The sequence below is a fragment of the Nocardia sp. CC227C genome (genome assembly GCF_030767025.1).
Classification (GTDB): Bacteria; Actinomycetota; Actinomycetes; order Mycobacteriales; family Mycobacteriaceae; genus Nocardia.
On record NZ_JASITE010000012.1, the window covers coordinates 113,721 to 227,094 of the forward strand.

At 69.7% G+C, this 113,374-nt stretch carries 108 protein-coding genes, 7 tRNA genes and 1 pseudogene (2 of these 116 only partly in view); 67 read left to right on the forward strand and 49 right to left on the reverse strand.

Annotated features, from left to right (window positions below):
- Both QMO76_RS23810 and QMO76_RS23815 read right to left on the reverse strand, forming a co-directional pair.
- On the reverse strand, positions 1-247 hold the 5' portion of the coding sequence (locus tag QMO76_RS23810) for a DUF6875 domain-containing protein (RefSeq protein WP_306363553.1). The gene continues 452 nt to the left of window position 1, outside the view; only the first 247 of its 699 coding nucleotides appear in the window; the start codon lies at positions 245-247; its stop codon lies beyond the left edge, outside the window.
- Entirely contained in the window at positions 244-4,422 is a 4,179-nt protein-coding gene (locus QMO76_RS23815) for an amino acid adenylation domain-containing protein (protein WP_306363554.1), read from the reverse strand. The genes QMO76_RS23810 and QMO76_RS23815 overlap by 4 nt, the downstream gene beginning before the upstream one ends.
- 177 nt (positions 4,423-4,599) lie before the next feature.
- Between QMO76_RS23815 and QMO76_RS23820 the strand changes: the two genes are divergently transcribed.
- The gene (locus QMO76_RS23820; RefSeq protein ID WP_372342062.1) at positions 4,600-5,838 is read left to right on the forward strand and encodes an Ig-like domain-containing protein; all 1,239 of its coding nucleotides are present in this window, start codon (positions 4,600-4,602) and stop codon (positions 5,836-5,838) included.
- 248 nt (positions 5,839-6,086) lie between these two features.
- On the opposite strand, the gene QMO76_RS23825 is transcribed toward QMO76_RS23820, so the two are convergent.
- A complete protein-coding gene (locus QMO76_RS23825; protein ID WP_306363556.1) occupies positions 6,087-6,509 on the reverse strand; it encodes an Hsp20/alpha crystallin family protein in 423 nt (140 codons plus the stop codon).
- Between the two features lie 163 nt (positions 6,510-6,672).
- Here QMO76_RS23825 and QMO76_RS23830 point away from each other — a divergent pair, with 163 nt between their 5' ends.
- The gene (locus QMO76_RS23830) at positions 6,673-6,981 is read left to right on the forward strand and encodes a MerR family transcriptional regulator (RefSeq protein WP_306363670.1); all 309 of its coding nucleotides are present in this window, start codon (positions 6,673-6,675) and stop codon (positions 6,979-6,981) included.
- Between the two features lie 15 nt (positions 6,982-6,996).
- Here the strand turns inward: QMO76_RS23830 and ligD are convergent, their stop codons facing one another.
- The 3 genes from ligD to QMO76_RS23845 form a co-directional block, all read right to left on the reverse strand.
- A complete protein-coding gene (ligD, locus tag QMO76_RS23835; protein ID WP_306363557.1) occupies positions 6,997-7,965 on the reverse strand; it encodes a non-homologous end-joining DNA ligase in 969 nt (322 codons plus the stop codon).
- 43 nt (positions 7,966-8,008) lie between these two features.
- Complete coding sequence (locus QMO76_RS23840; RefSeq protein WP_306363558.1) at positions 8,009-8,491, reverse strand: GtrA family protein; 483 nt, start codon at positions 8,489-8,491, stop codon at positions 8,009-8,011.
- Positions 8,492-8,569: 78 nt separating this feature from the next.
- Entirely contained in the window at positions 8,570-9,811 is a 1,242-nt protein-coding gene (locus QMO76_RS23845; RefSeq protein ID WP_306363559.1) for a cytochrome P450, read from the reverse strand.
- Positions 9,812-10,073: 262 nt separating this feature from the next.
- On the opposite strand from QMO76_RS23845, the gene QMO76_RS23850 reads away from it, so the two are divergent.
- Positions 10,074-10,553, forward strand: coding sequence for a hypothetical protein (locus QMO76_RS23850; RefSeq protein ID WP_306363560.1), 480 nt, complete (start codon positions 10,074-10,076; stop codon positions 10,551-10,553).
- 19 nt (positions 10,554-10,572) lie between these two features.
- Here QMO76_RS23850 and QMO76_RS23855 read toward each other — a convergent pair whose 3' ends face one another.
- Entirely contained in the window at positions 10,573-11,187 is a 615-nt protein-coding gene (locus QMO76_RS23855; RefSeq protein WP_029924180.1) for a cutinase family protein, read from the reverse strand.
- A gap of 266 nt (positions 11,188-11,453) precedes the next feature.
- Here QMO76_RS23855 and QMO76_RS23860 point away from each other — a divergent pair, with 266 nt between their 5' ends.
- Positions 11,454-11,837, forward strand: coding sequence for a hypothetical protein (locus QMO76_RS23860; protein WP_306363561.1), 384 nt, complete (start codon positions 11,454-11,456; stop codon positions 11,835-11,837).
- 7 nt (positions 11,838-11,844) lie between these two features.
- On the opposite strand, the gene QMO76_RS23865 is transcribed toward QMO76_RS23860, so the two are convergent.
- From QMO76_RS23865 to QMO76_RS23875, 3 genes are all read right to left on the reverse strand, one after another.
- Complete coding sequence (locus tag QMO76_RS23865; protein ID WP_306363671.1) at positions 11,845-13,152, reverse strand: TerD family protein; 1,308 nt, start codon at positions 13,150-13,152, stop codon at positions 11,845-11,847.
- 162 nt (positions 13,153-13,314) lie between these two features.
- Positions 13,315-14,970 carry a bifunctional 3'-5' exonuclease/DNA polymerase gene (locus QMO76_RS23870; RefSeq protein ID WP_306363562.1) on the reverse strand — a complete coding sequence of 552 codons (1,656 nt, stop codon included), beginning with the start codon at positions 14,968-14,970 and terminating at the stop codon, positions 13,315-13,317.
- A gap of 64 nt (positions 14,971-15,034) precedes the next feature.
- Entirely contained in the window at positions 15,035-15,574 is a 540-nt protein-coding gene (locus QMO76_RS23875; protein WP_306363563.1) for a hypothetical protein, read from the reverse strand.
- Positions 15,575-15,742: 168 nt separating this feature from the next.
- Between QMO76_RS23875 and QMO76_RS23880 the strand changes: the two genes are divergently transcribed.
- The 4 genes from QMO76_RS23880 to QMO76_RS23895 all read left to right on the forward strand — a co-directional run bounded on the left by QMO76_RS23880 (position 15,743) and on the right by QMO76_RS23895 (position 20,957).
- A complete protein-coding gene (locus QMO76_RS23880) occupies positions 15,743-16,663 on the forward strand; it encodes an alpha/beta fold hydrolase (protein WP_306363564.1) in 921 nt (306 codons plus the stop codon).
- 478 nt (positions 16,664-17,141) lie between these two features.
- Positions 17,142-17,999 carry an enoyl-CoA hydratase-related protein gene (locus QMO76_RS23885; protein ID WP_306363565.1) on the forward strand — a complete coding sequence of 286 codons (858 nt, stop codon included), beginning with the start codon at positions 17,142-17,144 and terminating at the stop codon, positions 17,997-17,999.
- A gap of 167 nt (positions 18,000-18,166) precedes the next feature.
- Positions 18,167-19,279, forward strand: coding sequence for an NAD(P)/FAD-dependent oxidoreductase (locus tag QMO76_RS23890; protein WP_306363566.1), 1,113 nt, complete (start codon positions 18,167-18,169; stop codon positions 19,277-19,279).
- A gap of 52 nt (positions 19,280-19,331) precedes the next feature.
- Positions 19,332-20,957, forward strand: coding sequence for a LuxR family transcriptional regulator (locus QMO76_RS23895; protein ID WP_306363567.1), 1,626 nt, complete (start codon positions 19,332-19,334; stop codon positions 20,955-20,957).
- On the opposite strand, the gene QMO76_RS23900 is transcribed toward QMO76_RS23895, so the two are convergent.
- Positions 20,950-21,243: a hypothetical protein gene (locus QMO76_RS23900; protein WP_306363568.1), complete on the reverse strand. Its 294-nt coding sequence runs from the start codon at positions 21,241-21,243 to the stop codon at positions 20,950-20,952. The genes QMO76_RS23895 and QMO76_RS23900 overlap by 8 nt on opposite strands.
- Complete coding sequence (locus QMO76_RS23905) at positions 21,165-21,548, reverse strand: hypothetical protein (protein ID WP_306363681.1); 384 nt, start codon at positions 21,546-21,548, stop codon at positions 21,165-21,167. The genes QMO76_RS23900 and QMO76_RS23905 overlap by 79 nt, the downstream gene beginning before the upstream one ends.
- Before the next feature lie 15 nt (positions 21,549-21,563).
- On the opposite strand from QMO76_RS23905, the gene QMO76_RS23910 reads away from it, so the two are divergent.
- Complete coding sequence (locus tag QMO76_RS23910; protein ID WP_306363672.1) at positions 21,564-21,782, forward strand: type II toxin-antitoxin system VapB family antitoxin; 219 nt, start codon at positions 21,564-21,566, stop codon at positions 21,780-21,782.
- On the forward strand, positions 21,779-22,189 hold the full coding sequence (locus QMO76_RS23915) for a PIN domain-containing protein (RefSeq protein WP_306363569.1): 411 nt from the start codon (positions 21,779-21,781) through the stop codon (positions 22,187-22,189). The genes QMO76_RS23910 and QMO76_RS23915 overlap by 4 nt, the downstream gene beginning before the upstream one ends.
- A gap of 37 nt (positions 22,190-22,226) precedes the next feature.
- Here QMO76_RS23915 and QMO76_RS23920 read toward each other — a convergent pair whose 3' ends face one another.
- Together QMO76_RS23920 and QMO76_RS23925 are read right to left on the reverse strand one after the other, a co-directional pair.
- Positions 22,227-23,450, reverse strand: a complete 1,224-nt coding sequence (locus tag QMO76_RS23920; protein WP_306363570.1) for a cytochrome P450 — start codon at positions 23,448-23,450, stop codon at positions 22,227-22,229.
- A 621-nt stretch (positions 23,451-24,071) separates the two neighbouring features.
- A tRNA-Val gene (locus QMO76_RS23925) sits at positions 24,072-24,143 on the reverse strand.
- Between the two features lie 380 nt (positions 24,144-24,523).
- Between QMO76_RS23925 and QMO76_RS23930 the strand changes: the two genes are divergently transcribed.
- The 3 genes from QMO76_RS23930 to QMO76_RS23940 all read left to right on the forward strand — a co-directional run bounded on the left by QMO76_RS23930 (position 24,524) and on the right by QMO76_RS23940 (position 24,789).
- Positions 24,524-24,596: transfer RNA gene (locus tag QMO76_RS23930), tRNA-Gly, on the forward strand.
- Between the two features lie 23 nt (positions 24,597-24,619).
- Positions 24,620-24,690 (forward strand) — tRNA-Cys (locus QMO76_RS23935).
- Between the two features lie 24 nt (positions 24,691-24,714).
- Positions 24,715-24,789: transfer RNA gene (locus QMO76_RS23940), tRNA-Val, on the forward strand.
- 56 nt (positions 24,790-24,845) lie between these two features.
- On the opposite strand, the gene QMO76_RS23945 is transcribed toward QMO76_RS23940, so the two are convergent.
- The gene (locus tag QMO76_RS23945) at positions 24,846-25,946 is read right to left on the reverse strand and encodes a trans-acting enoyl reductase family protein (protein WP_306363571.1); all 1,101 of its coding nucleotides are present in this window, start codon (positions 25,944-25,946) and stop codon (positions 24,846-24,848) included.
- Positions 25,947-26,093: 147 nt separating this feature from the next.
- Here QMO76_RS23945 and QMO76_RS23950 point away from each other — a divergent pair, with 147 nt between their 5' ends.
- Positions 26,094-26,771, forward strand: a complete 678-nt coding sequence (locus QMO76_RS23950) for a TetR/AcrR family transcriptional regulator (protein ID WP_306363572.1) — start codon at positions 26,094-26,096, stop codon at positions 26,769-26,771.
- Positions 26,772-27,009: 238 nt separating this feature from the next.
- The gene (locus QMO76_RS23955) at positions 27,010-27,207 is read left to right on the forward strand and encodes a hypothetical protein (protein ID WP_306363573.1); all 198 of its coding nucleotides are present in this window, start codon (positions 27,010-27,012) and stop codon (positions 27,205-27,207) included.
- A gap of 62 nt (positions 27,208-27,269) precedes the next feature.
- Here the strand turns inward: QMO76_RS23955 and QMO76_RS23960 are convergent, their stop codons facing one another.
- Complete coding sequence (locus tag QMO76_RS23960) at positions 27,270-29,327, reverse strand: hypothetical protein (RefSeq protein WP_306363574.1); 2,058 nt, start codon at positions 29,325-29,327, stop codon at positions 27,270-27,272.
- A 228-nt stretch (positions 29,328-29,555) separates the two neighbouring features.
- Here QMO76_RS23960 and QMO76_RS23965 point away from each other — a divergent pair.
- From QMO76_RS23965 to QMO76_RS23985, 5 genes are all read left to right on the forward strand, one after another.
- Positions 29,556-29,628 (forward strand) — tRNA-Gly (locus QMO76_RS23965).
- Positions 29,629-29,640: 12 nt separating this feature from the next.
- A tRNA-Val gene (locus QMO76_RS23970) sits at positions 29,641-29,715 on the forward strand.
- Positions 29,716-29,807: 92 nt separating this feature from the next.
- Positions 29,808-30,245: a helix-turn-helix transcriptional regulator gene (locus QMO76_RS23975; RefSeq protein ID WP_306363575.1), complete on the forward strand. Its 438-nt coding sequence runs from the start codon at positions 29,808-29,810 to the stop codon at positions 30,243-30,245.
- Between the two features lie 14 nt (positions 30,246-30,259).
- Positions 30,260-30,673, forward strand: a complete 414-nt coding sequence (locus tag QMO76_RS23980; RefSeq protein ID WP_306363576.1) for a VOC family protein — start codon at positions 30,260-30,262, stop codon at positions 30,671-30,673.
- Between the two features lie 38 nt (positions 30,674-30,711).
- Complete coding sequence (locus tag QMO76_RS23985) at positions 30,712-33,093, forward strand: excinuclease ABC subunit UvrA (RefSeq protein WP_306363577.1); 2,382 nt, start codon at positions 30,712-30,714, stop codon at positions 33,091-33,093.
- A 199-nt stretch (positions 33,094-33,292) separates the two neighbouring features.
- On the opposite strand, the gene QMO76_RS23990 is transcribed toward QMO76_RS23985, so the two are convergent.
- Positions 33,293-33,733, reverse strand: a complete 441-nt coding sequence (locus tag QMO76_RS23990) for a hypothetical protein (protein ID WP_306363578.1) — start codon at positions 33,731-33,733, stop codon at positions 33,293-33,295.
- Between the two features lie 332 nt (positions 33,734-34,065).
- Here QMO76_RS23990 and QMO76_RS23995 point away from each other — a divergent pair, with 332 nt between their 5' ends.
- Entirely contained in the window at positions 34,066-35,310 is a 1,245-nt protein-coding gene (locus QMO76_RS23995) for a TMEM143 family protein (protein WP_306363579.1), read from the forward strand.
- Positions 35,311-35,341: 31 nt separating this feature from the next.
- Here QMO76_RS23995 and QMO76_RS24000 read toward each other — a convergent pair whose 3' ends face one another.
- From QMO76_RS24000 to QMO76_RS24010, 3 genes are all read right to left on the reverse strand, one after another.
- On the reverse strand, positions 35,342-35,761 hold the full coding sequence (locus QMO76_RS24000) for a VOC family protein (protein WP_306363580.1): 420 nt from the start codon (positions 35,759-35,761) through the stop codon (positions 35,342-35,344).
- 62 nt (positions 35,762-35,823) lie between these two features.
- Entirely contained in the window at positions 35,824-36,105 is a 282-nt protein-coding gene (locus QMO76_RS35405; RefSeq protein WP_372342057.1) for a TrkA C-terminal domain-containing protein, read from the reverse strand.
- A 354-nt stretch (positions 36,106-36,459) separates the two neighbouring features.
- Positions 36,460-37,047, reverse strand: a complete 588-nt coding sequence (locus QMO76_RS24010; protein WP_306363581.1) for a helix-turn-helix domain-containing protein — start codon at positions 37,045-37,047, stop codon at positions 36,460-36,462.
- 82 nt (positions 37,048-37,129) lie between these two features.
- Here QMO76_RS24010 and QMO76_RS24015 point away from each other — a divergent pair, with 82 nt between their 5' ends.
- The gene (locus QMO76_RS24015) at positions 37,130-38,122 is read left to right on the forward strand and encodes an NAD(P)/FAD-dependent oxidoreductase (protein WP_306363582.1); all 993 of its coding nucleotides are present in this window, start codon (positions 37,130-37,132) and stop codon (positions 38,120-38,122) included.
- Here QMO76_RS24015 and QMO76_RS24020 read toward each other — a convergent pair.
- On the reverse strand, positions 38,119-38,751 hold the full coding sequence (locus QMO76_RS24020; RefSeq protein WP_306363583.1) for a hypothetical protein: 633 nt from the start codon (positions 38,749-38,751) through the stop codon (positions 38,119-38,121). The genes QMO76_RS24015 and QMO76_RS24020 overlap by 4 nt on opposite strands.
- Before the next feature lie 338 nt (positions 38,752-39,089).
- Between QMO76_RS24020 and QMO76_RS24025 the strand changes: the two genes are divergently transcribed.
- The 11 genes from QMO76_RS24025 to QMO76_RS24075 all read left to right on the forward strand — a co-directional run bounded on the left by QMO76_RS24025 (position 39,090) and on the right by QMO76_RS24075 (position 53,541).
- Positions 39,090-40,493 (forward strand): hypothetical protein, encoded by a 1,404-nt coding sequence (locus QMO76_RS24025; RefSeq protein ID WP_306363584.1) that lies wholly within the window; start codon positions 39,090-39,092, stop codon positions 40,491-40,493.
- Between the two features lie 28 nt (positions 40,494-40,521).
- Positions 40,522-41,325 carry a hypothetical protein gene (locus QMO76_RS24030; protein ID WP_306363585.1) on the forward strand — a complete coding sequence of 268 codons (804 nt, stop codon included), beginning with the start codon at positions 40,522-40,524 and terminating at the stop codon, positions 41,323-41,325.
- A 6-nt stretch (positions 41,326-41,331) separates the two neighbouring features.
- Positions 41,332-42,159 carry a hypothetical protein gene (locus QMO76_RS24035; RefSeq protein WP_306363586.1) on the forward strand — a complete coding sequence of 276 codons (828 nt, stop codon included), beginning with the start codon at positions 41,332-41,334 and terminating at the stop codon, positions 42,157-42,159.
- Complete coding sequence (locus QMO76_RS24040) at positions 42,156-42,782, forward strand: hypothetical protein (RefSeq protein WP_306363587.1); 627 nt, start codon at positions 42,156-42,158, stop codon at positions 42,780-42,782. The genes QMO76_RS24035 and QMO76_RS24040 overlap by 4 nt, the downstream gene beginning before the upstream one ends.
- A 46-nt stretch (positions 42,783-42,828) precedes the next feature.
- On the forward strand, positions 42,829-44,484 hold the full coding sequence (locus QMO76_RS24045; protein ID WP_306363588.1) for a cutinase family protein: 1,656 nt from the start codon (positions 42,829-42,831) through the stop codon (positions 44,482-44,484).
- Entirely contained in the window at positions 44,481-46,229 is a 1,749-nt protein-coding gene (locus QMO76_RS24050; RefSeq protein WP_306363589.1) for a hypothetical protein, read from the forward strand. The genes QMO76_RS24045 and QMO76_RS24050 overlap by 4 nt, the downstream gene beginning before the upstream one ends.
- Positions 46,230-46,344: 115 nt before the next feature.
- Positions 46,345-46,420: transfer RNA gene (locus QMO76_RS24055), tRNA-Gly, on the forward strand.
- Between the two features lie 157 nt (positions 46,421-46,577).
- Positions 46,578-46,859 (forward strand): hypothetical protein, encoded by a 282-nt coding sequence (locus QMO76_RS24060; protein ID WP_306363590.1) that lies wholly within the window; start codon positions 46,578-46,580, stop codon positions 46,857-46,859.
- 126 nt (positions 46,860-46,985) lie between these two features.
- A complete protein-coding gene (locus QMO76_RS24065) occupies positions 46,986-48,155 on the forward strand; it encodes a sigma factor-like helix-turn-helix DNA-binding protein (protein WP_306363591.1) in 1,170 nt (389 codons plus the stop codon).
- Between the two features lie 77 nt (positions 48,156-48,232).
- Positions 48,233-48,940 (forward strand): hypothetical protein, encoded by a 708-nt coding sequence (locus tag QMO76_RS24070; protein WP_306363592.1) that lies wholly within the window; start codon positions 48,233-48,235, stop codon positions 48,938-48,940.
- Positions 48,940-53,541: a cation-translocating P-type ATPase gene (locus QMO76_RS24075; RefSeq protein WP_306363593.1), complete on the forward strand. Its 4,602-nt coding sequence runs from the start codon at positions 48,940-48,942 to the stop codon at positions 53,539-53,541. The genes QMO76_RS24070 and QMO76_RS24075 overlap by 1 nt, the downstream gene beginning before the upstream one ends.
- A gap of 47 nt (positions 53,542-53,588) precedes the next feature.
- On the opposite strand, the gene QMO76_RS24080 is transcribed toward QMO76_RS24075, so the two are convergent.
- Complete coding sequence (locus QMO76_RS24080; protein ID WP_306363594.1) at positions 53,589-54,434, reverse strand: hypothetical protein; 846 nt, start codon at positions 54,432-54,434, stop codon at positions 53,589-53,591.
- A gap of 397 nt (positions 54,435-54,831) precedes the next feature.
- Here QMO76_RS24080 and QMO76_RS24085 point away from each other — a divergent pair, with 397 nt between their 5' ends.
- Complete coding sequence (locus QMO76_RS24085; RefSeq protein ID WP_306363595.1) at positions 54,832-55,374, forward strand: GNAT family N-acetyltransferase; 543 nt, start codon at positions 54,832-54,834, stop codon at positions 55,372-55,374.
- A gap of 6 nt (positions 55,375-55,380) precedes the next feature.
- Here QMO76_RS24085 and QMO76_RS24090 read toward each other — a convergent pair whose 3' ends face one another.
- Positions 55,381-56,235, reverse strand: a complete 855-nt coding sequence (locus QMO76_RS24090; RefSeq protein WP_306363596.1) for an alpha/beta fold hydrolase — start codon at positions 56,233-56,235, stop codon at positions 55,381-55,383.
- Between the two features lie 146 nt (positions 56,236-56,381).
- Here QMO76_RS24090 and QMO76_RS24095 point away from each other — a divergent pair, with 146 nt between their 5' ends.
- The 3 genes from QMO76_RS24095 to QMO76_RS24105 all read left to right on the forward strand — a co-directional run bounded on the left by QMO76_RS24095 (position 56,382) and on the right by QMO76_RS24105 (position 58,653).
- On the forward strand, positions 56,382-57,269 hold the full coding sequence (locus QMO76_RS24095) for an ABC transporter ATP-binding protein (RefSeq protein WP_306363597.1): 888 nt from the start codon (positions 56,382-56,384) through the stop codon (positions 57,267-57,269).
- 36 nt (positions 57,270-57,305) lie between these two features.
- Complete coding sequence (locus tag QMO76_RS24100) at positions 57,306-58,085, forward strand: ABC transporter permease subunit (RefSeq protein WP_306363598.1); 780 nt, start codon at positions 57,306-57,308, stop codon at positions 58,083-58,085.
- 70 nt (positions 58,086-58,155) lie between these two features.
- Positions 58,156-58,653 (forward strand): GbsR/MarR family transcriptional regulator, encoded by a 498-nt coding sequence (locus QMO76_RS24105; RefSeq protein WP_306363599.1) that lies wholly within the window; start codon positions 58,156-58,158, stop codon positions 58,651-58,653.
- Between the two features lie 25 nt (positions 58,654-58,678).
- Here QMO76_RS24105 and QMO76_RS24110 read toward each other — a convergent pair whose 3' ends face one another.
- Positions 58,679-59,323: a TetR/AcrR family transcriptional regulator gene (locus tag QMO76_RS24110; protein WP_306363600.1), complete on the reverse strand. Its 645-nt coding sequence runs from the start codon at positions 59,321-59,323 to the stop codon at positions 58,679-58,681.
- A gap of 160 nt (positions 59,324-59,483) precedes the next feature.
- On the opposite strand from QMO76_RS24110, the gene QMO76_RS24115 reads away from it, so the two are divergent.
- Positions 59,484-60,437, forward strand: coding sequence for an oxygenase MpaB family protein (locus tag QMO76_RS24115; RefSeq protein WP_306363601.1), 954 nt, complete (start codon positions 59,484-59,486; stop codon positions 60,435-60,437).
- Positions 60,438-60,471: 34 nt separating this feature from the next.
- On the opposite strand, the gene zapE is transcribed toward QMO76_RS24115, so the two are convergent.
- Positions 60,472-61,494, reverse strand: coding sequence for a cell division protein ZapE (zapE, locus tag QMO76_RS24120; protein ID WP_306363602.1), 1,023 nt, complete (start codon positions 61,492-61,494; stop codon positions 60,472-60,474).
- A gap of 35 nt (positions 61,495-61,529) precedes the next feature.
- Here zapE and QMO76_RS24125 point away from each other — a divergent pair, with 35 nt between their 5' ends.
- The 4 genes from QMO76_RS24125 to msrB all read left to right on the forward strand — a co-directional run bounded on the left by QMO76_RS24125 (position 61,530) and on the right by msrB (position 65,854).
- Positions 61,530-62,303, forward strand: a complete 774-nt coding sequence (locus tag QMO76_RS24125; protein WP_306363603.1) for a pyrimidine reductase family protein — start codon at positions 61,530-61,532, stop codon at positions 62,301-62,303.
- An 86-nt stretch (positions 62,304-62,389) separates the two neighbouring features.
- Positions 62,390-63,949, forward strand: a complete 1,560-nt coding sequence (locus QMO76_RS24130; RefSeq protein ID WP_306363604.1) for an alpha/beta hydrolase — start codon at positions 62,390-62,392, stop codon at positions 63,947-63,949.
- Positions 63,950-64,090: 141 nt separating this feature from the next.
- Entirely contained in the window at positions 64,091-65,380 is a 1,290-nt protein-coding gene (locus QMO76_RS24135; RefSeq protein ID WP_306363605.1) for a glycosyltransferase family 87 protein, read from the forward strand.
- 39 nt (positions 65,381-65,419) lie between these two features.
- A complete protein-coding gene (msrB, locus tag QMO76_RS24140; RefSeq protein WP_306363606.1) occupies positions 65,420-65,854 on the forward strand; it encodes a peptide-methionine (R)-S-oxide reductase MsrB in 435 nt (144 codons plus the stop codon).
- A gap of 228 nt (positions 65,855-66,082) precedes the next feature.
- On the opposite strand, the gene hemQ is transcribed toward msrB, so the two are convergent.
- The gene (gene hemQ / locus QMO76_RS24145; protein WP_306363607.1) at positions 66,083-66,778 is read right to left on the reverse strand and encodes a hydrogen peroxide-dependent heme synthase; all 696 of its coding nucleotides are present in this window, start codon (positions 66,776-66,778) and stop codon (positions 66,083-66,085) included.
- A 449-nt stretch (positions 66,779-67,227) separates the two neighbouring features.
- On the opposite strand from hemQ, the gene QMO76_RS24150 reads away from it, so the two are divergent.
- Both QMO76_RS24150 and QMO76_RS24155 read left to right on the forward strand, forming a co-directional pair.
- A complete protein-coding gene (locus QMO76_RS24150) occupies positions 67,228-67,710 on the forward strand; it encodes a cation:proton antiporter regulatory subunit (protein ID WP_306363673.1) in 483 nt (160 codons plus the stop codon).
- Between the two features lie 6 nt (positions 67,711-67,716).
- Positions 67,717-68,943 carry a cation:proton antiporter gene (locus QMO76_RS24155; RefSeq protein WP_306363608.1) on the forward strand — a complete coding sequence of 409 codons (1,227 nt, stop codon included), beginning with the start codon at positions 67,717-67,719 and terminating at the stop codon, positions 68,941-68,943.
- Between the two features lie 9 nt (positions 68,944-68,952).
- Here QMO76_RS24155 and QMO76_RS24160 read toward each other — a convergent pair whose 3' ends face one another.
- Complete coding sequence (locus QMO76_RS24160) at positions 68,953-70,623, reverse strand: cation:proton antiporter (RefSeq protein WP_306363609.1); 1,671 nt, start codon at positions 70,621-70,623, stop codon at positions 68,953-68,955.
- Complete coding sequence (locus QMO76_RS24165; RefSeq protein ID WP_306363610.1) at positions 70,620-70,898, reverse strand: hypothetical protein; 279 nt, start codon at positions 70,896-70,898, stop codon at positions 70,620-70,622. Before QMO76_RS24165 ends, QMO76_RS24160 begins: the two co-directional genes overlap by 4 nt.
- 171 nt (positions 70,899-71,069) lie before the next feature.
- Between QMO76_RS24165 and QMO76_RS24170 the strand changes: the two genes are divergently transcribed.
- The 3 genes from QMO76_RS24170 (at position 71,070) to QMO76_RS24180 (ending at position 73,493) form a co-directional block, all read left to right on the forward strand.
- Positions 71,070-72,080: a histidine kinase gene (locus tag QMO76_RS24170; protein WP_306363611.1), complete on the forward strand. Its 1,011-nt coding sequence runs from the start codon at positions 71,070-71,072 to the stop codon at positions 72,078-72,080.
- On the forward strand, positions 72,077-72,736 hold the full coding sequence (locus QMO76_RS24175; RefSeq protein WP_306363612.1) for a response regulator transcription factor: 660 nt from the start codon (positions 72,077-72,079) through the stop codon (positions 72,734-72,736). The genes QMO76_RS24170 and QMO76_RS24175 overlap by 4 nt, the downstream gene beginning before the upstream one ends.
- Before the next feature lie 148 nt (positions 72,737-72,884).
- Complete coding sequence (locus QMO76_RS24180) at positions 72,885-73,493, forward strand: class I SAM-dependent methyltransferase (RefSeq protein ID WP_306363613.1); 609 nt, start codon at positions 72,885-72,887, stop codon at positions 73,491-73,493.
- 85 nt (positions 73,494-73,578) lie between these two features.
- Here the strand turns inward: QMO76_RS24180 and QMO76_RS24185 are convergent, their stop codons facing one another.
- Together QMO76_RS24185 and hemE are read right to left on the reverse strand one after the other, a co-directional pair.
- Complete coding sequence (locus QMO76_RS24185; protein ID WP_306363614.1) at positions 73,579-74,934, reverse strand: protoporphyrinogen oxidase; 1,356 nt, start codon at positions 74,932-74,934, stop codon at positions 73,579-73,581.
- 347 nt (positions 74,935-75,281) lie between these two features.
- Entirely contained in the window at positions 75,282-76,349 is a 1,068-nt protein-coding gene (gene hemE, locus QMO76_RS24190; protein WP_306363615.1) for a uroporphyrinogen decarboxylase, read from the reverse strand.
- 72 nt (positions 76,350-76,421) lie between these two features.
- Here hemE and QMO76_RS24195 point away from each other — a divergent pair, with 72 nt between their 5' ends.
- Entirely contained in the window at positions 76,422-77,057 is a 636-nt protein-coding gene (locus QMO76_RS24195; RefSeq protein ID WP_306363616.1) for a DUF3000 domain-containing protein, read from the forward strand.
- 191 nt (positions 77,058-77,248) lie between these two features.
- On the forward strand, positions 77,249-78,502 hold the full coding sequence (locus QMO76_RS24200; protein ID WP_306363617.1) for a ribonuclease D: 1,254 nt from the start codon (positions 77,249-77,251) through the stop codon (positions 78,500-78,502).
- A gap of 42 nt (positions 78,503-78,544) precedes the next feature.
- On the opposite strand, the gene QMO76_RS24205 is transcribed toward QMO76_RS24200, so the two are convergent.
- Both QMO76_RS24205 and dxs read right to left on the reverse strand, forming a co-directional pair.
- On the reverse strand, positions 78,545-79,348 hold the full coding sequence (locus QMO76_RS24205; RefSeq protein WP_306363618.1) for an enoyl-CoA hydratase: 804 nt from the start codon (positions 79,346-79,348) through the stop codon (positions 78,545-78,547).
- 99 nt (positions 79,349-79,447) lie between these two features.
- Entirely contained in the window at positions 79,448-81,388 is a 1,941-nt protein-coding gene (gene dxs / locus QMO76_RS24210; protein WP_306363619.1) for a 1-deoxy-D-xylulose-5-phosphate synthase, read from the reverse strand.
- Positions 81,389-81,621: 233 nt separating this feature from the next.
- On the opposite strand from dxs, the gene glsA reads away from it, so the two are divergent.
- The 3 genes from glsA (at position 81,622) to QMO76_RS35410 (ending at position 84,948) form a co-directional block, all read left to right on the forward strand.
- Positions 81,622-83,478 carry a glutaminase A gene (glsA, locus tag QMO76_RS24215; protein WP_306363620.1) on the forward strand — a complete coding sequence of 619 codons (1,857 nt, stop codon included), beginning with the start codon at positions 81,622-81,624 and terminating at the stop codon, positions 83,476-83,478.
- A gap of 337 nt (positions 83,479-83,815) precedes the next feature.
- Positions 83,816-84,496, forward strand: coding sequence for an SIMPL domain-containing protein (locus tag QMO76_RS24220; RefSeq protein WP_372342058.1), 681 nt, complete (start codon positions 83,816-83,818; stop codon positions 84,494-84,496).
- Between the two features lie 92 nt (positions 84,497-84,588).
- On the forward strand, positions 84,589-84,948 hold the full coding sequence (locus tag QMO76_RS35410; RefSeq protein ID WP_372342063.1) for a D-alanyl-D-alanine carboxypeptidase family protein: 360 nt from the start codon (positions 84,589-84,591) through the stop codon (positions 84,946-84,948).
- Positions 84,949-84,971: 23 nt separating this feature from the next.
- On the opposite strand, the gene QMO76_RS24225 is transcribed toward QMO76_RS35410, so the two are convergent.
- A complete protein-coding gene (locus QMO76_RS24225; RefSeq protein ID WP_372342059.1) occupies positions 84,972-86,537 on the reverse strand; it encodes a class I SAM-dependent RNA methyltransferase in 1,566 nt (521 codons plus the stop codon).
- Between the two features lie 5 nt (positions 86,538-86,542).
- Positions 86,543-88,534 carry an APC family permease gene (locus tag QMO76_RS24230; RefSeq protein WP_306363623.1) on the reverse strand — a complete coding sequence of 664 codons (1,992 nt, stop codon included), beginning with the start codon at positions 88,532-88,534 and terminating at the stop codon, positions 86,543-86,545.
- A gap of 209 nt (positions 88,535-88,743) precedes the next feature.
- Between QMO76_RS24230 and QMO76_RS24235 the strand changes: the two genes are divergently transcribed.
- A complete protein-coding gene (locus tag QMO76_RS24235; RefSeq protein ID WP_306363624.1) occupies positions 88,744-89,409 on the forward strand; it encodes a TrkA family potassium uptake protein in 666 nt (221 codons plus the stop codon).
- 2 nt (positions 89,410-89,411) lie between these two features.
- The gene (locus QMO76_RS24240; RefSeq protein ID WP_306363625.1) at positions 89,412-90,134 is read left to right on the forward strand and encodes a TrkA family potassium uptake protein; all 723 of its coding nucleotides are present in this window, start codon (positions 89,412-89,414) and stop codon (positions 90,132-90,134) included.
- A gap of 41 nt (positions 90,135-90,175) precedes the next feature.
- Here the strand turns inward: QMO76_RS24240 and QMO76_RS24245 are convergent, their stop codons facing one another.
- The 3 genes from QMO76_RS24245 to QMO76_RS24255 form a co-directional block, all read right to left on the reverse strand.
- Positions 90,176-90,886, reverse strand: coding sequence for a sigma-70 family RNA polymerase sigma factor (locus tag QMO76_RS24245; RefSeq protein WP_306363626.1), 711 nt, complete (start codon positions 90,884-90,886; stop codon positions 90,176-90,178).
- A 186-nt stretch (positions 90,887-91,072) separates the two neighbouring features.
- Positions 91,073-91,648 (reverse strand): DUF3159 domain-containing protein, encoded by a 576-nt coding sequence (locus tag QMO76_RS24250; protein ID WP_306363674.1) that lies wholly within the window; start codon positions 91,646-91,648, stop codon positions 91,073-91,075.
- A 201-nt stretch (positions 91,649-91,849) separates the two neighbouring features.
- A complete protein-coding gene (locus QMO76_RS24255; RefSeq protein WP_306363627.1) occupies positions 91,850-92,242 on the reverse strand; it encodes an OB-fold nucleic acid binding domain-containing protein in 393 nt (130 codons plus the stop codon).
- Positions 92,243-92,384: 142 nt separating this feature from the next.
- On the opposite strand from QMO76_RS24255, the gene QMO76_RS24260 reads away from it, so the two are divergent.
- On the forward strand, positions 92,385-93,110 hold the full coding sequence (locus QMO76_RS24260; RefSeq protein WP_306363628.1) for an alpha/beta fold hydrolase: 726 nt from the start codon (positions 92,385-92,387) through the stop codon (positions 93,108-93,110).
- A 162-nt stretch (positions 93,111-93,272) separates the two neighbouring features.
- On the opposite strand, the gene QMO76_RS24265 is transcribed toward QMO76_RS24260, so the two are convergent.
- Together QMO76_RS24265 and dut are read right to left on the reverse strand one after the other, a co-directional pair.
- Positions 93,273-94,181, reverse strand: coding sequence for a DUF3710 domain-containing protein (locus QMO76_RS24265; protein WP_372342065.1), 909 nt, complete (start codon positions 94,179-94,181; stop codon positions 93,273-93,275).
- A 5-nt stretch (positions 94,182-94,186) separates the two neighbouring features.
- The gene (gene dut / locus QMO76_RS24270) at positions 94,187-94,687 is read right to left on the reverse strand and encodes a dUTP diphosphatase (protein ID WP_029924103.1); all 501 of its coding nucleotides are present in this window, start codon (positions 94,685-94,687) and stop codon (positions 94,187-94,189) included.
- Between the two features lie 82 nt (positions 94,688-94,769).
- Between dut and QMO76_RS24275 the strand changes: the two genes are divergently transcribed.
- Entirely contained in the window at positions 94,770-95,240 is a 471-nt protein-coding gene (locus tag QMO76_RS24275; protein ID WP_306363675.1) for a DUF3093 domain-containing protein, read from the forward strand.
- 223 nt (positions 95,241-95,463) lie between these two features.
- On the opposite strand, the gene QMO76_RS24280 is transcribed toward QMO76_RS24275, so the two are convergent.
- Positions 95,464-95,766, reverse strand: coding sequence for a DUF4193 domain-containing protein (locus QMO76_RS24280; protein WP_029924101.1), 303 nt, complete (start codon positions 95,764-95,766; stop codon positions 95,464-95,466).
- A gap of 378 nt (positions 95,767-96,144) precedes the next feature.
- Here QMO76_RS24280 and cei point away from each other — a divergent pair, with 378 nt between their 5' ends.
- Entirely contained in the window at positions 96,145-96,819 is a 675-nt protein-coding gene (cei, locus tag QMO76_RS24285) for an envelope integrity protein Cei (protein ID WP_306363630.1), read from the forward strand.
- A 180-nt stretch (positions 96,820-96,999) separates the two neighbouring features.
- On the opposite strand, the gene QMO76_RS24290 is transcribed toward cei, so the two are convergent.
- Positions 97,000-97,914 carry an inositol monophosphatase family protein gene (locus QMO76_RS24290; protein WP_372342060.1) on the reverse strand — a complete coding sequence of 305 codons (915 nt, stop codon included), beginning with the start codon at positions 97,912-97,914 and terminating at the stop codon, positions 97,000-97,002.
- Between the two features lie 140 nt (positions 97,915-98,054).
- On the opposite strand from QMO76_RS24290, the gene ppgK reads away from it, so the two are divergent.
- Together ppgK and QMO76_RS24300 are read left to right on the forward strand one after the other, a co-directional pair.
- Entirely contained in the window at positions 98,055-98,813 is a 759-nt protein-coding gene (gene ppgK / locus QMO76_RS24295) for a polyphosphate--glucose phosphotransferase (protein WP_306363631.1), read from the forward strand.
- Between the two features lie 144 nt (positions 98,814-98,957).
- Positions 98,958-100,361 (forward strand): RNA polymerase sigma factor, encoded by a 1,404-nt coding sequence (locus QMO76_RS24300; protein ID WP_306363632.1) that lies wholly within the window; start codon positions 98,958-98,960, stop codon positions 100,359-100,361.
- Positions 100,362-100,518: 157 nt separating this feature from the next.
- On the opposite strand, the gene QMO76_RS24305 is transcribed toward QMO76_RS24300, so the two are convergent.
- On the reverse strand, positions 100,519-101,694 hold the full coding sequence (locus QMO76_RS24305; protein ID WP_306363633.1) for an epoxide hydrolase family protein: 1,176 nt from the start codon (positions 101,692-101,694) through the stop codon (positions 100,519-100,521).
- Between the two features lie 82 nt (positions 101,695-101,776).
- On the opposite strand from QMO76_RS24305, the gene QMO76_RS24310 reads away from it, so the two are divergent.
- Positions 101,777-102,343 carry a CGNR zinc finger domain-containing protein gene (locus QMO76_RS24310; RefSeq protein WP_306363634.1) on the forward strand — a complete coding sequence of 189 codons (567 nt, stop codon included), beginning with the start codon at positions 101,777-101,779 and terminating at the stop codon, positions 102,341-102,343.
- 27 nt (positions 102,344-102,370) lie between these two features.
- On the opposite strand, the gene QMO76_RS24315 is transcribed toward QMO76_RS24310, so the two are convergent.
- The 3 genes from QMO76_RS24315 to QMO76_RS24325 all read right to left on the reverse strand — a co-directional run bounded on the left by QMO76_RS24315 (position 102,371) and on the right by QMO76_RS24325 (position 104,155).
- A complete protein-coding gene (locus tag QMO76_RS24315) occupies positions 102,371-102,589 on the reverse strand; it encodes a hypothetical protein (protein WP_306363635.1) in 219 nt (72 codons plus the stop codon).
- A 182-nt stretch (positions 102,590-102,771) separates the two neighbouring features.
- Complete coding sequence (gene yidC, locus QMO76_RS24320; protein WP_306363636.1) at positions 102,772-103,707, reverse strand: membrane protein insertase YidC; 936 nt, start codon at positions 103,705-103,707, stop codon at positions 102,772-102,774.
- Between the two features lie 124 nt (positions 103,708-103,831).
- The gene (locus tag QMO76_RS24325; protein WP_306363637.1) at positions 103,832-104,155 is read right to left on the reverse strand and encodes a DUF6412 domain-containing protein; all 324 of its coding nucleotides are present in this window, start codon (positions 104,153-104,155) and stop codon (positions 103,832-103,834) included.
- Between the two features lie 144 nt (positions 104,156-104,299).
- Between QMO76_RS24325 and QMO76_RS24330 the strand changes: the two genes are divergently transcribed.
- The 3 genes and pseudogenes from QMO76_RS24330 (at position 104,300) to QMO76_RS24340 (ending at position 105,708) form a co-directional block, all read left to right on the forward strand.
- Positions 104,300-104,629, forward strand: a complete 330-nt coding sequence (locus QMO76_RS24330; RefSeq protein WP_306363638.1) for a hypothetical protein — start codon at positions 104,300-104,302, stop codon at positions 104,627-104,629.
- Positions 104,583-104,708: pseudogene (locus QMO76_RS24335) on the forward strand (barstar family protein); the annotation flags it as partial. The gene QMO76_RS24330 and the pseudogene QMO76_RS24335, both read left to right, overlap by 47 nt.
- A 217-nt stretch (positions 104,709-104,925) precedes the next feature.
- A complete protein-coding gene (locus QMO76_RS24340; protein WP_306363639.1) occupies positions 104,926-105,708 on the forward strand; it encodes an alpha/beta fold hydrolase in 783 nt (260 codons plus the stop codon).
- Here QMO76_RS24340 and QMO76_RS24345 read toward each other — a convergent pair.
- On the reverse strand, positions 105,648-106,244 hold the full coding sequence (locus QMO76_RS24345; RefSeq protein WP_306363640.1) for a TetR/AcrR family transcriptional regulator: 597 nt from the start codon (positions 106,242-106,244) through the stop codon (positions 105,648-105,650). The genes QMO76_RS24340 and QMO76_RS24345 overlap by 61 nt on opposite strands.
- A gap of 149 nt (positions 106,245-106,393) precedes the next feature.
- Between QMO76_RS24345 and QMO76_RS24350 the strand changes: the two genes are divergently transcribed.
- From QMO76_RS24350 to QMO76_RS24360, 3 genes are all read left to right on the forward strand, one after another.
- Positions 106,394-107,338, forward strand: a complete 945-nt coding sequence (locus QMO76_RS24350; protein ID WP_306363641.1) for an alpha/beta fold hydrolase — start codon at positions 106,394-106,396, stop codon at positions 107,336-107,338.
- Positions 107,339-107,423: 85 nt separating this feature from the next.
- A complete protein-coding gene (locus QMO76_RS24355) occupies positions 107,424-108,464 on the forward strand; it encodes an NAD(P)-dependent alcohol dehydrogenase (RefSeq protein WP_306363642.1) in 1,041 nt (346 codons plus the stop codon).
- A gap of 352 nt (positions 108,465-108,816) precedes the next feature.
- Positions 108,817-109,650, forward strand: coding sequence for an MHYT domain-containing protein (locus QMO76_RS24360; RefSeq protein WP_306363643.1), 834 nt, complete (start codon positions 108,817-108,819; stop codon positions 109,648-109,650).
- Here QMO76_RS24360 and QMO76_RS24365 read toward each other — a convergent pair.
- The 3 genes from QMO76_RS24365 to QMO76_RS24375 all read right to left on the reverse strand — a co-directional run bounded on the left by QMO76_RS24365 (position 109,622) and on the right by QMO76_RS24375 (position 112,451).
- Positions 109,622-110,605, reverse strand: coding sequence for a DUF418 domain-containing protein (locus tag QMO76_RS24365; RefSeq protein ID WP_306363644.1), 984 nt, complete (start codon positions 110,603-110,605; stop codon positions 109,622-109,624). The genes QMO76_RS24360 and QMO76_RS24365 overlap by 29 nt on opposite strands.
- Positions 110,606-110,691: 86 nt before the next feature.
- Entirely contained in the window at positions 110,692-111,339 is a 648-nt protein-coding gene (locus QMO76_RS24370; protein WP_306363645.1) for a response regulator transcription factor, read from the reverse strand.
- Positions 111,336-112,451 carry a sensor histidine kinase gene (locus tag QMO76_RS24375; protein ID WP_306363646.1) on the reverse strand — a complete coding sequence of 372 codons (1,116 nt, stop codon included), beginning with the start codon at positions 112,449-112,451 and terminating at the stop codon, positions 111,336-111,338. Before QMO76_RS24375 ends, QMO76_RS24370 begins: the two co-directional genes overlap by 4 nt.
- Positions 112,452-112,519: 68 nt before the next feature.
- Between QMO76_RS24375 and QMO76_RS24380 the strand changes: the two genes are divergently transcribed.
- On the forward strand, positions 112,520-113,374 hold the 5' portion of the coding sequence (locus QMO76_RS24380; RefSeq protein WP_306363647.1) for a Na+/H+ antiporter. Its footprint extends 735 nt past the window's final position; only the first 855 of its 1,590 coding nucleotides appear in the window; it begins with the start codon at positions 112,520-112,522; the stop codon falls past the right edge of the window.

A 113,374-nucleotide genomic window follows, 5' to 3' on the forward strand; every position in this document is an offset into this window, starting at 1 on the left:
GGTGCATCCGGTCCTCGGTCAGCGCGTCGCCGCCGGGGGCGCAACCGGCCCACACCGACCGCCGGTCGGCACTGTGCCGCACGAAGGGGCACACCGGTCCCGGCCGCCCCAGTTCGGGATGCGGCTGGGCCAGATGATCGGCCATCCATCCGACGAGGGCGGCGGCGGCCGGACCCTGCCGCTCCCATGCCCCGGGATCGGCGTACACATTCCACCAGTGCACGCCCGAGCGCGGCCCGACCCTCATCGGGAGTCCGCCCCGTCGAGATGCGCGGCCAGCAGCGGGCCGATGGCCGCGACGACATCGGCATTGCACAATTGCGCGTGGGTGGCGTCGACGGGGTGTTCGACGAGCGCGCCGGTGACGTGCGGACGCCACATCCGCGCGTCGAGTCCCGCGGTCATGCCGCGGGTGGCCGAGAAGTACAGCAGGTCGCCGTCGAAGACGCCGGGGCGGTAGCCGTGCGAGAGGCGGACACCGTCGACGTAGCCGCGATGCAGGCGGGTCAGCTGCTCGGCGGTCAGGCCGGTACCGAACGAGGCGGCGGCGGTGGCCAATTCGGCGGCCGCTTCCTCGGCGGTGAGGTCGGGTAGTTCGTCGGCGTCCTCGGGTTCGTCGCCGAGCAGATGGGTGAGCAGATCGCGCATGCGCGGCACCGGCGGTGGCGGCATGTCGTCGGGGAAGTCGACGCTGTCGAGCATGGCGAGAGTGGCGACGTCGGCCCCGCGCGCCCGCAGCCGCACGGCGACGGCGTGTGCGATCTGGCCGCCCAGCGACCAGCCCAGCAGGTGATATGGGCCGTCCGGCGACACCCGCACGATCTCGTCCACGTAGCCGTCGGCCAGTTCGTCGATGGTCGCTCCGGCGCGCGGTTCACCCGCCAGGGTCAGCGCTTGCAGCCCGTAGACGGGGCGGTCGGGCAGCTGGCGGGCCAGGCCGGAATAGCACCAGGCCAACGGGACCGCGGAGTGCACGCAGAACAGCGGCGGCCGGGTCCCGCCGCGGCGCAGGGTGAGGACCGCGCCGAGGGCGTCGTCGGTGGCGGCCGCGCCCTCGTGGTCGTCCAGGCGGGCGGCCAGTTCCCGCACCGTGGGGGCGGTGTAGAGCCAGCGCACGGTGACCGGCAGGCCGGTGGCGGTGGCCAGCTCCGCCGAGAGTGCCACGCCCAGCAGGGAATCGCCGCCCAGCTCGAAGAAGTCGTCGTCGAGGCCGGCCCGCTCGGCACCGGTGATCGCCGCGAACCGCGCGGCGACGAGCCGCTCGGACTCCGATTCCGGGGTGCGGTAGGGCCGCTGCGGTGTCGGCGGCGGGGGCAGAGCGGCGCGGTCCACCTTGCCGTGCGCGGTGACCGGCAACTCGTCGAGTTCGACCAGTTGCGCGGGCACCAGTGCGGCGGGCAGCAGTTCACGCAGCCGCCGGACGATATCGGCGTGGTCGAGCCGCATGCCCCGGGCGGCCACGATATAGCCGATCAGCCGGATGCCACGCGGCCCGTCGTGCGCGGTGACCGCGGCCTGTGCGATCTCGGGCAGTGCGGTGAGCGCGGCCGCCACCTCCGCCGGTTCCGCGCGACGGCCGCGCACGCTGAGCTGATCGTCGGCGCGGCCGAGGAATTCGAGCGCACCGTCGCCCGCCGCCCGCACCAGGTCGCCGGTGCGGTAGACGCGGCCTCCGCCGCCGAACGGATCGGCGACGAAGCGTTCGGCCGTCGCCCCCGGGCGGCCGAGATACCCGTGTGCGACACCGGGGCCGCCCAGGTACAGCTCGCCTCGCCCGCACGGCGGGGCCGGGCGCAGCCCGCGGTCGAGGATCAGGGCCCGCACTCCCGGCAGCGGCGGACCGATCGACACCGGAGCGTCGGCGGCGAGCGCCCGCGATTGCGTTGCCATGACCGTGGTTTCGGTGGGCCCGTAGCCGTTGCACAGCCGCAGCGCCGGAGCCCAGCGCCGCACCAGGTCGGCCGGGCAGGCTTCACCGCCCACCACCGCCACCCGCAGGTGCGGAACCTGTTCCGGGGTGAGGGTCGCCAAAACCGCCGGGGTGGTGAGGAAGTGGGTGATGGCGGCGCTGTTCAGCAGTGCGGCGAGTTCCGCGCCCGCCACCACCGCGGGCGGTTCGATCACCAGCCGGGCACCGGCCGCGAAGGCGGCCAGCAGTTCCAGCAGGTGCGCGTCGAACGACGGGGCGTGCGCGTGCAGGACGCGCGAATCACGCCCCACCCCATAGTGTTCGACAATGTAGTCGGTCAGCGGTCCGAGCCCGCGGTGGGTGACGGCCACCCCCTTCGGCGTGCCCGTGGTACCCGAGGTGTAGATGAGATACGCGGGATGGCCCGGGTGCAGCGGCCGAATCCGCTCGGCATCGGTGACCGGCGCGCCGGAATACCGCTCCACCCGTCCGTGCGCGGCGGGTTCGTCCAGCGCCAACCAGGTAGGCCCCGAGGGCAATTCGGCGTGAACGGAGGTCACGGTCAGCCCGAGGCACGCACCGCAATCCGCCGCCACCGTCGCCAGCCGCCGTGCCGGATCGTGCGGATCGAGGGGGACGAAAGCCGCGCCGGTCTTCGCGATCGACCACAGGGCGAGAACCGATTCCGCCGATCGCGGTATCGCTACGAGAACGAAAGATCCCGGCCCCGCGCCGGATTCGATGAGTACCCGCGCCCATTGCGAGGACAGCCGGTCGAGGTCGCGATACGTCCACGACCGCCCGCCGTCCTGCACCGCTATCGAAAGGCTCCGATTCGAGGCCACCACCCCGACGCCGGGTCCATGGACCGCGGGGCGCGCCTCCCCGGAATCCTCGGCCCGCTCGCGCGCCTTCTCGGAATCGTCGGCCCTACACCATGGCTTCCCGGGGCGATCAGCCCTGCCCCGCGTCTCCCCCGCACCGCCGAGCGGGCCGTTCTCGACACCATCGGCGTGATTCCCGCTGTTGCCGACCCGCATGCCGCCGCGCACGCCGTCCCCGTCCACGCCGTCCGCGCGCAGGGCGGCGCGCAGCAGATCCGGGAGCAGGCGGTCGGCACGCACCGGCCGCGTCGCCGGGAGCACGGGTGCGGGGTCCAGGCTTCGTACCGGCCGCCCCGGGTCGGCGAGGAAGCGGTCGAGATAGTCCAGGAATCCCCGATGATGCGCGGTCAGTGCCTCGGCGGAGTACAGCTCCGGATTCCCCTGCATGCCAATGGTGATGGAACGGTCGTCGGGGCCGAGCTGATAGCCGTTGACCAGCAGATCCTCCACCGGCCCGAGCGCCAACAGATGGACGTGCGCGGTGAGCGCGCCCATGCGCAGCGGTTCGGCGGCTCCGAGCATATTCACCACGGGACCGAAACCACCTCGCGCGGTGTGATTCTCGCCGCGATCGCGCTGGATGTCCTCGTAGCGGTAGCGCTGATGCCGCAGCGCCCCCACCAGCCGCGCCCGCACCCGCCCGACCGCCTCCGCCACGGTGGCATCGCGGAAGTCGCCGAGCCGCAGCGGAACCACATTGGATACCGATCCGGCCGACCGGCGCAGCGCCGCCGTCGACCGTGCCGCCACCGGCAGGGAGAGCAGCACCTCGTCCGAACCGGTCATGGCGGCCAGATAGCAGGCGAAAGCCGCGATGGTCAGTTCGGGGAAGGTGTATCCGCCCTGCCTGAAGATCGTGAGCCGGTCCGCCGTCATCGGCGGCAGCGCGGCCGCCACCCGGTGCGGCGGGCGCGGCCGGGCGGCCGGGCGGCCCGCCAGCCGCACCGGTTCGGCCAGGCCCGCCACCTGTTCCGACCAGTACTCGCGGTCGGCGCGGGCGCGGGGCGAGGCGGCGTAGGCGCGCTCCTCGTCCAGCAGTTCGGCAATGGTCAAGGGGCCGTGCCGCGAGTTCTCGGGGGCGCGGTCCGACTCGGCCCCCTCGGCGGCGTACAGCTCGACGGTCCGGCGCAACAGCACCGCCGCGCCGATTCCGTCCAGCACGATGTGATGACTGCGCAGATACAGCAGATGCGTGTCGGGCCGCACCCGCAGCAGGGTGGCGACGGTCAGCGCATCGGTCAGCAGATTCAGCGGTGCGGTGTGGTCGCGCTCCATCCGCTCCCGGGCGACGGCGACCGGGTCGGCGCACGCGGTCAGATCCGCACAGCCCATCGGCGCGAAGGCGTCCGGGTCCAGGAACTGCCGGGGGTGACCGTCCATGATCCGGAACCGCACATGCGGCGACTGCAACTCCCACGCCGCCCGCGCCGCGCACTCCCGCAGCCGCTCGGCCCGCAGCGGGCCGCGCAACTCCAGGTACATGGCGACGGTATTGGGCACCTCCGGATACAGCTGCTGGGCCACCCACCAGCGCAGCTGGGCCACCGACAGCGCCAGCTCGGTCGGCACGGCACGGGGTGTCGCCGCGGCGGATCGTGACAGTTCCACGTCTCCATCGGCTCGCGCCAACGTGCCTCCTCACGCCCCGAGCAGCAGTGTTCGAACCGTTCCGCTGGCAACCTACGGCATGGAACGGCCGCGACCGGGGAGGAACCGCCGGGCCGCCCGGTCGAGGAACGGTGTCGGTTGCGCGACGGAACGGTGGAGTCACCGCCCGTCGGCGTGTCGGCGGGCGCGCCGTACTCGATGCTGACCGCGGAGACGGACCCGACGAAGGGGAGGTGCGCGGTGGGATTGCGACGGCGTGAGCTGCTGGTCGGGCTGGCCGGTGCGAGCGGTTTCGCCCTCGCGGGCTGTGCGCGGCAGCCGGAACCGGCCCCGCCACCGGTGCCCGCCGCCATCCGCTTCGATCCCCCGCCGGATGCCCGCGACGTCGACGCCCGCACCCCCGCGCGCGTCACGGTCACCGACGGGACCGTGCGCTCGGTGGAATGGATCGACGAGACCGGCCGCCCGCTACCCGGCGCACCGGCCCCCGACAACCGCTCCTGGACGAGCACGGAACCGCTCGGCTACGGCCACACCTACACCGTCCGGGCGGTCGCCGACGGCGCCACCGGCACGGTCACCGCCACCTCGACCTGCGCCACGGTGGTGCCCGATCGGCTGGTGGATGTCTCGCTGCGGTCCGGCAATCTGGTCGAGCTGTCCGAGAACGACGTCTACGGCGTCGGTTTCGTCCTCGCCGCCCGGTTCGACGAACCCGTGGACCGCGTGGCCGCCGAACGCCGGCTGCGCATCGTCACCGAACCGGCCGTCACCGGTGCCTGGTACTGGCTCGACGACCGCAACGCGCACTGGCGGCCCGAGCACTACCACGCGCCCGGCACCCGGATCACCGTCGCCGCCGATCTCTTCGGCGCACCGCTCGGCGACGGCGCGTACGGTCTGCGCGATCAGCGGGTGTCGGTGCTCATCGGCCCCGCCCACGTCGCCATCGCCGACGACGACACCAAACATATCGAGGTCTTCGACAACGGCACCCTGGTGCGCACCATGCCGACCTCCATGGGTATGGGCGGCACCGCGGTGGTCGACGGCACGGCGCTGTCCTTCTGGACCCGCCCCGGCACCTACACCGTGCTGGACCGCCACCATCCGGTGACCATGGACTCCTCCAGCTACGGCCTGCCCGTGAACTCCCGGCTCGGCTACCGCTCCACCATCGACCACGCGGTCCGGATCAGCCACGACGGCATCTTCGTGCACGCCCTCGCCGAAAGCATGTGGGCACAGGGCAATACCAACGTCTCCCACGGCTGCCTGAACCTCTCCCCCGCCGACGCCGCCTGGTTCTACGACTTCGTCATCCCCGGCGACGTCGTGGAGGTCCGCAATACCGGCGGCGACCCGCTCGACATCTGGCAGGGCGGCGACTGGACCATCCCGTGGCCGCAATGGCTGGACGGCGGCGCGAGCGCCTGACCGCCACGTCGCCGCCGTCGAACACCACCTCCGCGAAGTCTGCTCGACAACCGGATCTCACCTCTCGCATGGACCTGCCCCGGCCGCTCCGACCCGCCCGCGGGCCGGATCGCTCATCCGGCGGCGGGCGGGTGTCATCACGGTGTTCCACCATGACTCCAAGGGGCTGGGCTCGGGCCAGTGCACCACCGGCACGGCGTCGGGATCGGTTGCGGCCGTGCGGGTTCCGAACGCGGACACGACGCCGGTCAGGCGTTGATGGCCTGGTGCTCGCGATCGTGGCGAGTGACCTCGATCTTGCGGGGCTTGGCCTGCTCGGCGACCGGGATGGTCAGCCGCAGCACGCCGTCGCGGTAGTCGGCCTGGATGCGATCGGTGTCGAGGTTCTCCCCCAGGAACAGCTGGCGGCTGAAGACGCCGCGACCGCGTTCCGCGGCGATCATCGAGCGACCCGCGTCCAGTTCCGGACGGGAGGCGCGCACGGTGATCACATTGCGCTCGACATCCAGGTCGAGGGAGTCCGGGTCGATACCGGGCAGATCGAATTCCACGAAGAACTCGTCGCCGTCACGCCAGGCATCCATCGGCATCACGGCCGGTCGGGCTGATGTGCCGAAAACCTGTTGCGTCAGTCGATCCAGGTCACGGAAGGGATCGGTACGCATCAGCATGGTCGCCACCTCCAACTCACTCCATTCTCGATCGAAGAGTTATCAGATAATCTGTGTCATCTGACAGAGATATTATTTAGCACTCTAGCCATGAGAGTGCAAGACCGATGGAAAGGTAATCTCAGGGCAGGCGATCATGCGGGAGAACGGGGAGACGAACAGGATGCTGGGGCGCGAGCAGGGCCACTTTCCGCCGTCGGGACAGGCGGTGTACGCGATCTCGGTGGCCGCCGAACTCTCCGGCGTCGGGGTGCAGACATTGCGCCTGTACGAGCAGCACGGACTGATCACCCCCGCGCGCAGCGCCGGAGGCACGCGGCGCTACAGCGGTGACGACCTCGCCCGGCTCGCGCGCATCATCGCCTTGGCCGGGGAGGGCATCAATCTGGCCGGGATCGGACGCATTCTCGAACTCGAGGACGCCAACTCCGCCCTCGCCGCCGAGCGCGATCGGTTGCGCGACCAGCGGTAGCGGTCGGACTCCGGCTCAGTCGTCGGCGTCGAGGTCCACCTCGACCCGGTCACGGTCGGCCCGTTCCAACAGCGGCGCGATATCGAAGACCGCATCGTCGATTCCGGCGTGCAGATCGCCCAGTTCCGCATAGCGGGCGGGCACCGTGGCCATGGTGAAGTCGCGCGGATCGAGCTCCGGGATCTCCGCCCAGCGGACCGGGGTGGAGACCGTCGCCGCCGCCACGCCGCGCACCGAGTACGCCGCCGCGATGGTGTGGTCGCGCGCGTTCTGGTTGTAGTCGACGAAAAGCATGGCCGGATCGCGGTCGCGCCGCCACCACGCGGTGGTCACATCGTCCGGGGCGCGGCGTTCCACCTCTCGCGCGAAGGCGAGGGCGGCCCGGCGCACCTCCTGGAATCCGTACCGCGGATCGATGCGCACGTAGACGTGCAGTCCTTTGCCGCCGGAGGTCTTCGGCCAGCCGACGGCACCGAGTTCGTCGAGTATCTCGTGCACGACACCGGCCACCCGCCGCACCCGCGACCACGGGCAATCCGGCATGGGGTCCAGGTCGATCCGCCATTCGTCGGGCAGTTCGGTGTCGAAGCGCCGGGAGTTCCAGGGATGGAACTCCACGGTCGACATCTGCACCGCCCAGATCACGTCGGCAAGCTTCTCGACGCACAGCTCGTCGGCGGTGCGGCCGTAGCGCGGGAAGGACAGCCGCACGGTGGGAATCCAGTCCGGGGCGCCGCCCGGCAGCCGCTTCTGGTGCACCTTCCCACCGGGCAGACCCTTGGGAAAGCGGTGCAGCATGCACGGCCGGTCGCGCAGCGCGTTGACGATGCCGTCGCCCACGCTCAGGTAGTACCGCACCAGATCGAGCTTGGTCGCCCCGGTCTCGGGGAAGTACACCCGATCCGGATTCGATACGCGCACCGTGTGCTCGCCGACCGTCAACTCCACGGCGGACGTCGACTTACTGGCCACCCGTCCGACCATAACGGGCGAATCGCCCGGCGCATACGACAACACGGGATCCGGGTCAGCGGCGAAAGACCAACCAGCGCATACAGGCGTACAGGTAGAGGCCCTCGCCGAGGCCGCCGACGATGCGGGCCAGGTGGTATTCCACCCCGAGGGCCGCCAGACCGCTGGTGACGCCGAGGATGAACACCAGGTAGTTCACCGTGACCACCACGACGTAGACGGCCAACTGGGGGCCGACGGGAGCGTGCGAGGAGAAGTTGAGCACCCGGTTCAGCAGGAAGCTGGTGGCGAACGCCGTGACGTACCCGAGGGTCACCGAGATCGGCAGCGGCATGCCCAGTCCACCGTGCAGGGCGGTGATCAGCAGCAGGTCGAGGGTGAAGGTGCAGGCGCTCACCAGCAGGTAGCCGACGAAGGTGGGCGGCACCACGCGGGCCAGCCCGAACGGCAGGCGAGCGGCCACGCCCCGGCTCAGCCGGTGGAACCACCGCACCGCGGGTGAGTCCGCGGGCCGCGCGGCCGTCGTCTCGATCCACACCCACCTCACGGTGTCAGTGGCAGGTGGCGACCGGGTGATCAGGAGGCCAACGGCGGCTGTGCGGTCGGTGTGTCCGCGCTACCAGGGCTCCGGTAGCGGCGGGGACGGCGTGAAGGTGACCGGGAGCGCGGTCAAGGCGCGGTGGAAAGGTCCGGGCCGCCAGGTCAATTCGGCGGTCGGGACCGCCAGGCTGATGTCCGGGAGGGCATCGAGCAGCTGGTCGATGGCCTCCTGGGCGATCAGATACGCCAGCGAACTGGCGGGACAGGCGTGCGGTCCGGCTCCGAAGGCCAGATGTGAGCGGTTGCCCGCGAGCTGGCCGGTGCGGATCTCCGGATCGGTATTGCACGCCGCCATGCTGATGACCACCGGCTGATGCGCGGGCAGCCAGACATTGTCGAGCACGACGGGCTGACGCGGGAAGCTGATGCAGAAGTTGGCCATCGGAGGATCGTCGAACAGCACCTCGTCCAGTGCGTCCCGGGTGGACAGGCTGCCGCCCAGCACATCTCCGCCGAATCGGCCGTCGACCAGGATCAGCAGCAGCGCGTTGACGATCAGGTTCTGCTGCGGCTCGATGCCCGCGCCGTAGAGGGTGGCCAGTTGATGCACCATCTCGATATCGCTGAGGTCGGCGGGATGGTGCAGCAGCCGGGTGGTGATGTCGTGGCCGGGTTGCGCCCGCTTCTGCTGGGCCAATCGCGACAGCGCGTCCACGAGCAGGCTGTTGCCGCGCTCCGCGCCGACGCCCTCGAAGATGGCGCGCAACCCCTCGGCCGCCTGCGCGGCGATATCGACCGGACAGCCGAGCAGATGATTGAGCACATCGAATGCCAGCGGAAAGGCGTAGTCGCGCACCAGATCCGCCGCCCCCGTCACGCAGATCTCATTGATGAGCGGTACCGCGATCTGCTCCACGATGCCCGGCAGCGCGAACTGGTCGATACCGGCCAGACCGGCGGTATTGGCCTGCCGGTAGCGCGCGTGCGCGGTTCCGGCATTGCGCAGGGCATTGGGCCGCCACTGCATCATGGGCAGAACCGGACAGTCGGCGGGCACATTCTCCTGCCATACCCGCGGATCCGCCGGAAAACGGTCCGGATCATTGAAGATTCGCACCGCCGTGCGATATCCGAGCACCAGGGTGGCGGGTATGCCCGGGGCCAATTCCACGGGTGCCATCGCCCCGAACTGCTGCCGCATCTCGCGGTAGGCCCGATGCGGGTCCGCGGCGAATTCCGGAGCGTACAGCGGTACGCGCGGGCCGACCACCTCGAACGGCGCGGTATGCGACGGATGGACGGGCAGCGAATCTGACATCGACAAGTGACTCCCTGTGGCGCACGACACCTCACCGCTGCCGAACACCGCATATCCCGGACGCGGACCGGGGGCCACCCTACCGACGCGGTCGGCCGAATGTGCCGAAATCGCCGAGGATTTCTCGTGCAAGCCCCCTAGGCGAAAATCCAGTCTTTGCGCCGTATAGTGATAGTTTCTGGCTATGGTCCGAACGGACCTGATACCTATTGCGCATTACAGGGAGAAGCCGGTGTGCAGGGCCGCGGAGGTTGCCGCACGGATGTGCGGAGTAATTCTCGGACTCGTCGTCTGCGTGTTCGGCGTGGGCTTCGGAGTGGGCACGGCCCACGCGGAGAGCGCACCCGGCCCGGTACTGATCGGAGATACCGCGTATTTCGCCATGGGCGGGTGGAACTGTTCGATCCGCTCGACCGGCGCCGTGGGCTGTGACCTGGTGGTTCCGGCCGCCTCGATGAACGTGCTCTTCGCCGGTACGCAGATTCCGCTGCCGCATGTGCCCGCCATCGTCATCGATTCCGCCATGTGGCCCGCGCATCCGCAATGGAACTCCAACGGCAGCCATACGCTGCCCGGTGGGAATCCGCCGCTGCCGCGACTCGCGGCGGTGAACTTTCACGACCCGAGGATGTCGGTCACCCACGCCGGGGCGACCTGCCAAATCACTTTCACGGGTGCGGCCGTGTGCACCTCGATGGGACATGGATTCAGTCAATGGGGACCGGTGCCGCATGGCTACTGACCCCCATGACCGCTACCGCCTACCGGTACCAGACGCCGGAATCCCAAGGGCCGTAATTCCATACATTGAAATCGTAACGGCTGTGCGCGCCGCCGAAGAAGTAGCCCCACCAGCCCGCGGACGTATCGCAGATCTGGTCGTCGCGATTGCACACCGTCAGCACCGGAAAGCCGCCGAACCAATCGTCGACACCGGCGAGCGGATATCCGACGATGCCACTCCCGGGAGTGGACGACAATCCGCCCCACCCGGGGCCGGGAGCCCGTTTCGGATCGGACAGCAGAATGGCATTGGCATTGCCGACATCCTGATGCGCGGTGACCCAGGCGTGCAGGATGCCCGCGCCCTCGCTGTGTCCGATGAGCCGGATGTGGTCACCCGGGCACTGATTGCGGTGCGACCAGAACAGCCGGTCGAGTTCGTTCAACCCCGACATCGGGTCGAGCGAGTTGTAACCGACGGGCTGATTCACGAATGGGACGAACACCGACGATGTGTTGTCCCCGAGGCCGCCGATTCCGATGGCCCAGTCGCCGCCGCAGGGGTCGGCGTGCGCGGTCGGGCTCATCGGATGCGCGATGGAAAGGAAAAATGCCAGCAGTAATGCGGCGAAGAGCGCCGTTGCTCTACGCATGGTCGTAACTTTCTGAAATTGTCAGGTCTCCGGGTCCGGCCCGGCTTCAGCCCGGGGTACCCGAAAATTGCTGGTGTTCTTGATTCCTGGCGCAACGGTTACACGGGCCGTGCGCTCCGATGCCGTTATGCGATGTCGCGGGGCTTCGGCCCGGTATGCGGCCGGGCTTGCCGGACATTTCCCGGACCCGGCTACCTGGCGCGGACCGCGCCGCGCGGGGACACTGAGAACGTAGCGCCGAATTCGTCCCCCCAGGAGTAGATGCGATGACGAACAACGGGCCCTTCGGGGTCGATCCGGAAGACTTCGAACGTGCCCTGCGGGAGGCTGGTATCGAAATCCGCGACCTGCTCGACAAGGCGTCGGAGTACCTCGACCGCACCAGCGCGAATCCGTTGACGGCCCTGCTGGGCCAGTTCGTCCAGCCGCAGCGTCCCCGGCCGCCGAAGCCGGAGGGTGAGACCACCGGCGAGACCGGCAGCGGGGTGTGGGCCGTCTACACCATCGAGGAGGACGGCGGGGCCCGCGTGGACCAGGTGTTCCCCAGCGAGCTGGAAGCCCTCCGTTCGCACCGCGACAACACCGATGCCCGCCGCCGGGTGCGCTTCCTGCCCTACGGGGTGCCCGCCAGCGTGCTGGACGCCCCGTGACTATCCTTCAGTCCTTGCCCCGACCGGCTCGGATGTCGAAACCCCAGTTGTAGAGGCGGGCGATCTCGGCGACACCCGCGCCCGGCTGCCCGGCGGGCGGCCGGATGAAGGTGCATTCGCGGCGCACCACCAGCTCACCGTTGATGTTCTCGATGGTCGCCAGCACGGCGTCGCGGGAATCGTCGACGCAGCCGTCCAACGTCATCTCGATCGGGGCGCTGTTGACCGGATACAGGGTCGCGGTCGCCTGGACGCCCCGGAAATCCCTGGCTCCCTCGTAGATCGAGGTGAACACCAGGATGCGGCGGAAGAACTTGGTGAAATCCAGGTTGATGTCGAGGTTCTCACCGGTGGCGCTGGAGCCGGTGCGGTCGTCCTGGTCGAGCCGGATGAACGGCGGGTTGTGCAGATCGCCGAATCGCCGGTCCAAGGCGCGCACCGAACCGATAGCGCCGTTGACCAATTCGTAGAAACAGCACAGGTCCAGGTCCAGGCTGTTGCGTTTGCGGCCGAACAGGCCCGCGCCGCGAGTGGTGGTCCAGTTCAGGTTGACCCGCATGGTGCCGCCGGTGACGCCCGATTTGGTGAGCGAGACGGTGGGGGCTTCCTTGGTCAGCGAGATCTTGGTGAGGTTGACCGGAGCCTGGGCCGGGGTGGGTTGCGGCGGTGGCGGCGCGTACTGCTGCTGCGGCGCGGGAGGCGGTGGCGGCGAGTACTGCTGCGGGGGCGCGGGAGGCGGTGACGCGAACTGCTGCTGCGGAGGAGGCGGCGGCGGTGTGTGCTGCTGCGCGGGGGCGGGCTCGTCGTCGACGGAGATGCCGAAATCGGTTGCCAGTCCGGCCAATCCGGAGTCGTACCCCTGCCCGACCGCACGGAACTTCCACGCACCCTGCCGCCGGTACAGCTCACCGAGCACGAACGCGGTCTCGGTGGTCGCGTCCGCGCTGTCGAAACGCGCCAGTTCCGCGCCGTTCGCGGCATCGAGCACCCGCACGTACAGGCCCCGGAACTGCCGGAAGGTCCCGCCGGTCGTGGAGGCCGCGATCACGATGGTCTCGATCTGCGGTTCGACCTGCGCCAGCCGCGCCGACAGCACATCCAGCACCGTCGTCCCGTGCTGCTTGCCCTCGTGCCGGACCGCCCCGGACGGATGCGCGGGCTGGTTGTAGAACACGAAATCGGCGTCGGAGCGGACCTTTCCGCCCACCAGCAGCAGCGCGGACGCGTCGGCATCCGGAACACCCGGGCCCGCTTGCCATCCCAGTTCGATGCGGACCGCGTTCGCCGGGACCGCTACGTTGGTCCCCTTCATCATCCCCACGGCAGTCAACATATACGATCCGGCCGCGCACCGCCCCGGTGCCGCGGATCGTCACCGCCACCGCCACCGCCCCGGCCCCACCCGGGCCGCCGACGGAATTCCGGCTGCGCGCGGTCGGCGGATCCCTCGGCCGACCGACGACATCGCGGCGGTCCGTCACTTGGCATCGCCGTAACACTCCACCACCGCCGTCGTGAACGGAAAGCGCACCGGCGTGCGGCCGAAGGCGATCCGGCCCGCGTTCGCCGCCGCATCCGTGATCGCCGTGGCGACCGTCGCGGCCTCCTCCTCCGGGCAGTGCACGATCACCTCGTCGTGTTGGAAGAAGACCAGTTCCGCACGCAACCCCGCGTGGTGCATGGTGTGCCGCAGGCCCGCGAGCACCAGCAGCGTCCAGTCGGCGGCGCTGCCCTGCACGACGAAGTTGCGGGTGAAACGGCCGCGGGCGCGGGCGGTGCCGCCGTATCCGCCGGATCGCTCACGTTCGGCGTCGGTCTCGTGGTCGATGGCGGCGGGCGGACAGGTGCGGCCGAGCCACGTGCGCACCAGACGCCCTTCCACACCGGCGTGGGCCGCATTGTCGACATACGCCATGGCGGCCGGATAGCGGCGGCGCAGTTCGGCGATATGGGTGAGGGCGTCCCCGGAGGTCTGGCCGTAGAGCGCGCCCAGCATCGCGAGCTTCGCCTGGGCGCGGTCGCCACCGAAGGCGCGGGCGGCCAGATCCGCGTACATGTCCTCGTCACGACCGGCCACCTTCATCAGTCCCGGATCGCGCGAGATCGCGGCGAGCACCCGCGGCTCCATCTGATCCACGTCGGCGACCACCAGCCGCCAGCCCGGGTCGGCGCGGATCGCGGTCCGGATCACCTTCGGAATCTGCAGCGCGCCACCGCCATTGGTGGTCCAGCGACCGGTCACCGTGCCGCCCGGCAGATATTCGGGCCGGAAGCGGCCGTCGCGCACCCACTGGTCGATCCAGGACCAGCCGTGCGCGGTGTGCAGGCGATACAGCGATTTGTAGGCCAGCAGCGGTGCGACCGCCGGGTGGTCGATCTCCTGGAGTTCCCATTTCCTGGTGGAGGACAGCGAGATTCCGGCGCGACCGAAGGCCCGGATGATGTCCTGGGGCAGGTCCGGCCGGACCCGTGCGCCGAGGGCCCGCGACACGACATCGGCCAGCTCGGCCATGCGCCGCGGCTCCGTGCCGCCCGAGACGCGTTCGCCCAGCATCGAATCGAGCAGTTCGCGGTGGATGTCCGCCCGCCACGGTATGCCCGCCCGCGACATCTCCGCGGCCACCAGCATGCCCGCGGACTCGGCGGCGAGCAGCAGCCGCATTCGTTCCGGGTGTTCGGTCCGCGCCACGCGGGCCACCTGCCCCGCGTAGACCTCCAGCAACGCGGTCAATTCGTCGGTGCCGGGCGGGAGCGGCACCGGTCCCGAGTCGAACAGGGTCGGCTCGGTGTCGGCGGCGCGGGCGGGTGCGTCCGGTGGCACCGGAAGGCCGTGCAACCGCGCCCACGCGGCCGCCAGGGAGCGCGCCTGACCTGCCTGCCCCTCCTCGTGCCCGATCAGCAGCGACTCGGCGGCCTCCACGTCGTAGCAGCGCTCGACGCGCACGCCGGCCGCCAGCAGACGCCGGTAGATCTCACCGGTGGATCGCCAGACCCACCGCTCCACCTCCGGGCGCGAGCGCACCGCATCGGCCAGCGCGGGCTCGTACAGCACCGGCCCCGCGGGCCGACCGTCCGAACCCAGCGGACACAGACGCGCCCCACCGTCACCGGTCTCCGCCACCGCCCATCGCATGGTCAGAGTCTCGCACCGGGTACGGACATGCTTCGCCCGTCCACCGTGAGACGGGCTCGGCGGCTCAGACCACCTTCACGCTCAGCACCTGGTGGCTGCCGCCGCGGTAGCCGCCCGCGATGCATCCGGTGACGGCCGCCGGAGTCACCTCCGGGGGTGCGGTCACGACCTGCAAGGTCTTCCCGGAGCCGAGGCCGCCGACGACTTTCAGATGATTGGTGGACTGCTGTCCAAGCGTCCACTCCCAGGATCCGATCACATGGCTGTTCACGCCGTTGTCCCAGATGACGAGCAGATCGGCGCGTCCACCGCGACTGCCGTAACAGGTCGCGGCCGGTTCGAAGCTGGTGCCGATAATGGTTCCCACCCCGATATCGTCGGGAGCCCCGTGGCAGCCGACCAGGTGTCCGCCGATATTGCTGGCCATCGGCGCTTGGGAACTACCCGTGATACCCGGTCCATTCGCCTGCCAGGCGATCGAGCCCGCCGAACAGCCGCCGCTGTCCAGCTCCGGCTGGGCCGATGCGGTGCCGCCGACGCATATCCCGGCGATCGAGAAAGCCGCCGCCACCGCGGCGATGAGCGAACCTCGCAATGTCGACATGTCCCACACCTCTCTGTAGATCATCGTTGATCGAACTAGAGCGGCTTCAACATCGTCTGATTCGAGATTAGGCAGCGGCGATCCGGCGCGCAATCGGGGTACGGGTAGTGCTATCCGCATTGATGTGACACGCTGTTACGTCAATACCGTGAGCACGAGGAGGCGCCCGTGTCGACCGCCGCCGACCCATCCGCACGCGATCAGGACGACAGCCCCCGCCGCATCACCGCCTTCCACCGCGACGGCCTGGCCTTCCCCGTCACCGATTCCGGCCCACTCGACGGCGAGCCGGTCCTGCTGCTGCACGGCTGGCCGCAGGACTCCCGCAGCTGGGACGCGGTGGCCGCCGCCCTGAATCAGCTCGGCTACCGGACCTTCGCACCGAATATGCGCGGAGCCAGCCCCACCGCCGCACCCCGCTGGCGCTGGTCCTATCGACTCGACGAGCTGGCCCGGGACGTGCTCGCCATGGCCGACGGGATCGGACGGCCGGTGCACGTGGTCGGCCACGACTGGGGCGCGGCCGCCGCCTGGGCCGCCGCCACCGCCGGGCAGCACCGAATGCGTTCTCTCACCGCCCTTTCCGTCCCCCACCCGACCGCGTTCCTGCGCGCCATGCTCACCAGCCGCCAAGCCCTGGCGTCCTGGTACATGCACGTCTTCCAGCTCCCCCTGCTCCCGGAACTGATGGTCCGCACCCCGCTGTTCCGCCGCCTGCTCGAACGCACCGGCCAACCGGCGGCTGTCGCCCTGCGCGACGGAAACCGCCTACGCGACAGGATAATCGCCCGCGGCGGCCTGCACTGGTACCGCGGCATGCCCTTCTCCTCCCCCGGCCGCCTCCGCTCCCGCGTCACCGTCCCCACCCTCCAGGTCTGGAGCGACCGCGACACCGCCGTCCTCGCCACCGGCGCGGAACTGTCGAGCCGCTACGTCGACGGGCCGTACCGCTTCGAGGTGCTGCCGGGGGTATCCCATTGGATTCCCGACGAAGCTCCGGAGGCCGTGACTCGGCTGCTGGTCGAGCATTTCGAGGCGAGCAAGGCTGGCGACGACCGACGTCGACCCAGCCCGGCCGACGGATCATGACACGGGCGCACGACGCGCCAGCCGGACCGCACGCCGCGCGCCCGCCCGCGACGATCAGGCCGGGCACGACCAGATCCGGACGCGGGACGAAAGGCGGCGGTGGCGAAATCGCCCAGCCGCTGAGGGTAGGCGAGGACCCGGCGCGGTCCCCGACGGCGGGTAGCGATCCGGCCCGTCCCACCAATCAGCCACTGCGGGAATCGAATCAACGCCTGTTCGCGACGACGGCTCACGCGCGGTGAGTACGGCCAGCATCGGCAGCGGCGTCCAGCCCGCGAGCAGCGCGGGGTCCGCCGGGAGGACGGACGCACCGGCCATCGCGATGGCGAACAGCACCGCCGCGCCGACACCGAGCCGAACCCAGCCGAGATCCGAGAGCTGGGACAGCGCGGCACCCGACCCCGCCACGTATTGACCTCGGCGTGATGGATTGAGAGGCTTTGGACTCCATCGACTCAATCTGGCGGGAGAACTCGATATGGCCGATGACGGCGGACGCTCCGGCGGCGAGATGACCTATTCGACGATCACCTACGCGGTCGAGGAGGCCATCGCGACCATCACGCTCGCTCGCCCGCAGGCCCGCAACGGCTTCACCCTCACCATGGCCGACGAGTTGGGTGCGGCACTGGCGGCCGCCGACCGGGACGATGAGGTGCGGGTGATCGTAGTGACCGCGCAGGGTGAATACTTCTGTGTCGGAATGGATTTCGCCGAACCGTCGATCGGCGACTTCGACGACCCGGACTGGGATGAGCCGGCTACGCGCGTGGTGCGGCCCATGACGGATTCGAACAAGCCGGTGATCGTGGCGTTCCCGGGTCCGGCGGTGGGCGTGGGCATCTCCATGACGCTGGCCGCGGACTTCCGCCTCGCCAGCGAGAACGCCCGATTCGGCTTCGTCTTCGCCCGCCGCGGCCTCTTCCCCGAGGGCGGCTCGACCTGGTTCCTGCCGCAGCTGGTCGGCCTGGCCAAAGCCAAGGAGTGGATGCTCACCGGCCGCGTCTTCAGCGCCCAGGAGGCCCACGCCGCCGGTCTGATCACCAGCGTGCACTCCCCCGACGACCTCCTGCCCGCGGCCTACGCGCTGGCCCGCGAGCTGGCCGTCGACATCGCCCCGAACTCCGCCGCGGTCATCCGCCGAGCCCTGGTGGCCATGGCCGCCCACGGCAGCCCCGAAGCGGCCTTCGCCCTCGACAAGAAGACGATCCCGCACGCCTCCACCAGTCCCGATCTGGCCGAAGGCATTTCATCCTTCCTGGAGAAGCGCACCCCCCGGTTCACCGGCGTCACCGCCACCGACCTGCCGGACCTGACCGCCTGGCTGGAGCGATAACGCCGGGCAACGCGACACTTCGCCGCCACCGTTCGCCGCTCTCGAGCATGTCGTCTACGCATATCCACCCATGTCGGCCCGGCGGGGAATGGGCGAATCGGCCGATGTGGGTCGGGGCGGTCCACCCATAGCGTCGGTGTTCTCACCAGCACGTCAGGGAGGACACCATGACCACGCAACACATCGAGACACTCATCATCGGGGCCGGACAGGCCGGACTGTCGACCGGATACCACCTGCGGCGGCTCGGGCGACCGTTCCTGATCGTCGACCGCGACAAGCGGATCGGGGACAACTGGCGCAGGCACTACGACTCGTTGCGGCTGTACACCCCGGCCAAGTACACGAGCCTGCCCGGCATGGCGTTCCCGGCGGCAGACCGGTGGAGTTATCCGGGCAAGGACGAGGTCGCCGACTACCTGGAGCGGTACGCGCTGCATCAGGAGCTTCCCGTGCGCATGAGCACCAGCGTGGACCGGCTGACGGCCCGCCCGGAAGGCGGCTACCGCGCCCGGATCGGCGCGGACACGATCACCTGTGACAACGTGGTGGTCGCGACGGGCACATTCGGTCGTACCTCGTATCGGCCGGAGTTCGCGGCGGAACTCGATCCCGGAATCACCCAACTGCATTCCAGCGAGTACCGGCGACCGGACCAGCTCCAGGAAGGTCCGGCCCTAGTTGTCGGCGCCTCGCATTCGGGGACCGATATCGCGTACGAGCTGGCGGCCACCCGACCGACGATCCTGTGCGGGCGCGATTGCGGACAGATCCCGTTGCGCTGGGACTCGCGCCGGATCAAGGTCGCGCTGCCGGTGCTCATGTTCGTGTGGCGTCACATCCTCACCCGCCGCACGCCGATGGGCCGGAAAGAGATGCGCGAGGTGCGGTTCCACGGTGGACCGATGCTGCGGGTCAAGCGCGCCGATCTCGCCGCGCGTGACGTGCGACGGACGACCGCCCGGGTGCGCGGGGTGCGCGACGGCATGCCGGAATTGGACGACGGCACCGTGCCGGATGTGCGAAACGTCATCTGGGCGACCGGCTTCCAGCAGGTATTCGACTGGATCGAGGTGCCCGTCATCGGCGACGACGGCTGGCCGCAGGAGTACCGCGGCGTGGTCGACGAGTCACCCGGATTGTTCTTCTGCGGCCTCAGCTTCCAGTACGCGTTCTCCTCCATGGTGTTCCCCGGAGTGGGCCGCGACGCCGAGTACGTCGCACGCCGGATCGCCGCGCGAGCGACCGGCCGAACCGTCGCGCGGGAGGCCGCAGCGTAATCCGACCGACCTCACGCTCGGCGCGTATCCTTCCTACCAGGAGTGATGCGCAATGGGCGTGGTCGACAACCTGCTGCGGGCTCGAGCGGAATACGAGCGGCGGGAGTGGCTGGCCGCATTCGGCACGCTGTCCGACCTGGACGCGGACGCGCTCGACGGCGACGACTTCCTGCGCCTGGCGACGGCCGCCTATCTGACGGGGCGCACCAATGACAGCATCCACGCGTTGCAGCGCGCCTACCAGCTGCACGTGGATGCGGGCGACCCGCTGGCGGCGATTCGCAGCGCGTTCTGGCTGGCACAGACGCTGCTGTTCTCCGGGGAGTCCGTCGTCGGGGGCGGCTGGGTGGCCAGAGCGCAGCGACTGTTGGAGGATGTGCCCGGCGATGTGGTCGAACGCGGATACGTCCTGGTCGCGGTGACGCTCCGCCATGTTTTCGCGGGTGAGTTCCCCGCCGCCGCCCGATGCGCCGACGAAGTCTCCGACTACGGCCGCAGATTCGGCGAACCGGACCTGACCGCGATGGGGCTCTGCGTCCAGGGCAGGCTGGCCATGTACTCCGGTCGGGTACGCGAGGGCCTGGCGCTCCTGGACGAGGCGATGGCCTGCATATCCACCGGCGGCGTGTCGACCATGTTCGTCGGCCACATTTACTGCGCGATGATCGAGGCGTGCCAGGAAGTCTCCGACCTCGGCCGAGCCGAGACATGGACGATGGCATTGACCACCTGGTGCGCCGATCAACCCGGCCTGGTGATGTTCACCGGCCAGTGCGCGGTGCATCGCGGCCAATTGATGCGCATGCACGGGGCCTACGACGCGGCACTCGAGGAATTCGAGCTCGCGGTGCACCGCTACACCGCGGCCGAGACATCCACGGCCGCGGGCTTGGCTCTGGCCGAACGAGGGGATGTGCTACGCATTCGCGGCGCGTACGACGAGGCCGACCGCGCCTACCACGCCGCGCTGGCGTGCGGTCACGAGCCACAGCCCGGACTCGCGCTGCTCTGGCTGGCTCGTGGACGAATCGCGGCAGCACTCGGTGCCGCACGCCGCCTGATCGCCGAGACGAAGAATTCCGTGCACCGGTCGCGGATACTGCCCGCCGCCATCGAAATCCTGCTCGCCGCCGGCGCATTCGAGGAGGCGGCCGATCTCGGCGACGAGTTGTCCCGGATCAGCGCGACGTTCGGCTGCGCCGCGCTGCGGGCGATGGCAGGTCACGCCCGAGGTTGTATCGCACTGGCCCGAGACGACCACGCCGCCGCCATCACCGAGCTGCGCCTCGCGGCACGGATCTGGTCCGAGCTGGACGCACCGTACGAAGCGGCACGCTGCCGGGTCGCGATCGGCCGCGCGCTGCGTGCACTCGGCGACGAAGAGTCCGCCCGCTCCGATTTGACCGCCGCCCGCCGCGCCTTCGCCCAACTCGGCGCCGTCCCGGCGGAACGAGCGACCACCGAATTGCTACATCCGGCCAAACCCTGCGGGCTGACCGCACGCGAACTGGAGGTATTGCGCCTGGTAGCCGCCGGGCACAGCAATCCGGAAATCGCGGCCACCCTGGTCCTCAGCGAGAAAACCGTGGCACGGCACCTGTCCAATATCTTCACCAAGATCGACGTGACCTCCCGAACCGCGGCCGCCGCCTTCGCCTACGAGCGCCATCTCAGCTGAGCATCACGTCCCCCCGGTACCGGGATGATCCGGGCCACCGAGTGACCCGGACCGACGGGGATCGGGCGGACGAGCCGAGGCGGTCGGCCAGTAGGCCCGTGAAGGTGACCAGCCATGCGATGACGGCCACGGCGCACAGGACCCTGCCCACGGTGTGCAGCGGTTCCAGGCCGAGCACGGCTCCGCCGGTCAGGGTGGCAACCGTGGTCATGCCGAGCGGGAAGACCGTGGCCCAGCGGCGAATGTCGTGACGCGGGCGCGGGCGGACCACCTCCGCGACCGCCATGAGACGATGTACAGCGCCCAGTTGAGTGCCAGCAGCACCCGCAGCGTCACCTCGAGTGCCGTCTGCGCGTGGCCCGTCCACAGGCGTGCCGCAAGGAGTTTCGCGGCCGCGAAAGCCGGCCTGGAACGATGATCACCTACGCACCACGCGTGCAGCCGCACCAGGTCTCCGCCATCGCGGAAGAGCTCGCCGGAATCTGTCTCCCTCTCCTCGATTTCATCCCCGGGCCCCGGTTCGATCTGCCATCCATCGGCCGGATCGTAGGCCATGTTGATGACGTACAATCCTTTGTACATCACCAACATGGGTGGAGGCTTGCCATGACAGTCACGCAGATCGACCTTGACGACGACGCTCTACAGCGCGCGATGGCTCTATCGAAAGCGAAAACGAAGAAGGACGCGGTGAACCTGGCCCTGCGGTTCTACGCGGAGAAGCAGGAGCGTGCCGCTCGCATCGCCCAGCACTTCGAGCGAGCACGGCACTGGCAAGCGATCGACGACGCTGCTCGTCGGCATGAGGAGGAAAAGGCCAGGTGATCTATCTGCTCGACACCTCCGCCCTGGTGCGACTGCTGTCGAACGAGAAATTGCAGCAAACATGGTTCGACGCGATCGACGCCGAGGCCATCGGCTCATGCTTTCCACAGCGCGCGGAGTTCCTGTACAGCGCTCGCAATCGAACCGAATACGACGAAATCGCTGAGATGTTCTCCGACCTCTACCCCAACGTCACAGTTCCCAAGCATGCCGATCGATGGGTTGCGGCGACACAGTATCGGATGGCGCGGGCAGGCGCACACCGCAGCGCCTCAGCAATCGACCTCATTATCGCCGCGACGGCCGCGCACCACGGATTGACTGTGCTGCACGACGACAACGACTTCGCGACCGTGGCACGCCACGCACCCGAGTTGCGACAGCACAACATTCACGACATCGCTTGAAAACCCCGCCCAGGTTCGAAGGGCAGCGGCTTCCCGACTACTTCAGAAGTACGGGCAAACGGTCGTGCCCATTGGCGATGAAGCCGGGCACCGAACCCAATTCGTCGGGGGAAACGGCCAGTTTCATCTGCGGAAACCGCTGGAAGAGCGTGGGAAGAGCCACCCGCGCCTCCAGCCGGGCCAGCGGCGCACCCGGACAGCGGTGGGGTCCGTACCCGAACGCCATATGGTCCTTGTTCGCCCGTGCGGGATCGAACCTGTCCGCGCTGTCACCGTAGATCTCGGGGTCTCGGTTGGCACCGGCGGGGCAGGACAGTATCGGATCGCCAGCGGCGATCGCCACATCGCCGAGGGTGAAGTCCCGTACCGCGTAGCGCAGCGGGGCGTGCGCGATCGACGGTTCGAACCGCAGCACCTCCTCGATGACATCCGTCCAGGGCAGGGTCCCGTCGAGTGCGGCGGCCCGCTGGTCCGGATGGGTGAGCAGCAGAAATATCGACTGGTCGATGAGGTCCACCGTCGTCTCATGTCCGGCATTGACCGTCAGGTAGAGCGTCCCGACGAGTTCCTCGACGCTGAAATCCTTGGCGGGGTCGTCGACATGGGAGATGAGCGTGCTGGTCATATCCTCGCCGGGGTTCTCCCGCCGGTACTCGACGAGCTGCTGCAGGAGTCCGATCATCTCCTCGTAGTTGGCGACGGCCTCCGCTTCGCTCAGGGCGACGTCGAAGATGCCGTCCACGCATTTCCGCAGGGGCCCGATCAGGTGCTCGGGCACTCCGATCAGCTCGTTGATCACCCGCAGCGGCAGCGGGTAGGCGAACTCCTCCCGGATATCCACCGGGTCGCCCTGACACATGCCATCCAGTTCCGTCACCAGCTCATCGGCGATCGCCTGAATGCGGGGCTCGAGCGCCGCGGTGCGCCTGGCGGTGAACACCGGGGCCACGAAATTGCGGAGTCGACGATGTTCGGGTCCGTACGCGGTGAACATGGACCGGGTATTCACCCAGTTGAGCAGAGGGAAATCCCGGCCGATCTCCCCGTTCCGGAATGCCGGCCAGTGTTGGCGCGGATCCTTCGAGACCGCGGGGCCGGAGAGGACCTCCTCGAGCAACGCCGCGCTGGTCACCGACCAGGCAGGCACTCCGCCCGGAAGCACCACCTTGGTGACGGGTCCCCGCTCCCGGATGCGGGCGATCTCACCCTGGATGTCGGTGCCTTCGGGATCAATGACGATGGGGTCGGTACGGTCCTGCACGAGAACTCCAATCTGACCGTCGAACCGGCGAACGAGAGCCCTGTGTTCTACCCCCTCGGCCTCCAGGGCCCTTGACAAGGGTAACCACCGATCCCGTTGGCTCTCTACCCTTTTCGGCGAAGTCACAACTCCCGCCTGCTTGCGCGCGATTCAATGCAGTGACACAACAACTTTCACCAGCTTGAAGGCGCCCGGCCCAACGGGACGTACCGGCGACGACCGCTCAGGGCGTCAGGTGACCAACACGGCCAGAACATGGTCTGCTCCACGCTGTGCATGCCCGGAGGCCGGGAAGTAGCCCTGACCGATAAACGCTGAGCTGTCCGCGTCCATCGAAAGTGCTCGAGGGAGAATATGTTACAAACGCTGATATCGGCGCAGCCATGACCGCGATCGAGCTCGTTCGCTACACTGCGGCATCGGCCAGCCACATTGCTCAGTCAGCGTTCACTTTCCGGTCGGCGCGTATGAACGCTTACGCGACGATCACCCAGGGCCCGGATCGAGAAGTGGGCGAGCGCACGTGGTCTTGGTGCACGCACTGCGATTCTCGCTGCTCGACCCGAACCGCTGCCATACAACAAAGAAGCCGCAGGTTATTGACCTGCGGCTTCTTCAGAGTGGTTCTAGCTGGGTTCGAACCAGCGACCCCTCGCGTGTGAGGCGAGTGCTCTCCCACTGAGCTATAGAACCGTAGCTCGCCGCCGAAGCGGCTGTTCGTCTCGGCGCTTTCGTGCCGTTCCGAACGAGACAGAACATTAACACGCTCCCCCGGCGTCACACCAAATCGCGTGCATATGGGCACAAAATGCGGGTTCGACCAGGGCGGCAGGGCGACTCGCCGGGCTGCCGCGGGCGGGGGCGGCGGTGCGATGGGTGGAGCCGCGCACGGTTCGGTGACCGACGCGCACCATCCGGGCGAGCATGGCGCGGCGGTGAGTTGGCGGGCGTGTGAACTACACCGGTGTAGTTCAGTTTCACCCCCTCCTACCAGCCGATTTGTTGCTTGCACAGATGGTGGGCTAATGTTCTCTCTCGTCAGCGGGACAGCCGGAAGGCGCCCGAGGTGACATGCGGATGTAGCGCAGCTGGTAGCGCATCACCTTGCCAAGGTGAGGGTCGCGGGTTCGAATCCCGTCATCCGCTCGAGAGGCCAACACGGCCTACTTGGCGGTGTGGCCGAGTGGTGAGGCAACGGCCTGCAAAGCCGTGCACACGGGTTCGATTCCCGTCGCCGCCTCTTCTTCGTGAAGAGACAAGACTCGCGCGATTAGCTCAGCGGGAGAGCGCTTCCCTGACACGGAAGAGGTCACTGGTTCAATCCCAGTATCGCGCACCAGAGAAATACCAGATCAGGCCCGGTTTCCACCGGGCCTTTCTGCTGTCGTGAACCGGTCAGCTCGAGTGCGTCGTGGCGCGGCGGGTCCAACCGGCATCCCGGACGGCGGTGTGCAGGGCGTCCAGGCCGAATGCCTCGACCGGGCCCAGGGCGCCGGTGGTGAGCAGGCCGCCGTTCAGGGCCGTGTGCGCGGCCCAGGCCAGCATGCGGGCGGTGAAGTCGTAGGGGTCGCCGCCGGTGAGGGTGACCGAGGACAGGCGGTTGTCGGAGGCGTCGTAGGTTTCGGCGACGACCCAGCCGCGGGTGCGGGCGCGTGCCCGGGCGTCGGGGCCGCCGGTGGAGCCCTTGACGATTCGCGCCAGTGCGGCTTCGAGTCCGTGCTTCAGGGGTGGGAGTTGTGCCGCGGTCGCGGCCAGGGTCGAACCGATCCGCATGCCGTGGGCTGCGGCGGGCGGCAGGCCGAGGTACACGTCGACCGAGCGTAGATTCGGATGGGTGCGCGGCAGGGCGAAGTGCTCGGAGCCGGGGATCGAGACGGCCGTGCGGGGTTTTCCGGCGACGTCGAAGTCGCGCAGGTGCGCGGCGGTCGGTTCGGTGACGATCCTGCCGTCGCGCAATGCGAAGCCGCGCTCGAAGAGCATCCCGGCCACCGAGGCGCGGGTGCCGCCGCTGGTGCTGGGGCCGTCCATGAAATAGCCGACATCGACGCGGGCCGCGGCGGGAGCCTCGCGCAGCGCCAGTGCGGCGGCCAGATTGCCTGGCACATAGTCGAATCCGAGCGCCGTCAGCAGCGCCACACCGGCGGTGCGGGCCTGGTCGTCGTGGTCGAACACGGTGCGGACGAAGGGGCCTTCGCCGGTGGAGTCGAGGTAATGCGCTCCGGCGGTCAGCGCGGCGGCCAGGGCGGGCCCGCCGTGGCGCAGGAACGGCCCGACCGTCGTCACGAGCACGTCGCCCCGCTCGAGCAGGGCGGTCACCGAGGCGGGGTCGGCGACATCGGCGACGGCGGTCGGAGCGCCGCCGAGTTCGGCGGCGAGCTTCGCCAGCGCGGCGGCATCGCGCCCGGCCAGCACCGGCGAATCGCCTTGTGCGATAAACGCTTCGGCGGTCAGGCGGCCGGTGTACCCGGTCGCCCCGAATACGACGATCTTCGGCATTGCCTGCTACCTGCTTTCTGTTCGGCGTCCAGGGTGCATGTCTAGCACGCCTCGACAGATTGCTCACATCTTGTTGACATGTCGCCAACAATGCCACCAGGCTCTGATCTGAGCCGATATCCGAGGTCGGCGCGTTGCGGAGGTGAGATGACACAGTCGGTGAGCAGGGAGTGCGTTGAGCCGCCGCGTGTGCGGGACCGTCCGCGGTTCGGCGCGAACCAGCGGGCGGAGCGCGCGGCGCAACGCCTGCGGGTGCTGACGGCGGCGTCCGGGGTCTTCGGTCGGCGCGGGTACCACGCGGCCCAGATGGACGAGATCGCCGACCGGGCGGGGATCAGCAAACCCACTGTGTACAAGCACTTTCCGAGCAAGATCGACCTGTACCTCGCGGTGATCCAGTCGCGGCTGGACCGGTTGGTGGACGATATCCGATCCGCGTTGACCGCCTCCGGCGACAATAGGGCCCGAACCCGCGCCGCCGTCGCGGTCTACTTCGATTTCATCGACAGCGACCCCGACGGGTTCCGCATGGTGTTCGAAACCGAGGTGCCGAGCGAGCCGGAGGTGCGCGTACGCATCGACCACGCCATCGACAATTGCGTCATGGCGGTCGCGGGCCTGTTGACCCGCGACCTCGGGGCCGATGTGGCCCGGGTCCGCGTGCTGGCGGCCGGGCTGGTGGGCATCTGCCGGTTCACCGCGAGGCAGTGGCTCGACACCGACCGGCCGATTCCCAAGTCCCACGCGATCGACCTGACGGCGAGACTGTGCGCACAGGGGCTGTCGGGAGTTCCGCTGATACGCCGCGGCGAGGTCGCAAGCTGATTCCGGCGGACTCGTCGTGCACGGCTGATCGATCGCCGCCTCCACCCGCCGTGCGCCGGGAAGCTCGGTCCTCGTCCCCCGTCGCCGATTGCATGGTTGGCAACAGCCAGTGAACAGACGTACTCTCAATCTGCGTTGACATGGCGAATGTTTCTACTGGTGGCAGTTGTTCGATCATGCGGCTTTCAGTCGCGGAAGAACACTCGTTCACCAGCTTGATAATGGAGGTGCGGATTCGATGAGCGGGTTCGGGGAGTTGGCGCGGGAGCTGTCCCGGGTGGGGCGGCGCAGCGGTCGGCGACTGTCCAGGGTCGGGGCCGATGCCGCGAGTCGGACCGCGGCCGAGGTGCAGGAACTGCTGAGCGAGAGCGGACATCTCGTCCTCGGTGCGGTGCGGGCCAAAGCGCACGACCTGGGGCTGCGGGACAAGCCGTAGGTCAGCGCAGGTGGCCGGCCGTCGGCGAATCCGGTGCGCTCGCCGACGGCGCGGACCTCGGGTCAGCGAGGCCAGTAGTTCTCCGGGCCCGCCTCGGAGACGATCGCCTCGGCGGCGGCGTCGAGCCAGTCGGTGATATCGGTGTCCTCGGTCAGATTGATGTAGAGGGCCGTGGATTTGTAGACGTAGCGGTAGCTCTTGGAGCCCCAGCCGCTGCGGGTGGCGTAGCCGGTGTAGTTGTCGCAGACCGATGCTCCGGGACCATCCTCCGGGCACCAGACCGCCCAGTCCTGAGTCTGCCCCTTCATGGTGTCGTAGAGGCTGTCGGCGTCGGAGCTGGTGGGCAGGGCGAGGACGTTCACCGAGACCAGGATCTGATTGGAGTGGTCGACGTAGGAGCCCGCGATCATGTGGGTGCAGTTGTACTGCGCCAGAATGTCTTTGACATTCTGCGACATCTCCGCGGTGATGCAGTCCCGGATGCCGCCCGCGCGCAGCGTGTACTCGACGTTCATGGCGTCGCGGAACGATTGCGGCAGTAGCGCTTCCGACGTGAACGGAGTGGTGTCGGTGGCGGCCGAGCGCAGCGTGCCCCAGTCGAACGCCGGTGCCGTGGTGGCCGAAGCGCGGGCCTCGGGCGCGAGCGCCTGCTGACTGGTGGCCGATGACGTCAGATCGGGCGCGGTGGTATCGCGCAGGGTGACGGCGACCAGCGCGATGCCCGCGACGGCCAGTGCGACCACGGCCAGGACCGCCGCCATGCGGGAGCCGGTATTCATCGGGGCCGCAGCGGGTGTCGGCGCGTGCCGACGGGGGTCGGCCGGCCAGGCGGGCTCGAGGGGCGAGCGCGCCGCGAGCGGACCGGGCGGCTCGTCGGCCGCGGACGGATCGGGTGGCGCGGCCGGACGGTGTGGTGCATCGGGTATGACCGGATCGCGCGGATCATCGGTCGTGCCAGGATCATGCGGCGCGTCGGGCCGCAGGTGATCCAGGACCTGCGTGGTGGACGCGGCTCCGCCCGCCGGGGCCTGCCGTGCGGCCGTGGTGACCGCAGCGGTGGTGACCGTACCGCCCGTCCGGCCACCCGCCGCGCCCGCACCGGGAGCGGACCCCACCCCGTCGACGCGCCCGGCCCGGACGGTCGGATCGGCGACCTCCCCTGCGGAAAGCCCCGCGCCGACCGGCCCCCCGGCTCCCTCCGCACGAATGCGCTGGGTATGCCGGTCGAGCACGGCCACCGCGGCCTGGTTGTAGAACGACCCGTCGCCCAGCAGATAGGAGTCCTGGAGCGCGTCCAGCCACTCGCCGGCGCGGGGGCGGTCGTCGGTGGCGGCGGGGTCGGTGAAGGCGCGGTCGAACAGGGCGCGCACGCGGGGGTCGAGTTCGGACGGGAAGCCCGACGGCCCCCGCCAGCCGCCGCGAGCGGGGGTATCGGTGGCGAGGAAGAGGCAGCGGTACAGCAGGGCCGCCACGCCGAAGCGGTCGCTGAAGCGGTCGGGCCCGGGAATCTCACCGCTGAGAAGCCGTGGATCGCACCACTTCTCGAGGCGGATGCCCGCGGGCGCGGCCACCCGCCCGTACCGCAGCCCGTCGCATTCGAGGAGGTAGACGTGCGGCTGGAAGCGGCTCCACAACAGGTTCCGCGCGAACAGCGCGCCGTGGACGAGATCGCGCTCCTCGAGCGCGGTGGCGATCTCGCATATCCGAATCGCCACCGCGACACGGTAATACGCATCGGGTGGCTGCCGCGCCGCCAGACACAGCCGGTGCAGGGTCAGCGGTGACCCGTCGGGTTCGAGGAATTCGCCCGGGGTCAGCGGCAGGATCGCACCGAGCAGCTCGTCATCGCGCCGTACCAGGTCGATCGGCCAGGCTATCGAGTTCTCCGGTGCGGCCCCCACTCCCCCGTGCCGTTCCGCGGGCAGCACGATCTCGCGGCCGAAATGCGCTGCGCGCGCCGCCCAACCGATCGCATGCGCATCGGTGACGGCCGCGCCGTACAGCTTGTACACGCGTTCACGACCGTGTCGGTCGCGGCACCGGAACAGCCGCGACCGCCCACCCGCCGTGCCGTAGGGGTCGCCCGCGACGAAGTAGACGTCACCGGACGTGCCGGTCACCGAGAAGAATCCCTGGCCTGTTGGCTGCGACGGGTCCGATGCCATCCCCGAGCCGCCCCTCCCTTCACACCACCCTGTTTCGGGAACCGACTGTGCCACAACGGACAAACGGGCACAAACGCTCGAAAGACCCGGTCGAGAGGCCGCAGACCAGCCCGATTTGGAGTCTTCGCGCTGTTGTGGCTATGGTTCTTCCTCGCGAGCCGGAGCCGAAATGCCGCCGGACGTGCGGATGTAGCGCAGCTGGTAGCGCATCACCTTGCCAAGGTGAGGGTCGCGGGTTCGAATCCCGTCATCCGCTCTGTGGGGTCCCGCGCGATTAGCTCAGCGGGAGAGCGCTTCCCTGACACGGAAGAGGTCACTGGTTCGATCCCAGTATCGCGCACCAGGGAAACACCGGACCAGGTGGTCACGAACCTCGTGCGTCGCTGCCGCACCGCGTGCCACGCGAGGGCGCGGCTATATGGGACGATCTGCGGAGTGACCAGCAGACCCGAGCAGCAGCGCCTCCGCGACCTCGCGGTACTGCGTCGCGTCCGGGACCGGATCGACCGGGAATACGCCCAGCCCCTCGACGTCGAACGGCTCGCCCGGGACGCGCACATGTCGGCCGGACATCTCAGCCGCCAGTTCCGGGCCGCCTACGGCGAGTCGCCCTACTCCTATCTGATGACGCGGCGTATCGAGCGCGCCAAGGCATTGCTGCGGCGTGGCGATCTGAGCGTCACCGAGGTCTGCTTCGAGGTGGGCTGCTCCTCGCTGGGCACGTTCAGCACCCGATTCACCGAACTGGTCGGAATGCCGCCGAGCGTGTACAAGCGGGAGGCCGCGGGCGAGGCGGCGGGGATACCGGCCTGCGTGGCCAAGCAGATCACCCGACCGATCAGGAATCGAGAAGCTTCGACCGGTGACCGGTAGCTACCGTGATCAGCATGGACATCAGCATCAACGCCTCCTATCTGCCGCAGGACGATCCGGACGCCGCGCTGGCGTTCTACCGCGACACTCTCGGGTTCGAGGTCCGCAACGACGTCGGCTACGAGGGCATGCGCTGGATCACGGTCGGGCCGGTCGGCCAGCCCGACGTCTCCATCGTGCTGCATCCGCCGGCGGCCGATCCCGGTATCACCGACGACGAGCGGCGCGTCATCGCCGAGATGATGGCCAAGGGCACCTACGCCGGTATCAATCTCGCCACCCGCGACCTCGACGGCCTGTTCGAGAAATTGCAGGCCAGCGATGCCGCCGAGGTGGTACAGGAACCGACCGACCAGCCGTACGGGGTTCGCGACTGCGCGTTCCGCGATCCCGCGGGCAATATGGTCCGCATCAAGCAGCTGGATTGAGAGCCGTCCGACCGAACAAGAGGAAGACACCACGAGTTATGGCCAAGAAGACGGATACGCGGTCGCCCGCGCACGCCGCCGACACCCATGATCTGATCCGGGTGGTCGGCGCGCGGGAGAACAACCTGAAGGACGTCAGCATCGAGATCCCCAAGCGCCGGTTGACCGTGTTCACCGGCGTGTCGGGCTCGGGCAAGAGCTCGCTGGTGTTCGACACCATCGCCGCGGAGTCGCGGCGGCTCATCAACGAGACCTACAGCACCTTCATCCAGGGCTTCATGCCGACCCAGGCGCGGCCCGACGTGGACGTGCTCGACGGTCTGACCACCGCGATCATCGTCGACCAGGAGCGGATGGGCGCCGACCCCCGCTCCACGGTCGGCACCGCCACCGACGCCAACGCCATGCTGCGCATTCTGTTCAGCCGGCTCGGCACGCCGCATATCGGCTCCCCGCAGGCGTTCTCCTTCAATGTGGCCTCGATCAGCGGAGCGGGCGCGGTCACGGTCGAGAAGGGCGGCCAGAAGGTCCGGGAGCGGCGCAGCTTCAGCATTACCGGCGGCATGTGCCCGCGCTGCGAGGGGCGCGGCTCGGTCAACGACATCGACCTGACCCAGATCTACGACGACAGCAAATCGCTCAACGAGGGCGCGCTGACCGTGCCCGGCTACAGCATGGAGGGCTGGTACGGCCGCATCTTCAGCGGCTCCGGCTTCTTCGATATGGACAAGCCGATCAGGAAGTTCACCAAGCGTGAGCTCGACGCTCTGCTCTACAAGGAGCCCACCAAGATCAAGGTCGAGGGCATCAACCTCACCTACGAGGGCGTCATCCCGAAGATGCGCAAATCCATGCTGTCCAAGGACGTCGACGCCCTGCAGCCGCATATCCGCGCCTTCGTGGAGCGCGCGGTGACCTTCCAGACCTGCCCCGACTGCGACGGCACCCGACTCAGCGCCGAGGCACGCTCCTCGAAGATCGGCGAGATCAATATCGCCGACGCCTGCGCCATGCAGATCAGCGATCTGGCCGAATGGGTCGGCGGGCTGCGGGAACCGTCGGTGCAGCCGCTGCTGGACGCGCTGCGGCACACGCTCGACTCGTTCGTGGAGATCGGGCTCGGCTACCTGTCGCTGAACCGGCCCGCGGGCACGCTGTCCGGCGGTGAGGCGCAGCGCGTCAAGATGATTCGCCACCTCGGCTCCTCGCTCACCGACGTCACCTATGTGTTCGACGAACCCACCGCCGGACTGCACCCGCACGACATCCAGCGCATGAACGACCTGCTGCTGCGGCTGCGGGACAAGGGCAATACCGTGCTGGTCGTCGAGCACAAGCCAGAGACCATCGCCATCGGCGACCATGTGGTGGACCTCGGTCCGGGCGCGGGCGCGGCGGGCGGTTCCATCTGTTTCGAGGGCGCCGTCGACAAGCTGCGGACCAGCGGGACCATTACCGGGCGGCATTTCGACGACCGCGCCGCGCTCAAGAGCGAAGTGCGTACACCCGTCGGCGCGTGGAAGATTCGGCATGCCGAGACCAACAATCTGCGCGATGTCTCCGTCGATGTCCCGCTCGGCGTGCTGTGCGTGGTCACCGGCGTGGCCGGATCCGGCAAGAGCTCGCTGATCCACGGCTCCATCCCGGGTTCCGACGGCGTGGTTGCGGTGGACCAGACGCCCATTCGCGGCTCGCGGCGCAGCAATCCGGCGACCTACACCGGGCTGCTCGAGCCGATCCGCAAGGCGTTCGCGAAGGCCAACGGGGTCAAACCCGCGCTGTTCAGCTCCAATTCCGAAGGCGCGTGCCCGAATTGCAACGGCGCGGGCGTCGTCTACTCCGATCTGGGCATCATGGCCGGGGTCTCCACCACCTGTGAGGTGTGCGAGGGCAAGCGGTTCATGGCGGAGGTGCTGGAATACACCCTGGGCGGCAAGGACATCAGCGAGGTGCTGGCCATGCCGGTGACCGAGGCCGAGGAGTTCTTCGGCAGCGGCGACGCCAAAACCCCTGCCGCGCATGCCATCCTCCGGCGGCTCGCCGATGTCGGGCTCGGCTATCTGACCATCGGGCAGCCGCTGACCACGCTGTCCGGCGGTGAACGGCAGCGCCTCAAACTTGCCACCCACATGGCCGACAAGGGCGGCGTGTACGTCCTCGACGAGCCCACCACCGGACTGCATCTCGCCGATGTGGAACAGCTGCTCGGACTGCTCGACAAGCTGGTGGACTCCGGCAAGTCGGTGATCGTCATCGAGCACCACCAGGCCGTCATGGCGCACGCCGACTGGATCATCGACCTCGGGCCGGGCGCGGGCCACGACGGCGGCACGATCGTCTTCGAGGGCACACCCGCCGATCTCGTGGCCGACCGCTCCACACTGACCGGACAGCACCTCGCGGAGTACGTGGGGGCCTGACCCGACCGGTCGGCTTCGTACATGCCGTCTGGAGGACCTCACGGAACAGGGGCGACGGGTCCCGGCCGTCGAGGTCCTCGGAGTCGGTCAGCGGCGATTCGGGCACCTACGCGAGCGGTGACCCGCGATGGCACCGCTGATGTTCGGACAGTTGGCACGCGGCGATCGCACGCCCGAGTTCGCCCGGAAACCGAGCCGGTCAGTGCTGTTCCACATTCTCGAGCGCGCCCGCGCGGGCGCGCCACCAGCGCACCAGCATGGTCAGCCCGGTGACGAGCAGTGCGGCCAGTGGGATCAGCGGCAGGTAGGAGACCCATACGATGGGCTCCTCCGGTGCGAGGGCGACGAAGGTCGCGAGCACGGTCACCGTGAAGACGACCGCCGACCAGCGGTGCACCTGCCGCACCCGCTGTCCCCGCACCCAGCCGACCGGGCGCTCCGTAAGACCGCGCCCGCTCGGGTACGGGGTCACGAGCAGGTACAGACCGGAGAACGCCAGTAGGGCGAGTGGCGCCAGCGGCAGATAGGACAGCCATTCGGGGCCGCCCGCCGCCAATCCGACCACGGTGACGCCGATGACCGCCACGAAGGTGACGGCCAGCCACCGGTGCGCCTGCCTGATCCGGATATTCGTGGTCATGGTGCTCCCCTCTCCGTTCGAGCCCCGCCGCCGCGGCACTCGCGGGCGGATGTTCCGAAGCCGACGCTAGTTACCCGCCGATGCGCAACGCTTCTCGATTCCTGACCGATTGATGCGGCCGCCACGGCGCAGGTCGGACGCCCGGCACACCGGAAACGGGCCGCGATACCGCGCCGCGGGCGGCGAACCGGCAACCCGACGGCGTCACCGACGACCGGCCAGTGCGCGCTCGTTGCCCGCGAGGTCGTTTCGCGATCACCGGTCCCACGCGGGCGGCGACGGCCGCACCTAGGGTTGAAGCGGACGGGTCCGCCCGCCGAGAGGAGTCGCCGATGGAACACTTTCTGCCGTTTCGCAAGAGCGCGGTCATTTCGCTGTGTGCCGACGAGGTGCCCGAGGCCGAGCGGGAGTCCTTTCTGGAGTTCGCGCGATTACTGGCGGCCCTGGTCCACTACTCGTTCCACGAGCGCGGCGAGGCGGCGCTGGACGCGTATCAGTTGGTCGATCCGGCCGAGGATATGCGGGTGATCCGGACCGCGACCCCGCCGGAGCGGGCGGCGGCGCGGCAGCGGGTGGAGCGGGAGCTCGTCGCCCTGGCGGAGGCGGCCAATTTCACGCGCATCGACCAGGCCGAGATCGAGCGGGCCTTCGCCGAACAGTCGCTGGTGAAGGTGCGGCTGGAGGTGGACGACGAGAATATCGACACGGTGCTGTTCTTCCGACGCGGCGAAGCGCGGAAGTCCGAGCAGGTGAAGTCGCTGTACGGACTGCGGCGGCGCACCGTCGAATTCACCAGCTACGCCAAGGTACTGGTGTACATCGCGTTCACCGAGCGTGAGCAGCCCGGCGACGGACAGCGCTCCGGCGGTGTGCTGTTGAAGCTGTTCCAGGATGTGCCGCGCAACGATCTGGAGATGCTGTACCCGAGCGTTCGCGTGCGCATGCGGCCGCTGGACAAACTGCTCATCGGGGTGCCCGCGGTGGTCTCCGGGATCATCGTCGTGGTCACCAAGCTGATCGCCTCGATGGGCCTGCTGGTGCTGCTGCTGGCGTTCTGGCTCGGCCTCCGCGACGAATCGGTCACGCTGGATCAGACCGCGCTGGTCACCCTCGGGGCCGGACTGGCGGCCTTCGGCGGATATCTGGTACGCCAGTTCTCCAAGTTCAAGAACCGCAAGATCAAGCTGATGAAGACGCTGTCGGAACACCTGTATTTCCGCAATCTCGACAATGACGCGGGCGTCTTCCACCATCTGCTGGGTGCGGCCGAGGAATCGGAGGTGAAGGAGACGCTGCTCGCCTACCACTTCCTGCGCACCGCCGAGCGCCCGCTGTCCGCCGCGGACTTGGACCAGCGCATCGAGGAGTGGTTCCGCGAGCACTGGCGGACCACCTTCGACTACGAGGTCTCCGACGGGCTGCGCAAACTGCGCGAACTGGAGTTGCTCACCGAGCACGCCGGGGACACCCTCGCAGTGGTGTCGCTGCCGGAGGCGAAACGGCGATTGGATCACCGCTGGGACAACCTGTTCCGCTTCCACACATCGGCGTCCGGCGCACCGGGCACGCCGAACTGAGGATGCGGGCGGAACTCAGGTCACGCGGAACTCAGGTCACACAGAACTCGTTGTCCTCCGGATCGGCCATGGTGACCCAGGCGAACGGCCCCTGCCGCCCCTCGTGCAGCAGCTTCGCGCCGAGTCCGGTCAGCCGCTCCACCTCGGCCGCCCGCTGCTCGTCACCGACCCGGATATCGAGGTGCAGCCGGTTCTTCACCGTCTTGGCCTCGGGGACGAGTTGGAACAGCACTCGCGGGCGTTCCGGATGCCGGATGGCCGTCCCCACCTTCCACACCAGCTTTCCCCGATGCGTCGTGGTGTCGTCCTCCGCCGCGTGCCCTTGCGCGACCATGGTGCGAATGAAGTCCTCGTCCTGGGGTTCGACCTCCCACCCCAGCGCCGCCGCCCACCAGTCGGCCTGGGTATGCGGATCGGCGCAGTCGACGACCACCTGAAATTCGTATCCCATGGACCGCACTCTAACGCCGGACACCGACAGTTCCGGTTCGCAAGTCCGACCGGTCCCAGCGCTCAGACGAGGTCCGCGAACGATTCGACATCGGCGATGCTCCCGGACACGATGAGCTGATCACCGTCCATCACCACGGTGTCCGCTGTGGCGTAGGTGAATTCGCCGCCGCGGCGCTTGACGGCGACGACCGTCACGTCGAACTGCTGCCGCAGCCCGCTCTCGGTGAGCGTCATCCCGATCGCCGCGCGTGGTGCGGTGGTGCGCACCATGGCGTAGTCGTCGTCGAACTCGATGTAGTCGAGCATGCGCCCGGTCACCAGGTGCGCGATCCGTTCGCCCATATCGAATTCCGGCAGCACCACGTGATGTGCGCCGATGCGCTCGAGGATGCGACCGTGCTGGCGGCTGGTGGCCTTGGCCCAGATGCGAGGGATCCTGAAATCGACGAGCAGCGAGGTGCTATGGCAAGCACCTCCGAGCCGTGCACGACCAGTTCGCGGGCCAGTGAGCTGCCGAACCGGCCCAGCCCGACGACGACCACCCGGGAGCCGGGATGCCTGGGAGCCTTGCTGAATGGTGTCTTAGCCAACGACGGGTCGCTCATCCGGTAGCTCGTAGCGGCTTATCCGCGGTATCGACAGCCCTCTCCGAGGCGACTCCGCGTGGCGCGACGCTCGGATGCGAGCGGGAATCGCCTACTTCGACTCCGATTTCGGGCGCACGCGCAGGTGTGCGCGTTCACCCTGTTTGCCGAAGAGACTGAGGAATTCGACCGGGTTGTCGTCGGCCGGGCCGAACCAGTGCGGGACGCGGGTGTCGAATTCGGCCGCCTCGCCGGGGAGCATGACGAAATCGTGTTCGGCGAGGATGACGCGCAGGCGGCCGTTGAGCACGTAGAGCCACTCGTAGCCCTCGTGGGTCTTGGGATCCGGGTCGCCGCGGTGGTCGTCGGGGGCGATGACGAGTTTGTACGCCTGCACCCCGCCGGGGCGGCGGGTCAGCGGGATCATGGTCATGCCGTGATGGGTGACCGGGCGCATGTGGACGCGCGGATCGCCGGTGGGCGGGGCGCCGACCAGTTCGTCCAGGGTGACGCGGTGTGCCTTGGCCAGGGGCAGCAGGAGTTCGAGGGTGGGGCGGCGGGCACCCGATTCCAGGCGGGACAGGGTGCTCACCGAGATGCCGGTGGCGGCGGCGAGATCGGTGAGGGTGACGTCGCGCTGTTTGCGCAGGGCGCGCAGGCGGGGGCCGACCGCTTCCAGGGCCTGATCCAGGTCGTCCATCACTCCAGTTTGCCATAACAGCAAAGGAGCTTGCCGAAATCGCGGATCGGGGTGCATCGTCGACGGCAAGGAGGTGGTCTGGATGACCGAATGGACCGGAAACTACGACGCGGTGGTGATCGGCGGCGGGGCCGCGGGACTGAACGGGGCGCTCATGCTGGCGCGCTCGCGGCGGTCGGTGCTGGTCGTCGACTCGGGAGCGCCGCGCAATGCCCCCGCCCACGCGGTGCACGGACTGTTCGCGCGCGACGGCGTGCCGCCGCGGGAGCTGCTGCGGCGCGGCCGCGAGGAGGTGCGCGGCTACGGTGGCGAGATCGTCGACGGCGAGGTCACGGCGGTGGCCCGCACCGCCGACGGCTTCGCGGTGACCCTGCGCGACGGCGGCACGGCGCGGGCGCGGCGGCTGCTGGTGACCACCGGACTGGTCGACGAACTGCCCGATATCGCGGGACTGCGCGAACGCTGGGGCCGCGAGGTGGTGCACTGCCCCTACTGCCACGGCTGGGAGGTGCGCGATGAGCCCATCGGCGTCATCGCCACCGGACCCATGTCGGTGCACGGCGCGCTGCTGTTCCGGCAGTTGAGTGCCGATGTGGTGTTCCTCGTCAACGACCTGCCGCTCGGCGCGGAGCAGCGGGCGGAGTTGGCGGCGCGGGGAATCGAGATCATCGAGGGGGCGGTGGCAGCACTGGAGATCACCGACGACCGACTGACCGGTGTGCGACTGGCCGACGGCACCGTCATCCCCCGCACCACGGTGGCGGTCGCCTCGCGCATGGTGGCCCGCACCGAATTCCTCACGGGCCTGGGCCTGACCGCGGTCGCCCATCCCTCCGGTATGGGCGAGCACATCCCCGCCGACCCCACCGGCCGCACCGAGGCGCCGGGCGTCTGGGCCGCGGGCAATGTCACCGACCTGTCCGCCCAGGTCGGCAGCGCCGCCGCCGCGGGCGCCATGGCAGGTGGGCAGATCAACGCCGACCTGGTGGCCGAGGAAGTCCGCGAGGCCGTGGCCGCCGCCGGTGCGCAGGTAGGTCAGCCGAATCGCGGCGGCGCAAATGCGACAGCCGACTAGTCGGGTTGCGGCAATCGCACGGCATCGGCGGGGATGTCCGGGACCGCTTCCACCACCACGGATTTCATGGCCGGGTCGGGCAGGAGCAAACGCCAGTCGTCGTGCGACCAGACGACTGTCTGAGTGTTTGCCGCAATGCTGTTGTCCGAGTAGATGCTGTACACGAGCAGCCGGGCGCGATCCTCGGCGTACGCGGTGAACTTGTAGGCGGCGATGCGCGGGGCCACTTCCGCGGACGCGGGCTGGGTGACCGAGATCCGGGCGCGGGCCAGCACCCATTCGTCCTTGCCGGGGCCGGGCATCAGGGTCTGTGCGGCGATCTTCGACCAGGCGGCGTCGGGGGCGAGCGAAATCCGGACGGTGTGGTGGATGGCGGCCAGCGCCGCACCCTGCGGGGTGTGCGAGTAGCCCAGGGCGGCCTCGGCGACCCGGGTGGGACCGTCCTTGCCGCCGAAGGGAAGTCGCACGCCCTGCCAGGTCTCCCAGTGGATGTCGGCCGGTGGCCGGTTCGGATCGGGAGGGGCCGAGGTGGGTGCGGAGGATGGGGTGTCGGAGAGGCCGCAGGCGGCGGCGGTGACCAGCGCCAAGACAACCAGCACCGTTCGCTGTCGGATTGCTGATATGCGCACGAGCCTCCCCTTCGCGGACCGGGGCGCTGATGAAAGGTGTTGCGGGGCACGGCTGCCGCGCCCTCTCGCCGATCTTATTGTGAGGGATTCGGAGGATGGCGGCTATTCAAGGGAATTCATACCGACTCGTCCGTATTCAATTGCCGGACCCCGGTTTCGGGTACCATCATCCCGGCAACAACATCATCGCAGGTGACAGGGACTCATCGCGAGGTTATTGCGGCGGGAACCCGATATGTCACCCGGGGTGGTGACGGCCGACCGCAGTGGGCGCGTCCAGTGGTGTGGTGTGGGATGTGCGGTCGGTGCGACACCCGCCGCGAACAAGGGGATCCGGAATGACCGCTAGACGCACGTTGACCGCTCTCTCCGTCCTGCCCGTGGTGCTCGCCGCAGGACACGGCGTGGCAGGGGCGGCCCCGGGACAGCCCGGACTCGCGGTGCCCGGCGAGGGACAGCCGGGACTCACCCAGCCACCCCAGGTGCCCGCCACCCCGCCGACGCCCAGTCCGGCGGACTGGATTCCGGACCCGCCCCCACCCCCGGCCCGGCCCCGGCCGCAGCAGCAGGTGCAGCCGAATATAGACACCCTGGTGCAGCCGCCGAACCAGCGCGAGCAGCCCGCCGAACCCGAGGCCGAACCCGCGCAGCCCGCACCGGAGACGCCCTACATCCCGGAGAATCCGCACCAGTTGCGGCTCGGCACCGGCATTGTCGACCTGCCCGAATGGGTGGACGTGAAGACCCGTGACAAGGCGCAGGCGTATGCCGACTGGGCGGAATGGCAGATCGCCGCCGCCTACGACGGCATGGGTTTCTCGCGCGAGGAATCCGACCGCATGGCCGCCACCAGTTCGATGGGCGCGCTGCTCGGCGCCGGTACGGCGGGCGCGCTCGCCCCGGCCGTGCTGGTGCCGATCGGCTGCGGTGTCGGCGCGGCCGTCGGCGCGCTGGCCGGTGCCGCGATCGGCGGCATCCCCACCGCCGGAGTCGGCGCTCCGGCCGGTGCGATCGTCGGCGGTATCGCGGGATGCGTCGGCGGCGGATCGCTCGGCGGCATGGTGAGCGTGCCCCTGGTGGTCGGCGGCGGCGCGCTGGCGGCACTCGCGGGTGGCGCGCTGAGCGGCGGCGACTCGACCGAACCACCACCCCCGCTGCCCGTGGACCAGCCCACGGCGACCCCGGTCGCGGCCCCCGCCCCGGCACCCCTCGTCCACATTCCCGGCGTCCTGACCATCGGGGCACCGGTCATCCCGGGCATCACCCCCGCCACCGCACCAGCGCCGGGCACGGACGCCGCCCCGCTCATCGACATCCCCGGCGTCGCGACCATTGCCGCACCGGTCATTCCAGGCATCACTACCGCGGGTCCACCCGCCACGCCGACGGCCGCACCCGCCCCGCTCATCGACATCCCCGGCGTCGCGACGATCGCCGCACCGGTCATTCCCGGCATCACCCCCGCCGCCACGCCGGCACCGGCACCAGCCCCCGCACCGGTCGCGGAGCCCGCGTGGGAGCCCGCGCCGGTCGCGGCTCCGCAGTACGCCGAGCCGGTCGCACAGGTGACCGCGCAGGCGGTGGATACGGCCGCGGCGGTGGAGGAGTCCGGGCCGGTGGGCGCGGCGGTGGTCGGCGGGCTGCGGGATGCGGTGGCGGCCATGCCGCCGCTGGCCCCGGAACTCGGGCCCGCCGCCGATGTCATCAATGGCGTGGTGTCGGCCTTCCAAGCGCCGCGCTGAGTGACGACGACCGATTGGAGTGATGTCGGTGTCCGAACGGCGCGATGCCTCGATGCCGCGGGCGACCATGCCCGCGCTGTCCCCGGAGAGCGCGGGGGCGGATCATCCGGCGAGCCCGGATGCGGCCCCGTGGTCACGGTGGCTAGAAGCCGATGACGTCCACCGCGGCGTGCACCGCATGCCGGACGCGAACGACTACGACCGCGAGGATCTTTCGTCGGATCTGCGGGCCGAGGACCCCATGGCCCCGCTCGTCGAGGAGGCGCGGCGGCGCAGCCTCGCCACCCGACGCCGACAGCGGATGATCGTGCGCTCGGCCCTGGTCGCCGCGGCGCTGGCGCTGGTCACCGTGGTCGCGGCCGGAGCCTGGCTGTTCACCGGCGAGGAAACGCACACGGCCGCAACGCCGTCCACACCACGGCAGCCCGACGCGGCGGCACCGGCGGCCGACGCCACCGACTCCTGGTGTCAGGAGTCGGTCACCCCCGAGCGGGTGGTGGGCGCGGGTGCGGGCGATGTCACGACCGCCCCCGGCGTCATCCTGCGCCTCGAACACGCCTGGTACGTCCAGCGCGATCCCGCCGCCGTGCGCGCCCTGCTCGCCCCGGACGCCCGGGTGGCCCCGGAGAGCGCCACCCGCGAGGCCATCGCCGCGGTCCCGGCGGGCACCCGGCACTGCGTCACCGTCTCGCCGCTGCCCGCGGGGCGCTGGCTGGTCAGCGTGGACGAGCGGCATCCGGGCGGGGAGCAGGCGTCCTGGCAGCAGGTCGTCACCACCGCGCAGCGAGACGGGCGGATACTCATCACCGCGATCGTCGCCGCGGAAGGGTAGTGCCCCATGACCTCCGAGGCGGTGGAGCTGTCGGTCACGGCGACGCCCGGCGCGCCGACCGACCCGGTTCCACTGCGCGGCGGTCAGGGTCGCCTGGTGCGCGCCGCCCTGCCCTCGGTCTTGGTGCTCGGCACGGCGGGCTCCTCGGGTGCGTCCACCACCGCGCTCGGTCTGGCCGCCGCCGCGGTGGCCGAGAGCGACGGACAGGTGTGGCCGATCGTGGTGGACGCCACCCTCGGCGGCGGGGATGTCGGCCTGCGCGGCTGTGATGCCGCCGCACCCGTGAGCACCCTGCAGGGCTGGCTGAACACCCCGCATCCCGAACTCGCCTCCACCCTGCTCGCCTGCACCGGCCACACCGCCACCGGCGTGCGGGTGCTCCCCCGCGGCCCGGATCCGCTGCCGCGCCGGGAAACCCTGGTCTCGGTGACGCGCCACCTCGAGACCGCCGGACTGCTCGCGGTGCTGGACGCGGGCGCGCCGGTCACCAGCCGCCTGGCGGCACCGCTGCTCTCCGACCCCAGGGTGGGGCTGGTGATCACGGTCGCGGCCCGACCCGACGCGGTCAACCGGCTGCGACCGGCGCTGCGCTGGCTCGACGAGCAGTACAGCGAATTCCTCATCGGCGACGCGGTGATCGTGCTGACCGAACAGGTGCAGGGCGCCGGACAGGCGTCCATCGACCATGTGCGCACCTATCTCGGCAGTTGGGTGCGGGATGTGGTGACGGTGCCGTTCGACGGGCATCTGGCCGAGGGCGGCGTGATCTCGTGGCACCGGCTGGCGGCCCCGACGCGTGACGCGTACCTGAGCCTGCTGGGGGTGCTGCGGTGAACGACTGGCCGCCCGTACCCATGTGGCACCGCTCGGTGCCGGTCCCGCCGGGGCGCCCGCCGCTGGTGTGGCTGGTCGGCGTGCACGGCGGCGCCGGGGTGACCAGTCTGGCGGCGAGTATGAACTGGGCCGGGGACGCTGGCCGGCGCTGGCCGGGCCGGATCGGACTGCTGCACGATATGGATTCGCCGCTGGTGGTGCTGGTGGCGCGCACCCATATGAGCGGGGTCAACGCCCTCGAATACGCGCTGCTCTCCCATCAGAACGAGGCGACACCGGCGGGCAGTCACCTGGTCGGGGTGGTCACGGTCGCCGATTCCGCTCGCCCGCTGCCGGAGGCGGTGACGCGCCGGCGGCAGGCGGTGGAGGCGCGCGCCGTCGATATGGGCGCGCGGGCGTGGCGGCTGAACTGGATCGAGCCGTGGCGCGAACTCGAGCCACATCGGATGCCGGTCTGGGATCCGGCCGCCGTGCGCAATCCGGTGGACGAGGGCGATGCGACACGCACTCCCCCGCAACCGGTTCGGCAGCTCGCCGAGCAGATCTTCCTGGCCGCCCGCGACGCGGGCATGGAGCTCACCGCGCCCGCGGAGCGGGAGTCCGGACACCGCGACACCGGCTGAACACCGGGTGCGGCACCCACCGCCGAACCACGAGGAGGATCGAACATTGCTGTCCTGGGCAAGAATTCGACACTCGGCTGTCCTCGCGACCGCCGTCAGCGTTATCGCGGCGGTGGGGATCGGCGGCGCGTCCGCCGCACCGACCGACCAGCAGCCACCCATCGAGACCTGTCCGGCGCTGTTCGCGCTCGGCATCCAGGGCACCGGGCAGTCCTCACCGGACGCCGCGGTGACCACCGACACCGGCATGCTGTCCACCGTCTTCCGGCCCATGCTGGCCGCCGCGCCCGACGAGGGCCTCGTCGCCCGCGCGTACGTGCCCTACGATTCCTCGTTCGGCGGAGCCACCTCCGCCAATGAGACGCCGTACGCGACATCGGTGAGCGGCGGGCTCGGCACGCTGAAATCCATGGCGCGTTCGGTGCTGGACCGCTGCGAGCACACCCGCATCGCCGTCACCGGGTATTCCCAAGGGGCCCACGTGGCTTCGCTGTTCGCGCAGGAGGTCGGCGCGGGGAAGGGCGCGATTCCGGCGGACAGGGTCGCGGCGGTGGCGCTGTTCGGCGACCCCACCCGCAATCCGGGCGCGCCGCTGTTCCCGGGATCGCCGGGCAAGGTGACGCCCGACGCGGTGCCCGGCACCGGCGGAGACGCGCTGTCACGGATCACCGCGCAGCCCGCGCAGGTGGCCTACGGCGGCGGGATCGGGCCGGAGCGGGATGTGGCCGCCAATTTCGGGGCGCTCACGGGGCGGGTGGCGAGCTTCTGCGCCTCCGGTGATCTCGCCTGCGATGTGCCCGAGGACGCGGCGCTGCTGAAGGTGGTCGCCAATATCGCCGGGCAGGTGAAGCTTTCCGGCGGTGATCCGATCGGGTCGCTCATGTCGATCGGGCAGGCGCTGGCGTTCACCTCCGTCAAGACCGTGACCAATGTGGTGAACGACGATGTTTCGGGCACCTCGCTGAGCAATCTGCGGATCTCACCGCAGAAGTCCATTTCCCAGCGACTGGCCGAAGCGTCGGATCCACGCAACCCGGTGAACGTCCCGGACGCGTTCCAGGCGTTGCTGAAACTCGGGACCATCGCCATCAACACCGTGGTGACCGTGGTGCGCAGCGTGCTGACGCCGGGCAATATCGCGGAGATCGCCACCGCCGGACTGGCAAATCCGCTCGCGGGGCTGGCGGTGCTGGGCGCCAAGGTGGTCGGCGCGGTCACCCAGCTGGTGCCGCCGACCACCATCGACAACCTGGTCACCGAGGCGTTCGAGGCGGTGGTGGAGAACCTCCAGGACAACAAGGACCTGTTCGACGCCAACACCTGGGTGCGGTACTGGCAGACCGCGCAGAAGCACGACTACTCCAATCCGCAGGGCAGCGACTTCGGCGACAGCCCGGCGCAATTCGTGGGCCAGTGGTTCGCGGCGCTCGCCCACGACCTCGCCGGGGTGCACGACTACGGCGGCGCCCCCGAGGGCGGCAGCGACCGGCCCGACGGCGGCTTCGACTTCGCACCCAGCACCACCAGCACGCCGTCCACCGCCCCCGGCGGCCAGTTCCCGCTCGGCGAGCCGGGCGACGCGACCACCGCCCCGAACACCAGCCCCTCCCCGCTCTTCGCACCCACCGCCCCGACCACGAATCCCGCCGGTTCCGGCGGCTTCCCCCTCGCCTCCCCCGCGCAACCACAGGTCATCCCATGAGCACCATCGACACCTCCCCCACTGACGGCGGGTACTCCGGCAGCTGGGCCGACTGGATCGGCGAAAGCCTCGGCGCGCCAGCACCTCCGGACCGCCGCGTCCCCCGCCGCGAGAGCGGGGCACCCGCGCGAAGCCGCCGAGGTGACGACCGCGCCGGATTCGCCGACGCACCGGGCGGATACGGCGATGACGGGTTCGACGCCGCCGCGACACCGGACGTCGGCCCCGAAGCCGACCGCTACATCCGAATGGACGACGAATACGACTTCGACGACGAGGGCGGCGACTACGACGACCTACCCGGCTGGGACGACCGCCTGGCGGGCCTGACGAGACAGCGCGCCCGCCTCGTCGACGACGAGGACGACCTCGAGCCGGACCCGGACTACTCCGGCGGTACCGACCATGCTGCCGTCCGGTCCGACCCGCAGTCGTCCGCCGCGGTGGGATCCGCGGCGTGGCGGCGGGACCGGACGGCACGGCCCCACCCGTTCCCGTCGGCCGATCCGCACTGGATGCCCGAGCCGCCGACCGCACCCCCCGCCGTGGCGCACGCGCGGTCCGGCGGAGCCGCACGGGCGCATCGGGATTCGGCCGGGGACGACACGACCGTTGGACCGGTGCACGGCGCCGACGCTCGGCCGGACCACGACACGGGTATTCCTCCGGAGCATGACACCGCGGATCACGACGCAGGCGCTGGAAGTCGGTTCGCCACAGGCGCTCCTCCGGACTACGACACGGACAACCGATCGGGAGGCGGCTCGCCTACTCGATTCGAGGAGGACGGGGAGACGCGGCCGGGCTACGGCGCGGGCACGCGAGAGGGGACTGCCGCACACGGGTACGACGCGGGTACGCCGTCGGGACGCGACGAGGGGACATGGCCGGGAGACGAGGGGATGCGGGCGGCATCCGATGCGGGCAGCCGGTCGGCATATGGACACACCGCGCGGTCGGCGTACCGGCCGGGTACGCGGAGTGAGGTCGCCGCGCGGTCGCGGGCGGAGGCGGCGGCGGCCCTGGCTCGGCTGCATCGGACGTCCGGGGGAACGCGGCGGCGGTCGGTAGCGAATCGTGAGCCGTGGTCGCTGCGGGAGCGGATGTGGGATTCGCGGGAGCGGTGGGCGGCGCCGCTGCTCGGTGTGCTCGCGGTGTGTGCCGTAGCGGCGGCGGTGCTGGTGCAGGTGAACAAGTCGAGTGAGCCTGCGCCCGCGGCGGCGCCGACCGTGGTGCCCGCGACGTCGGCGGGCTCGGCGGGCTCGGAGGGCTCGGAGGGCTCGGGCTCGGAGGCTCCCGAATCGCCGGTGGCGTCCTCGAACGACGCGACGGCACCGGTCGGCGCGGCCACGCCCGAATGTCCGGCGGAGGTCAAGGGCGAGCATGTGCGCGGGAACGGTCCGGGCGGCACCCGGACGGGTCCGGACGCGATTCTGGCGTTGCAGCACGCCTACTACGTGGCGCGGTCGGGGGCGTTGGCCCGGGAACTGGTCGCGGCCGACGCGGCGGTGCCCTCGGCGGCCGACATCCAGGCCGGGATCGACACCATTCCGCCGCTGACCACGCACTGCGTGCAGATCTCACCGGGCGCGTTCTCCGGCCAGTACATCGTGATCGTCACCGAGTTCCGCCCGGACGCGTCCCGGCGGATCTGGAGCCCGCAATTGGTCATGACCACCACGGCCGCGGACCGCACGCTCATCAACGCCGTCATCCCGCTACCCGACGACGCCACACCCCGCTGAACGTGGCGGAAACCCGCAGAGGCCCACTCCGGTACGGGCGTTTTGGAGTTCCGGCCGGGTGTGGGCTAGTGTTCTCTCTCGCACGCCGCAGGGCACAAGCCCCGGTGCGCGACATGCGGATGTAGCGCAGCTGGTAGCGCATCACCTTGCCAAGGTGAGGGTCGCGGGTTCGAATCCCGTCATCCGCTCCACGGCGGCCCCGGCACGATCACTCGTGCCGGGGCTTTCGTCATACCCACCATATCCGACATTCCGGACACCGCGATGCCCCCTGAAAGCCGGTCGCGCGCAGTAGTTCTCGGGCACATTCACAGCCACTTCGCGGCCGTTTCGCGGTACCGTCGGAGGGTGACGATCATCAGCGCCCTGGCCGACACCGTGCTCGCCCAGATCGGGAATCCGACTCCCGAAACGCCGCCCGCGGCGGACAAACTCATGAAGCTGGTGCGGTATTTCACCTGGTTCGTGCTGTTGTCCGGCGTCCTGGGCATCACCTACGCGGGCGGTCGGTTCGCCTGGGAGAAATGGACCGGTGGCGGACTGGCGTCACCGAAGATGGTGGCCGGAGCCATGATCGGCGGCGTCATCGCCACCAGTGCGGGCACCATCATGAACGCCGCCATCGGCTGATCCGGGAGCGGATGGCCGGACACGGGTCCCGGTCGGCACGGATTGTCGGTGCTCGACGCTAATCTCGTCGAACAGACTGGCGAAGATGTCGACAGCACGGACAGTGGGGCCGCGGTGACGAGAAGTGTGAGGAGTGCGAGCGGACTGCTCGACAGCCGGGACAGCGTGACCTTCGGGCTCGAGGACGTCAACGAGGTCGTCGCCGTCATGGTGGACGAGCAGGCCGAGGAACGGCCGCGCGACCGGGAGCTCATCACCTGCCGACTCGGACTCGACGGGGAGAGCCCGGAAACGCTGACCCTGCTGGGCGCGCGGTTGGGGGTGTCGCGGGATCGAGCGCGGCAGTTGTACACGCGCGCAGTCGGGCAGATGGTGCGGCGCGTGCAGGGCACCGGACATCCGGATACGGCCGTCTTCGCCGAGCGGTATCCGGTGGGACTGGGTGACGAGCGGCTGGTGCGCACGCTGCTGGCCGAAACCTATGCCACCGACAGCGATATCGCCGCGCAGGACTGGGCGTATCTGAAGCTGCGGCTGGCGGGGCACGACCTCCAGGATTCGAAACGATTGGCCGGATTCGTCTTTCAGCGCATCGCGGGCTGGCAGCAGAAGGGGCGCTGGCATCTGCTGCCCGCCGCCAAACCGGAGGAGGTGCCGGCCGGGATCTGGAATCCGTGGCTGCGGCGGGTGGAGTGGGCCGACAGCACACCCGAGGAGCTGCCCGACGGCCCGGCCGACCGCCTCGACTTCGACGACGACGGGCGCGGCACCATGTTCGCCGAGAAACTCGGGCGCGAGGTGACCTTCGATACCGGATTGCAGGCGCGGCTGCTGCGCATGCTGGACGGCAGCGAACGCGTCGAGTCGTTCCAGGAGTGTCCCGGTGCGGTCGAATACGAACTCGACGGAGCCCAGCGGGTGCACCACCCGAGTGTCGCGGTGCGCTTCGCCGACGGGCGCGTGGTGCTCATCGACGTGATTCCGCTCGGGCACGTGGCGGTGCACGCCAATCGGGCCAAGGCGACGGCCGGGCGCGGGTACGCGCACACCCGTGGTTGGGGCTGGCTGGTGTGGACGGGCGGTCAGTCCGGGGTCGCCGACCTGATGCGGCGGCAGGTCGACGCGCGCACCGAGAACATCCTCCGCAACCGGCTCGCCGACGGACCGGTCGATTGGGCGGAGCTACGCCGGATTCGGGAGGAAACCGGACTGGAACTCCTGGATTTCGCCGCCCTGGTGCTGAAGCACGGATGGCGTTGGGACCGTGGGCCGTTCCGGCTGAGCCGCGAATCCTGATCTTCCGCCGGAACGTTTGCCTTCCCGTTCCCGGGCTACGTCCATGACATCGCCAACGACCATTCTCGGGATCAGTCATGGGCATTGTTTCAGCTACGACGAAGGTATTGGGCAATACGGCGTCCACGGCCACCTCGGCGGTCACCGCCACGGTGGGCGCCCTCGGCGGCGCGGTGGTGGGAGCCACCGCGGGCGCGGCGCGCGGCGCGGTCCAGGGCGCGTACTCCGGCGCGCGTTCCGGCGTCAGCACGCCGACGGCGGTGGTCCTCGGGGCGACCGCCGCGGGCGTGATCGGGCTCGTCGAATGGCCGCTGGCCCTGGGGGCGGGCACCGCCGCGGGCGCGGTGTACCTGGTGAACCGCGCCCGGCGACACGACGGGTCGGACCGGCAGGCGGGCCGCGAGCACGCGGACGACACCGGCGACCGCCGGGACGACAGCGCCGCAGCGACAGGCAGCGCCGCAGCGGCTGATTCGGCTGCCGGGGCCGACAATGCGACCGGCTCCCGGCGCAAGTCCGGAACGCGCAAGGCGGAAGCCGGAGCGGGGTCCGTCGGTACGAAGAGCACCCGGCGGGCCGGTGCGGCGAGGCAGGCCGACGGAGCGGATGCGGACGACAGCGGGTCCGCGGCGAGTAAGCCCCAGCGGGCGGCGCGCCGGTCCGGCGGTGCGGAAGGCGCGCGCCGGAAGTCGCCCACGCGTTCCACCGCCCGCGAGACCACCACCCGCAAATCGGCCGCCCGCAAGACCACCGCCCGCGAGACCACGACGGAGACCGCACGCTGATGCCCGGATTGCGATCGATCGCCACCGCGCCGCTGCGGATTCCCATGCTCGGAGCCACGGCGGCGGTCACCCTGGTGGGCCGTCCCGCCGTCGCGGCGGCACGGGGGACGCGCCACCTGCTGGAACCGGTGCTGCCGGATGTGGTGAACGAGTTCACCGACGATGTCACCCGGGACCTCGAGGCCCTGTTCGACCCGCGCCCACGGCAGCGGCGACGGCATCTGGCGGTCCGGGGCGACCGGATACACGCCGAGGTCAGGGGGTTGCACTCCGAACAGGCCGACCGGGTCGCGAAAGCGGTGTCCGAACGGCTCGACCGCACCGACGGGGTGCACTGGCACCGGGTGAACGAGGCGCTCGGGCGGGTGACGGTCGCGGTGGACCGGGAAGCGATCACCACGGCGCGGCTGGAGGAGATCCTGGTCGACGCCGAACGCGCCGCGGGAACCGATACCGCGGCCTGGAGCCAAGTCGTCGACGACACCTCCGAACGCGAACCCGTGCTGGCGGCGGCCGTCCAATTGGCCGGTGATCTCGTCGGCATCGGCGTGGCGGTGGCGCGCTCGGCGCTGCCCGGCTCGACGCCCGCACACCTGCTGCGCGGGGGTGTCTCCTTCGTCGACGGCCAGCCGTCGGCGCGCGCGCTGCTGGAACGGCATCTGGGCCGCGACCGCACCGACACCCTGCTCACCACCGGCAGCGCGCTCGGGCAGGCGCTGGACGGACATCTCGCCAGCCTCGTCGCCGACAGCCTGCAACGCACCGTGCGCCTGGTCGAAGCCGCCGCACGGTACGCGCAGTGGCAGCGCTGGGACGATCTGATCGCGGGGGCGGACCAACCCGGCGTCCACCGCTACCGCCCGCCCGAACTCCGTCCGGTGCCGATGCCGCCCGGTCCCGTCGAACGCTGCACCGAACAGGTGTCGACGGGTTCGGCCCTGGTCTCCTTCACCTCCCTCGCCGGGAGCCGGGGCTTGTCGGACGCGGCCGACGCGCTCGCCGCGGGCGTGCCCAAGGCCGCACGCGCGAGCCGCGAGACCTTCGCGGGCGCCCTGGCCACCATCATGGCCATGCAGGGGGTGCTGACCATCGATGCGGTGCTCTGGCGGCGGCTCGACCGAGCCTCCGCCCTGGTGGTGGACCGCCACGCGGTGCGCGGCGACCGGCCGGTGGTGCTGTCCGCCGAAACCGGCAACCCCGACTGGTCCACCGAGCACGTGTGGAGCGCCGCGCAGCGGCTGCTCTGGCGCGACGGCCCCGACCTGCCCATTCCCCCGCCCCGCTCCCGCCATCGCGAGAATCTCACCCTCACACCGGAGCAGGGTGGGCCGCGGGAGGATCCCGAGTCGGGGCCGATCGGGAAGCACGCGGACACCGATGAGGGCGAACCGGTCTGGTACGAGTTGCGCGACGGACAGGCCGTCGCGGGACGGGTGCTGGTCGGCTGGGAACTGCATCCCGAAGCGATCGGACTGCTGGCCGCCGCGCGCAAGGCCGGATTGCGAGTGGTCCTCATCGGCGACGAGTCCACGGCCGAACTGCGGCGCAGCGCGGACGAATTCGTGACCGCGGGTGGATCGACCACCGCGCTGGTGCGGCGATTGCAGCGGCAGGGCCACGTGGTCGCCATGCTGAGCGGCAATGCGCACCGGGCGTTGGCCGCGGCCGATCTCGGGATCGGGCTCGCGCACCGGAACGGCACCCGATCGCGGGTGCCCTGGCAGGCCGGAGTGGTGTGCCCGGATCTGACGTGTGCGCGGCGGATCATCGCCGCGGCCGGACCCGCGCGCGCCGCCAGCGAACGCGGGCGGGTGCTGACCCTGTCGGCCGCCACCCTCAGCGGCCTGCTGCTCGCCTCCGGCCCCACCCGGACACGTCCCGTGGCCGCCACCTCGCCGATTTCGACGGCCGCCCTGCTCGGCTTCGCCACCGGACTGCTCGCGGGCCGCCGTGCCGGGCGCGCCGACCAGGTCACACCGGTACCGCTGGTGCCCTGGCACGCCCTCGAACCCGATGAGGTGCTGGCCCGCCTGCCCGCACCCGAACCCAAGCAGCCGCCACACGGAACCGTCGCCACCGAGGCGCTGAAGCTGGCGCGCTCGCTGGCGCTTCCCACGGAGACCGTCGCCGATCTGGCGCGGCAGGTGCGCCGGGAACTGTCGGATCCGCTGACCCCGCTGCTCGCCGTCGGCGCGGTCGCCTCCGCCCTGCTCGGCTCGCCCACCGACGCGGTGCTGGTGGGCTCGGTGCTCGGCCTCAACGCCGTGGTGTCCGCGCTACAGCGCCGCCGCGCCGGACAGTCCCTGCACCGGCTGCTGGTCGGCGAACGCCTGCTCGCCCGCCTCGTCACCGAGGACGGCGAAACCAACACTTCCGCCGACGAATTGCGGCCCGGCGACGTGATCGCGCTGCGCTCGGGCGATGTGGTGCCCGCCGACGCGCGACTGCTGGAGACCGACGGACTGGAAATGGACGAATCCGGGCTCACCGGCGAATCGGTGACGGTGGACAAGCAGGTCTCCGCGACTCCCGGTGCGGCCCTGGGTGATCGGTCCTGCATGGTGTTCGAGGGCGGCGTCGTGGTCAACGGCAGCGCCCGCGCGGTGGTGGTGGCGGTCGGCTCGGCCACCGAATCCGGCCGCGCCCTCGCCGTGGCCGGGCCACCGCGCACCGCCGGTGTGCAGGCGCATCTGCGCTCGCTGTCCGAGCGGGTGCTGCCGCTCACCCTGGGCGGCGGCAGCCTGGTCACCGCGACCAGCTTCCTGCGCGGACTGCCGCTGCGGCCCGCGCTCGCCGACGGGCTCGCGGTGGCGGTGGCGGCGGTGCCGGAGGGACTGCCGCTGGTCGCGACCGTCGCCCAGCTCGCCGCCACGCGCCGACTGTCGCGGCGCGGGGTGCTGGTGCGTTCCAGCCGCACCATCGAGGCGCTGGGCCGGCTGGACACCGTCTGCTTCGACAAGACCGGCACCCTCACCGCCGGGAAGCTGCATCTGGCCGCGCTCGCCGACCTCGAGGAGTCGTGGGAGACCGACCAGGCCGGTGACACCCCGCAGGCCCGGCGGCTGCTGCGCGCGGCGGCGCGCGCCTGCCCGCACACCGAGGACGGACCGCTGGTGCACGCCACCGACCGCGCGGTGGTGGCGGCCGCGGACGCCACCCTCGGCCCGGACGCGGCGCACACCTGGGATCCCATCGAGGAGATCCCGTTCGAGAGCAATCGCGGGTACGCGGCGGCGGTCGGGCATACCGCCCACCACATCCGGCTCTCGGTCAAGGGCGCGCCCGAGGTGCTGCTGCCGCGCTGCACCCAGGTGCTGCGCGCCAACGGCAGCAGCGGCGGGCGGCGGCGGGTCGAGTTCACCGCCGACGAGCGCGCCGCCGCCGAAGCCCGCATCCAACGGCTCGCCGAACGCGGCCTGCGCGTGCTGGTGGTGGCGCGCCGCGACTTCCCGCGCACCCCCGACGATGTGGCCGACGAGATCGAACAGCTGACCCTGCTCGGTTTCATCGGACTGGCCGACACCCCGCGCCCGCAAACCCGCGATCTGGTGCGGCAGTTGGACCGCACCGGCATCAGAGTGCGCATGATCACCGGCGACCACCCGGTCACCGCCCGCGCCGTCGCCGCGCAGCTCGGCATTCCCGCCGACACCGTGGCCACCGGGGCCGACCTCGACCGGCTGGACGAGGACGCCCAGGCCGAACTCATCGACAGCGCCACCGTTTTCGCCCGGGTGAGCCCGGAACACAAGGTGCGCATCGTCACCGCGCTGCAACGGCGCGACCATGTGGTGGCCATGACCGGGGACGGCAGCAATGACGCCGCCGCCATCCGCACCGCCGATATCGGCATCGGGCTCGCCGCCCGCGGCTCGGTCGCGGCGCGCGAGGCCGCCGACCTCATCATCACCGGCTCCGATGAGATCCGCGACGACGAGCGGCCGGGCGGGATCGACCTCACGGTCCTGCTCACCGCCCTGGTGGAGGGGCGCGGCATGTGGCAGCGGGTTCGCGATGCCATCGGCGTGCTGGTCGGCGGCAATGCCGGTGAGGTCACCTTCACCATGCTGGGCACCCTGCTGTCCGGGCGCGCGCCCATCGGCACCCGGCAGTTCCTGCTGGTCAACCTGCTGACCGACCTCGGCCCGGCAATGGCGGTCGCGCTCTCGGGCACCCGCACCGCCACCGACCGCCTCGACCCCGACGACGCCGGGCACGAACTGCGGCAGCTGCCGAAACCCGAACTCGGCGGTGACTTCCTGCGCGCCGTCGCGGTGCGCGGCGCGTACACCACGGCGGGGGCTGGTGCGGCGTGGATACTGGGCCGCGCCACCGGTCGCCCGAAGCGCGCCGCGACCATGGCGCTGGCCGCGCTGGTCACCACCCAGCTCGGCCAGACCCTCATGATCGGCCGGGACAGTCCGCTGGTCTGGGTCACGGCGGCGGGCAGCACCGCGCTGCTGGCCGCCATCATCATGACGCCGGGGGTGAACTATTTCTTCGGCTGCACCCCGCTGGGTCCGCTGGCGTGGACGATCGTCGCCGGCTGCGCCGTGGCCGGAACCGTCGGCGCGGCGTACACGGGCCGCTCGCTGCACTGAGCGGCCCGCCCGGTCAGTGCGGCATCACGGTCAGTCCGGCATCACGGTCAGTCCAGCACCACGAAGGCCGCCACCAGGAACGTCATGATCACCATGAGCGCGAACCAGGAGATCAGCTGCCAGTGCATCAGGGCTTGGCGCTGACTGCGAACGGTCAGGCGCAGGGTGGCGTCCACGCGGTCGTGGTCGGCGATGCGGCGCTGTGCCAGGGCCAGCTCGTCGGCGTGCTGCTGTGCGGAGGACTCGGCGCGTTCCAGCCGGTGGGTGAGTTTGGCCAGCAGCTTGGACCGGTCGCGGGCGGACTTGCGCGACAGTGCCAGCGCGGTGCGCTGATTCATCAGCTCGCGGCGCTGGCGGGCGATGACCGCCGCCTGAGTGCGCGTGTGACGTTCCCAATCGGCCACTGTGGCCCACCCTCCCGTGTGTTCGTCGCGGTAGCCGTAGGCCACCTCGCCCGCGACCCAGTTCTCGATGAAATCCCTTATTTCCCAAGGCTTGTCGCCCGGCGTCAGCAAACCGCCCGGTCCGGGTGTCAGCTGCCCGCCCACCGCGCGGTAGTCGCAGTCCGCGGGTGCGAAATCCGACAGTCCCAGGGCGGGCAGATGTGCGATCTGCCAGCCGGGCGGGCACAGCCACAGCACCTCGGTGCAGCCCGCCGCCTTCAGCGCGGCGGTGCGGTGACGGGCCCGGGTGAGGTCCGGCACGGCGGCGCACACCTGGATCGCGCACACCCGATCACCCTGCCGCCACAGCACATCCGGGTCCAGTGGGCCGACCGTGCCGTCCACGTGGGCGGTCTCGGCCCCGGCGGCGAGCAGGCGGCCGCGCAGCCAGTACTTGAGCCGCTGCTCGTCCCAGCGGCAGTCGGCGCAGCCGGGGGTGCGGCATTCCACCCCCGGACGGTGGCCCCGCGCATCGGCTTCCGTTCTTCGTGGTGCGACCGGTTCGGGGAGCACGGGGTCGGCCAGAACCACCGACCGCCCGTGCGGAACCTCTACTCGCCTCGTGCTCACACGATCACCGCCCCAAACCACTGCGCCGTGAGCCGCTTCCCATCGGTACGGAAAACCACCAGCCCACGCCGTCTACTTCCAGAGTGCCGCAGGCAGCAGGGCCGTAGGCACGACAGTGACCGCATTCGTTACCCAACCGCTAGGAGTACGTGATCATCGAAGGCCCGAAAAGTAACACCCGCGACCGATGCCCGACATCGACTGCGTGCAAATCCCTTTCGCGACGCAGCCGGAGGCTCGGCCGCGCACCGCCCCGCGCCCGTGCTTCACTGGTCGGATGAGCAGCAATCCCACCGTGACCGTCGAACTCGCGAGCTCGGCGGATGCCACCGCGCTCGCCGAGGTCGCGGCCGTCACCTTCCCGCTGGCCTGCCCGCCGGATGCCGGGGCTGCCGATATCGCCGCCTTCGTCGCCGATGTGCTGTCCCCGCAGCGGTTCGCCGACTATCTCGCCGATCCGACACGCACCGTCCTCGCGGCGGTCGCGGACGGCCGCATCGTCGGCTACAGCCTGCTCGTCGCCGCCGAACCGAACGACCCGGACGTGGCCGCCGCCGTCACACCGCGGCCCGTGACCGAGTTGAGCAAGTTGTACGTGCTGCCCGGCCATCACGGCCACGGCGTCGCCGCCGCCCTCATGGCCGCCTCCCTGGACCGGGCGCGCGTCGCCGCCCACGCGGGCGTCTGGCTGGGCGTCAACCAGCAGAACCAGCGAGCCCAGCGCTTCTACGCCAAGCACGGCTTCCAGGTGGTCGGCACCAAAACCTTCCTCGTCGGCGCGCAGCTGCACAGCGATTTCGTCATGCAGCGGACGTTCTGACCGTTCTCAGCGCCGCGTCAGCAGCGTCTCCAGAATCGGACCCGCGTGCGTCCACAGCAGTGCGCCGCCCGAGTCCGGCACGAGATGGCGGCGGGCGAGGGGCAGCCGCGCGGCGAGGGTCGCGCCGTGGTCGGGCGAATGCGTGGGGTTGGCATCCAGCTCGCCGTACCAGAGATCCACGGGCACGTCGATTGCCGACACGTCGAACGGCCACGGTGACAGGTGCGCGACGGTGTCGTGGACGTATCCTCCGGGCCCCTGCGCGAACCCGTCCGTGAGAGCGCCACGGAAGGCGCTGTCGAATTCGGGGCTGCCGTAGACGGCCCTGTCCACGGGCGGACTCATCTCGACCGACAGGCGCAGCATGGTGTCCGGATCCGCGAAGGCCGCGACCGCGGCCGCGGCCGCCGCCGGATCGTTCGCGGCGAGATCGACGAGATCGCGCACCTGCTCGGGGAGCGCGTCGGTGAACGCCGGATGGGCCAGCTCGTCCCCACCGGAGACGATGGCGACCGCCGTGGCGAGACCGGCGGCGGCACAGGCGAAAGCGAACGGCGCACCCTGGGAGAATCCCACCACCGCGCATCCGGACAAGTCCAGCGCGCGCACGTCCTCCGCCCAGTCGAGCAGGGTGTGGTCCGGAGCGGGCGAGGAGCCGCCGATTCCGGGGCGATCCAACCCGATGAGCCGAATGCCCAGGCGCGCAAGTTCTTCCGTGCCGAAGCCGAGGCGGCGGCCCCAGCCCGCCCCGGCGCAGAAGAGCACCGGGACCCCGTCGGCCGGGCCCCACTCCGACCAGCCCAGGCGGCGGCCGTCCGGCAGTGTCGTCGTACCGAGCCGTTCGGGTTCGAGCAGCAGCATGTATCGGTCCTTTCACGGTCAGCGGGGTCACGGGTCACCGGGACCATTGTGCAGGCGCCCGCCATTGACATATTCACGATGTTCAGTGTTTACTGAACACACCGCACATGCAGAACAGAGCGTAGAGCGGCTACCAAGGAGTGAAGATGACCGTCCCCGCCATTCGCGTCGCCGGGCTGACCAAGCACTACGGCAAGCATGTCGCCCTCACCGACCTTACGCTCGACGTCGCGCCGGGCGAGGTGTTCGGCTTTCTCGGCCCCAACGGCGCGGGCAAATCCACCACCATCCGCATCCTGCTCGACCTGATCCGGCCCACCGCCGGACATGTCGAGATCTTCGGCACCGACCCCCGCGCCGGTGGTGCGGAACTGCGGCGGCGCATCGGCTACCTGCCCGGCGAACTCGCCCTGGAGGGCCGCCATACCGCCCGCGAGCTGCTGGCGTTCTTCGCCGATCAGCACGCCACCGTGCCCGCGGGGCGGATCGAGGAGTTGGCCGGACTGCTGGATCTGGACCTGTCCAAGCGGGTCGGCTCGATGAGCAAGGGCAACAAGCAGAAGGTCGGCATCGTCGCCGCCTTCATGCACTCCCCCGACCTGCTGATCCTCGACGAGCCCACCTCGGGACTGGATCCGCTGTTGCAGCAACGGTTTCTGGAGTTGGTCGGCGAGGCCAAGCGCAACGGGCAGACGGTGTTCATGTCCTCGCACATCCTCAGCGAGGTGCAGCGGACCGCCGACCGCGCCGTCATCATGCGCGCCGGAAAACTGCTCGGCACCGAGAATGTCGAGGAACTGCGCCGCCGCGCCCCGCGCAGCGTCGAAATGGTCTTCGCCGCCGACATTTTCGCCGACGACTTCGAGCGACTGCCGGGGGTGCGCGACCTCGAGGTCGAGGGCCGCAGCCTGCGCTGCACCACCGAGGGCGAGGTGGACGCGTTGTTCAAGACGGCCGCGAAATATCCGATGGTCAGCGTGCTGTCCACCGAACCGGACCTGGAGGAGATGTTCTTCAGCCTGTACGGCCGCTGAACTCCCGACACACTCTCTCACGCAAAGGAATTCACCATGACCCGCTCGGTATTCACGCAGACCCTCGAGGAACAGCGGCGCGGACTGATCGGCTGGTCGATCGCGCTGTTCGCGGTGCCGATGATCTACGTGCCCTCCTATGACACCTTCAAGGAGCAGGGCGCGCTCGACGTCGAGGGCGGCGGCTTCTACGACGCCCTCGGCATGGACGACTTCGGCACGGCCACCGGCTATCTGGAGTCGACCATGTTCGCGCTGATGGGGCCGCTGCTGCTGCTCATCTTCGCGATCACCTTCGCCACCCGCACGGCCGCCCAGGAGGACAGCGGCACCCTGGACCTGCTGTTGGCCCAGCCCGTCGGCCGCGCCAACCTGCTGCTGCAGCGGTGCGCGGCGCTCGCCGCGCAGATCGCCGTCGCGGTCACCGTCTTCGGCCTCGCGGTACTGGCCGGGGCGGCGAGCGCCGACATGGGCGTCCCGGCGGGCAATATCCTCGCCGCCGTCGCCGGGCTGGGGCTGCTGGCCCTGACCGTGGGCGCCATCACGCTGCTCGCCGGGGCGGTCACCGGACATCGCGGGACCGCGCTCGCGGTGGCGGCGCTGGTCGCGGTGCTGGGATATCTCGCCAACAACCTGGGCGGGATGGTCGACGGCGCGCAGTGGCTGCGCAGGCTCTCGCCCTTCTATTACGCGAGCGGCGATTCACCGCTGGTGAACGGCTGGAACATCGGCTACCTCGCGGTACTGGCGGTGGTCGTCGCCGTCGCGGTGGGACTGTCGCTGGCCGCCTTCGATCGGCGCGACCTCGCGGTCTAGTCCCGAACGCGGGGCGGGTTCGGTGAACCCGCCCCGCACAGTCGTCTCCGACGAAAGGAATACTCGTCCCATGACCAGCGCCGCCGAATCGAATACCGCCCCCACCGACGCCCAGCTGGCCTTCGTGGAGGATTTCGCGCTCGTCCTGGAGCGGATGGGACTGGTCCGCATGGTCGGCCGCACCGTCGGCTGGTTGCTGGTTTGCGATCCGCCCGAGCAGACGTTCAATCAGATCGCCGAGGCGCTGCGGGCCTCCAAGGGATCGATCTCCAGTTCGCTCAAGACGCTCACCACCATGGGCTGGGTGGACAAGGTCGGCAAACCGGGTGACCGACGCGACTACTACTCCGTGCGCCCGGGCATCCTGCCCGAACTCACCCGACAGCAGGCCGGAATGTACGACGGCCTGACCGCGACCACCGCGCGCGGTCTCGCCCTGTTCGACGATCCGGACGGCGAGGACGCGGCGCGGGTGCGCGATATGCACGAGTTCTTCGTGTGGATGAGCAAGGAGTTGCCCGCCCTGCTGGATCGGTGGGATGCCGAACACGGGCGCGGCACACGGTAATTCGGCCACACACCGCGATCGGATCTCACGCCGCGCCGCCGAGCAGACCGACGATGGAGCGCACGAACTCGTCGAGGCGCTCCCTCGGATACTCCGCCGGTTCGCTCACCGCGAGGCGGCCCAGCATCTCGGCGATGGTGAGCAGGGAATTGGCGAGCAGCCCGGAATCCACGCTCGCCCAACGGGAGTCGAGCGCCGCACCCATGCGGATGAGCGCCTCCGCCTGATCGAAGATGCCCGTGCGCGAACTGCGCAGGGCCGCACGGTATTCCTCGGGCGCGCTGCCCGGGGAGGTGAGGACCAGCCGCCAGCGGGTCGGATACTCCAGCACCACGCCGACGAAGGCGGCCACCGTCGAGGAGGCCGCCACCACCGGATCCATGCCGACCAGGTCGGTGGGCAGGGTGTCGGCGACCTGTTCGAGACCGCGTTCACGTTCCCGCTCCAGCAGCGCCTCCACCAGTTCGGCTCGGGTCTTGAAGACCGTGTACAGCACCGGTTTGGCCACACCCGCCTGCTGCGCGACGGCCTCCATGCTGAGTTCGTGCAGTTCGACTCGGCCGAGAACCGCGTAGGCGGCATCGAGCAGTTGGGCGCGGCGCTGCTCGGGAGGCAGTCGCGGCGCGTAGCGGCGGCGCGGGCGGTCGGTCCCGGCGCGGGAATTCGTCACGGCCAGCTCACCTCCATTCGACCATCGTGTCAGCCGCGGCCCGGATCGGGAAAACGGCCGTCGGCACAAATCCTACGGCACCGTTGTATTCGCCGCCCACAATTGCTACGGTGGCGTTGTATTCGCCGTCAGGCGCAGCGCGCAACGAGGGAGCAGCCGCATGGCCTTCGATCCGACCACCCTCCGCAGGGACGACTACGGGTTCTTCGGCCCCGATTCGCTGAGCTGGAAGATCTGGACCGCGCCCACCGCGGTCATCGGCTTCCAGCGGGCGGTCGTCCTGGAACACTTCGACCCGTTCCTGACCGCGGCCGTCGCCGACGCCCGGGGCATCTACACCGATCCGCGCAGTCGGCTGGACAACACGTTCTCGTACTTCCTGCTCGCGGCGATCGGCGACGGACGCACCGCCGTCCAGGCATCCGAACACCTCATGCGGGTGCACGCGTCCATGACCGGCATCGAACCCATCAGCGGGCAGCGCTACAGCGCCAACAGCCCCGAAACCCAGCTGTGGATACACATCACCGGCTGGCATTCGGTGCTCAAGGCGTACGAGGTCTACGGCCCCGGCCCGCTCACCCCCGAGGAAGACGAGCGGTACTGGGCCGAATGCGCCGTCGCCGCCGAACTCCAGACCTGCAAACCCGAGGACGTGCCGCGCAATCGCGCCGAGGTGCGCGAGTACTACGCGCGGGTGCGCCCGCGGCTGTGCACCTCCGAGGCCGCGGCCGAGGGCATGCGGCATCTGCTGTGGACATCCAGGAAGAACGGCGCGGGCATCACCTACGCGCTGGGCAGCAGACTGCTGTCGCTCGCCTCCGCGCCCATCACCCCGAAGTGGATGCGCCGACTCGGCGGATACGACTACCCGGCGCCGGTGGATCTCGCCGTCCGCCCCGCGGCGAAGCTCCTGGTCCGGCTGTTCGCGCTGTTCAACTCGTTCGGGCTCATCAAGGCCGCCCCGCTCATCGCGCCGATGGCGGGACAGATCCTCGCCCAGCACGTGCAGAACGAGCCGCCGACCACACCGGAGACCATCACCCCGGCCCGTGCGCGGGAGCTGTACAGCCTGCGCGGCGACCGGCCGCGCGCGGTGGCCGACGCCGGTTAGGCACCTGCGGGCTCCCGCCCGGTGAGCGCCCGCCTCAGGACGCGGCCGGGGCCTCGAAGCGCGACAGCGCCAGCAGGCGTGAGATGGCGCGCAGGTACTTCTTGCGGTAGCCGCCGTCCAGCATCTCCGGGGAGAAGATCTGATCCAGCTTGGCGCCCGAGACCGTCACCGGGATACCGGCGTCGTAGAGGCGGTCGGCCAGCACCACGATGCGCAGCGCCACCGCCTGATCGGTCACCGTGTGCACCCCGGAGATGTAGACCGCCGCGATGCCGTGGATCAGCGCGCCGTAGCGCGACGGGTGCAGGGTGCTCAGGTGCTTGCACAGCTGATCGAATTCGTCGAGCGTGGAATCCGGTGTGGCGGTGGCCTTCTCGGCCAGCCGTTCGGGGGCGGTCGGCTCCGGGGCGGGCGGCAGGTCACGGTGGCGGTAGTCGGGTCCGTCCACGCGCACGGCCTCGAACAGCGAACCCAGCTTCTTGATCTCGCGCAGGAAGTCCTGGGCGGCGAAGCGGCCCTCGCCCAGTTGCCCCGGCAGGGTGTTGGAGGTGGCGGCCACCGAGACGCCGCGCGCGGTCAGCTCGGTCAGCAGGCGCGAGACCAGCATGGTGTCGCCCGGATCGTCGAGTTCGAATTCGTCGATGCACAGCACGCTGTTGGCCGCGAGCCGTTCCACGGCGTTGTTGAAGCCCAGCGCGCCGACCAGGTTGGTGACCTCGCCGAAGGTGCCGAAGGACTTCGGGGCGGGCACGCTGTGGAAGATCGAGGCCAGCAGGTGGGTCTTGCCGACGCCGAAGCCGCCGTCGAGGTACAGGCCCACGCCCTGTACCGGTTTCTTCTTGCCGAACAGGCCCTTCTTGTCGGCGGCCTTGCGCACCTTGGTGACCTGGGCGGCGAACTCCTCGGCCGTGCGCACGGCGGCGGCCTGGGTCGGCTCGGCGGGGTCCGGGATGTAGGAGGCGAAGCTCACCTCGTCGAAGGTGGGCGGCGGCACCATCTGGGCGACGAGCTGATCTGCCGGAACCTCCGGGTGGCGATCGACGAGGCGTTGTTGCACCCGCGTAGCGTACTGACGTGGTGTGATGGACAGTCATGCAGCGTATCCCCAATGTGACCCAGCTCGCAGCCGTCGGCGACGACCAACTGGTTGGGATGTACGCCTATCCGGTACGACCGGATCGGCCGTGGATACGCGTCAACTTCGTCACCAGCATCGACGGCGCGGCCACCCTGGACGGACGATCCGGCGGACTGGCCACGCCCGCCGACAAACGGGTTTTCCACCTGCTGCGTGACCTCGCCGACGTGGTGCTGGTGGGCGCGGGCACCGCCCGCGCCGAGAACTACGGGGCCGCCCACACCGACGAACGGCTGCGAATCCGGCTGCACCACCACGGCTTCGGCGGCCACCCGGACGGCGCACCGCCCCGCATCGCCGTGGTCACCGCCAGCGCGGCGCTCGACCCCACCGGCCGCCTGTTCACCGACACCGGCGCGCATCCGCTCATCCTCACCACCGCCGACGCGCCCGCCGACCGCAAGAAGGCCCTCACCGACGCCGGAGCCGAGATCGTCGAAGCGGGCGAGACCGCCTGTACCGCAGACGGTATCCGCACCGCCCTGAGCGAGCGCGGCTTCCGCCGGGTGCTGTGCGAGGGCGGCCCCGCGCTGTTCGGCGACCTCATCGAGGCCGAGGCCGTGGACGACCTCTGCCTCACCGTGACGCCCCTGCTGGTGGGCGGAACCGGACGGCGGATCGCGTTGTCCCCCAACGCCATGCCGACACCCATGTCGTGCCGGCATCTGCTGCTCGCGGACGACGGCACCATGCTCACCCGCTGGGAACGCGCCCACCCGCACGGCTGAGGCTCCCAACCTCCCGAGCACGGCGGCGCACCGGCCGCCCCCACCCATTGCTGAAACCGGCCGCCGGACCTGGCAGGCTGTAGCGCATGCGCTGGACTCGGGCCGCTCTGCTGGCGTCGACACTTTCGATCCTGGTGACCACCGGCTGTGGAGCCGGGCCGTCGGACCGCCCCGACGTCGCGGTCGAACGGCCGCGCCAGGCCGGGGAGGTGCGGACCTCCACCGAACCCACCCCGCCCCCGGCACCCGAGGTGCCGAAAACCGAGCTGGCATGGCGGGATTGCACCGTCCCCACCTTCAATCTGCTGTCGCTGGGCGCGCCGCCCGCCGGACTCGTCCTGGAATGCGCCGAATACTCCACGCAGGTGGACGCCACCGGCGGCGTGGGCGGCAACTTCCAGACCGCGGCCATGCGCGCCCGCTACGACCGCACCCCCGCCGACGCCGCGCCACTGGTGCTGACCTCGGGTTCCGATCGGGCCTCCACGGCCACGCTGGCGGCCTTCGCGGCGGGCGGTGCCGGGGCGCTGCTGAGCGCCCGGCCCGTGGTGGCCGTGGACCGGCGCGGCATCGGCAGTTCCGAACCCATCGACTGCGTGGGCGGCGATATCCGGCAGCGACTGCTCGACCAGGCCCAATTCGGCCCCGGGGCAAGCGATCCGGTGGCGGCGGTGGCGGGGCTGAGCCAGGACGCCACCATCTCCTGCCAGGACTATCTACAGCCCGGACAGGGCACCTTCGACACCGCGCACGCCGCCGACGACATCGAACAGCTGCGGCGGCAGTGGCAGGTCGAGCACATCGCCCTGCTCGGCACCGGCAGCGGGTCGAGTATCGCGCTGGCCTACGCCCGCAAGTACGGCGACCACCTCGCCCGCCTGGTGCTCGACTCCCCCGAACCGGTCAACACCGATGCCGTCGGCCGGGCCGAACAGCGGGTCAAGGGCGCCGAGGCCGCGCTCAGCGCCTTCGCACAGCGCTGCCGGGCCCTGAACTGCGCGCTGGGCGACGATCCGCGCACGGCCATCACCGATCTCGTGGCGCGGGCCGAGCGCGGCGAGTTCGGTGACCTGTCCGCGTCGGCGCTGGTGACCACGCTCAGCGACATCCTCGGCGATCCGCGCGGGCTGCCGAATCCCGTCGTGACCGAATTCGCCGACGCCCTGGCCGCACTCGGCCGCGGCGATCGCGGACCCATCACGCCGCGGGTGCAGCGGGCCGCCGCGGCCATCGCCAACGACGGCGCGTTCGTGAACCGGTGCAGCGACAGCCAGCAGCCCGCCACCCCGGTGCGGGCCCGCGAGCTGATGGACACCTGGGGCGGCGAGTACCCGGCCTTCGGGCGGGTGGCGGCCATCGACCTCATGCTGTGCTCGGCCTGGCCGGTCGCCACGCCGCAGGCCATGCCGGAGCAGTTCGACCTCGACACGCTGGTGCTGGGCGCGAAGGCCGATCCGGTGGTGGGCGACGAGGGACGGCCCACGGTGACCGGCGCGCTCGCCGCGGCGGGGGCGCGCACCTCCACCGTGGAATGGCAGGGCTGGGGCCATCCGGTGGTCTCGCATTCCGGCTGCGCGCAGCGGGCCGTCGTGGACTACCTGAGGCAGGGCACCCTGCCGGAGAACGGCACCGCCTGCCCGGCCTGAGCCAGATCAGTCGGTCGTCCACTAGAGGGGAGCCGCGCCGGTCAGCGCGGCCACGCCGATGCCCCGCGCGAATGTGCGCTATCGCACGCCTACGGCGGGTCCGCACACCCATGACGGTGTGTTCCGGTGTACCGTGCCCCAGTGTTCCTTCGCCAGCTCGAGCCCCGAACAGCTCGTACCACCGCCGAGGTGCTGAACTTCGCACTGTGGCCCTTCGCGATCCTGACCGTACTGAACCGAGTGTTCATCAAGGCCGTCAACGGATTCATCACCGACGACTTCAGGCCGGTCTACAACGCGTCGCTGGCGTTCTTGAACAACCAGCCGATCTACACCGCGAACTTCGACTCGACCGACCCGCACTACCTGTACCCGCCGAGCGGGACGCTGCTGATCGCGCCGCTGGCCATTCTCGATCCGGAGAAGTCGCGCTGGTGCTTCATCCTGCTCAACGCGGTCGCCATTCTGCTCGCCTGGTATCTGCTGCTGCGGCTGTTCAAGTTCACCCTCTCCTCGGTGGCCGCGCCCGCGCTGCTGCTGGCCATGTTCATGTCGGAGACCGTGATCAACACATTGGTCTTCACCAATGTGAACGGCTGTCTGCTGCTCGCCGAGGTGGTGTTCATACACCTGCTGCTGCAACGGCGAGATCTGTGGGCGGGAGCGGTCATGGGTCTGACCATCGCGGTGAAACCCACTCTGGCACCACTTCTTCTCATCGCGCTCATGCGCGGCCAGTGGAAGACGCTCATCACCGCGGTGGCGGTGCCCGCGGTGCTCAACGCGCTCGCTTGGCCGCTGATCGTGGATCCGATGGACTTCGTGACACGGACCGTGCCGTATCTCATGGAGACCCGCGACTACTTCAACAGCTCGATCGTCGGCAATGCCGCCTACTACGGCGTCGCGGACTGGCTCATCTGGATCATCCGCCTCACCATGTGCGTGCTGGTCGCGATCTCGCTGTGGCTGCTGTACCGCTACTACCGCGACGACGAGGTGTTCTTCATCTGCACCATGTCGGGCGTGCTGCTGATCGCATCCTGGCTGCTGCCCTCGCTGGGCCAGATGTACTACTCGATGATGGTGTTCCCGTTCCTGATGACCGTGGTGCTGCGCAATTCGGTGCTGCGCAACTGGCCCGCCTGGCTGGCCATCTTCGGTTTCATGACCTACGACAAATGGCTGTCGGACCGCTTCCAGAGCGCCGGACGCACCGTGGAGTACCTGCGCACCACCTTCGGCTGGGGATTGCTGCTCATCGTCGTGTTCTGCGTCCTCGGTGACCGGTACCTGGCCGCCAGGCGTGAGGGACGGCTACGGGTGGGCGTGACCCTCGATCCGCCCTGGATGCATCCGGAAGCCGCGGTGACACCCGAGCGGTTGAACGGGCGCGGCCGCGCGGCCGCCGTCGAAACCGCCAAGCAGTAGGACGCTGCGATCGCCGGAGCGACGTATTACGTTGGACTTATGAGTTCCGATGCTGATACCTCGCTTCCGGCACCGCGCATTCAGCTGACACCGCAGGAGTGGCGGGCCAAGCTCTCCCCCGAGGAGTACCGGGTCCTGCGGGAGGCCGGTACCGAACGGGCGTTCACCGGCGAGTACACCGACACCGAGACCGAGGGCATCTACTCGTGCCGGGCCTGCGGGGCCGAACTGTTCCGCAGCGGCGAGAAGTTCCACTCGCACTGCGGCTGGCCGTCGTTCTTCGATCCGGCGAACTCCGACGCGGTGATCCTGCGGCCGGACGATTCGCTGGGCATGCGCCGGGTGGAGGTGCTGTGCGCCAATTGCCACAGCCATCTGGGACATGTGTTCGAGGGCGAGGGCTATCCGACGCCCACCGACAAGCGCTATTGCATCAACTCGATCTCGCTGCGGCTGACGCCCGCCGAGCGGTAGCGCGGATCCGGGCGGAGAACGGCGAACGGACCCACGACACGTCGGTGTCACCGCCCACGCGACACCTCGGTGTTCGTGGTCCGATCGACTGAACGACAAGTCTGGCCGCGGTCGCACCCCTCGGACTCCGCGGACGTACAAGTCGCAGAAACCCTACGAACAGCACGGGATCACCCGCATGCCCCGAATTTCTGGGGCAGCAGGCTGGCTACCGGTCGGCTACCGCACTCAGGGCAGCGCGTTGACCAACTGCTCCACCTCGACGCGCGGACCGGTGAAGAACGGGATCTCCTCGCGGACGTGCAGGCGGGCCTCGGTGGCGCGCAGGTCGCGCATGAGGTCGACGATGCGGTGCAGTTCGGGGGCCTCGAAGGCCAGCAGCCACTCGTAGTCGCCGAGGGCGAAGGAGGCGACGGTATTGGCGCGCACATCCGGATAGCCGCGAGCGGCCTTGCCGTGATCGGCCAGCATCTTGCGACGCTCCTCGTCGGGGAGCAGGTACCACTCGTAGGAGCGGACGAACGGGTACACGCAGATGTACCTGCCCGGCTCCTCACCGGCGAGGAAGGCCGGGATGTGGCTCTTGTTGAACTCGGCCGGACGGTGCAGGGCGGCATTGCTCCACACCGGGGCGCTCGCGCGGCCCAGTTCGGTGGTGCGGCGGAAATCGGCGTAGGCCGCCTGCAACTCCTCGATCTGCTCGGCATGCCACCAGATCATGAAATCGGCGTCGGCGCGCATCCCGGCCACATCGTAGAGTCCACGCACCACCACCCCGCGCTCTTCCAGCGAATCGAAGAAAGCCTTCGCCTCTTTGACGATCGCCTCGCGCTCGTCCCCCAACGCCCCGGGTTCCACCTGGAACACCGAGAACATGAGGTAGCGGATGGTGTCGTTGAGGGCCTTGTAATCGAGTCGCGCCATACCCCCATCGTGCCATTCGCCCGGATCACTCCGGCGTGCCGGGCACGCTGTCGGAACGCGAGTTCGAACACGTCCACCACCGGCGAGATCTACCGCCACCGCCCCCGGCGGGCGCGGTGGCGACGACGGTCACGGGCGGCCACCGTCACCCATTCGACACTCACTGAATACCAATGGCTTTCGGCTCACGACGCCGACATCTGAGCACCGTGCGATTTGCCAGTGCGCCTCCTTTACGGAATCATTACAAGCCACGGTGAGCCGGGAAAACCGGCCGGCATGTGACTCCACGAGTCCGTTTCGTGCGAATCGAACCGAAAGGAGCCGCCCATGGCATTCACGCAGTCCGCGTATCCGATGCCGTGCCTCTCTCCCCGAGCCCTGTCGCGGTAGTCGAATACCGATTCACGACACCGCGCCCTCCGCCGCGGACGGTTAGGGTGGGGCGCGTGAACGTCGAAGTTACACAGCTGCCCGGAATCGGTGTGCGCAAGGAATTTCCGCTGTCGGGTAGCCGCCGCACCGTCGGAGTCATCGATCGCAAGGACGGCACGATCGACCTGATCGTCAGCAAGCCCGGCAACCCCGACGCGACCGACCAGATTCCGCTCACCACTCACGAGGCGAACGTGCTCGCCAACCTCCTGGGCGCCCCGCAGCTGGTCGCCCAATTGCAGGATGAGCACCGGGAATTCGGCGGCCTCACCACCCGGCAACTGCCGGTCCGCTCGGGGTCCCCCTATGACGGACATCTGCTCGGCGATACCCGGATGCGCACGCGCACCTCGGTGTCGATCGTCGCCGTGATGCGATCCGGCCACGCGATCCCCTCGCCCGGCCCCGAGTTCGTCTTCACCGAAGGCGATGTCCTGGTTGTTGTCGGCACGGCGGAGGGCCTAACGGCCGCCGCCAGAATCATGACGGATGGCTGAAAGTAGATGGTGGCACACGAAACCGCGCTCGCGCTGATACAGCTGGGCGCGGTCTTTTTCGGTCTGGGTCTGTTGGGGCGGGTCGCCGCGCGCATCGGTATGTCACCGATTCCGCTCTACCTGATCGGCGGCCTGGTGTTCGGCACGGGCGGCTTGGTCGAGCTGCATCACGTGGACGAGTTCATCCACCTGGCCAGCGAGATCGGCGTGGTGCTGCTGCTGTTGCTCCTCGGACTGGAGTACTCGGCGAAGGAACTCGTCACCGGATTGCGGAACTCGTGGGCGGCCGGTGTGCTCGACATCGTCCTGAACGCCACCCCGGGTGTGGTGGTGGCGCTCATGCTGGGCTGGGGCGTCACCGGCGCGGTGGCGATGGCGGGCGTCACCTACATCTCCTCGTCGGGGATCATCGCGAAGGTGCTGAGTGATCTCGGGCGTCTGGGCAACCGGGAGACCCCGACGATCCTGTCCATCCTGGTGTTCGAGGATCTGGTCATGGCCGGGTATCTGCCGGTGCTGACCGCGGTGCTGGCCGGGCTGGGATTCGCGGCCGGATTGCAGACCGTCGGCATCGCGCTCACGGCGGTCACCGTCGTCCTGGTGGTCGCGCTGCGCTACGGCAAATACGTGTCGATGCTCGTCGACAGCCAGGACCGCGAGAGCTTCCTGCTCAAACTCCTCGGATCCGCGCTGCTGGTCGCGGGTGTCGCCTCCGCGTTGCAGGTGTCGGCCGCCGTCGGCGCGTTCCTGCTCGGCATCGCCATCTCCGGATCGACGGCCCACACCGCCACCAAGGTGCTCGAACCGCTGCGCGACCTGTTCGCCGCGCTGTTCTTCGTGCTGTTCGGTCTCAGTACCGATCCGCGCAGCATTCCGCCGGTGCTGGGCTGGGCCATCGTGCTGGTGGTGGTGACCACCGCGACGAAACTCGCGACCGGCTGGTGGGCCGCCAAGCGCGCCGGGGCCTCCGAGTACGGTCGTGCCCGCGCGGGCACGGCGCTCATCGCCCGCGGTGAATTCTCGATCGTCATCGCGGGCCTGGCCGTCGGCGCCGGTGCGGTGCCCGGCGAATTCGCCGCGATGGCCACCACCTATGTACTGCTGATGGCCGTGCTGGGGCCGATCGCCGCCCGAGTGGTCGAGCCGCTGCTGCGGTGGAAGAACCGGCGGGGGCGGACAGCGCCGCCCGATCACGACGAGACGCTCGCGGGAGCCGAGGTCGCGAAGTCCTGAGGCGGTCGGTCACGCACCGCCGGAACCCCGCTGCTCGATATCGGAGGTGCCGAGGAGATCGGTGAATTCGGCAGCCGACGCCTCCGCCGCCATCGCGAACGGTTCGAGGACGATATCGATCTCGGCGGCGCGGAGTTGTTCGGCGTCACGCGCGGTGAACGCCGTCAGCGCGACCCTGCCGGAATACCGGTGTTGCCGGAGTGCGTGCAGGAGGGCTTGATTCGTTTCCACCGCCGGGATCGTGCTGATCACCGCGCGCGCGGTGGACAGCGGCAGGGTCTCGAGGAAGTGGGTGTCCTCGGCGCTGCCGAAGATCGCGGTGACACCGCGGGGCTGGGCGGCGGCGACCCGGCTGGGGTCATAGTCCACGGCGAGAACGCGGTATCCGGCGCCGCTCAGACTCCGTGCCACGTGACTGCCGAACCGGCCCAGGCCGTACAGGATGACCTCGGCGGTATCGGAGTCGGTTGCGACGGCCGCGGATTCGGCGACGCGGTCGCCGGTGCGGTCGAAGATCGTGAGGAATCGTCCGATCCGGCGGTAGATCTGATGCGAATACAGGATCAGGTAGGTAGACCCACCGATGGTCATCAGGCCGACCACGGTGATCAGGCTGACCGTGGCATTGGTGATATGTCCCAGGCTCAGTCCGAGCGCGGCGAGAATGAGGGAGAACTCGGAGATCTGGGCGACGGTGAGCCCGGCCAGGAAGCCGACCTTCACCGGATAGCGCATGAGCGCCATGATCACGATGACGATGAGTGGATTCCCGATCAGCACGAACAGTGAGAAGATGACCGCCTCGGCGATCTGCTGGCCGGCATGGGTGAATTCGAGCTTGGCGCCGAGCTCGAGGAAGAAGAACAGCAGCAGGAAGTCACGCAGGCTGACCAAGCGGGCGCCGAGCGCGTCACGGTACTCGGTACCGGCCAGCGACACCCCGGCGAGGAACGCGCCGACCTCGGAGCTGAAGCCGAGCCATTCGCTCAGCGCCGCCACCGATACCGCGTAGGACACTCCGAACAGCACCAGCAGTTCCTGCGAGCGCGCCATGCGGTGCATCAGCCACGGCATCGCCCGCATCACCAGCGCGACACCGGCCAGCAGCCCGATGCCCTTGCCCGCCACGGCCGTCATGTTCAGGGCGACATTGCCGCCGCTCTGCCGCCCCCACGCGGTGAGCCCGATCATGACCAGCACCACCACGATGTCCTGCACGATGAGGAAGCCGACCGCGATCCGGCCGTGCAGGTGATCGAGTTCGCGCTTGTCCGACAGCAGTTTGACGATGATGATCGTCGAGGAGAACGTCAGCGCGACCGCGACATACACGGCCGTCGTGGTGTCCATGCCGAGTGCGATGGCGATCAGATAGCCGATGATCGAGGTGAACAACACCTGCCCCAGCCCGGTGGCCAGCGCCACCGGGCCGGTATCGCGGATCATGTGCACATCCAGGCGTAGACCCACCAGGAACAGCAGGATCGCGATACCGAACCGGGCCAGCAGCTCGATGGTCCCCTCGGAGGTCACCCACCCGGTACCGACCGGTCCGACAAGAACACCGACGCCGATGAAGGCGACGATCATCGGCTGCCGCAGACGCGTGGCGAGCAGACCGACCACCGCCGCGATCGCGAGCACCGCCGCGATCATGGGAAAGCCGTTGAACTCCGTCACGCCGGACCGTGTCCACCGGTGAGTTCGTCGACGCGCCGTTCCAGCTCCGCCAGCCGATCCCGCAGCGGGGTGCTGTGCAGCAGCTCCGCCAGTCGGTCGGCCTCATCCGGCTCCAGGGTCAGGGTCTGCGACGGAGCATCGTGACCGACCGCGTGGTAGACAACGATCTGCCGGACACCGTCGGCCCGCACGACCAGCGCGAACCTCGAACCGTCGCGACTGCGGCAGTGGTGCAGCACCGCCCTGCCCGGTACGGTCGACAGATCGATCTCCATCCGCGACTCCATTTCTCCCGACCAACGCCTGCCACCCAGTCTTGACGGGGTGACGACGCCCGGCTATGGGCCGGAGCACCCAATTGTCGGGCGCGTCGCCCGGTCCCCGGAGCGTCGAATGGGGGCCGCGCCTCATGGACACCGATCCGCCCACCGGCCAGACTGGGGCTCATGAGCGGTCGTGCCGTCGCTGCCATCGGCCGGTGGGCACGCACACCGATTCCCGCCGGCGCGCTGTTCCGCCGCGTCGTCGTCATCAACGGCCTGGTGTTCACGCTCGGCACCCTGGTGCTCGCGCTGTCACCGGCCTCGGTGTCCTCGCGGGTGCGGCTCACCGAGGTCCCGGTGCTGGTCATCGGCCTCGCGGTCATCCTCGCCGCCAATGCCTTCCTACTGCGCTCCAGCCTGGCGCCCATCGACGAGCTCATCACCTCCATGCGCCGGGTGGACCCGCTGCGCGGCAGCACCCGCCTGCACGACCGAGGCAACGGCGACTGGAACCACCTCATCGACTCCTTCAACGCCATGGCCGAACGGCTCGAGACCGAACGCAGCGCCGCCAGCACCTCCGCCTTGGCCGCGCAGGAGAACGAACGCCAGCGCATCGCCCGCGAACTACACGACGAGATCGGCCAGAGCCTCACCGTCGCGCTGCTGCGGCTGCGCCGCACCCACGACCGGGCGCCGACCGAACTCCACGATGATCTGTACGAGGTCCAGGAGACCGTCCGCGCTTGCCTGGACGAGGTCCGCGGCATCGCCCGTCGACTGCGCTCCGACGTGCTCGAAGACCTCGGCCTGCCCAGTGCGCTGTCGGCCCTGTGCAACGAATTCGCCGCCACCGCGGGCATCACCGTCACCCGCGACATCGAACCCGATCTGGGCCGTCTGGACCCCGACACCGAACTGGTGTGCTACCGCATCGCCCAGGAGTGCCTCACCAATATCGCCCGCCACGCCGACGCCACCCAGGCCCGGCTGCTGCTGACCGCCGACGACCACACCCTGCTGTTGCGCATCCGCGACGACGGCACCGGCACGGTCACCCGGGAGGGCGCTGGCATTCGCGGTATGCGGGAGCGTGCCCTGCACGTCAACGCCACCCTCGTTATCGACGCCCGGCCAGGGCGCGGAACCGACGTCCATCTCTCCATTCCGACCGATCAGCGGAGGTCGTCGTGAACGCGCCCGCCCCGACCCGCATCCTGCTCGCCGACGACCACGCCCTGGTGCGCAGCGGGCTGCGACTCATCCTCGACGCCGAACCCGATCTGGCGGTCGTCGCCGAGGCCGCCAATGGCGCGGAGGCCGTGCGACAGCTCAGCGATACGGCGGTCGACCTCGCCATCCTCGATATCGCCATGCCCCGCATGACCGGATTGCAGGCCGCCCGAGAGATCAACCGCCAGTATCCGGACGTGCGCATCCTCATGCTGTCCATGCACGACAACGAGCAGTACTTCTTCGAATCCCTCAAGGCCGGAGCGTCCGGCTACGTCCTCAAATCCGTCGCCGACCGGGAACTGCTGGAAGCGTGCCGCGCCACCATGCGCGGCGAACCGTTCCTCTACCCCGGCGCGATCACCGCCCTCATCCGGGACTACCTGCAACGCGCCCACAATGGCGACAACCTGCCCGACACCATCCTCACCCCCCGCGAGGAGGAAGTGCTGAAACTCATCGCCGAAGGACACACCACTCGCGAAATCGCCGACGCCCTGGTCATCAGTGTCAAAACCGTCGACCGGCACCGCGCCAACATCCTGCACAAGCTGGGCCTGCGCGACCGGCTCGCGCTTACCCGATACGCCATCCGCGCCGGTCTCACCGAACCGTGACGGCACCACACCGGCCCGGAATGGGCTGGTCCGCGCGCCGGATCGGATACAGTGAAACCGGAGTGCCGGGAAGCCTGGTCGGCGTAGCAACACGAGATCGACTGTGTCGCAATGTCATCCGTCGTCGCAGGAATCCGGGAGCCAACTCGTGTCAGCCATCGAGCGCCTCTACACCCACTTCGAACACCCACGTGGGCCGATCGGGTCGCTCGCCGGGATGATGATGGCCCACCGCGGCCACAACATCAGACGCGGGCGGTGGGCGGTGGAACGCCTCGCACCCGCCGCCGGAGCCCGCGTGCTGGAACTCGGATACGGCCCGGGGGTCACCCTCGGCGAGGTCTGCCGCAGGATTCCGGACGGCGAGGTCATCGGCGTGGACACCTCGCCCGTGATGATGCGCCAGGCCACCCGCCGCAACCGGTCGTTCATCCGCAGCGGGCGGCTCGAAGTGCACCTCGGCGATGCGACCCGGCTCGACCCCGACGTGCGCGACTTCGACCTGGTCTACGGCATCAATGTCTGGCAGTACTGGACGGATCCGGTCGAGGTCGTCGAGGATCTGACCCGCCGACTTCGCCCGGACGGCAGACTGGCCCTGGTCTACATGCGCCCGCCCGGGTGCCGTCTCACGCATGGACAGGCCGCCACCCACCTCGTGGACCAGTTCACCGCCGCGGCGTTGACGCGCATCACCACCGAATGGATGCCGCATCGGCCGACCGCAGTCCTCGTCTCGGGCGTGGCCGTCCGCTGACGACCCCGCGTGCGGCGCGGTCGGGCGACTTCCGCACCGCGACACGGAATGCCGTCCGTCGCCGCGAGCGGCCGGGCACTCGGGACTATTCGTCGCCGACCAGATGCGCGGCGATACGGGTGGCGGCGGCGGTGCCGGAGGCGGCGCAGGCGGGGACTCCGACCCCGTCCAGGTAGGCGCCCGCCAGGGCCAGACCGGGCAGGTCGGCGAGGGTATCGCGCAGGGCGGCAATGCGTTCGGTGTGGCCGGGGCCGTACTGCGGGAGCCCACCGGGCCAGCGCTGCACGACCGCGGCGACGGGGCGGATCGGGGCGCCGGTGACGGTGGCGAGATCGTCGACGGCGGCCGCGACGAGGTCGTCATCCGACCAGGACAGCGGGGCGGCATCGCCGAACCGGCCGAAGGAGGCGCGGACCAGGGCCACCTCGCGGGCGGCCAGATGCGGCCACTTGCGACTGGAGAGAGTGAACGCTTTGGCGCGCAAGGGCTCTCCGGTGGCGACGAGAATGCCGGAGTTGTCGGGGAGGGGGGTGTCGCGCGGGAGGGCCAGCGCCACCACGGCGGAGGAGGCCAGTTCGATACCGGCGGCGAGATCGGCGGCGGCCGGTGCGACCTCGCGCAGCAGGTCGGCGGTGGCCGGGGCCGGGGCGGCCAGCACCACGGCGTCCACCGGGCCGACCGGATCCAGCCGCCAGCCCGCGCCGTCACGGGTGAGCCGGGTTGCGGCGGTAGCGGTTTCGACCTTGGCGTCGGCGGCGGCGCGTAGCGCGTCCAGCAGCACCCGGTAGCCGTCGCGGATGCCGCCGAAGACCGGCGTATCCGATTGCGGCGGAAGGGCCGTGCGCACCGCCTCGGTCAGGCTGGCCGACCCCGCGTCCAGCGCTGCGGCCAGGGTCGGCAGGGCGGCGCGCACTCCGATGGTGTCGGCGGTTCCGGCGTAGACCCCGCCCAGCAGCGGATCCACGCTGCGGCGCACCACCTGTTCGCCGAACCGCTGCGCCACCAGCGCGCCTACCGCGACATCCCCGCCGCGCTCCCACCGCAGCGGCCGTTCGGGTTCGGCCGCGATCCGCGCCATGGTCTCCGGATCCACCAGCCCCGCAACCGCTTCCGCCTCGGCGGGAATGCCCATGAGGGTGCGCTCGGGCAGCGGACGCGCGACCCCGCCGGACCAGATCAGCGGCCGCTTGCCCGCCGGGTGCACCAGCTGGTCGGCGATCCCCAATTCCCGCATCAATGCCGGGATCTCGGGCCGCCGCCCCACGAACGCCTCGGCCCCCAGATCCACCGGATCCCCCGCGATCTCGACGGTCCGCAGCGTCCCCCCGACCCGCTCGGCCCCCTCCACCAGCACCAGTTCGGCCCGCTCCCCCAGCGCCGCCCGCAACCGGTACGCCGCCACCAACCCGCTGATCCCGCCACCGACCACCGCGACCCGCATCGACCACTCCTCAGTCACCTCGGCATCGCCGCGCCCGCACACCCGGGCGAGACGACAGCGACCCCCATCCCACCGGCGAGCCGCTGTCCTTCGGAACCTACTCCCCCACCGGATGTGACCCACGCCCCCGTCCGCCGGAGGAGCCGCGCGTCGGGCTGTCGGAACGCACCGCTCGGCCGCGATTCACGTCCGACCCGGCCGCCGTCACGCTCGCGACGGGTCCGGCGGCGACGGGCTTCGACAGAGGTTCCGCGGCGAAGGCATCGAGCCACCGAGGCTCGGCACGAAGCCGAATACCCGGGTGCCGTGGAGTCCGAAGCCCGTTGGTGGCTGGTAGCGGTGGTGGGTCAGAGCGGGCTGGGCAGGCTGTGGATGAGTTCCACGGCGGCGGTGATGGCGCCGGGATCGGTGTCGGGGAGGACGCCGTGGCCGAGGTTGAAGATGTGGCCGGTGGCGCCGAGCGCGATGGCCTCGTCGGCCTCGTGGGCGATGCGGCGGATCTCGGATTCCACGGCCGCGGGTCCGGCGAAGAGGACCGCGGGATCGAGGTTGCCCTGGAGGGCCTTGCCGGGGCCGATGCGGCGGACGGCGTCGGTCAGGGGGACGCGCCAGTCGACGCCGACCACGTCCGCGCCCGCCTCGGCCATCGCGCCCAGCAGTTCGCCGGTGCCGACACCGAAATGGATTCGGGGGACGCCGTATTCGGCCAGCTCGGCGAAGACCCGCTCGGAGTGCGGTAGCACGAACTCGCGGTACTGCGCCAGCGGCAGCGCACCCGCCCAGGAGTCGAACAGCTGCATGGCATCCACGCCGGTGTCGAGCTGGGCGCGCAGGAATTCGATGGTGATGTCGGTGAGCACGCCCATGAGCTGGTGCCAGGCGTCCGGATCGGCGAGCATCATGGCCTTGGTGCGCTCGTGATGCTTGCTGGGACCGCCCTCGACCAGGTAGGACGCCAGGGTGAAGGGGGCACCGGCGAAACCGATGAGCGGGGTGTCGCCGAGTTCGTCGAGCAGCAGCCGGATACCGGCCGTGACGGCCCCGACCTCCTCGGCGCGCAGCCGCGGCAGCGCGCGGATATCGGCGAGGGTGCGCACCGGATTCGCGACCACTGGTCCGACACCGGCCACGATATCCAGGTCGATACCCGCGGCCTTGAGCGGAACCACGATGTCGGAGAACAGGATTGCCGCGTCCACCCGGTGGCGGCGGATGGGCTGCATCGTGATCTCGCACACGAGTTCCGGGTTGAAGCAGGATTCCAGCATGCCGATGCCGGCGCGCAGCTCCCGATACTCCGGCAGCGACCGTCCGGCCTGACGCATGAACCACACCGGACGCCGAAGCGGTGTCGCGCCGGTGGCGGCGGCGAGGAACGGGGCATCGGTCAGGCGGCGGCGCGTATGAGTGCTCATCACCGCTCATCGTAGAGGTGACCGGCGGCGCGCCTCCGACGACACCGGCCCCCGGAGGTTTACCTTTTGAGCGTGACACCGCTCGACTTCCGCGACGGCGCCGCACCGACCCCGGAACCCGATGAACCCGCCCGGTTCCGCGCCGCGGTCGAGGCGATGGGCACCGCAACCGTGCATCCCCGGATCGAGCTCGCACCGATCCGCCCGCCGCAGCGCCTGGCCCCCTACTCGTACGCCATCGGAGCGGAAGTCACGCACGGCGACACCAATGTGGTGCCCGTCGACTCCGACGGTGACGCCTTCGGCCGGCTCATCCTGCTGCACGATCCCGACGGGCAGGAGGCCTGGCACGGGGTGTTCCGGCTGGTCGCCTACATCCAGGCCGATATCGACGCCGCCCTGGCCGCCGATCCGCTGCTGCCGGAGGTGGCGTGGAGCTGGCTGGTGGACGCCCTGGAATCGCGGGCCCCGTTCACCGCGCTCGGCGGCACCGTGACCGCGACCAGTTCGGTGCGCTTCGGCGATATCGCCGGTCCGCCCCGCGCGCAGCAATTGGAGCTGCGAGCCTCCTGGACGGTCGGCGACACCCTGATGCGTCCGCATGTGGAGGCGTTCGGCGAGGTGCTCGCCTACGCCGCCGGGCTCCCGCCCGCGGGGGTGACGCGCCTCGAGGTACGGCCGGGCGGCGGAGACGACACACACCGGTAATCACTCCGCTATCACCCTCGTCACAGCGGGGACCGGCCGGTGTCCAGTCGGCTGGACATCAAACTTTCTGTACCGCAACGAAATCAGCGGCGGCCACGTACGATACCGATCAGTCCGGCGCAGTCTCCGCATCCGCCCGAATCCGAATGGGACGCGGACCCGGCCGCGCCCAACCCGTAGAGTTCAAGACCATGTCCGTACCAGACGATTCCGAAGCCACTGCCGCGGTCCCCCTGCTCGCGCCAGTGGACGGCGTACCACCGGTACTGGACACCGCCGCCGCGATAGCCGCCGCCGCCCGCAGCATCGCCGCCGGTTCCGGACCGCTCGCCGTGGACGCCGAACGCGCCTCCGGCTTCCGCTACTCCAGCCGCGCGTACCTCATCCAGCTGCGCCGCGCCGGATCGGGCACCTTCCTCATCGACCCGATTCCGGTCGATCAGGACCTGGAGCCGCTCGCCGCCGCCGTCAACGATCTGGAGTGGGTGCTGCACTCCGCCGACCAGGATCTGCCCGGACTGGCCGAACTCGGCCTGTACCCGGCCCGCCTGTTCGACACCGAGCTGGGCGGACGGTTGGCCGGATTCGAGCGCGTCGGCCTGGCCGCCATGGTGGAGCGGCTGCTCGGACGGGAGCTGCGCAAGGGTCACGGCGCGGCGGACTGGTCCACGCGGCCGCTGCCCGACGAATGGCTCAACTACGCGGCCCTCGATGTGGAACTGCTGCTGGAGCTGCGCGACGCGGTCGCCGCGGAACTCGATGAGCAGGGCAAATCCGGTTGGGCCGCGCAGGAATTCGAGCATGTGCGCACCGCCGAACCCGCACTGCCCAAGGCCGACCGCTGGCGGCGCACCTCCGGTATCCACACGCTGCGCCGCAGTCGCCAGCTCGCCATCGTCCGGGAGCTGTGGACCACCCGCGACAAGCTCGCACGCCTGCGCGATGTCGCTCCCGCCCGCATCCTGCCGGACTCGGCCATCATCGCCGCCGCGGCGAACGAGCCCAAGACCATCGCGCAGCTGCGCGCGCTGCCGATCTTCGGCGGCCCGCGGCAGCGGCGGTACTCGCGCGAATGGCTGGGCGCGGTGGAGCGGGCCCGCGCGCTGCCCGACAGCGACCTGCCGCCGCTGGCGCAGCCCTTCGACGGTCCCCCGCCGGTCAACCGGTGGGAGCGCCGCGACCCGGCCGCCGCCGCGCGACTGCAACGCGCCCGCGCCGCCATGACGGATCTGTCCGGTGAAGTGTCGATTCCGGTCGAGAATCTGCTCACCCCGGACCTGCTGCGCCGCATGTGCTGGGACGGCCTGCCGCGCACGGCCGCCAATGGCGACGGCGCGGCCGTGATCGACGACTACCTCAGTGCCGGAGGCGCGCGTCCGTGGCAGCGTGAACTCGCGGTGCCGAGGCTGGCGGCGGCGCTCTTCGCAACCGCGCAGGAGGTATGACCTCGGGTATGCGCCGCGTTTCGCGGCCGGACCCGCCGGTCGTCAGTCCTCGTAGACCGGTGGACGGCGATCCCTGCGGGCGCGCATGGCCTCGTCGAAGTTCTCGGTGGTGAGCCGCACGTAGAGCTGGGCCATGCCCTCCTGCTGCATATGCGATTCGAAGCTGCCCGCCTCCATGCCGCTCCACAGCATCCGTTTGGTGAGCTCGGTGCCGACGCGGCTGTAGCGCAGGATCTGCTCGGCCAGGTCGTAGCAGGTATCGAGCAGCTTCTCGGCGGGGACGACGCGGGAGACCAGGCCGATGCGTTCTGCTTCGGCGGCATCCACGTCGCGGCCGGAGAGCATGATGTCGAAGGCGCGGGAGGAGCCGACGGCGCGCGGCAGCAGATAGCTGAAGCCGAGCTCGGCCGAGGTCAGGCCGTTATTGATGCCCGCCGCCCGGAAGTAGGCGTCCTCGGCGGCAATGCGGATATCCGCGCCCACGCTGAGGCAGAACCCGCCGCCGACGGCCGCGCCGTTGACGGCGGCGATCACCGGCTGGTGCATGCGACGCAGCGCCAGCATGACGTCGTTGAACAGGTCCATGGAGCGCCGGGCGATGCTGGTCCGGGTGAGCCCCGCGACGCCGGGCACGCTGCCGGAGTGCTGGAGGTCGGCCCCCGAACAGAAGCCCTCCCCGGCCCCGGTGAGCACCACCGCGCGCACCTCGTTGTCGGCGGCGACGGCGTGCAGGGTCTCCCGCAGCGGCACCATGACGTCGAAGGCCATGGCGTTCATGCGCTCGGGGCGGTTGAGCGTGATGAGCGCGACCTGCGGACGCGGCTTCTCGACGAGCACGAAGGACATGCGAACTCCTGAACCGGCTGTTCCCGATAAAACTGTAACCGGTTCTAGAATCTACGCGAGCGGTCGCGCCCCGCACCCGGAATCGCGCGGACGCGAGTCCTACGAGACGGCCTGCTCCTCCACCACGTCCACGTCCACGGTCGGCGCGCCACCGCGCAGCCAGGCGGTCACCCGCTGCGCCACGTCGGGCGGGGTGAGCCCGAGCTCCTGGCGCAGCTGCGCGATGGAGGCGTGATCCAGGAAGCGTTGCGGCACACCGATCTCCCGGGTCGGCACGTCCAGCCCGGCCCCGCGAATCCGCGCCGAGACCGAGGAGCCGATGCCGCCGTGCAGACCGCTGTCCTCGAGCGTGACCACCATGCGGTAGTGCTCGGCCAGTTTCACGATGCCCTCGTTGACCGGCAGCACCCAGCGCGGATCGATGACGGTGACCGAAATCCCCTCCGCCTCCAGCAGTTCCGCGGTGCGCATGGCCAGTTCGGCGAAGCAGCCGACACCGACCAGCAGCACATCGCCGTGCACCGACCGCACCGAGTCGCGGCCATCGGGCAGGTGCAGCACATCGATGCCGTCGTGCCGCTCGATGGCCGAGATCTCCTCGCACACCGTGCCCTTCGGGAAGCGGATGGCGGTCGGGCCGTCGCTGATCAGCAGCGCCTCGCCCAGCTCCTCGCGCAGCGTGGCCGCGTCGCGCGGGGCCGCTACCCGCATGCCGGGCACGATGCCCAGCACCGACATATCCCACATGCCATTGTGCGAGGCGCCGTCGTCGCCGGTGAGGCCCGCGCGGTCGAGTACCAGCGTCACCGGCAGCTTCAGCAGCGCCACATCCATGAGCAGCTGGTCGAAGGCGCGGTTGAGGAAGGTCGAGTAGATGGCGACCACCGGATGCATGCCGCCCAGCGCCAGCCCGGCCGCCGAGGCCACACCGTGCTGTTCGGCGATGCCGACGTCGAACATGCGCTCGGGGAAGCGGTTCCCGAACGCGCTCAGCCCGGTCGGTCCGGGCATGGCGGCGGTGATGGCCACGATGTCGTCGCGCTGCTCGGCCTGCGCGATGAGCTCCTCGGAGAACACCGAGGTCCAGCTCTGCGCGCCGGACTTGCCGACCGGCTCGCCGGTCTCCGGATCGATGCGGCCCACGGCATGCATCTGGTCGGCCACATGGTCCTCGGCCGGTTTGAACCCGCGCCCCTTCTGGGTGACCACGTGCACCACCACCGGGCCGCCGAAGTCCTTGGCCCGCCGCAGCGCCGCTTCGAGCGCCACCGGATCGTGCCCGTCCACCGGACCCACGTACTTCAGGCCGAGGTCGCCGAACAGCTCCTGCGGCGCGACCGCGTCCTTGATGCCGGTCTTGAGGGCGTGCAACATCGAGTACGCCGGTTCCCCCACCCGGGGAATGGACTGCACGATGCGCTTGGTGGCGTCGAGGGCGTGCTCGTAGGCGGGCTGCATACGCAGCGCGGTGAGCCGGTCGGCCAGACCGCCGATGGTCGGCGCGTAGGAGCGACCGTTGTCGTTCACCACGATGACGACCGAGCGGTCCTGTCCGGCGGCGATATTGTTCAGCGCCTCCCAGCACATGCCGCCGGTGAGCGCGCCGTCGCCGACCATCGCGACCACATGCCGCTTCTGCCGGGTCAGCGCGAAAGCCTTGGCCAGCCCGTCGGCATAGGACAGCGCGGCCGAGGCGTGCGAGGACTCCACCCAGTCGTGCTCGCTCTCGGCGCGGCACGGGTAGCCGGACAGACCGCCCTGCTTGCGCAGCGTGTCGAACCCGTCCCGGCGGCCGGTCAGGATCTTGTGCACGTACGCCTGGTGGCCGGTGTCGAAGATGATCGGGTCGGCGGGCGAGTCGAAGATGCGGTGCAGCGCGATGGTCAGCTCCACGACGCCGAGGTTCGGCCCCAGGTGACCGCCCGTCGCGGCGACCTTCCGCACCAGGAACTCGCGAATCTCCTCGGCCAACTCGCCCAGCTCCGGTACCGACAGCCGACGCAGGTCCTCGGGCGTATCGACCCGGGAAAGCACTCCCACGGCTATTGCTCCCTCCGGAAAACTCCTGTGTTTGCCACAGTCTACGGAGCCCCTACCGGCCCCCGATGCCGGGAATGAAACCCCACCTGCGACATCGGCTTCGAATGTGAGGTTACACACGATACTCGGTTTCGCGCGGGCGGTCGGCCGGGTCGGAGCGGACAACGGGCGGCGGTGGGGCACGCCTGTTCGACCTCCCCGAATCCGGTGCGGCCCGTGGCTAGAGTGAATCGGTGGCCGCACCGCCTGCCGACCCCGCACTGTCCCCGGACGGTGTGGTCGGCCGCATCGTCGACGAGGTGTACCGGCTCTGCCGCACCGACGGCTCCGGCGCGCTCGCCGACTACATTCCGGAACTGGCCGCGGTGCAACCGGATTCGTTCGGCGTCTGCCTGGCCACCGCGGACGGTCGGGTGTACGGCAGCGGGGACCTGGACACCCGTTTCACCATTCAGTCGATCTCCAAGCCGTTCACCTACGCGCTGGCGCTGGCCGACCGCGGTCCGGCGGCGGTGGCCGAACGCATCGACGTGGAGCCGAGCGGGGAACCGTTCTCCGAGATCAGTCTCGACCCCGGCACCCAGCGGCCGCGCAATCCGATGATCAACGCGGGCGCGATAGCGGCGGCCGCCCTGATCACCGGCCGCGACGCCGCCGACCGGTTCGAACGCGTCCGGCGCAGCTACAGCCGCTTCGCCGGACGTGATCTCCGGCTCGACGAGGCGGTGTACGCCTCCGAGGCGCGCACCGGATACCGCAATCGGGCCATCGGCTATCTGCTGCGCGGCGCGGGCATCATCGACGGCGATCCGGACGAGGCGGTGGACCGCTACTTCCGGCAGTGCTCGATCGACATCACCTGCCGCGACCTGGCCCTGATGGCGGCCACACTGGCCAACAACGGGGTGCAGCCGCTGACCCGCGAGCGGGCGCTCACCGCGCCGCTGGTGCGGCAGGTGCTCAGCGTCATGACCACCTGCGGCATGTACGACGCCGCCGGAGACTGGGTGACCACCGTGGGTCTGCCCGCGAAAAGCGGTGTGGGCGGCGGCATTCTGGCGGTACTGCCCGGACAGCTCGGCATCGCCGTGTACTCGCCGCGGCTGGACGCGCACGGCAGCAGCGTGCGCGGGGTGCGGGCGTGCCGGGAGCTGTCGGACCGGCTCGGCCTGCACTTCCTGCACGTGACCCGGGCCGCGCACACCGCCATCCGGGCGGCCTACTCGGTGGCGGAGGCGCCGTCGCGGCTGCGCCGCGACGGCGCGGAACTGGCGGTGCTGGAACGCTTCGGTGACCGGGCGCGCATTGTCGAACTGCACGGTGACCTGCTGTTCGCGGGTGCGGAGTCGGCGGTGCGGGCGGTGGAGAAGTTCCCCGGCGAATTGGACGCGCTGGCGCTCGACGTGCGCGAGGTGGGCGACGTGAGCGCCATCGCCGTGCGCATGCTGGAGGAGCTGCGCACCGAACTGGCCGCCACCGGCTGCCGGGTCGCGCTGGTGGACCCGGACGCCAAACTCGGTCAGCTGGAGTCGAGTCTCGATCCCGACGATCCGCACGGGCGGGTGTTCATCGACCGGGACACCGCGGCGGAATGGTGCGAACAGGTCGTACTCGACCGCCACGGACCGCCCGCCAACCGTGCGGCCGTGCCGCTGGAGCACCATCCCGCACTGGCCGGGCTGCCCGAGCACCAACGGCGTTCGCTGGCAGTCGAATTCACCGTGCGGACGCTGGCGCGCGGCGAGACCATCGTGGCCAAGGGCAGCCCGCGCTCGGGCCTGTACCTCATTCTCGACGGCCGGGTGCGGATCGGGTTCACCGGCCGCGACGGCCGCCGCCACCGCCTCGTCACCCTCACGGCCGGGATGTCGTTCGGCGAGATCGCCCTGATCCTCGACCAACCGTTCCCCAACGACATCCTCGCCGAGACGACCGTCAGCCTGGCGGTGCTCACACCCGACCGCTTCGACACCCTCACCCAGCAGGCCCCGGCACTCAAGGTCGCCCTGCTCGAACGCCTGGCCGCCGCCGCGTACGGCCAGGCCGACGCGGCGGTGCGCGCCCTGGCCGCCCACGGCGGGGTGTACTGAATTCGACTCATCGCCGCCACCCGGGCGCACCGCAGGGGTCCGCCCGCGTGGTCTCCCACGCGCGACGACGGCGACCATGCCCATGGCTCGCCGTGGCCAGAATCGTCACACCCGGAACCTCCGTACGAATGTCTACCGATACCGCTGTGCCGTGTCGCCCGCGCCGACGGTCGAGACGACCTGTAGCCGGACTCGCGCACCCGGTCGTTGCCGCCGTTCCCGCCGGGTCGCGGCGACTCGAGCACCGCACACCACGACGCGGCGGCTCGGGCGCTGTCGCGGCCGCGGCGTCGGTAGCATCGGCCGTGACCCGTCCGCCCAGCCAGGAGGAATGCCCGTGACCAGCATCGAGACCGGCACCGTCACCACCTTCGGCAGCGGGGCGGCCCGCGCCACGCCGGATCTCATGCGGGTCACCATCTCCATCGAGTCGCGGGCGGAGACGGTGTCGGCGGCGTACGCCCGCGCCGGGGAGCGCAGTGACGCGGTGGTCGCCAGCCTGCGCGGGGACGGGGTGCGGTCCGCCGATATCGCCACCAGCGGGCTGTCGGTGCGCACCGACACCGTGTGGGCGGAGGATCGCGAACGCATTACCGGCTACATCGCCACCACCGCGCTGACCGTGGCACTCCGCGATGTCGGTTCCTCCGGTGCCGCAACGGAATCCGGCACTCCCCCGGCCACCGTCATCGCGCACGCCGTGGACGCGGGCGGCGACGACGTCCGCCTCGGCGGCCTGAACCTCACCGTCGCCGACGAGGAGGCGCTGCTGGAGCGGGCGCGCGACGCCGCCTGGGACAATGCCCTCGCCAAGGCCACCCGGTACGCCACCCGCGCCGGCCGCACCCTGGGACCGGTGCTGGAGATCACCGAGAACACCTCGATGCCGACCCCGGTCCCCCGCGCCTACGCCGTCGCCGCCAAATCCGCCGGCATGGGCGGAGCCCCGGAGATCCCCGTCGCACTCGGCGAGAGCGAACTGTCCGCGAGCCTGCGCGTCACGTGGCAGCTGAGCTGAACCACGGGGGCACGTGATCCCGGCCGCTGTGCTCGCGCGAGTCGCGCGCGGACGCCGCGGCCACCGATGCCGCCGCCGACGGGGTCACCTTCATCGTCAACAGCGGCTGGCGCTCCCCGGACCACCAGAATCGCCTGCTACGCCAGGCGGTCGCGAAGTACGGTTCGCGAGCGGCGGCCGCCCGCTGGGTCGCCACCGCGGAAACGTCGGCTCACGTGTCGGGCGACGCCGTCGACCTCGCCTCGGATGCCGCGAAATGGCTGGCGGCTCACGGTGCCGGCTACGGCCTGTGCCAGATCTACGCCAACGAGCCCTGGCACGTCGATCGCCTCGGGGCGCAGTTCGTAGTGCGGTGGCTGCGTGCCCATGTATCCCGACCCCGCCCACGATCCGAGGATGTGGCGTTGCACGAACCCGGACCGGCACGGTCCGCGAATCGCGTCCGGCCGTGACCGGTCACGAGCGAGGTCGTGGCTCACAGTTCCAGCAGCGCGAGGCATTCCACGTGGTGAGTGCCGGGGAAGGCGTCGAAGGCGCGCAACTCGGTCACCATGTATCCCGCGTCCCGGTAGAGGCCGATGTCACGGGCGAAAGCGGCCGGATCACAGCCGATGTGCACGATGCGGCGCGGTGACCGCGCGGCGAGCGCCGCGACCACCTCTCTGCCCGCACCCGCCCGGGGCGGATCGAGCACCACGACTTCCGGTGTGGCCGCGGGCTGTTCGGCAATCCAGCGCTCGACCCGCTCGGCGCGCAGCTCCACCCACGGCAGGTCGGCCAGCGACGCGGTGCCGTCGGCGACGGCCGTCCGCGCGAACTCGACACCCGACACCGCGCCGGTGGCGCCGACCTGCTCGGCCACTCGCGCCGCGAAAACACCGACCCCGCAGTACAGATCCCAGGCCGATGCACCGGGAGAGGCGTACGCCCAGTCGGCCACCACGTCCGAATAGCACTGCGCCGCACCGATATGCGGCTGCCAGAACCCGGTGGCCGACAGCTCCCAACGCCGACCCGCCACATATTGGACGGCCCGGCCGGTGCCCTCGATCACGGTCTCGGCACGCGGGGCATGCGCCGCCGCCCGCCGCGCCGCGGCACCCCGGCGATCATCGTTCGACCAGCCCCGGCGAGCCGCGTCCGCGCCACCGCGTCGGCCACCGTCACGGCCCCGCGCACCTCGGCCGCCGCGACCACCCCGCGACCCCTGGCCGGTTCGGCGATCGCCGCGCCCGACGTGACGACCCGCCGCCTGCCCGCCCTCGGGCGGAGCCAGTTCGACGATATGGCGCTGCCCGTCCCCGTCCACCGCTACGACGAGATCCGCCCCGGGCGTCCAGGTGCGCTCGGCTATACCCGCCATCGCACCGGCCACCGGCTGCGGACACCGCAGGTCGGGAATCACCTCCACCCCGCGATAACGGTGCACCCCGGCCCGCCCCTCGGCGTCGACGGCCAACCGCACGCGACCGCGCCAGCCTCGGCTCGGTTCCGCGTCCCCGGAGGCACGACCGCCGGGTTGCCGCCCAGCCGTTCCCGGCCGTGCGGCGGCTCCCGACCCGACCAGGCCGGGCACCGTCCCGGAGTCGCCGGTGCCGTCCTTCGGCGTCGGCACGGTGTTCGGCCCCGGCGGGTTCGAGGTCGCTGTCCGGTGCGGCGGGCCGAGGTCCACCGGGATCGGCTCGACGACGATCTCGGTCTCCCATCCGGCCAGCCGCCGCAGTTGCTCGGCGACCACCATCGCCTTCAGAGCGCGCTGCGCCTCGGGGGTGACGTAGGAGAAGTCACAGCAGCCCGCGCCGCCGATGCCGGAGACCGGGCACAGGGCGGGGATTCGGTCCGGTGACGGTTCCAGGATCTCGAATGCTTCGGCGCGGCAGAAGGATCCGCCGCGATCCTCGGTCACCCGGGCGCGGACCAGTTCGCCGGGCAGGCCGTGCCGGACGAACAGCACCCGCCCCTCGTGCCGGGCCACGCAGAATCCGCCGTGTCCGGGTGCGCCGAGGCGCAGTTCGAGTTCGGCTCCGTGCCAGTCACCCACGTCGGTCACCTACGCCCGTCACCGAATCCACGCCGGATCGCGCCCGGTGCGTTGACCTCGCCCCCGCGGCGGGCCTTGGTCGAGGAGCTGAGCTGCCAGGGCACGCTGGTCACCATGACGCCGGGCTCGAACAGCAGGCGGCCCTTGAGCCGCAGCGCGCTCTGATTGTGCAGCAGCTGTTCCCACCAGCGGCCCACCACGTATTCGGGGATGAACACGGTGACCACGTCGCGCGGGGAATCCTTGCGCAGCCGCTTCACGTAGTCCACCACCGGCTTGGTGATCTCCCGATACGGCGATTCGATCACCTTGAGCGGCACCGAGATATCGCTGCGCTCCCATTCCCGTACCAGTGCGCGGGTGTCGGGTTCGTCGACGTTCACGGTGATGGCCTCGAGAGTGTCGGGCCGGGTGGCGCGGGCGTAGGCGATGGCGCGCTTGGTCGGCAGATGCAGTTTGGACACCAGCACGATGGAGTGGGTGCGGCTGGGCAGCACCCCGTCCCATTCGGTCTCGTCCAGTTCGCGCGCGACCGTATCGTAGTGGCGGCGAATGAGTTTCATGAGCCCGAAGATGGACGCCATGGTGGCGATGGCGATCCACGCCCCGGCCAGGAACTTGGTGACCAGCACGATGATCAGCACCGCCGCGGTCATGGTGAGGCCGATGGCGTTGATCACCCGCGACCGTTTCATCCGCGCCCGCTGTTCCGGATCGGTCTCGGTGCGCAGCAGCCGCGTCCAGTGCCGCAGCATGCCGGTCTGGCTCAGTACGAACGAGACGAACACCCCGACGATGTAGAGCTGAATGAGGTGCGTCACCTCCGCGCCGAAGAGCACCACGAAGGCGATGGCCCCGCCCGCCAGGAAGATGATGCCGTTGCTGAAGGCCAGCCGGTCGCCGCGGGTGTGCAGCTGCCGGGGCAGGAACCGGTCCTGGGCCAGCACCGACGCCAGCACCGGGAATCCGTTGAAGGCGGTATTGGCCGCCAGCACCAGGATCAGCGCGGTGACGATGGTGATGAAGTAGAATCCGATCGGGAATTCGGAGAACACCGCGTGCGCCAACTGCGCGATCAGGGTCTTCTGCTCGTAATCCGCCGGTGCGCCGACCAGATCCTCGACGTTCTCGGCGTACACGATGCCGACCCGCTGGGCCAGCACGATCATGCTCATGAACAGTGTGATGGCGATGACACCGAGCAGCAGCAGGGTGGTGGCCGCATTGCGGGACTTGGGTTTCCGGAAGGCGGGCACCCCGTTGCTGATCGCCTCCACACCGGTCAGCGCCGCACAGCCGGAGGAGAAGGCGCGGGCGACGAGGAACACCAGCGCGATGCCGAGCAGGTGATCCTCGTCGGATTGCAGCTCGAACCCGTAGGACTCGGCGTGCACGGACTCACCCAGCACGTCGGTGCGGAAGAATCCCCAGATCAGCATGATGAACATGCCGAACATGAAGGCGTAGGTGGGGACAGCGAACATGGTGCCGGATTCGCGCACCCCGCGCAGGTTCACGGCGGTCAGCAATGCGATGGCCACCACCGCGAACAACACCTTGTGCGTCGCCACGAACGGCACCGCCGAGCCGATGTTGGAGGCCGCCGAGGAGATCGACACCGCCACCGTGAGCACGTAGTCGACCAGCAGCGCGCTGCCGACGGTGAGGCCCGCGGTGGGACCGAGGTTCTTGGTCGCCACCTCGTAGTCGCCGCCGCCGGACGGGTAGGCGTGCACGTTCTGCCGGTAGCTGGCCACCACGACGGCCATCACCACGGCCACCGCGATACCGATCCACGGCGCGTACACGTACGCGGACAACCCGGCCACCGAGAGCACCAGGAAGATCTCCTCCGGCGCGTACGCCACCGACGACAGCGCATCGGAGGCGAACACCGGCAGCGCGACCCGCTTGGGTAGCAGCGTGTGCCCCAGGGAGTCACTACGGAAGGGGCGGCCCACCACCATGCGTTTGGCGGCCGTCGTCAACTTCGACACTCGAGGCAGCATAAGGGAGTCCAGGGCATGCGCTATTCGCGGCGCGGCCGGGCGGCCGATATGCACCTCTTCGATGTGAGAAATTCTCGTTCCGGTTTGAAAGCATTCAGGAGGGGGAACGTGCCCTCGGAGGAACATGGGCGGTACGGTTGCCCCCCGGACAAGCAACCAGACCGCACACCACGGTTTTCGGGAATGGGGTTCGAACGGTGTACGTAGTGATCATGGGGTGCGGGCGAGTGGGTTCCTCGCTCGCGCGGGCCCTGGTCCGGATAGGTCACGAGGTCGCGGTGATCGACCAGAACTCGAGCGCCTTCCTGCGACTGGGCCGTGATTTCCCCGGAATGTGCGTCACCGGTGTCGGATTTGACCGAGATGTCCTGACTCGGGCGGGAATCGAACGCGCGGGCGCATTCGCCGCCGTATCCTCCGGCGACAACTCCAACATCATCTCGGCGCGGGTCGCGCGCGAAACCTTCGCCGTGGAGCGTGTGGTCGCCCGCATCTACGACGCCAAACGCGCCGCCGTCTACGAGCGGCTGGGCATCCCCACCATCGCCACCGTGCCCTGGACCACCGACCGCTTCCTGCGCACCCTCGTCTCCGACCAGGCCACCACCTCCTGGCGCGACCCCACGGGCACCGTCGCGGTCACCGAACTCACCCTGCACGAGGACTGGTACGGCCGCACCGTCACCGATCTGGAGAGCACGATCGGCGCGCGCGTCGCGTTCATCATCCGCTTCGGGCAGGGCATCCTGCCGACCGGCAAAACCGTGCTGCAAGCCGACGACGCCGTCTACATCGCCGCGACCTCGGGCACCGTCGGCGAGGCCGTCGCCCTGGCCACCACCGCACCCGCCCACGAGGACTGATCATGAAGGTAGCCATTGCCGGGGCCGGAGCCGTCGGCCGCAGCATCGCCCAGGAACTGCTGCGCGGCGGCCACGAGGTGATGCTGCTGGAACGCCGCCTCGACCACATCGACCCCACCGTCGCCCCCACCGCCGTCTGGGTGCACGCCGACGCGTGCGAACTGGAACTGCTCGAGGAAGCGGATCTGGAGACCTACGAGGTGGTCATCGCCGCCACCGGCGACGACAAGGTGAACCTGGTGTTCAGCCTGCTCGCCAAGACCGAGTTCGGGGTGCGCCGGGTGGTGGCGCGCGTCAACGACCCGCGCAACGAGTGGCTGTTCGATACGTCCTGGGGAGTGGACGTGGCCGTCTCGACACCGCGCCTGCTGGCCTCCCTGGTGGAGGAGGCGGTATCGGTGGGCGATCTGGTGCGGCTGATGACCCTGCGCCAGGGTCAGGCCAATCTGGTGGAGATCACACTGCCGACCGATACGCCACTGGCGGGCAAGGCCGTTCGCACCCTCGCCATCCCCCGCGACGTCGCGCTGGTGACCATTCTGCGCGGCGGCCGGGTGATCGTGCCGCAGGGCGACGACCCGCTCGAGGGGGAGGACGAACTGCTGTTCGTCACCTCCGTGGAAGCCGAGGACGAGCTACGGAAGGCCCTCGGCGTCAACGGTTTCGGCACCGGCACGGCCGCGACCCCGGCGGAGTTCTCCACCGGAGCCGATTTCGCCTCCTGACCCGCCCCGGACCCGCCGGCCCATCCGGTCCGGCCCGGCGCTCAGGACGCGGCCCGCAACTCGGCGCGCAGCTTGTTCAGCGCGCGGTGCTGCATGACCCGCACCACGCCCGCACTGGTGCCGATGGCCTCCGCCGTCTCCGCGGCCGTCCAGCCCAGCACGATGCGCATGACCAGCACCTCGCGATGGGTGGGGGCCAGCACCTTCATGAGCTCCCGGGCGGCGGCCCGGGTCTCCGATGCCAGCGCCCGCTCCTCCGGGCCCGCCTCGGTGTTCGGCTCGTCCGGGAACTCCGCCACCGGGTAGGCCGGATGCAGCTGCGCCCGGCGGTAGGCGTCGGCCACCTTGTTGGCCGAGATGCCGTAGACGAAGGCCAGAAATGATTTGCCCTGGTCGCGGTAGCGCGGAATCGCCTGCACGGTAGCCAGGCAGATCTCCTGCGCCACATCGTCGGTGGTGACGTGCAGATGGCTCGCGCCGCTCATGCGGGCCGTGCAGTAGCGCCGCACCAGCGGATACACGATCCGCAGGATGTCCGACACCGCGTGCTTGTCACCGCTGGCGGCCGGTCCGATCAGTTTCTCCAATTCGGCTGCCGCCCGGCGACTCTCCGATGTCGCCGCACTGTTCTTGGATCCCCGCCCCGCCAGATGCCGGCGCGAGGCGCCCCGCGCCGCCGAACCGCGCCCCTCGTCGCGGATGCCCGACGTCGCCGCTGCCTTGCCCTCGGTAACCAACTCCGGTCCTTTCATCGTTTCCTGTCACAAACGATGTTGCTGCGAACCGGTGCGCCGAAATAGGTACCCCAGGGGTGGGTTGGGATCCACCTTTATCCCACCGATGCCCCCAAAGGTGTTGCGTCCGGCGCGCTTCGCGCGATAACCGCCCCCAGGAGTCAGGGCTCGCGCATCAAGGCGTGCGCATCAGGGGCTCGCGCATCAGGACTTGCGCACGGGCAGGTGTCCGGCGCGGCGCACCGCCCAGATGGTCACCAGCAGCGCGACCGCGGTCAGCGGCCAGCCCATGGCGATGCGGGCCGCGGCCAGCAGACCGGTGGAGTCGGCGTCGTAGAAGTGGTTCTGCACCACGTAGCGGGCGCCGAACACCACCGCCCACACCGCGGTGGCCAGATCGTAGAGGCGCATGGCCCGGCGGTCGGACCGCCAGTCGCTGCCGTGGCCGTTCAGGAAGCCCCAGATGACGCCCGCCAGCGGCCAGCGCACCAGCAGCGACAGCACGAACGCGCCCGCGTACACCAGGCTGGCGTAGATGCCGAACAGGAAGAAGCCCTTCGCCTCACCCATCCGGTAGGCGATGAAGGCGCACACGCCCACCCCGAGGAAGCCGGAGATGGCGGGCTGGACCGGATCGCGGCGCACGATCCGCCAGATCAGGATGGCCGTAGCGACCCCCAGGGCCGCCCAGATGGCGGTGGTGAGCCCGCGCCAGGTGTTCACCGGCACGAACACCACAACGGGCAGTGACGAGTAGATCAGGCCGCTGAAACCGCCCATCTGCTCGAGCAGCGACTGTTCGACCCGCTCCTCGCGGGCCTCCTCCTCGGCGGCCTCGCGGTCGGCAGCGAGCAGGGCCTGGTCGGCGCCGTCGACGACCGACCGCTCGGCGGCGATGAGCGCCGCATCGTCGCTGCCGCCCGGCTGCCCGGTGTTCCGGAAGTTCGTGGCCTTGTCGTCGCTGCTCGGTATCGGCATGCCTCAGGATTTCTCGTGGAGTTCGTAGTAAGGGTTGTAGATCACCTTGCCGCCGTCCCGTTCGCCGATCCGGCCGCGGACCAGAATCCTACGTCCCGGTTCGATGCCGGGGATGCGGCGACGCCCGATCCACACCAGGGCGATGCTGTCGGTGCCGTCGAAGAACTCCGCCTCGACCTCCGCACCGGCCGCCTTGGGGCAGGCTTCGACACTGCGCAGCCGGCCCAGCATGGTGACCTCTTCACCCCGTCGACACTCCGACGCCCGACAGGCCCCCGACGCCTCCGATGTCTCGGCGAGCTCCTCGGCGTCCAATCGATCCAGGTCCTCGGTCAGCCGACGGCTCAACCGCCGGAAATAACCGGAGGGTGTGTCCTTCCCACCCGAGGATGGCATCTCGCACTTCCCTGTAGAGCAAGACGGCGTGGGTCTCACGTCGTCGGGTTTCCCACACGGCCATGCTTCGGCCGTACACCGCCACTGTAGAGGTGCGGGCCTGCCCCCGCCACGCGCGCCCGGCGTGAGTAGCCTCATCCGGGTGCACGAGCTACCCCGTCCGGCGATCGCCGTCGCCCTGCCCGGAACCGGATCCGACGCCCACTTCGCCCGGCGTGCCTTCGAAACCGCCTGTGCCGCATTCGATCTGCCCGTGCACGCGGTAGATCCGGACACCCGCGGCGTGGTCGCGAGCTACCGCGCCGCCCTCGACGCCGCCGCCCGCTCCGGGCCGGTGCTGATCACCGGCATCTCCCTCGGCGCGGCCGTCGCCGTCGACTGGGCCGCGCGCAATCCGGACCGCACCGCCGCGGTGGTGGCCGCACTGCCCGCGTGGACGGGAGCCGACAGCGCCGACTGCCCCGCCGCCCGCTCCGCCGCCGCCACCGCCGTCCAGTTGCGCGCCGACGGCATCGAGGCCGTGACGGCACGCATGCGCGCCTCCAGCCCGGCCTGGCTGGCCGACGCACTCACCCGCTCCTGGCGCGCGCAATGGCCCGAGTTGCCGCGCTTCCTCGACGAGGCCGCCGCCTACGGCTGGCCCGAACCGGACCTGCTGGCACGCGTCACCGCGCCGGTGGCGGTGATCGGCGCGGTCGACGATCCGGTGCATCCGATCGGGGTGGCCGAACAGTGGACCGCCCTGCTGCCCCACGGCGAACTGCACCGCATCACCCTGGACGAACTGGGCGCGGACCCGAGCGTGCTCGGCCGCCGCGGGGTTCCGGCGCTGCTGCGAAACCCGGTGGGCGACAAGGCGGCCACCTGAGCGTCGGCGCGACCCCGCGGGCCGACCGTGCCCCGTGACGAACGGCACCGCCGCCGTCCCGGGCGCATACGCCACCTCCGCTGTGCGCGATATCGCAATCGGCCCGCCCACCGTCGGTGGGCGGGCCGTATCACACTGTGTCCCTTAGTTGTTCGGGGTCTTCTAGCCGTTCAGCCCCAGCTGCTGCATGGCCGAACCCTCGGCCCCGCGCCGCGGCTGCTCCGGCTCGGTCGGCGCGATCACCGGATGCTGCCCGGTGTTCATGGCCGCCATCTGCGCCGCCACCGCCTGCTGCTGCGCCGCCAACTGCTGCTGGTGGGCGGCGGCGAGCTGATCCGCGAGCTCCTGCGGCAGCACCACCGGCAGCGGCTCGCGCACCGGCAGCGGCTCGTCGCCGCGCCGGACGATGGTTTCGCCCAGAATCGCCCGCGCCGCCGCCACCAGCGGCTGGCCCTCGTCGGCCGCGCCGGAGGGACCGGCCGCGACCAGGCGCACCATCCAGCGGTGGCCGTCCACGCCGATGAAGCGCAGATCCGCGCCCTGGGTCACCGCGTGCAGCTCCCGGCCCCAGGGGCCCTGCTGCACGGATACCTGCGCGCCGTCCTTGCGCAGCGTCTCCGCCAGATCGGCCGCCACCGACCGCCACTGCCCCGGCGACTTGGGCGCCGCGTAGGCGGCGACCGTGAGCCGACCGTGCTGGGTGGCCAGGTGGACCGCCTGCGGGCTGCCCTCGGGGGTCATCTCCACCTGGAGCTGGCCGCCCGGCGGCACCGGCACGATCACCGAGCCGAGATCGAGGCGCTGGTCGGCGACCTTCGCGAGCAACTCGGACACATCGTCGTAGTCGTAGGGTCCGGTGCGCTCGGCGAAGTGGGCCGCGGCGTCGTCGTAGCCGCTGTCGGCGTCGTCCGCGTACTCCTCGTCGTAGTCGGCGTCCTGATACCCGGTGTCCTGATACCCGGTGTCCCGGTGATCGGCGTCCCGGTAATCGGCCTCACCGTAGTCCGCGTACTCGTCGTCGAACCGCTCCTCGGGTTCTCTGTCGGAGCGCTTTCTCTTCCGTCCGAACACCATCGTCATGCCTCCTTGCCGGTCGCCACGCCCGCCCCACCGGACCCCTCGGACAGGCTCGCGTGCCCGCCGCTCGATCCGTATCCTCCCGCGCCCCGAGCGGTGTCGTCGAGCTGCTCCACCTCGACGAAGTCGACCAGCTCCACCCGCTGCACCAGCAACTGGGCGATGCGGTCACCGCGCCGGAGCTCGATGGGCGTACGCACATCATGATTGATGAGGCACACCTTGATCTCACCGCGGTACCCGGCGTCGACCGTGCCGGGGGTGTTGACGACGGAGAGGCCGTGTTTGGCGGCCAGTCCGGACCGCGGATGGATGAGCCCCACGGTGCCCATCGGAAGAGCGACGGCGATCCCGGTGCCGACGAGCACCCGCTCCCCGGGTTCGATGATGACGTCCTCTGTGGTGCACAGGTCCACACCCGCGTCGCCGGCGTGGGCACGCGTGGGTACGGGGATGCCGGGATCGAGCCGCAGCAACGGAATAGGTGGAATACCGGTCACGTATGCCGAGCCTACGCGTTCCGCACCGCACCCCTTGACCTAGTCTGGGGTCGTGTCCGACCAGCTCCCGTCACAGGTGACCATGGAACAACAGCAGACGACCACCATCTACCGCGAGCGCCTCTGGGTGCCGCTGTGGTGGTGGCCGGCCGGCTTCCTCGTGGCCGGGTTGCTGGCCGCCGAAATCCATATGGGCGCACCGGGATTGCGGGCATGGCTGCCGTACGTGCTGCTGTTCCCGATCGTGGTGTGGGTGCTGCTGTGGTTTTCGCGACACCGGGTGGAGGTGACGCGCGACGCGTCCGGGATGGTGGAACTGCGCGCGGACCGCGCACATCTGCCCGCGTCGTTCGTGGCGCGGGCGGCGGCGGTACCCGCCAGTGCGAAGAGCGCGGCGCTGGGCCGTCAGCTCGACCCGGCCGCCTACATCCAGCACCGGGCCTGGATCGGCCCCATGGTGCTACTGGTTCTGGACGACCCCGACGACCCGACGCCGTACTGGTTGGTCAGTACGCGTCGGCCCGACCGGGTCCTAGCAGCGCTCGGCAAATAACCCCGGCTGGTCAGGCAGCGCTGATGGGCCCGACCGGTCCTGGCAGCGCTCGGCAAATAACCCTGGCTGGTCAGGCAGCGCTGATGGGCCCGACCCGGGTCTCAGCAGCGCTCGATGACGACCGTGGGCTGGTCGAGCCGCGCTGCGGAACTCGACACGGTCTCGACCGCGCTCGGCGTGCCGAGCGCGGGCTCCAATTCCCTCCGGGAACAGTGTCCGGCTCTCAGGCCGCGCAATCCATGCAGATCAGCTGGCCACCGTGTTCCTCGGCCAGTCGGCTGCGGTGGTGCACCAGGAAGCAGCTCGAGCAGGTGAACTCGTCGGCCTGCTTCGGGATCACCCGCACCGAGAGCACTTCTTCGGACAGGTCCGCGCCGGGAAGCTCGAACGACTCCGCGGTGTCGGACTCGTCGATATCCACGACAGCGGACGCGGCCTCGTTGCGGCGAGCCTTCAGCTCCTCCAGCGAGTCCTCCGACACTTCGTCGGTCTCGCTGCGCCGCGGTGCGTCATAGTCGGTTGCCATGTCGTCTTCCCCTCGTCCTTACTCCGTATATCCCGGACCGACGCACATCTCACCGACCCCCGGAGGGGAATCGGATCGGGGTGCACCGCCCCGCCCGTGGTGTACGTCACGACGCACACCGGTCACTGATCGGTCCGGACCCGGTGGATCCGTCCCTGATCGCGCTCGGTCAACGCAGGACATGCCCTTGTTGTTCCCGAAATCGCACCCCCGATTCACCTCGGATGATCCGATCTGGCCGCCAGACAATAGCGGACCCCACGACAAAAGTCGCAATCAAAACCCAGACGAGTCGAAACTGAGGGGCAATCGTCACCGTTGCTGAAACTCGCCGAGACCTTCCGCACCGCGAGCGAGACCTTTTCGTAGAGTATGAGGGTGGTTTCACTGATCACTCGAGGCACCGCGACCGATTCCGAGGGCCGCCCCTTCATCCGACGCCGCTGGGAACCGTGGGCGGCGCTGGTGGGTGCGCTCGCCGTGATCTGCCTGCTCGTCTGGTGGGGCGCGCTCACCCGCGACGCGCGCGACTCCGGCGCCATGACCTGCAATTCCCCCAGTCCCGCCCAGAGCACGGACGCCCCCGCGGCGACCGAACTGGGGCAGCGGGTGTCCCCGTCGCGCCTGCGGGACGTGGAACCGGCGGCGCTGGCCCAGACCAAGGTGCGCGTACTCAATGCCAACGGCCAGCGCGGCCAGGCCACCCATGTGGCCTCGCAGCTCAGCGATCTCGGATTCGCGCCCGCGGCGGAGGCTTTCGGTAACGACACGGTGTACGTCAACGGCGACCTGGAGTGCAGCGGCCAGATCCGCTACGGCGTGAACGGCCGCTCGGCCGCCGCCTCGGTGCAGCTGGTGGCCCCCTGCGCCGAACTCATCGAGGACCAGCGCACCGACGAGAGCGTGGACCTGGTGCTCGGCTCACTGTTCCGTGATGTCCGACCCAGCACCGACGCCGAGGAGGTGCTGCGCTCGCTGAAGAATCCGGCCCCGGGCAGCGAACCGGCCATCGACCCCGTCCTGCTCGACGCCGCGCGGACGGCGAAGTGCTGACCTGAGCTTTTCCGATCCGCCGGGCGGGCCGTCCAGCCCGATCGACGTGGGGCCGTGAACAGTGGTTCACGGCCCCACACTTGTCCGGGCGGCGCGCTGGTGCACCCTGGGACAGCGCACCAGCCATGCCCTGGTGCGACCCAGCTGTCCCGTACAGCCCTTCGGCCGTCCGGTATGCCCTCAGATCTCCGGTATGGCCGCTGTCGCGCCCAGCGTCTCCAGCAGCCCGAACAGCTCATCGGCGATGCCCGGTGCCGCGGCGACCGTCAGCGCGCCCTCGGCGCCCGAGGCTTCGGGAGCCGGAAGGCGCAGGCGCGCACCGGCTTCCGCCGCGATGAGCGCTCCCGCGGCCCAGTCCCAGAGGTTCAGGCCGTGTTCGTAGTGCGCGTCCACCCGGCCCTCGGCGACCATGCACAGATCCAGCGCGGCCGCCCCGACACGCCGGATGTCGCGAATATGCGGCAACAACTCGGCGATCAGCTGCCCCTGCCGGGTGCGGCGATGCCGCGCGTAGGCGAAGCCGGTGGCGACCAGCGACATTGCGGCGCTGTCCACGGCGTTGCAGCGCAACGGGATCGGGTCCGCACCGGGTTCGAGGCGGTGCGCGCCCTGCCCCAGCCCCGCGCTGTAGACCACCTCGTGCGCCACGTCGGCCACCGCGCCCGCCAGCGAACGCCCGTCCCGCATGGCCGCCACCGAGACGGCGTAGGCCGGGATGCCGTAGAGGAAGTTCACGGTGCCGTCGATGGGGTCCACCACCCAGTGCACGGCGTCGCCGTCGAGGGAGCCGCCGCCCTCCTCCCCCACCACGCGATCGTGCGGGCGCAGTTCGGCGAGCAGTTTGCGAACCAACTGTTCGGTCTCGGTGTCCACGATGGTGACCGGATCGGTCGGCGTGCTCTTGGCCTGCACGGCGTCCGATTCGTGCGCGTGCGGTCCGAAGACCTCGGGGCGGCGGGAGCGCACGTGCGCGGCGGCGGTCTCGGCCAGAAGTACCGCTACCCGGCGCAGTTCGGCGATATCGGCCCCATCGGGGTCGTCGGTGGTGTTCGATGCGGTCGAGGTGGCTGTCGAAGTGAAATCGGAGTCCGGCACGCATCCATCGCAGCACAGATCCGGCGAAACGCGCATTAGGCTTGTCGGGCACGACACAGCTCATACGCCGGTGCGGGACGCGACGTGGCGGGCGACCACGATGGTGTACCGGCCATCAGGAGAGAACGAGGAGATTCGTCATGTCCGCTCGGGGGCACGCGTTCGGCATCGATATCGGTGGCAGTGGGGTGAAGGGAGCCGCGGTGGATCTCACCGACGGTGAACTCGTCCACGAACGCATCAAGATCCCGACGCCGCAGCCGTCCACCCCGAACGCGGTCGCCGAGGCGGTGGCGAAGCTGGTCGCCCAGGCCGGATGGGAAGGACCGGTCGGCATCACCCTGCCGAGCGTGGTGATCGGCGGCATCGCCCGAACCGCCGCCAATATCGACCGGAACTGGATCGGCACCGACGCCCGCGCCCTGTTCTCCGCGGCGCTGGGCGGTCGCGAGGTCACCGTGCTCAACGACGCCGACGCCGCCGGACTCGCCGAGGATCGCTACGGCGCGGCCAAAGAACTGGCCGGCCTGGTGGTGCTGCTCACCTTCGGCACCGGGATCGGATCGGCGGTGATGTACAACGGCGTGTTGATGCCCAACTCCGAACTCGGGCACGTGGAGGTGGACGGTCGCGAGGCCGAGCACCGTGCCGCCGCGTCGATCAAGGATCGGCTCGACCTGACCTACCCGCAGTGGGCCGAGGAGGTGAGCAAGGTGCTGGTCACCCTGGAAGATCTGATCTGGCCGAATGTCTTCGTGGCGGGCGGCGGGATCAGCCGGGATCATGAGCAGTGGATCCCGTTGCTGACCAACAGAACCCCCGTGGTGGCGGCCGATTTGAAGAACACCGCGGGCATCGTCGGAGCCGCCATGGCCGTCGATGCCGGTATCGCACCGTAAGCAGCCAGGTTCGATCGTTACAATGGAACAAGCCCGGCGGTGAGCCGGAAAGCCAACCCGGCGATTGCCGGAACCCCCGACCGAACCGCTCCGCCGGATCCACTCTGGCGTGACGCCGCACGAAACCGTCACGAAAGGGCGTACGTGGTAGCCACGAATACCCGAGAGACCGCCGAATCGGCCGACGCTGCCGACTCCGCAGACACCACCGCAGCACGGCCGGTCAAGAAGGCTGCCGCTAAGAAGGCTCCGGCCAAGAAGGCCGCTGCCAAGAAGACGGCGGCCAAGAAGACCGCCGCGAAGAAGACCGCCAAGGCCACCAAGGCCGCGAAGAAGGCGGCCCCCAAGAAGGCCGGTGAAGGCGCCGACGGCGCCGAGGTCGAGAACCTCGACGACGAGTCGTTGGAAATCGACGACCTGGGCGACCTCGAAGTCGACGACGAGGACCTCGGCGACGAGGAAATCGAAGTCGCGGACGACGAGGTCGAGGAAGAAGCCGAAGAGGCCGAAGCCGAGACCGAGGAGGCCGACGAGCCGACCGCCAAGGACAAGGCGTCCGGCGACTTCGTCTGGGACGAGGAGGAGTCCGAGGCGTTGCGGCAGGCCCGCAAGGACGCCGAACTCACCGCCTCCGCCGACTCGGTCCGCGCCTACCTCAAGCAGATCGGCAAGGTCGCCCTCCTCAATGCCGAGGAGGAGGTCGAACTCGCCAAGCGCATCGAGGCCGGTCTGTACGCCACGGAGAAGATCCGGGAGTACGCCGACAAGGGCGAGAAGCTCAGCGTCCAGCTGCGCCGCGATCTGAACTGGATCATGCGCGACGGCAACCGCGCCAAGAACCACCTGCTGGAGGCCAACCTCCGACTGGTCGTCTCGCTGGCCAAGCGCTACACCGGTCGCGGCATGGCGTTCCTGGACCTGATCCAGGAAGGCAACCTGGGCCTGATCCGCGCCGTCGAGAAGTTCGACTACACCAAGGGCTACAAGTTCTCCACCTACGCCACCTGGTGGATCCGGCAGGCCATCACCCGCGCCATGGCCGACCAGGCCCGCACCATCCGCATCCCGGTGCACATGGTCGAGGTCATCAACAAGCTCGGTCGCATCCAGCGCGAACTCCTCCAGGACCTGGGCCGCGAGCCCACCCCCGAGGAACTCGCCAAGGAAATGGACATCACGCCCGAGAAGGTCCTCGAGATCCAGCAGTACGCGCGTGAACCCATCTCCCTGGACCAGACCATCGGCGACGAGGGCGACAGCCAACTCGGCGACTTCATCGAAGACTCCGAAGCGGTCGTCGCGGTGGACGCCGTCAGCTTCACGCTCCTCCAGGACCAACTCCAGTCCGTCCTGGAAACCCTCTCCGAGCGCGAAGCCGGCGTAGTCCGCCTCCGCTTCGGCCTCACCGACGGCCAGCCCCGCACCCTGGACGAAATCGGCCAGGTCTACGGCGTCACCCGAGAACGCATCCGCCAGATCGAATCCAAGACCATGAGCAAGCTCCGCCACCCGAGCCGCTCCCAGGTCCTGCGGGACTACCTGGATTAGTCGATCCCCGAGACGCGGGCCGCCGAGCAGATGCTCGGCGGCCCGCTCTCGTCTGCGCGTGGTGAACGAGAATGGCGGCGCTGAAACCCGACCGACGTGGTGGCCTTCGTCGGCGCGGCTCGACGTCGACCAGCGCGGCGAATTCGAGTGGCCGCGTTCACCGTTTCGCGGCCGATACCGCCGCGAGCCCTTCCCGAAGATCGTGGACGAAATACTCCGGCACCTCCAGCGACGGGAAGTGTCCTCCGGTTTCGGCTACCCGCCATCGGACGATCTGACGGAATCGCTGCTGCGCCCACGGGCGGGGGCACTTCTCGATGTCGCGGGGATACACGGTGATCGCCGACGGGACGTCGACTCGGAGATCCGGGTCGAGGGAGTTGTGGCTTTCGTAGTAGATGCGGGCCGCGGAGGCTCCGGTGCGGGTCAGCCAGTACAGGGTGACGTCGTCGAGAATTCTGTCTCGGGAGATCGTTTCGAAGGGGCTGTCGCGGGTGTCGGTCCATTCGGCGAATTTGTCGAGGATCCAGGCGAGCAGCCCTACCGGTGAGTCGACGAGCGAGTAGCCGATGGTCTGCGGGCGGGCCGCCTGTTGCTTCGCGTACGCCGCGCGGCGGCTGCCCCAGAAATCGCGGGTGTCCACGGCCCAGGCGCGCTCGGCCGCCGTCAGCCCGTCGGTGGACAGTCCGGGCGGTGCCTGCGGGGTCACCGTGTGGATGCCGAGAACGTGTTCGGGGAATCTGCCGCCGAGGACCGTGGTGATCACGCCACCCCAGTCGCCGCCGTGGGCCGCGAACCTGCGGTAGCCGAGCCTTCCCATCAGTTCCACCCAGGCGGCAGCGATCTTCTCGATACCCCACCCGGTGGTGGACGGTTTGTCGCTGTAGCCGAAGCCCGGTAGCGACGGGACCACAACGTGGAATGCCGGAACCGCAGCATCTTTCGGCTCCGCCAGTTCGTCGACCACATCGACGAATTCCGCGATGCTGCCGGGCCAGCCGTGCGTGATGATCAGCGCAGTGGCGTCCGCGCGCGGGGATCGGCGGTGCAGGAAATGGATTCCCACACCGTCGATGGTCGTGCGGAACTGGCCGATCCGGTTGAGGCGCGCTTCGAACGACCGCCAGTCGTACCCGGTGCGCCAGTAGTCCACGACATCTACGAGATCGGCGAGGGGCACGCCCTGCTCCCAGCGGCGGGGGTCGGGCGCGGGGCGATAGACCGTCTCGGTTTCCGGCAGCCGCGCCGCGGCCAATCTCGCACGCAGCTCGTCGAGCTCGGCGTCGGGCACGCGGGCTTCGAATGCGTGCACATCGCTGGCGGGATGGGACATGAGACCTCCTGGCCATTGCGGAACCGGCTAAGCCGGTTCTAACACGGCTGGCTCCCCACGCGCAACCGGCTAAGCTGGTTCCATGCGTACCGCGTTCCCCGACTTCCGCCTCGGCAATGTGCTGGCAACCAGCTTCACGGGCACGCTGTCGGAGCGTCACGGCAATGCCGTCGAGCGCATCCCCACGCCGCAACGGCTCGTCGACTGGCTGGCGGTGAGCGGACTGGCCGTGGCGTCCTGCACCACCGCCCAGCACGAACTCGCTTGGGAACTGAGGGAATCCATCCACGCCGCCGCCACCGCGGCCGCGACCCACGAACCCCTCCCCGCCGCCGTGGTCCGAATCATCAACGACCGCAGCATTCAGGGCCGAGCCGCGGCAATCCTGACCCCCGACGGCCACCGGCAATGGCGACTCAGCTCACCGTCCCGCGTAGAGGACGCCCTGGGCGTGATCGCCGCCGACGCGATCGGCATCCTCGCAGGCGAACGAGACGGAAAACTGGCCCTGTGCGCATCCCCAACCTGCCGAGCCGCCTTCTTCGACACCAGCCAGAGCCGCACCCGCAGATGGTGTGACATGAACACCTGCGGGAACCGCCAGAAAAAGGCGCGCTTCAACGCCAACCAGCGCAATGCGGCACAGTAACCGTTACCCTCCCGCAGCGTTTATTCGCTACGACCGGTAGATGTCGTAGAACGCCTCCCGCACCACTGCCGCCTCCGCCGCACCTCGCCGCTCTATCCCCGTCACAACCTCGGACACGCTCCAGTAGTTCGACGGGACAAGACGCCCGGAGATCACCGCGGCGATGGCAGCATCCGCCGCCTCATCGGGTTTGTCGGCGGCGACGAGACCCGACGCACGAAGGCTGAGTTTCACTACCTTCAGCACTCGGACGGTTCCTGGTCGCTGGTAGGACGAGACGGGTGGCCCGTGGATACGAGCGCATATCTGGCCGAGCTCCGTGCGCTGGACGCCGACATCGAGACGCGCGCATCGTTATCCGCCCCAGTGATCGACGTGGAACCACTGTCGGTGCGAGACGAAGAAATCCGATGAGCGTCGGCGAGCGCTCAATGGCGTCGGGCCTTCCGTCCCCGTCGGCCAGCCGGGCGGACACCCGGCCGGGGTGCTGTCACCACTCGGTGTTCGGCCGCCGCGGCCCGTTTCGCCATTTCGTCGCGCTCGATGCGAGCGAAAACCACGTGCTGTTGGCCGTAGGTCCACACGCTGTTGCTCACCCAGTACAGCAGAATGGCGATCATCAGGAACGGTCCCCCGACCAGCACTCCGAGCGGGAAGATCCACAGCATCAGCCTGTTCATGGTCGTCGCCCGCGGGTCGGCCGCCGCTACCGAACCCTGCCGCGCAATGGAGGCCCTGGCATTCCAGTGGGTAGCAACAGCTGCGACAAGCATCAGAGGCACCGCCACCATCGCGATCGTGACCGATGATGGGACACCTCCGTACGGCGCAACGAACGCCAGTACGCTATCAGAGCTGGTGATGGCTGCGGAGATCGGAGCGCCGAACAGTCGGGCGGCCAGAAACGACTGCACATCGGCGGAGCTGAACAGGTAGTTCGGGGTATCGGCATTCGCCGCCGGTGTCATGCCCAACTCGCCCGGTCCGGTCCCGGTGCGGTTGAACGACCGCAGAACATGGAACAGGCCTAGGAATACCGGAGCCTGAACGAGCGCGGGCAGACATCCCATCAATGGGTTGAAGCCATGCTCCCGCTGCAGCTTCCGCAGTTCCGCAGCCTGCCGCTCCCGGTCGCCCGCGTACCTCCGCTGCAGCGCTGCGATCTGCGGCTGCAGGTACTGGAAATGTCGAGATGTGCGGATCTGGCGAATTGCGGGTTTCAGCAGCAGTATTCGCAGGCTGAACACCAGAAACACCACGGCCAGCGCCCAGGTGAGGCCGCTGTCGGGGCCGAGGATCGCGCCGAACGCTTTGTGCCAGAACCACAGAACGGCGGAGACGGGATAGTAGATGAAGTCGAACATTGAGCACCTCGGTAGCGGCATGCGCCGGTCAGCGGGCACGCCTGGAGCGCCGCACCCCGCGAAGCGAGGCGTCGGCGGATGGACGGAGATCGACCGAAAGTCGCCGCAGCCGAAAGGAAATCAGCTATGCGGCGGTCGGGATCCGCCCGGGTGCACGAGGACGTCGTGGACGACCCGGGGTGTCCGGAGCGCTCTGTCGGCGGAACGCACCACGCCGGTGCCGATCCACGCCGATTTCGCCGGGGAATCGCACGGCTCGCGAGGACAGACCGATTCGCGAACCACACGCGACGGCGGAGAGGACAACAGCGATGGCGATGCCCGCGCCCACCACCGCCGCGGTACCGTCGCCCACCAGTGTCGCGGTCACAACCAGAATCGACACGGTCACCCAGGCAAGCCGCACAGCAGCCGCCGAACGCCCGAGAACGGGCCAAATCCGTGTCACATCAGGAAGCGTACCGAACTCGAGGTCGAACTGCTGGGTTGTAGTCCACGAGGAAAGTTACGGAAGTGCCTGGAAACCTTGCCCGTTGGCGCAGTCCGCGTCGGTGGCGCTTCTCTCGACGTGCTCGACTCCAATGGTGTAACCATGGGCTCCTACTTCGTGTCCGAGATGACGGTCACCGCGGCCCGTCCCTCGAGCCTCGGTTCGGGTTCGGTCGATCTCGATGTGACGCTGTATTGCGATAACACGCATTTCGGTGGCGAGTGGGTATGGAACCTGATCCGTAACGGGGAATTGAACCGTCGCGGCATCTGGCAGCGGCTCGACACCGAGAACAGGATCGCGTGGTTGGCGGTGGCACTCTGGACGAGCGCCTACCAGCGCCGAGGCAGGCCGGATTCTGGCCCAGGTCAGGTTCTCACGCTGGATGGAGGCTGTCACCGACATCGTCAGCTTCTACTGCGCGCTCGGTGAAGCGATCAACGGTCCAGGGGGCTATTTCGGCTGGAACCTCGATGCTCTGTGCGACTGCCTGCGCGGCGGATGGGGAACCTCCAACCCATTCACACAAGCAAGCGATCACGATGAAGACGAGGCCGATGGGATGGGCGGATATCCGATATCCGTTGTCTCATCGGTGATTCCGGTAACGGAACTTCCAATCCGAATCGTTGAACACGTGTCAGGATCGCAGCGTGACGGATTGCGTTCGAAGTGTCGTGTCGGTCGACGGGACACGTATCGTCTTTCACACGCTGGGATCCGGGCCGGTGGTGGTGATCGTTCCCGGCGCGTTGGTCACATTGGACACGTACCTGGGGCTGGCCCAGCTGCTGGCTCCGGATTACCGGGTCATCGTGGTCGAACGGCGTGGATACGGCCTCAGCGAAAGCGGTCCGCGTCCAGTGGAATTCGCCACCCAGGCGGCCGACCTGGCGGCGGTCCTGACCGCCGTGGGTGAACCGGCTTTCGTCTTCGGGCACTCAGCGGGCGGTCTGGTCACGCTGGAGGCCATGCGGCGGGACCCGTCGATGGTGCGGCGTCTCGCGCTGTACGAACCGCCGCTCGCCCTCGCCGGCTCTCCGCTGAAACCGACGCTCGAACAGATTCGACGTCACATGGAGGCCGGGCGGCCCGCGGACGCGATCATCGAATTCTTCACCGCGATCACCGATCCCATCCCGGCCCGCGCGGCATTGCAACCGCTCGCGGACGCTCTCGCTTTCCGCGCGCCCGGGTTGGTCGCCGATCTCGAATGCCTGACGGCCATGGACCCGGATCCGGCATCCTGGCGAGCCATCGAACTGCCCGCCCTGCTTCTCGTCGGCGAGATCACCGACCCGTACGGCATCAGCAGCATTGACCTACTCCAATCAACGCTGCCCAATTCCCGCACCGTAACCTTGCCGGGACAACGGCACCACCCCGACGATGTCGACATACTGGCCGGTGCACTGCGCGATTTCTTCCGGAGTCCGCGGAGAAACGCGCATCACACCTCCACGCGCCGACACCCGTCGAGCAGCAGGCGAATGGTGAAACGTACGTCGTAGTCCGGGTCGGCCGTCTCCGCGCCCGCGCAGATGTCGCCGACCGCGCGCATGAGCTGGTACGCGGGGATGTCGGCGGTGATCTCGCCCGCGGCGCGGGCGGCGGCGAGGAGGGTGTCGAGGACGGGGAGGAGGCGGTCGAGGAACAGGGTGTGGAGGGTGGCGAAGCCCTCGGGGTCGTTGCGCATGGCGGCGGCCAGGCCGTGTTTGGTGACCAGGAAGTCGACGAAGAGGTCGATCCAGCGAGTGAGGGCGTCGAAGGGGGACGGTTCGGCGGCGAGGAGGGTGGGGGCGGCTTCGGCGCAGGCGTCTATCTGGTGGCGGTAGACGGCGGCGACGAGGTCGGCTCGGGTGGGGAAATGGCGGTAGATGGTGCCCATGCCGACGCCCGCGGCGGTGGCGATGCGGCGGACCGGCGCGTCCACGCCGTGGGTTTTGAAAACCGATGCGGCGGCGTCGAGCAGGGCGCGCTCGTTCCGCTGTGCGTCGGCGCGTTTGGCCGAGGTGGTGGCGGACGGAGTCCGGTCTCCTGCGTCCACGTGACGTCCCTTTCCGATGACAGCGCTTGCTAATCGGAACACTGCTCCGTATATTCGGAACAGCGCTCCGATTGCGAGTATATCGGCGGTTCACGCGGCCGAGGCCGTGCCGCCGCCGCGGGGCGTTCACCGCTATCGAAGGACTAACCATGCCCACACCGGATCCGGCGGCCCCGAGCGCCGTACCCGCACCGATCACCCCCATCATCAGCGTCGCACCGGTCACGCTGCCCGCACCCGAACGCGGCCACGACCTCCAGGTCCGCGTGTCCGCACCCGCCGTCGGCACCGGCCTGCCGATCATCGTGTTCGCGCACGGTTTCGGCGAATCCATGTCCGGTTACGACCCGCTGGTCGACTACTGGGCGGGCAACGGTTTCGTCGTCGTGCAGCCCACCTTTCTCGACTCCCGGACTCTCGGCCTGACCATGGACGATCCGCGCTTCCCGGATATCTGGCGGATCCGCGTCGACGACATCACACGGGTGCTCGACGCGCTCGACCAGATCGTCACCGCGCTCCCCGGGCTCGGCGAGCGGGTCGACCGCGACCGCATCGCGGTAGCCGGACATTCCTGGGGTGCGCAGACCGTCGGCATGCTGCTCGGCGCACGTGTTCTCGGCGCGGATGGGCGGCCCGGACCCGATCTGACCGATCCACGCGTGAAAGCGGGTGTACTGCTCGCCGCCACCGGCGTCGGCGGCGACACGCTCACACCGTTCGCCGCCGAGAATTTCGCCTTCATGAACCCCGACTTCACCAACCTGAGAACCCCGACGCTGGTGGTCGCGGGCGACCACGACCAATCCCATCTCTCCACGCGCGGCCCCGACTGGTTCACCGACGTCTACACCCACAGCCCGGGCGCGCGGAGCCTGCTCACCATCCATGGGGGCGAGCACTCCCTCGGCGGAATCCACGGCTACCAGGCCCGTGACACCACCGATGAGAGCCCCGAGCGGGTGGCACTCATCCGGCGGGCGGCGTGGACCTACCTCCGCAGCGCCCTCGGCATCGACGACACGGAGTGGAAGCAGCTGTGCGCCGACCTCGCACAGGCCGCGGACCCGATCGGGCGCATCGACAGCAAATAACCGCCGGTCCATGGGTTAGCCTCGACGCTGTAGCTCGGAAGTTTCTCAGGCGCGCACCACATGTGACTCGACCGAGAGGACAGCTATGAAGGCACTCCAGTATGTGGCCGTCGGTTCCGAACCCGAGGTGCGGGAGGTGTCCACGCCGGAGCCGGGGCCCGGGCAGGTGTTGCTCGCGGTGACCGCGGCGGGGGTGTGCCATTCCGATGATTTCGTCATGTCGATGCCCGCGGACGCGTTCCCGTTTCCGCTGCCGTTGACGCTCGGGCACGAGGGGGCGGGGACGGTCGCGGCCGTCGGTGCCGGGGTGCGCGGGATCGAGGTCGGGACGAACGTGGTGGTGTACGGGCCGTGGGGGTGCGGCGTGTGCTGGTTCTGCGCCCAGGGGCTGGAGAATTACTGTTCTCGGGCGGCGGAACTGGGGATCTTCCCGCCGGGGCTGGGTGCGCCCGGGGCGATCGCGGAGTATCTGATCGTCGATTCACCGCGGCATCTGGTGCCGATCGGTGACCTCGATCCGGTGGCGACGGTGCCGTTGACCGATGCGGGATTGACGCCGTATCACGCGATCAAGCGGTCGCTGGGCAAGTTGCGGCCGGGCTCGTGGGCGGTGGTGATCGGCAGCGGCGGACTCGGGCATGTCGCCATCCAACTGCTGCGGCACCTGTCATCGGCGCGCGTGGTCGCCCTCGATGTCAGCGACGAGAAGCTGGAGTTCGCGAAATCGGTGGGCGCGCACGAGGCGGTGCTGTCGAACGCGCAGGCGGCCGAGCAGGTCCGCAAGATCACCGGGCCGCTCGGGGCCAGCCTCGTGCTCGACTTCGTCGGATATCAGCCCACCGTCGATATCGCCATGGCGGTCGCGGGCGTGGATTCCGACGTCACCATCGTCGGCCTCGGCGACGGAAAGTCAGCCGCCCGAGTCGGTTTCGGCATCAGCCCGTACGAAGCGGCGGTCAGCGCACCGTACTGGGGCTCACGCGCGGAACTGATCGAACTGGTGGACCTGGCGCACGAGGGCATCCTCGATATCGCGGTGGAACGCTTCAGCCTCGACGACGCGCCCGAGGCGTATCGGCGACTGGCCGCGGGCACACTGCGCGGTCGGGCCGTCATCGTGCCCTGACTCCGCCCGACAGCCGATACACGCCGCGGGGACGCGCGGTGGCCGACGCTGCCCCGCCTGATCCGCTCGGCGGGGGTCGGTGAGCGGCGGCCGACCGGCCCGCGTTCGGCACACCGGCCGCACCGCCGGTGGGCACGCGTTATGGCGGTTCCGGCAAATCGAGCGCGTGCGGCACCGCGTGGTTCGCCCGTGAATTGCTCGTCACCTGCGGAAACTTCGAGCTATCGCCAACTGGAACAGGTTTCGAGGAAAAATGCCCTTTCAATTTCACAAAGCCGCTACCGGGCGGTAAGGTTCGCGCTCGATCACGGCGGTGAAAGCGCCAAAGCCCCGTTTCGGCAATGGAGTTCGTGTGCTCGAAATTCATCACTTCAGCTACGGGTGGGTGACGCCCGTACTGGCCTACGTCATGTCCGTCACCGGGTCGCTGCTCGGCTTGCGGTGCACGGCACGCGCGCGGGCCGGTGGTGGACGGCGTGGGTGGCTGATCGCGGCGGCGGTGGCCATCGGGGGCACCGGAATCTGGGTGATGCACTTCATCGCCATGCTCGGATTCTCGATTCACGGGGCGACGATCCGCTACGACGTCCCCATCACGCTGTTGAGCGCCGGGATCGCCATGGTGGTGGTGTGGCTGGGATTGTCCATCGTGACGCGGGACCGGCGGGGGCGGTGGGAATTGCCGGTGGGCGGCACGATCACCGGAACGGGCGTGGGCGCGATGCACTACGCCGGGATGTACGCCATGAAGTCGGACGCGATCGTGCGGTACGACCCGGCGCTGGTCACGCTGTCCATGGTGATCGCGGTGGTCGCGGCGACGGTGGCGCTGTGGTTCACGCTGCACATCAACGGCATCCTCGCCACCATCGGAGCGGCCCTGATCATGGGGGTGGCGGTGTGCGGTATGCACTACACCGGCATGGCGGCCATGAGCGCGCACCACGCCGCCGACCCGACCATGCCCGCCGGGGCGGGAGCCATGGAGTTGCTTGCGCCGCTGATGATCTCGGTGAGCATGGTGACCCTGGTCCTGCTCATCCACGTGGGCCTGACCGAGGTGGACGAGCGCAGCCGCCGCGAGATGCTGCCGCCGAAACCGGAGAGCAAACCGTGGTCGCTGGCGGGCGGCAGCCCGACGCCACCCCGGACCACGACTACGCCGCCGCCGCGCTACCGGCCCTGACCGCCGGGGCCGCCCCGGCCCAGGACGCCTTGCGCAGCAACCACTCCAGCGGACCCTGGTCGAAGCGGCTCAGCCACCACCGGGAGACCGCGCCCTGGACCACGAGGATCAGTACGCACAGCACGACCGTATGCGACCACGCCCGCGGCGCGTCCGGCCCGATGCCGAGCGGGCGCGCGGCGACGCGCAAGCCGACCACGATGAGGGTGGCCGCCACGTAGTTGGTGAGCGCCGTGCGGCCGAGCGCCGCGAGCAGCGCGGCCATCACCGCGAAACCCGTTGTGCGAGAGAGACTCAGCACGAGACAGGCATAGGTGGCCGCCATGATCAACCCGACCGCCGCACCGGCCTCCGGATGCCCGAGCTGCCACAGGACTCCGGCGGCGGCGGCCGGCCCGAGCGCCAGCGCGGCCATCGGCAGGACGTGGCGCGCAACGCTTTCCAACCGTCGCGGCAGATCGGCCAGACCCGCCGCGAATCCCAGCAGGAACAGACCGGGAACCAACACCAGGCCACCGCCCAGCGCGGCTCCGGCGACGGTGAGCAGCGCACCCGCCACCCCGGTCGCCGGGGCCGCCCACCGCCGCGGCAGGAATGTCGACGGCAGCAACAGCGTCAGCCCCACGATCGCGTACGGCAGCAGCGCCTCCCCCGGTTGCAGCAGCTGATGTAGCGCACCCAGCGCCGCCAACGCGAGAATCCGCCGCAGCAGCACCACGCGCGGTGCCGCCGCGCGACAGCGGGCCGAGCGCCACATGAGCGCGAAGCCGATCCCGAACAGCAGCGAGAACAGCGGGAAGAAGCGCCCGTACACGACCAGTTCCAGCACCCGCGGGACCGGGTCGAGCGCACCGTCGCGCACCGGATGAAGCCGCAGGATGGCGGGCGCGTTGGCGAACAGGATTCCGCACAGCGCGAATCCGCGCAGGACATCGAGGCCAGGCAGTCGTCGCATGATCCTCATGCTGGCCGCCGGGGCACCCGCCCGGCATCGGCCGAATGGCCGGGACCCGTCCGCCCGCCTCCGCCGATCGGCCGATCTCAGTCCATGAGCCCGGCCCGCCACGCCCGGGCCGCCACCTCCACCCGGTTCCGCGCCGACAGCCGCCGCTGCACGCTGGCGATATGGGTTTTCACCGTGCCGAGCGACAGATGCAGCCGTTCCCCGATCTCCGCATTGGTCGCACCCTCCCCCACCAACCGGGTCACCTCCAATTCGCGCGGGCTCAGGGCGGCGACCGCGGCCGCCAGCTCCGGCGGCACCCGGCGACCGGCGCGGGCGTGGGTGCGGCGCAGCAGACCGGTGGTGAGTTCCGGGCCGATCAGAGCGTCCCCGGCGACGGCCGCGCGGACCGCGGCCAGCAACAGATCCGGCCCGGAGTCCTTGAGCAGGAATCCGCTCGCCCCGTGGGCCAGTGCGGTATCGACGTAGTCGTCGTCGTTGAAGGTGGTCACCATGACCACACGCGTCTCGCCGCTGACCTGGCGGCACACCTGGAGGCCGTCCAACCGCGGCATCCGGATATCCAGCAGCGCCACCTCGGGCCGGTGTTCCCGCACGGCCGTGACCGCCGCGACGCCGTCGGCGCACTGCGCCACCACCTCGATATCGGGCGCGCTGTCGAGGATCAGTGCGAAGCCGATGCGCACCATCTCCTGATCGTCGGCCACGAGTACGCGAATCGTCATATCCCTCCAGCCTTTCCGTCGACCGGCAGCCGCGCGGCCACCCGCCAGCGGCCGTCGCGCAGGCGACCCGCGGTGGCGGTGCCGCCCACGGCCGCCGCCCGTGCGGCCAGCCCGGTCAGCCCGGTGCCGCTGCCGCCACCCAATCCCGCTGTCCCGGAACCGTTGTCGCACACCTCGACGGCCAGCTCGGCACCGCGCACCCGCACCACCGCCTCGATGCGGCTGGCGTCGGCGGCGTAGCGCCGAATGTTGTTGAACGCCTCCGCCAGCACCCGGTGCGCCGCCAGCACCACCGCATCGGCCACCCCGCCGTCGCGCACCTCCGGGTCGATGTCCGACACCACCTCGGCGGCGACGGTATCGGCGAAGCGCGAGACCAGATCGTCGAGGTCGTAGGTGTCGCGGGCGCCCGCACCGTCGCCCAGGGTGTCGACCAGCGACCGGATATCGCCCAGCGCCCGCCGCCCCGACCGTTCGATGCGCTCCAGCAGCGGGCGGGTCCGCTCCCCCGCTCCCGCCTGCGCGGCCTGCGCCAGCACCACCATCCCCATCACCTCGTGGGCGATGACATCGTGCAATTCCCTTGCCATCTGGGCACGTTCGCCCGCGACGGCCGCGCCGCGCTCGGCCACCAGCCGTTGGCGCTGTGCCCGCACGAGCAGCCCGATTCCCAGCGCGGTGACCGTCGGAATGGTGATGACCAGCACGGCCGTCGGCACGTCGTCGGTCCGCAGGGCGAGGGCCGATCCGACCGCGGCGACCGCCAGCGCGCCGGTGAGCCCGGCGTCGGCGACGGTGACGATCCGCGACGCGGCCACCCCGCTCGCGACGACGGCCACCCACGCCGAGGCCACCGCCCAACCCTGCATGCCCTGCGGCCACAGGCTCACCGCGATGATCGCGAGCACCGGCCCGGCCAGCGCGGCCACCACCGCGGCCCGCCGGGTGAGCGGCACCGCGTCCTCCCGCGCCGCCGTCCAGCAGGCCCAGCTGCCCAGCGCCGCCCCGCCCGCGTCCACGCCCGTCCACACCAGCGACCCCGTGGCATTCAACTCCAACAGCGCGGCCAGCCCGGCGGGCAGCACGCACAGCGCGAACAGGAGGCGACGCATACGCCCGACCCTAGCGGGCCGAGGGAGCCTGTTCGACAATCCAGCGCATCGACAGCAAACTGGCTGGGGTGCATCACCAGTTGGAGTTGATCTTCCTGGTCCTGTTCGCGACGATCCTGGCGCAGCCGCTGGGCAAGCGGATAGGCCAGGCTCCGGCCGTGCTCATGACGGCCTTCGGGTGTGTGCTGGCCCTCATTCCCTCGGTGCCGGAGATCCACATCGACCCGGAGCTGATTCTGCCGATGGTGCTGCCGCCGCTGCTCTACGCCCAGGCACGGCGCACCTCGTGGCGGCAGTTCGCCGACAACTGGAGCGCCATCGTCATGCGGGCGGTGGTGCTGGTCGTCGTGACCACGGCCGCCACGGCCTGGGTGTTCCACGAGATGTTCCCGACGGTGCCGATCGCCGCGGCGGTGGCGTTGGGCGCGCTGGTCGCGCCGCCCGATCCGGTCGCGGTCTCGGCGCTGGCGGGCAAACTCGGGCTGCCGCGCCGCCTGGTGTCGGTGCTCGAGGGTGAGGGGCTTTTCAACGACGTCACCGCCATTGTCATCTACACGGTGGCCATCCAGGCGGTGGCCACCGGCACCTTCTCGGCGTGGAGCGCGGCCGGGGAGTTCGTGCTGTCGGCGCTGGTCGCGGTGGGCGTGGGTTTGGCGCTGGGCTGGCTGGGCGGCATGCTCATGAAGCGGCTGGGCGAAGCGCCGTGGCAGGTGGCGCTGGGTCTGCTGCTGCCCTTCGCGGCCTACGGCATTGCCGACGCCCGCGGCGGTTCCGGTGTGCTGGCGGTGCTGGTGTGCGCGCTGTATCTCACCGACGCGGCAACGGATTTCAGTGACAGCGCCTATCGGACGGTGGGCGACTCCTTCTGGGAGATCACCGAAATGCTGGTCACCGGCTTCGCTTTCGGTCTCATCGGCCTGGAG

Excerpts from the sequence above, each read along its gene's own strand:
- QMO76_RS24165 (WP_306363610.1), bottom strand. The coding sequence starts at position 70,898 with ATGGAGATCGATCTGTCGACCGTACCGGGCAGGGCGGTGCTGCACCAC.
- QMO76_RS23825 (WP_306363556.1), bottom strand. The coding sequence starts at position 6,509 with ATGCTGATGCGTACCGATCCCTTCCGTGACCTGGATCGACTGACGCAA.
- QMO76_RS24050 (WP_306363589.1), top strand. The coding sequence starts at position 44,481 with ATGAGCACCATCGACACCTCCCCCACTGACGGCGGGTACTCCGGCAGC.
- QMO76_RS23870 (WP_306363562.1), bottom strand. The coding sequence starts at position 14,970 with ATGCGATGGGCGGTGGCGGAGACCGGTGACGGTGGGGCGCGTCTGTGT.
- QMO76_RS23990 (WP_306363578.1), bottom strand. The coding sequence starts at position 33,733 with ATGACCACGAATATCCGGATCAGGCAGGCGCACCGGTGGCTGGCCGTC.
- QMO76_RS24170 (WP_306363611.1), top strand. The coding sequence starts at position 71,070 with ATGAGCGGTCGTGCCGTCGCTGCCATCGGCCGGTGGGCACGCACACCG.
- QMO76_RS23860 (WP_306363561.1), top strand. The coding sequence starts at position 11,454 with ATGACGAACAACGGGCCCTTCGGGGTCGATCCGGAAGACTTCGAACGT.
- ppgK (WP_306363631.1), top strand. The coding sequence starts at position 98,055 with ATGTCCGCTCGGGGGCACGCGTTCGGCATCGATATCGGTGGCAGTGGG.
- QMO76_RS23895 (WP_306363567.1), top strand. The coding sequence starts at position 19,332 with ATGGGCGTGGTCGACAACCTGCTGCGGGCTCGAGCGGAATACGAGCGG.
- QMO76_RS23910 (WP_306363672.1), top strand. The coding sequence starts at position 21,564 with ATGACAGTCACGCAGATCGACCTTGACGACGACGCTCTACAGCGCGCG.
- QMO76_RS24330 (WP_306363638.1), top strand. The coding sequence starts at position 104,300 with ATGGGCTCCTACTTCGTGTCCGAGATGACGGTCACCGCGGCCCGTCCC.
- QMO76_RS24015 (WP_306363582.1), top strand. The coding sequence starts at position 37,130 with ATGACCGAATGGACCGGAAACTACGACGCGGTGGTGATCGGCGGCGGG.
- QMO76_RS23985 (WP_306363577.1), top strand. The coding sequence starts at position 30,712 with ATGGCCAAGAAGACGGATACGCGGTCGCCCGCGCACGCCGCCGACACC.
- QMO76_RS23980 (WP_306363576.1), top strand. The coding sequence starts at position 30,260 with ATGGACATCAGCATCAACGCCTCCTATCTGCCGCAGGACGATCCGGAC.
- hemQ (WP_306363607.1), bottom strand. The coding sequence starts at position 66,778 with ATGGCGCGACTCGATTACAAGGCCCTCAACGACACCATCCGCTACCTC.
- QMO76_RS23905 (WP_306363681.1), bottom strand. The coding sequence starts at position 21,548 with ATGTTGGTGATGTACAAAGGATTGTACGTCATCAACATGGCCTACGAT.
- QMO76_RS24100 (WP_306363598.1), top strand. The coding sequence starts at position 57,306 with ATGACCCGCTCGGTATTCACGCAGACCCTCGAGGAACAGCGGCGCGGA.
- QMO76_RS23885 (WP_306363565.1), top strand. The coding sequence starts at position 17,142 with ATGGCCGATGACGGCGGACGCTCCGGCGGCGAGATGACCTATTCGACG.
- QMO76_RS23855 (WP_029924180.1), bottom strand. The coding sequence starts at position 11,187 with ATGCGTAGAGCAACGGCGCTCTTCGCCGCATTACTGCTGGCATTTTTC.
- QMO76_RS24280 (WP_029924101.1), bottom strand. The coding sequence starts at position 95,766 with ATGGCAACCGACTATGACGCACCGCGGCGCAGCGAGACCGACGAAGTG.
- QMO76_RS23845 (WP_306363559.1), bottom strand. The coding sequence starts at position 9,811 with ATGTCAGATTCGCTGCCCGTCCATCCGTCGCATACCGCGCCGTTCGAG.
- QMO76_RS23995 (WP_306363579.1), top strand. The coding sequence starts at position 34,066 with ATGGAACACTTTCTGCCGTTTCGCAAGAGCGCGGTCATTTCGCTGTGT.
- QMO76_RS23955 (WP_306363573.1), top strand. The coding sequence starts at position 27,010 with ATGAGCGGGTTCGGGGAGTTGGCGCGGGAGCTGTCCCGGGTGGGGCGG.
- QMO76_RS24185 (WP_306363614.1), bottom strand. The coding sequence starts at position 74,934 with ATGCGGGTCGCGGTGGTCGGTGGCGGGATCAGCGGGTTGGTGGCGGCG.
- QMO76_RS24200 (WP_306363617.1), top strand. The coding sequence starts at position 77,249 with ATGTCCGTACCAGACGATTCCGAAGCCACTGCCGCGGTCCCCCTGCTC.
- QMO76_RS24090 (WP_306363596.1), bottom strand. The coding sequence starts at position 56,235 with ATGCTGCTGCTCGAACCCGAACGGCTCGGTACGACGACACTGCCGGAC.
- QMO76_RS23865 (WP_306363671.1), bottom strand. The coding sequence starts at position 13,152 with ATGATGAAGGGGACCAACGTAGCGGTCCCGGCGAACGCGGTCCGCATC.
- QMO76_RS23850 (WP_306363560.1), top strand. The coding sequence starts at position 10,074 with ATGTGCGGAGTAATTCTCGGACTCGTCGTCTGCGTGTTCGGCGTGGGC.
- QMO76_RS24125 (WP_306363603.1), top strand. The coding sequence starts at position 61,530 with ATGCAGCGTATCCCCAATGTGACCCAGCTCGCAGCCGTCGGCGACGAC.
- QMO76_RS24130 (WP_306363604.1), top strand. The coding sequence starts at position 62,390 with ATGCGCTGGACTCGGGCCGCTCTGCTGGCGTCGACACTTTCGATCCTG.
- QMO76_RS24240 (WP_306363625.1), top strand. The coding sequence starts at position 89,412 with ATGAAGGTAGCCATTGCCGGGGCCGGAGCCGTCGGCCGCAGCATCGCC.
- QMO76_RS24025 (WP_306363584.1), top strand. The coding sequence starts at position 39,090 with ATGACCGCTAGACGCACGTTGACCGCTCTCTCCGTCCTGCCCGTGGTG.
- msrB (WP_306363606.1), top strand. The coding sequence starts at position 65,420 with ATGAGTTCCGATGCTGATACCTCGCTTCCGGCACCGCGCATTCAGCTG.
- QMO76_RS24275 (WP_306363675.1), top strand. The coding sequence starts at position 94,770 with ATGGAACAACAGCAGACGACCACCATCTACCGCGAGCGCCTCTGGGTG.
- QMO76_RS23875 (WP_306363563.1), bottom strand. The coding sequence starts at position 15,574 with ATGTCGACATTGCGAGGTTCGCTCATCGCCGCGGTGGCGGCGGCTTTC.
- QMO76_RS23820 (WP_372342062.1), top strand. The coding sequence starts at position 4,600 with ATGCTGACCGCGGAGACGGACCCGACGAAGGGGAGGTGCGCGGTGGGA.
- QMO76_RS23890 (WP_306363566.1), top strand. The coding sequence starts at position 18,167 with ATGACCACGCAACACATCGAGACACTCATCATCGGGGCCGGACAGGCC.
- QMO76_RS35405 (WP_372342057.1), bottom strand. The coding sequence starts at position 36,105 with ATGGGCGAACGGATCGCGCACCTGGTGACCGGGCGCATGCTCGACTAC.
- QMO76_RS24250 (WP_306363674.1), bottom strand. The coding sequence starts at position 91,648 with ATGGGCGGTTTCAGCGGCCTGATCTACTCGTCACTGCCCGTTGTGGTG.
- QMO76_RS23950 (WP_306363572.1), top strand. The coding sequence starts at position 26,094 with ATGACACAGTCGGTGAGCAGGGAGTGCGTTGAGCCGCCGCGTGTGCGG.
- QMO76_RS24010 (WP_306363581.1), bottom strand. The coding sequence starts at position 37,047 with ATGGACGACCTGGATCAGGCCCTGGAAGCGGTCGGCCCCCGCCTGCGC.
- QMO76_RS24155 (WP_306363608.1), top strand. The coding sequence starts at position 67,717 with ATGGTGGCACACGAAACCGCGCTCGCGCTGATACAGCTGGGCGCGGTC.
- QMO76_RS24095 (WP_306363597.1), top strand. The coding sequence starts at position 56,382 with ATGACCGTCCCCGCCATTCGCGTCGCCGGGCTGACCAAGCACTACGGC.
- QMO76_RS24355 (WP_306363642.1), top strand. The coding sequence starts at position 107,424 with ATGAAGGCACTCCAGTATGTGGCCGTCGGTTCCGAACCCGAGGTGCGG.
- QMO76_RS24375 (WP_306363646.1), bottom strand. The coding sequence starts at position 112,451 with ATGCGTCGCCTCCTGTTCGCGCTGTGCGTGCTGCCCGCCGGGCTGGCC.
- QMO76_RS24070 (WP_306363592.1), top strand. The coding sequence starts at position 48,233 with ATGGGCATTGTTTCAGCTACGACGAAGGTATTGGGCAATACGGCGTCC.
- QMO76_RS24305 (WP_306363633.1), bottom strand. The coding sequence starts at position 101,694 with ATGTCCCATCCCGCCAGCGATGTGCACGCATTCGAAGCCCGCGTGCCC.
- QMO76_RS23945 (WP_306363571.1), bottom strand. The coding sequence starts at position 25,946 with ATGCCGAAGATCGTCGTATTCGGGGCGACCGGGTACACCGGCCGCCTG.
- QMO76_RS24310 (WP_306363634.1), top strand. The coding sequence starts at position 101,777 with ATGCGTACCGCGTTCCCCGACTTCCGCCTCGGCAATGTGCTGGCAACC.
- QMO76_RS24350 (WP_306363641.1), top strand. The coding sequence starts at position 106,394 with ATGCCCACACCGGATCCGGCGGCCCCGAGCGCCGTACCCGCACCGATC.
- QMO76_RS24205 (WP_306363618.1), bottom strand. The coding sequence starts at position 79,348 with ATGTCCTTCGTGCTCGTCGAGAAGCCGCGTCCGCAGGTCGCGCTCATC.
- ligD (WP_306363557.1), bottom strand. The coding sequence starts at position 7,965 with ATGGTCGGACGGGTGGCCAGTAAGTCGACGTCCGCCGTGGAGTTGACG.
- QMO76_RS24245 (WP_306363626.1), bottom strand. The coding sequence starts at position 90,886 with ATGAAAGGACCGGAGTTGGTTACCGAGGGCAAGGCAGCGGCGACGTCG.
- QMO76_RS24000 (WP_306363580.1), bottom strand. The coding sequence starts at position 35,761 with ATGGGATACGAATTTCAGGTGGTCGTCGACTGCGCCGATCCGCATACC.
- QMO76_RS24115 (WP_306363601.1), top strand. The coding sequence starts at position 59,484 with ATGGCCTTCGATCCGACCACCCTCCGCAGGGACGACTACGGGTTCTTC.
- QMO76_RS24365 (WP_306363644.1), bottom strand. The coding sequence starts at position 110,605 with ATGCGACGACTGCCTGGCCTCGATGTCCTGCGCGGATTCGCGCTGTGC.
- hemE (WP_306363615.1), bottom strand. The coding sequence starts at position 76,349 with ATGAGCACTCATACGCGCCGCCGCCTGACCGATGCCCCGTTCCTCGCC.
- QMO76_RS24035 (WP_306363586.1), top strand. The coding sequence starts at position 41,332 with ATGACCTCCGAGGCGGTGGAGCTGTCGGTCACGGCGACGCCCGGCGCG.
- QMO76_RS24105 (WP_306363599.1), top strand. The coding sequence starts at position 58,156 with ATGACCAGCGCCGCCGAATCGAATACCGCCCCCACCGACGCCCAGCTG.
- QMO76_RS23830 (WP_306363670.1), top strand. The coding sequence starts at position 6,673 with ATGCTGGGGCGCGAGCAGGGCCACTTTCCGCCGTCGGGACAGGCGGTG.
- QMO76_RS23900 (WP_306363568.1), bottom strand. The coding sequence starts at position 21,243 with ATGGCGGTCGCGGAGGTGGTCCGCCCGCGCCCGCGTCACGACATTCGC.
- QMO76_RS24370 (WP_306363645.1), bottom strand. The coding sequence starts at position 111,339 with ATGACGATTCGCGTACTCGTGGCCGACGATCAGGAGATGGTGCGCATC.
- QMO76_RS24075 (WP_306363593.1), top strand. The coding sequence starts at position 48,940 with ATGCCCGGATTGCGATCGATCGCCACCGCGCCGCTGCGGATTCCCATG.
- yidC (WP_306363636.1), bottom strand. The coding sequence starts at position 103,707 with ATGTTCGACTTCATCTACTATCCCGTCTCCGCCGTTCTGTGGTTCTGG.
- QMO76_RS24085 (WP_306363595.1), top strand. The coding sequence starts at position 54,832 with ATGAGCAGCAATCCCACCGTGACCGTCGAACTCGCGAGCTCGGCGGAT.
- QMO76_RS24255 (WP_306363627.1), bottom strand. The coding sequence starts at position 92,242 with ATGCCATCCTCGGGTGGGAAGGACACACCCTCCGGTTATTTCCGGCGG.